The organism is Sphingobium sp. (assembly GCF_036170395.1).
In the GTDB taxonomy this organism is placed as follows: domain Bacteria; phylum Pseudomonadota; class Alphaproteobacteria; order Sphingomonadales; family Sphingomonadaceae; genus Sphingobium.
The window spans coordinates 1-93,986 of record NZ_JAVHPD010000019.1; the positions used below are offsets into that span (position 1 = coordinate 1).

The following is a 93,986-nucleotide window of genomic DNA, read 5'->3' on the forward strand; positions in this document are numbered from 1 at the left end:
GAGCGCGTCGAAAAGCCGACCGACGTCGTGTCGGAAGGCCAGGAAGTGAAGGTCAAGGTTCTCGAAATCGACCCGCGCGGCAAGGTGCGCCTGTCCATGCGCGTCGTCGATCAGGAAACCGGCGAGGAACTGGAGGACACCCGTCCCGCCCGCGAACCGCGTGAACCGCGCGGCGACCGGGGTGATCGTGGCGAAGGCCGTGGCGATCGCGGTCGTGGCCCGCGTCGCGACGGCGGCGATCGTGGCGGACGGGGTGGCGACCGGGGCGGCGATCGTGGCCCCCGCCGCGACCGTGGTCCCCGCGGCGAGGGCGGCAAGGGCGATGATGACGGCTCCAACGCCGGTCTGCCCGACTTCCTGACCCAGGATTGATCCGCTTCAAGTCCTAACCGACGCTAGGAAGAGGGCGCATGGATGATCCGTGCGCCCTTTTTCGTTCCTAACGCACAGATTGACTAATCTCGATCAATGCGGTTGCGAAACCATCTGTTACGATGTGGGTTCCTGGGTCGGGGAAAGCTATGCAGCGGAAGAATGAGCGTTTTGTCGAGCGCCTGCCGCTCGTGCCCGATCGTCCCGTCTATGCCTATATCGTCACTCTGATATTCTGCGCCGCCGCCTTCGCCTTGCGGGAGGCGGCCGCGCCGCTGCTGCCCAACGGCTATCCCTTCGTCACCTTCTTCCCCGCCGTCATCCTCTCATCCTTCCTCTTCGGCGTGCGGCCGGGTATTTTCGCGGCCCTGCTCTGCGGCTTCGTCTCCTGGTATTTCTTCATCCCGCCGTTCGGGCAGGTGGTGCTGAACCCGGCGGTGGCGGTGGCGATGGTCTTCTACACCGCCGTGGTCACGACCGACATCGTGTTGATCCACTTCATGCAGCGCGCCAATTTCAACCTTGCCGTGGAGCGCGAACGCAACCGCGCGCTCGCGGAAAATCGCGAGCTGCTCTTCCATGAGCTTCAGCATCGCGTGTCGAACAATCTTCAGGTCGTCGCCGCCATGCTCGCGCTCCAGCGCCGCCATGTCGATCATGAGGTCGCGCGCCGCGCGCTGGACGACGCCTCGTCGCGGCTGGCTCTGGTCGGCCGCATCAGCCGCGCGCTCTATGACAGCAGCGGGGCAGGGCAGGACATCGCCGCTTTCCTCACCACGCTCACCACCGACATCATGGAGGCGAGCGGGCGGCAGGACGTGTCGGTGAATGTCGCCGCGCCCGAAGGGCTGCGGCTCGACCCCAATATCACCGTGCCGCTGGCGCTGGTCGTGGCCGAATCCGTCAGCAACGCGATCGAACATGGCCTGCCCGACTGCGCCGGGCGCATCCATGTCAGCCTGGAGATAGGCGAAGGCGGCCGGCTCTCGCTCCAGATCGCCGACGATGGCAAGGGGATCGCGCCCGATTTCCAGATCGGCAACGAACAGTCGCTGGGCCTTCGCATCGCCAATGCGCTGGCGGCGCAGCTCGGCGGCAGTTTCGCGCTGGCGCCGGGGCCGCGCAAAGGGGCCGTCGCCCGGCTCGATCTGCCGCCCGGCGCAACCGCCTGATGCATCCTTATTCTGGCGCTTGGCGGCGGCCCGTCGCTCGGCTATGACCCGGCCCATGCTGACGAAAACCATGACGCGCCTGAGCGTCGCCCCCATCTCCGCTCTTGCCGCTCCGGTCCTGCTCGCCGCCCTGCTTTCGGGTTGCGCCACGTCGAAGAACAAGGCCGACACCCAATATGTCGCCCGTGACGTATCGACCCTCTACAATAGCGGCAAGGACCGGCTTGATCGCGGCCAGTATAAGCTCGCCGCCGCTTTGTTCGACGAGGTGGAGCGTCAGCATCCCTATTCGCCCTGGGCGCGCCGGGCGCAGCTCATGTCGGCGTTCAGTTACTATATGAACCAGGATTATGCCGAATCCATCTCGGCGGCGCAGCGCTTCCTCGCGATCCACACCGGCAACAAGGACGCGCCCTACGCTTATTATCTGATCGCGCTCTGCTATTATGAACAGATCGCCGACGTCACCCGCGACCAGAAGATCACCCAGCAGGCGCTCGATGCGCTCGGCGAACTGATCCGCCGCTATCCCGATACGCGCTACGCCGCCGACGCGCGGCTCAAGGTCGATCTCGTCAACGATCACCTCGCCGGCAAGGAGATGGAGGTCGGCCGCTTCTACCAGAGACGCGGCCAATGGCTCGCCGCCACGCTGCGCTTCCGCGCCGTGGTGGACAAATATCAGACGACCACCCACACGCCCGAAGCGCTGGAGCGCTTGGTCGAATCCTATCTCTCGCTCGGCATCCCCGAAGAGGCGCAGAAAGCCGCCGCCGTGCTCGGCCGCAACTATCCCGGCTCCGAATGGTATGAGCGCAGCTACAAGCTCATGGAGCGCCATGGCGGCAAGGCGTGACGTAAGTTATTCCCCTCCCTGTTAGGGAGGGGTCGTTTCAGGTCGGTCAAGCTCCCAGCTTGACCTAAACAGCATGGGGTGCTGTTTACCTGAAACGAGGTGGGTCGCGAGCGAAGCGAGCGTCCAGCCTCACCATTGCATGCGCCACCAAGACGGCGCACCCACCCCCTGCCCCTCCCTGGAAGGGAGGGGGGAGTAGCTTGGTTTGCTGACCAGTCTCGCCATCCGCAATGTCGTGCTGATCGAGGCGCTGGACCTGGAGTTCGGCGCGGGCCTCTCCGTCCTCACCGGCGAAACCGGCGCGGGCAAGTCCATCCTCCTCGACTCGCTCGGCCTCGCGCTCGGTGCGCGCGCGGAGAGCGGGCTGGTGCGGGCAGGGGAGCCACAAGCCAGCGTCACCGCCGCTTTCGATCCACCCACGCCCGACAGCCGCGCCGCCGCGCTGCTCGCCGACAACGGCATCGACATGGAACCGGGCGAGCCTTTGCTCATCCGCCGGACGCTCAAAGCCGATGGCGGTAGCCGCGCCTTCGTCAACGATCAGCCCTGTTCCGCCGCGCTGCTGCGCGACCTGGGTGGCACGCTGGTGGAAATCCACGGCCAGCATGACGATCGCGGCTTGCTCAACCCACGCGGCCATCGCACCCTGCTCGACGCCTACGGCCGCTGCGATACGAGCGCGGTCGCGACCGCTCACGCCGCCTGGCGTGCCGCCGCCGCCGCTCTGGCGGACGCGCGCGCCACCGTCGAAACCGCCGCGCGCGACCGCGATTATCTGACCCACGCCGTCGCGGAACTCACCAAATTCGCGCCCGAACCTGGCGAGGAGGAGACGCTCGCCACCGAGCGCGCGACGATGCAGAAGGGCGCGCGCCTGACCGACGATCTCGCCGCCGTGAGCGATTGCCTGACCGGATCGGACGGCGGCCTCGCCCAATTGCGCCAGGCCGCCCGCCGCCTCGACCGCATCGCCGGGGAAGAGCCTTTGCTCACCGCTGTCCTCGACGCGCTCGACCGCGCGGTGGCGGAAGCAGGCGAGGCGGAAGATCGCCTCGCCGAAGCCGCCGAGGCGCTGTCCTTCGATCCCGCCCGCCTCGACGCGATCGAGACCCGCCTGTTCGACCTGCGCGGCCTCGCCCGCAAGCATCAGGTTGCGCCCGACGACCTTGCCGCCCTGCGCGACGACATGGCCGCAAAACTCGCCGCGATCGAAGGGGGAGAAGAGCATATCGCTACGCTTGAGGCCGATGTCGCGCGCAAGGCCGAAGCCTATCGCGCCGCCGCCCAGGCCCTTTCCGCCGAGCGCCAGCTCGCCGCCGGCCGCCTCGACGCCGCGGTCGCAGGCGAACTCGCGCCGCTGAAGCTCGACGCCGCCCGCTTTCGTACCGTCGTGGCCCAGTTGGACGAAGGGCAATGGAGCGCGCAGGGCATGGACCGGGTGGAGTTCGAAATCTCCACCAACCCCGGCGCGCCTTTCGCCCCGCTGGCCAAGATCGCGTCGGGCGGCGAACTCTCCCGCTTCATCCTCGCGCTCAAGGTCGCGCTGGCGGAACGAGGCGGGGCGGACACGTTGATCTTCGACGAGATCGACCGGGGCGTGGGCGGCGCAGTCGCCGACGCGATCGGCGAGCGCCTTTCCCGCCTCGCGCAGAGCAACCAGATCCTCGTCGTCACCCACAGCCCGCAGGTCGCCGCGCGAGGGGTGGGCCATCTCCTCATCGCCAAATCGAGCGCCAGCAAAAATGGGGGCACCGTCACCCGCACCGGCGTCCACGCCCTAGATGATGCGGAACGCCGCGAGGAAATCGCGCGGATGCTCTCCGGCGCGGAAATCACGGCGGAGGCGAGAGCGCAAGCGGAGCGGCTGCTGGAGCGGGCTTGACTCCCCCATCCGTTCGGTTCGAGCTTGTCGAGAACCGGCGCGCTGGGTTCTCGACAAGCTCGAACCGAACGGAGAAGGTAGAGGCATGACCCACAACCGCAGAGACATGCTCGGCCTCACCGCCGCGACCCTCGCCGCCAGCGCAATCCCCGCCGCCGCGCAGGAGGCCAAGCCCCGCTACGGCCCCATCGGCCAGATGCTCAGCACTCCCGGCAAGCGCGACGACCTCGTCGCGATCCTGACCGCCGCCGCCGGCGCGATGCCTGGCTGCCTCTCCTACATCGTCGCGCTGGATGCGACCAACCCCGACGCGATCTGGATCACCGAAGTCTGGGACAGCAAGGACAGCCACGCCGCCTCGCTCCGACTCCCCGCCGTCCGCGCCGCCATCGCAAGGGCCCGCCCGCTCATCGCCGGCTTCCCGCACAGCTTCGAGACGGTGCCGGTGGCTGGGGTATGATGGCAACGATGTTTGCCATGTGGGGCATGGCTTTGGCGGGCGTCTTTTGTCTCGTTCGCTCAATCCTCGATTTTCGAGAGAAGCGGTATGTGCTTGGCGTTCTCGGCTTGGTGAGCGGTGGCATTATCCTTCTCACGCCTATTCCCACGCACGCCATAAAGATCGACCTTCCAAGGACATCGACCCGATAGGCAATTCTCCAGTGCTCCTGCGAACGCAGGAGCCCAGGGTTGACCGAAGCGACATCTCGCCCTGGGCTCCTGCTTTCGCAGGAGCACGGCAGGCGTTAAGAGCAGGGCATGACCGACCCCGCCACCCTCTCCGAAGCCGAAGCCGCCAACCGCCTGATGCGCCTCGCCAAGGAGGTCGCGCGGCACAACCGGCTGTATCACGATCGGGATGCGCCCGAGATCAGCGACGCGGACTATGATGCGCTGATCCGCGAAAACAACGCCCTCGAAGCACAATTTCCGCACCTGATCCGCGCTGATTCCCCGAACGCGCAGGTCGGCGCGGTCCCCAGCACGGCGCTCAAAAAAATCCCCCACGCCGTTCGCATGATGAGCCTCGACAACGGCTTTTCGGACGAGGACATCGCCGAGTTTCTTGCCCGCGTCCGCCGCTTCCTCGCGCTGCCCGATGACGAGCCGCTGGCGCTCACCGCCGAGCCCAAGATCGACGGCCTGTCCTGCTCGCTCCGCTACGAAAAGGGCGAGCTGGTCCTCGCGGCCACGCGCGGCGACGGGACGACCGGGGAGGACGTCACCGCCAACGTCGGCACCATTGCCGACATCCCGCAGACCCTGCGAGGCCCGAACATACCCGACCTGTTCGAGGTGCGCGGCGAAGTCTATATGGCGAAGGCCGACTTCGTGGCGCTCAACGCTCGCCTCCTCGCCGAGGCCGAAGACCCGGAAAAAGCCCGCCAGTTCGCCAACCCCCGGAACGCCGCCGCCGGATCGCTGCGGCAGAAGGACGCCGCCGTCACCGCCAGCCGCCCGCTGCGCTTCCTAGCCCATGGCTGGGGCGCGCACAGCGCCGTTCCCGCCGACACGCAGCTTGGCGTCATGCAGGCCATCGCAAGCTGGGGCCTGCCCGTCTCCGACCGTCTCACCCGCGTCGACAGCCTCGAAGCCCTCATCGCCCATTACCGCGCGATCGAATCCGCCCGCGCCGACCTCCCCTTCGACATCGACGGCGTCGTCTACAAGGTGGACCGGCTCGACTGGCAGCAGCGCCTGGGCTTCGTCGCCAAGGCGCCCCGCTGGGCCATCGCCCATAAATTCCCCGCCGAGCGCGCGCAGACCACGCTCGAAGCCATCGACATTCAGGTCGGCCGCACCGGCAAGCTCACTCCCGTCGGCCGGCTCACCCCGGTCACCGTGGGCGGCGTCGTCGTCTCCAACGTCACGCTCCACAATGCCGACGAAATCGCGCGCCTTAGCGTCCGCCCCGGCGACCGCATCGTCGTCCAGCGCGCCGGCGACGTGATCCCGCAAGTGGTCGAAAACCTCACCCGCGACGAACCGCGCGACCCCTTCCTCTTCCCCGACCATTGCCCCGTCTGCGGCTCCGAAGCCGTGCGCGAGGAAGGGGAGGTGGACATTCGCTGCACCGGCGGCCTCATCTGCCCCGCCCAGCGCTTTGAGCGCCTGCGCCATTTCGTCAGCCGCGCCGCGCTCGACATCGAAGGGCTCGGCGAAAAGACGATCCAGGAGTTTCTCGACCTGGGCTGGATCGCCGAGCCCGCCGACATTTTCCGCCTGAAGGCACACCGCGCGGACCTGCTCGGCCGGGAGGGGTGGAAGGAGAAATCGGTCGACAATCTCCTCTCCGCGATCGAGGCGAAGCGCCAGCCCGACGCCGCGCGCCTGCTCTTCGGCCTCGGTATCCGCCACACCGGCGCGGTGACGGCGCGCGACCTGCTCAAGCGTTACGCCACGCTCCCGGCCATCCGCACGCTGGCGCAGGAGATCATCGCCTTGCGCGATCAGCCCTTCGACACCCAGGCCAAGCGCGACAAGGCCATCGCCGACCATATCGGCGTCGAAAATGTCGGCGCGGCGGTCGGCCATGCGCTCGCCGACTTCTTCCACGAGCCACACAATGTCGCCGCCTGGGACGACCTCCTGTCCGAAGTCTCCCCGCCGCCCTACATGGTCGAAACCACCGCCAGCGCCGTCACCGGCAAGACCGTCGTCTTCACCGGCAAGCTCGAAACCATGAGCCGCGACGAAGCGAAGGCGCAGGCGGAGCGGCTGGGCGCGAAGGCCGCCGGCTCCGTCAGCGCCAAGACCGACCTCGTCGTCGCGGGGCCGGGCGCGGGCAGCAAACTCAAGCAGGCCGCGGCGCTCGGCATAGAAGTGATCGACGAAGCCGCCTGGGCGGAGATCGTCAAGGCGGCGGGGTAGGGGTGACCCACATAGCCGTTCCCCGGCGCAGGCCGGGGTCCAGTTCCACCCTCTGAACTGGACCCCGGCCTGCGCCGGGGAACAGCTTTGCTAAAAGATCGATTATGCCGCCCCCTGCACCTTGTCCTGCGTCTTCGTCTCAAAATCGCTCGCGTCATGCCGCTCGTGCAGCTGCTCCTCCAACGGCCCGTTCGCCTTGTTGACCATGCGCCCGCGCTTCACTGCCGGCCGCGCGTCGATCTGCTGCGCCCAGCGGGTGAGGTTCTTGTAGCTCGGCGCGTCCAGAAACACCTCGGCCCCCGGATAGCTGCGCCCGAGCGCCACCCCGCCATACCAGGGCCAGATCGCGATATCGGCGATCGTATAGTCGTCGCCCGCCATATATTCATGATCCGCCAGATGCCGGTCGAGCACGTCGAGCTGCCGCTTCGCCTCCATTGCATAGCGGTTGATCGGATACTCATATTTCTCCGGCGCATAGGCGAAGAAATGGCCGAACCCCCCGCCCAGGATCGGGGCGGCCCCCATCTGCCAGAACAGCCAGTTCAGCGTCTCGGTGCGCGCAGGGCCATCCGCAGGCAGGAACTTGCCATACTTCTCGGCGAGATAGACCAGGATCGATCCTGACTCGAACACGCGGCGGGGCGGCGAGACGCTATGGTCGACCAGCGCGGGGATCTTGCTGTTGGGGTTGATGTCGACAAAGCCGCTCGAAAACTGGTCGCCCTCGCCAATCTTGATGAGCCAGGCGTCATATTCGGCCTCCGCCACGCCCGCCGCCAGCAATTCTTCCAGCAATATGCCGACCTTCTGGCCGTTGGGCGTTGCAAGCGAATAGAGCTGAAGCGGATGCCGCCCCACCGGCAATGTCTTATCATGGGTCGGCCCCGCAATCGGCCGGTTGATATTGGCGAACGCGCCGCCACTGTCCTTGACCCATGTCCAGACCTGGGGCGGGGTATAGCCGGTCTCGCTCAACGCACGATCCTTTCAGCAGGGAAACGATGCCGCGCAGGTAGGAAGCGGAGCCGAGCGCCACAAGGCTTGCGGCCGTTCCTTTGCCCGCTTCGTCGCACGGCACTCGCAAGATGCGCCGCGCGGCGCAAAAAAGTGATCGAACCATCTTGACGCCCGCGCCTGCACAGCCATATTCGCGCCGCTAGCACTCTCGATCAATGAGTGCTAACAGAAGGAAGTTCATCGGGAGAAGGATTCGGCGCGGCACCCCTTGTGGCGGCTGCTCCATCCCGTCCCGAACAGCTAGGGAAAGGCACTCAACATGGCATTTCGTCCGTTGCACGACCGTGTTCTCGTCCGCCGCGTGGAAGCGGAAGAGAAGACCGCTGGCGGCATCATCATCCCCGACAGCGCCAAGGAAAAGCCGCAGGAAGGCGAAATCGTCGCCGTCGGCACCGGCAGCAAGGCCGAAGATGGCAAGGTGACCCCGCTCGACGTCAAGGCCGGCGACCGCATCCTGTTCGGCAAATGGTCGGGCACCGAGGTGAAGGTCGATGGCGAAGACCTGCTCATCATGAAGGAATCGGACATTCTGGGCGTTGTCGCCTGAATTTATCCTGCCTCTCCCCGTTCGCCCTGAGCCTGTCGAAGGGCTCGGCCGAACGAAGTGAGGCGCTTCGCTCCGCTCAGTGGCAGGCTTCGACAAGCTCAGCCCGAACGGAGTTTTGGACACTCAACTCGAAACATAAGTAGAGGAATTAGATCATGGCAGCGAAGGACGTAAAGTTTTCGCGTGAGGCGCGTGAGCGCATCCTGCGTGGCGTCGACATCCTGGCCGACGCGGTCAAGGTGACCCTGGGGCCGAAGGGCCGCAACGTCGTCATCGACAAGAGCTTCGGCGCGCCCCGCATCACCAAGGACGGCGTCAGCGTCGCCAAGGAAATCGAACTGAAGGACAAGTTCGAGAATATGGGCGCCCAGATGGTGCGCGAAGTGGCGTCGAAGACCAACGACATCGCCGGTGACGGCACCACCACCGCCACCGTTCTCGCCCAGGCGATCGTGCGCGAAGGCATGAAGTCGGTCGCCGCCGGTATGAACCCGATGGACCTGAAGCGCGGCATCGACCTTGCCGTCGGCAAGGTTGTCGAGGACATCAAGGCCCGCTCGAAGCCCGTCTCGGGCTCGAACGAAGTCGCCCAGGTCGGCATCATCTCCGCCAATGGCGACCGTGAAGTCGGCGAAAAGATCGCCGAAGCGATGGAGAAGGTCGGCAAGGAAGGCGTCATCACCGTCGAGGAGGCCAAGGGTCTCGAATTCGAACTGGACGTCGTCGAAGGCATGCAGTTCGACCGCGGCTATCTGTCGCCCTACTTCATCACCAACCCGGAAAAGATGCAGGTCGAACTCGCCGACCCCTACATCCTGATCCACGAGAAGAAGCTCAGCAACCTCCAGTCGATCCTGCCGATCCTCGAAGCGGTCGTGCAGTCGGGCCGTCCGCTGCTCATCATCGCGGAAGACATCGAAGGCGAAGCGCTGGCGACCCTGGTCGTCAACAAGCTGCGCGGCGGCCTCAAGGTCGCGGCGGTCAAGGCGCCCGGCTTCGGCGATCGCCGCAAGGCCATGCTGGAGGACATCGCCGTCCTGACCAAGGGCGAAGTCATCAGCGAGGATCTCGGCATCAAGCTGGAGAATGTGACCCTCGGCATGCTCGGCACCGCCAAGCGCGTCACCATCGACAAGGACAACACCACCATCGTCGATGGCGCGGGTGAAGCCGACGCGATCAAGGGCCGCACCGAGCAGATCCGTGCGCAGATCGAGACCACCACGTCCGACTATGACCGTGAGAAGCTCCAAGAGCGTCTCGCCAAGCTGGCCGGCGGCGTTGCCGTCATCAAGGTCGGCGGCGCGACCGAAGTGGAAGTCAAGGAGCGCAAGGACCGCGTCGACGACGCGCTGCACGCGACCCGCGCGGCCGTGGAAGAAGGCATCGTCCCCGGTGGCGGCACCGCGCTGCTCTACGCGACCAAGTCGCTCGACGGCGTCACCGGCGCCAATGACGACCAGACGCGCGGCGTGGACATCGTCCGCAAGTCGCTGACCTCGCTCGTCCGTCAGATCGCGGCGAACGCCGGCCATGACGGCGCGGTCGTCTCGGGCAAGCTGCTCGACCAGACCGACACCTCGTTCGGCTTCAACGCCGCGACCGACACCTACGAAAATCTGGTTGCCGCTGGCGTCATCGACCCGACCAAGGTCGTGCGCACCGCGCTCCAGAACGCCGCGTCGGTCGCTGGTCTGCTCATCACCACCGAAGCCACCATCGCCGAGCTGCCGGAAGACAAGTCCGCTGCTCCCGCGATGCCCGGCGGCATGGGCGGCATGGGCGGCATGGACTTCTGACGCGAAGCGTCGCCCCGGCGCAGGCCGGGGTCTCATGCCTCCGAATGCAAGTTCGAGGAAAGGCCGGCGCAGCGATGCGCCGGCCTTTTCTTGCTTTCGGCCGGGAAGGGCTGTCCTACTCGCCCTCGCCACGTCAATATGCCACCATGCCTCTCTCCCCCGATCGCACGGCAGCCATCGCCCGCCTGACTCTCGCGCCGCTCTATCTGCTCGCGGGCATCGTCCATCTGCTGCGCCCCGACATCTTCGCGCCGCTGATGCCGCCCGGCATCCCGCAGCCGCACGCCGTCATCCTGCTGACGGGCATTGCGGAGATCGCCGGCGCGTCCGCCCTGTTCGTTCCCCGGCTGCGCGCGTTCGCGGGCGTGATGCTCGCTCTTTACGCGCTGTGCGTCTATCCGCTCAACATCCAGCACGCTGTCCGCGACCTGTCCACCGGCACGGGCCTCGGCTTGGCCTATCACTATATCCCCGTCTCTTCGCGCAGCCCCTGATCTGCTGGTGGGCGCTGGTGGCTGGCAAGGCGTTGCCGAGGCGCTGACCCGCCCAGTCCGGCGACGGCTCCGGCGTGCGCTGCCGCCCGTCAACCCCGCCGCCCGAGCGCCAGCCGCTCGGCGGCTTAGCGTTAACCAGATGCTAAATCGAACATGCGATCAGCGGAGTGGGAACCGGAGACCCGCAATTTGCGCGTTTTGACGACATTGCTGGACAAGATCAAGGCGATGCGCCCCGCGCATGACGCCGATGTGCGCCGCAGCCTCGTTGAATCGCTCTATGCCTCGCCCGCATCGCTGACGATCGGCGCCGTCACCGGCGTCGCCGTAGGTCTCGTCATCAGCGGCATGTCGCAGCCCGGCCCGATCCAGTGGGTAGTCGCCGCGCTGTGCCTCGTCGCCTCGCTGCGCGTCGTTTCCGCCGTCTTCTTCCATCGCCAGCTCGTGCGCGGCGCGGCGGTCGCCTCGCGCACCTGGGAACTCGCCTATGAGCTTGGCGCCTGGGGCTATTCCGGCCTGCTCGGGCTCATGGCCTTCGTCACCCTGTTGGGGTCGCGCGATCCGGTGACGCATATGCTCAGCGTCTCGATGGCGACCGGCTATGCCGGCGGCATTTCAGGGCGCAACGCCGGCCGCGTGCAGATCGCCATCGGCCAGGTTTGCCTCACCCTTCTCCCGACCGCGACCGGCCTCTGGCTCCAGGGATCGACCGGCTATCGCGTGCTCGCCGTCGCCATGGTGATGATGGTGCTGGGCCTTGCCGAAATCAGCTCGACCATCCACCGTATCGTGGTTCAGGCGCTGGTCGGCCGGCGCGACAAATCGCTGCTCGCCGAAAAATTCGAGCGGCTCGCGCGTTTCGACAGCCTGACGGGCCTCGAAAACCGCATGGCGATGCAGATGAGGCTGCGCGACATTTTCGAAACCAGCGAGAAGCGCACCGACGCCGTCACCATTCTCTGGATGGATGTCGATCGCTTCAAGGAAATCAACGACTCGCTTGGCCATATGGTCGGCGACCAGCTGCTGCGCGTCGTCGCCGAGCGATTGAACGAGGTCGTGCAGGGGCAGGGGCGCATCGCCCGCTTCGGCGGCGACGAATTCGTCATCATCTGCCCCGACATGGACCGCGTCACCGCCGCCGCGCTGGCGCAGGAGATATTGGGCGATTTCGCCCATGGCTTCGACCTTGGCGAAAACCACCTCCAGGTCACAGCCTCGATCGGCTATGCCGTCGCGCCGCAGGATGGGCGCGACATGGACGAGCTGATGCAACATGCCGACCTTGCCCTCTATGAGGCGAAGCGCGACGGCCGCAACCGCGCCGCGACCTTCAACTGGTCGCTGAAGGAACGCTTCAACCGCGTGCACGAGATCGAGACCGGCCTGCGCCGCGCGCTCGACCAGGGCGAACTCAAACTGCTGTTCCAGCCGATCGTCGATCTGGAAACCGGCCATATCGACGCCTGCGAAGCGCTGATGCGCTGGGACCATCCCGTCCTGGGGCCGATCCCGCCGTCCGAATTCATCCCGATCGCCGAAAGCATGGGCATGATCGAGGCGATGACCGGCTGGGTGCTGCGCGAAGCCTGCGCCACCGCCATGGCCTGGCCGGGCGAGGTGCGCATGGCGATCAACATCTCGCCCGCTTCGCTCAAGTCGGCGGACCTGCCCGCCAATGTCATCGAAGCGCTGATGGACAGCGGCCTGCCCGCCCGCCGGCTGGAGCTGGAAGTCACCGAATCCATCTTCCTCGACGATAGCGGTCAGACCAACGCGGTGCTGCGCGAATTGCAGCGGATCGGCCTGCGCCTTGCGCTCGACGATTTCGGCACCGGCTATTCCTCGCTCTCCTATCTGCGCTCCTACCGCTTCGACACGCTCAAGATCGACCAGAGCTTCATGGCCGGCGTCAGCGCCAATGTGGAGGACCGCGCGATCGTCCGCGCGATCGGCAACCTCGCCCGCGACCTTGCGATGGACACCGTGGCCGAGGGGATCGAAACCCCCGACCAGCTGCAATGGGCGCGGGAAGCGGGCTTCACCAATGTGCAGGGCTATCTCTTCAGCCGGCCCGTCGCGCGCGACCGCATCGCCGAACTGATCGCCGCCGGCCCGCTCGCCGGCACGCAGCGGCCCGATCCCGTCCGCCCCATCCGCCGCGCCTCCTGACGAACGCTTAGGCTGCGGTTAATCTTGCCTGTGCCATGGCCGGGCAGAGACGTTAGGGGGACTGACCATGAACAGGATGATGATCGCCGCGCCGCTGCTGCTGCTGGCTCTGCCCGGCTGCGTCGCCAAGACCGCGCTTGACATCGCGACCATGCCCGTGCGCGCGGGCGCGCAGGCGGCGGACTGGGCTACCACTAGCCAGGACGAGGCCGACCGCAATTACGGCCGCAAGATGCGCGAGAAGGAAGCGCGCGAAGGGCGCGAGCGCAAGAAGGCGGAAAAGGAACGCCGCCGCCAGTGCCGCAAGGCTGGCTATGAGGATTGCGATTGAGGGTCAGGCCGCCGCACGCCGCAGCCGGTCGTTGATCGCCGCGCCCACCCCTTCGCTCGGGATCGGCGCGACCGCGATGCGCGGAGCAGCGCTGACGTCTGCAATGTGCAGCGCGGCGAACAGATTGGCCGCCGCTTCGGTCAGGTCCGCCTCGGTGCTGAGGTTGATGTGGCAGGGCATCAGGCCGAAGCCGATCAGATAATCCTCCTTCTCGGCCCGCAACGCATTGAGGCGCACCGGCTTTGACGGCGCATAATGGCTCTCCAGCTGTCCCGGTGCCTCGATCTTGCCGCCCGCCGCTGCCACGACCGGCAGGCCGCTCGCCGCCTCCAGCATCGCGGCGGTCACCGGGCCGGGCCGCAGCAGCCTGAGCTTGTCCTCTTCCGGCGCGGCGATGGTCGATTCAAGCCCCTCGCTCGTCGGCCCCTCGTCCAGGATCAGCCGGATCTTTCCGTCCAGGCTGGCAAGCACATGCTCCGCCCGCGTCGGGCTGATCGACCCGCTGCGATTGGCGGAAGGCGCGGCGAGGGGGCATCCGGCCGCGCGGATCAGCGCCCGCATCGCCGGATGCGCCGGCAGCCGCAGCGCCACGGTCGGCAGGCCCGCCGTCACCAGCGGGGACAGGCCGCTCGTCTCCCGCACCGGCAGCACCAGGGTCAGCGGTCCCGGCCAGTATCGATCCGCCAGCGCCCGCGCGCCTGGCGAAAACAGCGCCAGCCGCTCGGCCATGTCCCGGTCGGCGACATGCACGATCAGCGGGTTGAAGCTCGGCCGCCCCTTGGCGCTATAGATCGCCGCGACCGCATTGCTGTCGGTCGCATCGGCGGCAAGGCCATAGACCGTCTCGGTGGGGACGGCGACCGGCTCGCCCGCCCGGATCAGCAGCGCGGCCTCGCGCAGCGCCTCCGCGCTATAGCGCAGGCTCCTCGTCGAAAAGGCTGGATAGGCGATGGTCACGGCCCCCGCGATATAGTCCCCGGCTCTGCGGAGTAAAAGGCCATTACGACAGGCCAATGACAGCGGTTGCGCCTTGCGGGGAAAGGTCGGTCCCCCTAATCCGGCGCGATGACCGACGCTCTCCTGACCCGCATAGCCGAGGCGCTCGAACGGCTCGCGCCGCCGCCCGCCGCGCCCACCGATCTCGCCGCCGCGCCCGCCTATGTCTGGGACGGCCGCGCCATCGCGCCGGTCGAGGCGTTCGCGCCGGTCGATTACGACCTGCTGACCGGCATCGATGCGCAGAAGCAGGCGCTGCTCGATAACAGCCGCCGCCACGCCGCCGGCCACGCCGCGCATGACGTGCTGCTCTGGGGCGCGCGCGGCACGGGCAAGTCGGCGGTCGTCGCGGCGGTCGTCGCCCGGCTCCAGCGCGACGGGCAGGACATCGCCCTGCTGCAATGCGCGGTCGATGAACTGGCGAGCCTCCCGGCACTCTTCTCGCTCCTGCGCGCTAGCCGCCGCCCCTTCATCCTCTTCCTAGACGATCTCGGCTTTGACGATCATGGGGCAGGGGACGCACGCGCGCTCCGCTCGCTGCTTCAGGGCGGCACGGCGGCGCGCCCGGCCAATGTCCGGCTTTATGTGACCTCCAACCGCCGCCACATCGTCCCGCGCCACCTCGCCGAGCAAGACGACCCGATCAACCCGCGCGATGTGGTGGACGACAAGATGGCGCTGTCCGACCGCTTCGGGCTCAGCCTCGGCTTCCACGCCATCGATCAGGACGCCTATGTCGCGATCGTGCGTGGCTATGCGGCGACGCTAGGGCTGACAGTCGATCCGCTGGAGGCGATTCAGTGGGCGACCCAGCGCGGCAGCCGCTCCGGCCGCGTCGCCTGGCAATATGTGGTCGAACTGGCAGGACGCAACGGGCTGGCGCTCTGACCGCTATTTCGCGGCCGTCACCCGCCACACCACGCCGCCGACATCGTCGCTGACCAGCAGCGCGCCGCTTTTGTCGCCGGTCACATCGACCGGACGGCCCTGCGCGTTCCCATCGCGGTCGAGAAAACCCGTCAGGACATCGATCGGCTTGGCCTTGCCCGCCTCGCCATCGGCAAAGCCCACGAACACCACCTTGTACCCAGCGGCCGGCTTGCGGTTCCAGCTTCCGTGCAGGCCGACGAACGCGCCGTCCGCATAGGGCGCGCCCAGTTTCACCGTGTCGGCGAAGGCCAGCCCGAGCGGGGCGACATGGTTGCCCAGCGCATAGTCGGGCCGCTTGGTATATTCGCGCATTTCGGGCCGCTGCGGCTGCACCCGCCGATCTTCATAACCGCCCCAGTAATTCCACGGCCAGCCATAGAAAGCGCCGAACTCGATCCGGCTCAGATAATCGGGCACAAGATCGCTGCCCAGCATGTCGCGCTCATTGACCACGCCCCATAGCGCGCCGCTCTCCGGCTCGAACGCCAGCCCCACCGGGTTGCGCAGCCCCGACGCGAACACCCGTTTGTAGCCGGTCTTGGGATTGACCTCCCACACCGCCGCGCGGTTCTTTTCCTGGTCCAGCCCCTTTTCGCCGATATTGCTGTTGGACCCGACGCCGACATAGAGCAGCCCGTTGGGGCCGGCGACCAGGCTCTTGGTCCAGTGCATGTTGGGCGCATTGGCCGGCAGGTCCAGGATCTTGCGCCCCTTGGCGTTGATCTTGAGGTCGCCTTCCCTGTAGGGGAAGGCCATCAGCGCGTCGGTATTGGCGACATAGAGCGTGTCGCCCACCAGCGCCATGCCATAGGGCGAATGCAGCCCGGTCAGGAACGCGGCCTTCGTTTCCGCCCGCCCGTCGCCATCGGCATCGCGCAGCAGGGTGATGCGGTTGGCGGAAGGAACGCCCGCGCCCGCCTTGTCCATCAGATAGGACATGACCCGATCGACGATGCCTTCCTTGGGCCGGGGCGGGCTGTTGGTTTCGGCCACCAATATGTCGCCATTGGGCAGCCGCAGCAGCGATCGCGGATGGGCCAGCCCTTCGGCGAAGCGCGCCACGGCAAGCCCCTTGGCCGCCACCGGCTTCGCGCCCGCCGCCCATGGCTTCACCTCGGCGATGTTGATGGTGGGCAGCATTTCGCTCCGCGCGCTGGTGAAGACCGGCTCGCGCCCGGTGTCGGCGCCGATGGGCAGCCGGGCGGTGTCGCCCTGCGCGAAATAGAGGAAAGCGCCGCCGGCCAGGGCCAAGGCGACGAGCGGCAGGACGATGATATGCTTGTTCATGCCGCCTATCTATGCCGCTGCCGGTCCAGCGACAAGGCGGCGATCAGCGTTCGCGCAGATAGAGCAGCAGCGCGATGACGATCCCCAGCACCAGGCCGCTCAGCAGCCCGATGCTGGGCTGCCCCAGCAGCCCGCCGATAATCGTGCCGGCGAGGATCAGCAGCGCGATGATCGCGCCCGCGCCGGTCGGAGTCTTGCTGCCTTTCGTCATCGCGCCGCCTTGCCATCATCGTGGCGCCGATGCCAGCCTCTTTGCGCCGCCGCTCCTCCTGCCCCGCAGAGGGACCGGCCGTCCCGTTCTGGCACATATGACCCGGATCGGGACTTGGCTAACAGCCGATTCACCCTCGTCCCCCGCCGGCTGCGCCATCGCGTCAAACTGGCACGGCGGTTGTATCTCCCCTGCGCATAAGCACGCCGGATAAGAAGCGGGGGTCGCACGATGCAGTTGCCATATCTTGCCAATCGCAAGAGCTATGAGGATGCCGCCGAACTGATGGCGGCGTTCGGCGCGAACGCGGGCTATGAAGCCGCCGCGCGCGCGGACCGGAGCCTCGATCAGGGCAATCATATCCATTTCTGCCATTGGCGGCAGATCGAACGGCTGATCGTGCTGCTGGCCTACGAGCAACCGCTCGGCACGATCCACTGACGGCCTATAAAAGCCGGCGTCGGCCAGCGTCACAATTTCTTGTTCCCCGGCGAAGGCCGGGGTCCAGTCCGGAGCGTGGAACTGGACCCTTGATAGGAGTCACGTGCCTCCCATCAACTGCGCCGGGCAACAGCGCGATGTTTATGTCAGAGCCGCAGCCCGGCCGTCTCCGGCAATCCCGCCAGGATATTGAGGTTCTGCGCCGCCGCGCCCGCCGCGCCCTTGCCCAGATTGTCGAGCGCCGCCGTCAGCCGCACCTGCCCTGTGGCTTCATTGGCGAAGACGAACAGCGCCAGCCGGTCGGTCGCGCCGACATGCTCCAGCGCCAGTCCGCTCATCGCCGCGCTCTCGTCCAGCGCCGCGACGCTGACGATCGGCGACCCTTCATAGGCAGCGGCCAGCGCCGCATGAACATCGCCAACCGAAGGCGCGCCCGGCAGCGCGTTCAGGTGCAACGGCACCTCCACGATCATGCCGCGATAGGCGTTCGCCACGCCCGGCGCGAAGATCGGCGGATGCGCCAGTCCCGAATAGCGCGTCATTTCCGGCAGATGCTTGTGCGTCAGCGACAGGCCATAGGGGCGGTAGGCGCTCGGGGCGCCGGCCGCGCCTTCATAGTCCGCGATCATCGCCTTGCCGCCGCCCGAATAGCCGGTCGCGCCCGACACCGACACCGGCCAGTCGGCGGGCAGCAGTCCGGCCAATACCAGCGGCCGCACCAGCGCCAGAAAGCCGGTCGGCCAGCAGCCCGGATTGGCGACGAAGCGGCTCTCCGCCAGCCGCGCGCGATGCCCCGGCTCCAGTTCGGGAAAGCCGTAGGTCCATCCGTCCGCCACGCGATGCGCGGTCGATGCGTCAATCACGCGGGTATGGTCATTGTCGATCAGCGCCACCGCCTCTCGCGCGGCGTCGTCGGGCAGGCACAATATGACGATGTCGGCGGCGTTCAGCGCCGCGCGCCGCGCGCCAGCATCCCTGCGGTCCTTCTCCTCGACCGTCAGCAACGTCAGTTCGGGTCGTCCCGCCAGCCGCTCGGCGATCTCAATGCCGGTGGTGCCATGGCCCCCGTCGATAAAGATGCGGCTGCTCATGCGTCGATCCTCCGCCGCGCGATAACGAGATGCTCGTGCCGGTCGGCCAGCCGCGCGACGACATCGGCCAGCGGCTCCTCGACCACTGCCATCCAGTGCGCATTGGCGTGGAGCAGTGTCCGCGCATCGGTCATGATGCCGACATGGCCGGGAAAGAAGATGAGGTCGCCCCGCCGCAACTTCGCCTCGCTGTCGATCGGGCTGCCGATCCCTTCGCATTGCAGGTCGGTGTCGCGCGGCGCGGCGATGCCCACCTGCCCCAGCGCCACCTGCACCAGCCCCGAACAGTCGATCCCGCGATGCCCGCGCCCGCCCCAGACATAGGGCTGACCCAGATAGCGCTGCGCCACCGCGACCCAGTCGCCCGGCGGCGCAGCGACCGGCCCGGCGTGGCGGCGATGAATGAATCCCTCGGCGCAGGCGATGAAGTCGCCCTGATCCTCGCCCGCGAACTGCGCCCCGCCCGGCCAATAGTCCGCGATCGCGCTCTTGATGTCGGCCGCGCTGAACAGGGGCGCGACCCGCGCCATGATCCGGTGGGTCGGCGTCTCGGCCACGTCCAGCGCGTCGCGCCGGATATAGCCGACATAGCCGTCATGCCCGCAAAAGCCCCAAGCCCAGTCGGTCGTGACGTCGAGCGCGTGAAACGTCTCGCCGCGCAGCAATTGGCTCACCGCTTCCGCGGTCGGAGCGGCCGCCGCCAGGATCGCCGCACCCGGCGCCACGCAGGTCAGCGGCACGGCGCGCGCATAATGGGCGGAAAACAGCGTCCCGGCGAGCGACAGGTCGGCAAGGTCGCCTCGGGCGGCATGCACCCGCCGGTCCAGCGCTACTGACCGGCCATCCAGCCTGAAACGGGTTCTGGCAGCGGCTCGGTCAAGAGGGGGAGTGGTCATGCCTTTCATCGCGCGCGGTTCCTGCGATGAAATGGTGAAAGGCGTCAAGAAATTCCGCCCCCTTGGGTGTGCGGGTGATGAAAATATTGCGCCGGTCCGCCGCATCCCGCTCGCGCCGCAGATAACCGAGCGCCGACAATTTGTTGAGCGCGCGGGTGATGACGGGCTTCGACACATGCAGCGCTTCGGCCAGGCCCCGCACGGTATGCGGTCCCTGGCCGATATAGACGGTCATCATCAGCGCCATCTGCCGATTGGTGAGGTCGGGCTTGCCAGAGCGGACATAGTCCACCAGCGTTCGCATCCATTGACCGAGCGGCTGGATGCCGGGGCGTTCTATTTCGATGGCTTGATGACTGGCTGCGTGCGCGTTCATGCGGCCTTAACGCATGATTCCCAATCCGGTTGCGTAACGGATGCGGCGCTGATGCAGCATTTGCGGCGCTGTGGTGCGGGGTGCGCGAATGTCAGACAAAAGCGGCTATGGGAACGCCTTGCGCATGGCTTCGTCCTCCCCATCTGACGGACGAAGGAGACACGCCATGCCGCTTACCGCCGCTCAGGATATCGCCGACCTGCTCACGCAAACCCGCACCATCGCGCTGGTCGGCATATCCGACCGGCCCGACCGCGCCAGCTATTCGGTCATGGCCTTCCTTCAGGACCATGGCTATCGCGTCCTCCCGGTCAATCCCCAGATTGCCGGCGAGCATGTCCATGGCGAATTTGTCTGGGGTCGTTTGTCGGACATCGGCGTGCCCATCGACATGGTGGACATCTTCCGCCGCAGCGAGGCCGCCGGCGAAGCGGTGGACGAAGCGATCGCCATCGGCGCGAAATCGGTGTGGATGCAGATCGGCGTCGTCAATGAAAGCGCCGCCGCTCGCGCCGAAGCGGCTGGCCTCAAGGTCGTGATGGACCGCTGCCCCGCGATCGAAATCCCGCGCCTCGGCGTCGCGCCCGTCGCTGCGGATTAACGCTAGGCATCGCGCCTGCCCGTCCCTATCAGGGCAGCCATGGGGCGATCACCGCGACTAGGTGCGACAGGCAGGAAGGGCATCGACCGCCGGACCCTGCTCATCGGCGGCGGCGCGGCGGCGGGGCTGCTGCTCGCTTGGGGCGCTTGGCCGCGCAGCTACAAGCCGAACCTCAACGCCGGTCCCGACGAGACGATCGTCAACGCCTTCCTCAAGATCGACCGCTCCGGCCAGATCATCGTCATCGTGCCGCAGACCGAAACCGGGCAGGGCGTCACGACGCTGCTGCCGCAGATATTGGCGGACGAACTCGGCGCAGACTGGCGTACCGTCGCGGTCCAGAGCGCGCCGGTCAGTCCTCTCTATGCCAACACCCTGCTCGCGCGCGAATGGCTGGCGAGCGACTGGACCCGGCTGATCGGCGGCGCGGGCGACTGGGCGATCGGCCAATATGCGACGCGCGGCGCGCTGATGCTGACGGGCGCGGGCACCTCCGTGCCCATGTTCCACGACGCCTATCGCGACGCGGGCGCGGCCGCGCGGGTGCTGCTGTGCAAGGCCGCCGCCGCCCGCTGGAACATCCCTTGGGAAAGCTGCGACATAGAAGGTGGCATCGTCACCGACGGCGCGGCCCGCCGGATGAAGATCGGCGACCTCGCCGGCGACGCCGTGACGTTCGACCTGCCCGACATCTTGCCCTATCGCCAGGGGCAGGAGAACCGCCTCGCCGGCCAGGATCTCCCCCGCCTCGACACGCCATCCAAGATCGACGGCAGCCATAATTTCGCCGCCGACATCCGCCTGCCCGACATGGTCTATGCCTCGATCCGGCAGGGGCCGATCGGCGATGCGACACTCGCGGGACATGACGATCGTGCGCCCGCCAGCGTCACCGGCTTCCTGAAGCTGGTGAAGCAGGAGCGCTGGGTCGCCGCCGTCGCCAGCAACTGGTGGGCGGCGAACAAGGCGCTCGACCTCGCCGATCCGGTGTTTACCCTGCATGGGCCGCCGGTCGGCAGCGAAAGCATCGACGCCGCGCTCGAAGCCGCTTTCTCCAGCAGCGCCGGCCGCCGCCTCTATTCTCAGGGCGATCTGCTCCCGGTGTTCGAGGGCGCGACCATCCTCGCCAGCGAATATCAGGTCGATCCCGGCCTCCACCTCGCGATCGAACCCCTCTGCGCCACCGCGCGAGTCACCAACGACGGCGCGGAAATCTGGCTCGCGACCCAGGCTCCGGCGTTGGCGCGGAACGCCATTGCCGCCGCGCTCGACCTGGCCGAAAGCGCCGTCGCCCTCTATCCGCTCCACGCCGGCGGCTCCTTCGGCCGCAAGATGGACTGGGAAGCCGGCGTCCAGGCCGCGCTCATCGCGCGCGACATCGGCCGCCCGGTCCAACTTTTATGGTCCCGGCTGGAGGATATCGTGCAGGACCGCCCCGGCGCGCCGGCCCATGCCCGCATGGCGGCGAAGCTCGGTCGCAACGGCGCGATTGAGGGCTGGCTGGCGAAGGTCGCCACCCCCTGCGCCATGACCCAGACCTGGGGCCGCATCGCCGACCGGAAATTGCCGCACGAGGCCGCTGCCAATGCTGCCGACACCCCGTCGCGCCTCGCCGTCGCCGGCATGGCCCCGCCCTATGCGATTCCCCACTGGGCGGTCGATCATTATCCCTGCAATGTCGGTCTGCCGCTCGGCTTCACCCGCGGCAACGCCCATCTCCACGGCGCGTTCTTCACCGAGAGCTTCGTCGATGAACTCGCGCATCTCGCAGGGATCGAGGCCATGTCCTTCCGCATCCAGATGCTCGGCGGCAATCCGCGCCTCGCCCATTGCCTGTCGACCGCAGCGGCGATGGGCGGCTGGCAGGGCGGCGTCGCGGGCAGCGGGCAGGGGATCGCCGCGCATCAGATGGGCGGCGCCTACGCCGCTATCATGGTCGAAGCGTCGATGAACGGCGACCAGCTCAGCGTCGGGCGGATTGTCGCGGCGGTCGATGCCGGCGATCAGGTCAATCCCGACATCGCCCGCCAGCAGATCGAGGGCGGGCTGCTCTACGGTCTTGCCTTCGCCATGGGTGCGTCGGTCCCCTATGAACGCGGCCTGCCGACCCGCGCCATCCTCGGCCGCATGAACTTGCCGCGCCTTGCCGACATTGGCGAGGTCACGGTCGAACTCATCCGCAGCACCGCCGACGCGGCCGGCGTCACCGATCTCGCCGCCCCGCTGGTCGCGCCGGCGGTCGCCAACGCCCTGTACACATGGACAGGTCAGCGGCTGCGCGGCCTGCCTCTAGTGGGAAACGCATGACCACCGCCAGGCCCGCCGATCACCCCGTCATCCCGTCCCCCAAAGTCGGGGTGCTGCTCATCAATCTCGGCACGCCCGACGGCCCCGATCCCAAATCGGTGCGCCGCTATCTCGCCGAATTTCTCTCCGACCGCCGCGTGGTCGAAATCCCGCCGCTCCTCTGGCAGCCGATCCTGCGCGGCGTCATCCTCACCACCCGGCCGAAGAAATCGGCCCACGCCTACCAGCAGGTCTGGACCGAGCAAGGCTCGCCGCTCGCCGTCCACACCCGCGCCACGGCGCAGGCGGTGCAGGCGGCGATGGGGGAGGGGATCGTCGTCGACTGGGCCATGCGCTACGGCAATCCCGGCATCGCCAGCCGGATGGCGGCAATGAAGGCGGCGGGCTGCGACCGCATCCTGCTCGCGCCGCTCTATCCCCAATATAGCGCCGCCACAACCGCCACCGCCAACGACGCCGCCTTTGCCGCGCTCGCCGCGATGCGCTGGCAGCCCGCGATCCGCACCCTGCCGCCCTATCATGACGATCCGGCCTATATCGCGGCGCTCAAAGCCTCGATCGAGCGCAGCCTCGCCGCGCTCGACTTCACGCCAGACGCGCTGCTCGCCAGCTTCCACGGTATGCCGGAGCGGACATTGCACCTCGGCGATCCCTATCATTGCCAGTCGGTCAAGACCGTCCGCCTGCTGCGCGAGGCACTCCCGCTCCCTGTCCATATGAGCTTCCAGTCGCGCTTCGGCCGCGCCAAATGGCTGGAGCCCGAGACCGAGGCGACCCTTGCCGGACTTGTGCGCAATGGTGTCCGAAATATTGCTGTCGTGACGCCCGGCTTTGCCGCCGATTGCCTCGAGACGCTGGAGGAAATCGCTCTGCGCGCGCGCGAGGCTTTTTTGCGCGAAGGCGGCGAAAAATTCGCCTATTTGCCCTGTCTAAACGCCTCGGGCGAAGCTATCACCCTCTACCATAGGCTATTGAGCCGCGAACTTTCGGGCTGGATAGACCAGCCCTGATGGAGGAGGAGAGCCAGAGATGTCGAGAGTGGCGATCGTAACCGGCGGAACACGGGGCATAGGCGAGGCGATCAGCCTGGCGCTCAGGGACATGGGCTACACGGTCGCGGCTAACTATGCCGGCAATGAGGCGAAGGCGAAGGCATTCACCGACGAAACCGGGATCGCCTCCTTCAAATGGGATGTCGGCGATCATCAGGCCTGCCTCGACGGCTGCGCGCAGGTCGCGGAACAGCTCGGCCCCATCGACATCGTCGTCAACAATGCCGGCATCACCCGCGACGGCGTGCTTGCCAAGATGAGCTTCGACGACTGGAACGAAGTCATGCGCATCAACCTCGGCGGTTGCTTCAACATGGCGAAGGCGACCTTCGGCGGGATGCGCGAGCGCGGCTGGGGCCGGATCGTCAATATCGGCTCGATCAACGGGCAGGCGGGCCAGTACGGCCAGGTCAATTATGCCGCCGCCAAGTCCGGCATCCACGGCTTCACCAAGGCGCTGGCGCAGGAAGGCGCGAAAAGCGGCGTGACCGTCAACGCCATCGCGCCCGGCTATATCGACACCGACATGGTCGCCGCTGTCCCCGCGCCGGTGCTCGAAAAGATCGTCGCCAAAATCCCGGTCGGCCGCCTGGGAGAGGCGCATGAAATCGCGCGCGGCGTCGCCTTCTTCTGTAGCGAGGATGGCGGCTTCGTGACCGGCAGCACGCTGTCGATCAACGGCGGCCAGCATATGTATTGATGCAGCGGGACGGCTCCGACCAGCCCTCGGGGCCGTCCTTCGCGCCGCCGGTCAAGCGCAGCGTCACCATCGCGGGCCATCAGACCGCGATCAGCCTCGAACCCATTTTCTGGGACGCGCTGCGCGCCGCGGCGGCGGCCGACAATCTCCCGATCAATGCGCTGATCGCGCGCATCGACGTGGCGCGCCTCGCCGCCGATCCTGCCCCCAATCTCGCCAGCGCGATCCGTTGCTGGCTTTTTGATCGAGCGCGTGATTATCGCTGATAGGAATTATTCGCATTAGCATTGACAGTAAGAACGATTCGCAATAGCGGTCCGCTCAACCAAATAGGGGGACCATCCATGGCCGTTGCCGCAAAATCCGTTTCCTTCCTCGCGCTGAGCTGCGTCGGCGCTCTCACGACCGCGCCGGCCCAGGCGGCCGACGCGCCTGCGCCCGTCGCCGCGCAGGATTCGATCATCGTCACCGGCCAAATCTACGCCGACCAAACCGTCAATCCCAAGAACACGGCCCCGGTGCTCGACACGCCCCAGACCATCACCATCATTTCCGACCAGACGATCAAGAAGCAGAATCTGCTCACCCTGCGCGATGTGCTGACGACCGTCCCCGGCATCACCTTCGGCGCGGGCGAGGGTGGCGGCGGCTATGGCGATAGCATCAACCTGCGCGGCTATTCGGCCAACAACGACATCACCCAGGACGGGGTGCGCGACAGCGCCCAATATAGCCGCACTGATCCGTTCAACATGCAGCAGGTCGAAGTCTATAATGGCGCCAACTCGGTCTATAACGGCTCGGGATCGGTCGGCGGCACGATCAACCTCGTGTCGAAAGCGCCCCAGGCCGAAAACCTGACCATCCTCGAAGCCGGCGTCGGCACCGACGATTATTATCGCGCCACGGTGGACAGCAATATCCGCGCGTCGGACTTCATCGGCGTGCGCCTCAACGCCATGGTCCACCGCAATGACCTGCCCGGTCGCGATGTCGAGCGCTTCAAGCGCTGGGCCGTCGCTCCGTCCGTCAAGCTCGGCATGGAAGGGCCGACCAGCCTCACCCTCTCCTACTTCCACCAGGAAGACCGCAACACCCCCGTCTATGGCGTGCCCTTCTTCAAGAACGCCAACCTTGGCGGCCCGCTGCCCGGCGTCGATGACAGCGACTATTTCGGCATCGCCAATCTCGACCGGCAGGATATCGACATCGATCGCTTCACCGCCATCTTCGCCCACCAGTTCAGCGACGCCGTCTCGCTGCGCACCCTCGGCCGCTGGCAGCGCGTTCGGCAGGACAGCATCACCAGTGCGCCGCAGGGCACCTATTGCCTTGCCGGCGGCGTGCAGCCCGTCACCGCCATCGACCTCACAACCCCGCTCGCCTGCCCCGCCGGCATGGCAGCGGGCACCTACCGCCCCTCCGGCCCGCGCGGCCTCGTCCGCGACCAGCTCAACGATCTTTTTATGCCCAGACCGACCTGCGCATCGTCAGCGGCGATGCGGGCGGCATCCGCAACACGCTTGTCATCGGCGCATCGGCGACGCAGGAGGATTATCGCCTGACCAGCGCCAACCTTCTCCGCACCGCCGCCGGCGCGACCGTCGCGGAACCCGACATCAGCCTCGCCAACCCGAACACCGACTGGGTCGGCCAAGTGAACGAGATCGTCTCGGGCCGCAGCTATGGCGACAGCCGCAACCTTGCCGTCTATGCCTTCGACACGATCGAGTTCGGCCAGTTCGAGCTGAACGGCGGCCTGCGCTACGAGGATGTGCGCAACATCTTCCGCGCCGATACGATCGCGCTGCCCTCGGCCGGCGGCGGCACCACGCCCGGCATCGTCCAGCGCAGCAAGGAAAGCCTCTTCTCCTATCGCGTCGGCGCGGTGTTCAAACTGACGCAGGACGTCAGCCTCTACGCCGCTTTCGCCAACAGCAAGACGCCCTCGTCGGCCACCGTCCGCGCGGGCTGCACCACCGGATCGGGTGCGACCTTCGTCAACTTCTGCGACGTCGCCCCCGAAACCGCGCGCAGCTACGAAATCGGCGCGAAAGCCAATCTCATGGGCGGCAAGCTGCTCGCCACCGCCGCGCTTTTCCGCAACGAGCGGACCAATTACCGCGTACCCACCAACGATCCCGCCACCAACGCGAGCTTCCAGATACTCGACGGCCGCTCGCGGGTGGACGGGGTCGCGCTCGGCCTCACCGGCAACATCACCCCTGAGTGGCTGATCTTCGCCAACTATACCTATCTCGATGGCAAGATCGTGCAGGGCACGTCGGACAGCTGCATCGCCAATCCCCGCGCCACCTGTTCCAACAGCGCCGCGCTGCCCGATCCGTCGAAGGGCGACGACCTCATCCAGACGCCCAAACATTCGGGCAGCCTCTACACCAGCTACCGCCTGCCCTTCGGCCTCGAACTCGGCTATGGCGTCACCTATCAGGGCAGCTTCGCGCTCAACCAGTCCAACCTCGCCAACCGCACCCAATATCGGTCGGACGATTACTGGGTCCATCGCGCTTTTCTGTCGTGGAATTTCGAGAATGGCCTGACCGCGCAGCTCAACGTCCAGAACCTGTTCGATAAGGACTACTACACCGGCATCCGCAACAACATCAGCGCGACCAACGGCGTCGTGTCGGGCGGCTGGGCGGCGCCCGGCGAAGGGCGCGCCGCGCGGCTCAGCCTCTTCTATAGCTTCTGATCCTCGGGGCGAGCGGGGCGGGGGCGGTTGCCCATCCTTCCCCGCTCGCCTATTCGTCCCTCATGCTGATCGCCATCCCCGACCTTCTGGACGCCGACGGCGTTGCCGCTATCCGCGCTCTCATCGACGCGGGCGACTGGATCGACGGGAACGCGACCTCCGGCCCGCAGTCCGCCCTCGCCAAGCGCAACCTGCAATTGCCCGAGGACAGCGCGGCCGCGCGCCAAGCGGGCCAACTGGTGCTCGACGCGCTCGGCCGCTCCGCGCTCTTCATCGCCGCCGCGCTGCCGCTCAAAATCTACCCGCCGCTCTTCAACAGCTATGCCGGCGGGCAGGCGTTCGGCGTCCACATCGACAATGCCGTCCGCATCCAGCCCGGCACCGGCTTCCGCGTCCGCTCCGACCTGTCGATGACTGTCTTCCTCGAAGCGCCCGAAGCCTATGACGGCGGCGAGCTGACGGTGGAAACCCAGTTCGGCGTGCAGCAGGTGAAGCTCCCCGCCGGCCATGCGGTCCTCTACCCGTCCTCCTCGCTCCACCGGGTCGAGCCGGTCACGCGCGGGCGGCGCGTCGCCAGCTTCTTCTGGCTCCAGTCGATGATCCGCGACGACGCCGCCCGCCAGACGCTGTTCGATCTCGACCGCAGCGTGCAGGGCGTCGCGGCGCAACTCGGCCAGGATCATGCCGAAGTCATCCGCCTCACCGGCGTCTATCACAACCTCCTGCGCCGTTGGGCGGAGGCGTGACCGGGCTCATGCAAGGGGCCATGGCCCGAAACCTATAATATCTTGTTCCCCGGCGAAGGCCGGGGTCCAGTTCCGCGCTTTGGACTGGGCCCCGGCCTTCGCCGGGGAGCAAGATGCGTCGTTCTTATCGGTGCTGCCATTGCACCACCCGAAAACGGTCGAGGCCCGGTCCCGCTCGCGCGGGCCGGGCCTCTTTCCCTCTCCAAACCGTCAGGCGCTTGGGGCGCGTCAGCCGTCGTAATCGCCACCGATATTCTGGTTGCGCGGCGGCGCGGCGGCCGTCAGGCGCAGCGCTTCGGCCGACTGGGCGATCGACCCGATCTCGTCCGGCGTATCGTCATCGTCGATCTGCACCTTCTGGAGCGATCCGACGAGCGAGTCGTGCAGTTCGTCCGGCAGCACTGTTTCCTCGGCGATCTCGCGCAGCGCCACGACCGGATTCTTGTCGCGGTCGCGATCGATCGTCAGCTCGGCGCCGCCGGAAATCTCCCGCGCACGCTGGGCGGCGAGGAGAACGAGGTCAAAACGGTTGGTAACCTTGTCGACGCAATCTTCGACGGTAACGCGGGCCAAACAGGGCCTCCTGATATTGCGGATGGAAAATCGTGAATGCGCCGCCTAGCAGCCGGGCGGGGCGGAGTCAATAAAAGGCCATAAAGCCATGGCATGGCGCGCCCTTATGCGGCAGGTAGACCCGATGGCGACCCTTCAGTCCCAGCCCGGCCGCGCCGACGCCGATGATATATGCGTCGATATCGCCGGCCACGCCCTGCGCCTGATCGTTCGGGGGGAGGGGCTGCGCGACGCTCTCCTCGCCCTGATCGAGGGCGCGCGCGTCAGCCTCAAACTCTATTATTATATCGTCGCCGCCGACGACAGCGCCACGCGGGTGCGCGACGCCCTGATCGCGGCGCGGCGGCGGGGCGTGGCCGTTACGCTGATGATCGACGGCTTCGGCTCGGCCGACACGCCCGACAGCTTCTTCGCGCCGCTGGTCGAGGCCGGCGCGCATTTCGGCCGCTTCGGCACCCGCCGCTCGACGCGCTACCTCATCCGCAACCATCAGAAGATGGCCATCGCCGACGACGCGACGCTGTTGATCGGCGGCTTCAATGTCGAGGACGGCTATTTCGGCATTCCCCCCGAAGATTGCTGGCGCGACCTCGGCCTCCTGATAGAGGGGGCGGAGGTGCGCGCGATGAGCAACTGGTTCGGGCATATGTGGCGCTGGGTCTCGTCCGAACGGCAGGGGTTTCGCGCGCTCCGCCGCCTGGTCCGCCGCTGGCGTCCGCCGCGTGGGGGTGACCCGGCAAGCCCCTTCCGCTGGCTGATCGGCGGCCCCACCCGACGCCTCAGCCCCTGGGCGAAGCTGGTCAAACACGACCTGGAGCAGGCGCGCCGGGTCGATATGATCGCCGCATATTTCTCGCCAGGCCGCGGGATGCTCACCCGCATCGCCCGCGCCGCCCGACGTGACGGCGCGCGGATCATCCTGCCGGCGAAATCCGACAATTTCGCCACCGTCGCGGCGGCGCGGCTGCTCTATGGCCCGCTGCTCAAGCGCGGCGTCGAAATCCTCGAATATCAGCCGTGCAAGCTCCACATGAAGCTGCTCGTCATCGACGACGCCGTCTATATCGGCTCGGCCAATTTCGACATGCGCAGCCTGTTCCTCAACCTCGAACTGATGCTGCGGATCGAGGACAAGGGCTTCGCGGCGCAGGTCCGCGCCTTCGTCACCGCCGAAGCGGCGCAGAGCCGCGCCATCAACCTCGAAACCTACCGCGCCGGCCGCTCGCTCCCGACCCTCATCAAGCAATGGATCAGTTATCTGCTGGTCGGCGTGCTCGATTACACGGTGACGCGGCGGTTGAATTTCCGCAATCCCGACGCGGACTGACGCCGCGCCGTCATTTCATGATGAGGTAGAAGGCCGCCGGGCTCGCACCGCCATTTTCGATCACGATGGCATAGCGATCGGTGAAAAGCGGCATCCAGGCGCAATCGGCCTGCGGTCCGCCGACATCCTTCTGGCAGAGCGTGCTGCCGCCCGCATCCTGCACCCTAACCGATAATTTGGCGCGCCCCGCCGGGGCGACCGAAATCTGCGCGCGCTGCCCGGCCAGGAAAAGCTGGCGCAATATCACCTTGTCCCCGGCATTGAGCGCGCCGCGATGATAGGCCGGGCCGAGCGCCCGCCCGCGAAAGCCGAGCGCGGATTTGGTCACGCCCCTCGCCTCCGCCTCTTGCGTCCACAGTGCCGCGAGATCCTGCTGTCCCTCCGCCGGGGTCGCGCCCAGCGCCTTCAGCACCTGCGCCGTGTCGAGCAGAGCCGCCCCGTCGCCCGCCGCTTGCGCGGCCTCCCCCTCCAGCAGGGTGCGCAGCACCGGATCGTCGGGCATCGCTTCCGGCAGGGTAGCGGCGGTCAACAGCAGGGGCAGGACCAACCTAAGCATCGCGTTCCTCCGGCCGGACGACGAAGCGCGCGCCCGGCTCCGCATCCTCGACATGCAGCGACAGATGGTGCCGCTCCGCGATCGCACGCGCGAGCGCGAGGCCAAGGCCATGCCCCTGACCCCGCGCCCCGTCAAGGCGGACATAGCGTTCGAACACCCGCTCCCTGTCGGCGCAGGGTATGCCCGGCCCGTCATCCTGCACCGCCATGCGCGGCCCCGGCGCCAGTTCCAGCACCACCGACCCGCCGCTCGGCACATATTTGAACGCATTGTCGAGCAGGTTGGACAGCAGCCGCGTCATCTGCATCGCGTCGCCGCGCATATGGATGCCGGGCGCGATCCGCGCATGGAAACCGATGCCCAGCTCCTCCGCGCTCGCGCCATAAAGGTCCGCCAGGCTCTCGGCGATGTCGCTGAGGCTGATGTCGGCAAGGCCACGCAGGTCGCCGCGCATCGCCTGCGTTCCGGCAATGTCGAGCAGCGAGTCGAGCAGCCGCACCACCCCGCGTATCTCGGCCCGCGACTGGTCGAGCGTGCGCAGCAGCACCGGATCGTCCGTCGCCTCGATCGCTTTCAAGATGCGCGTATCGAGGTGCATCAGCGGCGTGCGGATTTCGTGCGCGGTCTGATCCGACACATGGCGCTGCGCCTCGATCAGCCGTTCGACCTGGTCCAGCGCTGCATTGGTGTTGGCGGCCAGCTCAGCGAGTTCGTCGCTCGTCCCCGCATCGGGCGCGCGCGCCGCGATCCGTCCTGCGCGCACGGCGGCAAACGTGGCGTTCACCGCCTCGACCCGCTCGCGCAGCCGCCGCGCGGCGAAATGGCCGGCGGCAAGGCTCAGCAGCGCGATCCCCGCGCCAGCGACCGCAAAGGCCGTCGCGAGCCGCGCCAGCAGCGCCTCGCCGCGCGCGTCGCTGCGCCCGACCAGCAGCCGAGCGCCGCCGCCCAGCTGCGTCGCCCGCGCGAACATCCGTTCGCCGCCGGGCAGGGTGGCAAAGCGCGCCTCCGAAACCTCGGGCGAGATGGCCGGCCAATGAGGCAGGTTGCCCGCCACCCGCCGCCCGGCCGCGTCGGTCAGCAGATACCAGCTCCGCGCGCCGTCCTCGCGATTGAGCGCCAGCCGGTCGGCGATCCGCGCCTGCAATTCCGCGCGGCCTCCGCTCACATAGATGTCGGCCAGCCCCGCCAGATCGGTGTCCACCTCCCGCGCCAGCATTGCCCGCCCGTCCTGGCGGACGATCTGCCGCACCACCAGGAACAGCGCCAGCGTGGACAGCAGGCTGACGAGCAGAGCGGACAGGGTCACCCGGCCGAACACCGACCGGAGCAGATCGGGTCTAGGCAAGGGTGGGGCCAGCGGCGGCGATCAGGCGATAGCCGGTGCCCCAGATCGTCTCCAGCACCGGCCGGTCGAACCCGTCCTCCAGCTTGCGCCGCAGCCGGCCGACATTCACGTCGACGACATTCGTCTGCGGATCGAAGCTCAGCTTCCACACATGGCGCAGCAGCATTTCGCGCGTCACTACCTCGCCGGCATGTTCCATCAGATAGCGGAACAGCTCGAACTCCTTGGGCGACAGCGGCAGATGCTTGCCCTGGCGATAGGCGGTCCGCGCCTTCACATGGCATTCGAGGTCGCCGAACAGCAGCACCGGATCATGGCTGCCGCGCCGGCTGGCCCGCCGCCACAGCGCCCGCACCCGCGCGACCAGCTCGTCCGGCTCGAACGGCTTGGCGAGATAATCGTCGACGCCGCTTTCCAGCCCCTCGACCCGATGCTCGCTGCGGCCCAGCGCGGAGAGCATCAGCACCGGCGCGCCGACGCCTGCGACGCGCAGCCGGGTGACGATGTCGATGCCCGACAGATGAGGCAGCATCCTATCGAGGATGATGACGTCATGCCCGCCGCCGCCCGCCCGGTTGAGCCCGCTGGGGCCATCGGCGGCATGATCGACGCGCATCCCCGCATCGCTCAATATGCCCGCGATATTGGCGCGCGCGGCGTCGTCATCCTCGACCAGCAATACCGATATTTGTTCCGCCTGCGCCATGACCGTTCCCCGCTCGCAGAATAAGCGAAGAACCGCCAGTGACAAAGGCTGTTAGCGCGTAATCAATGGCCTCCGGCCTCACCCTTTAACGGCGTTGCGGAACATGATGACGGCGATCGCGATCAGATAGACGCCGAAAATCTTCTTGAGCGGCCCGGCCGGCAGGCTGTGCGCGGCGGCGACGCCGAGCGGCGCGGTGAGCATCGACATGGACGAGATCGCGATGGTCGCGGGGATATTGACATAGCCCAGCGACCCCCAGGGCAGCCCGCCTTCGCCCAGGCCGATGATGGCGAAGCCGATCGTCGTCGGGATGGCGATCAGCGTGCCGATACCCGAAGCCGTCGCGATCGCGCGGTGGATGGTGCGGCCGCACAAGGTCATCACCATGATCGCGATCACCCCGCCGCCAATCCCCAGCAGCGAAGAAAAAGTGCCGAGCCCGCCGGCGATGCCCATGCGCACGATCCCGGAGGGCATCGTATCGCTCACCACCTTGCCGTTGATGCTCGGCAGCAGGAAGTTGAGCGACATGAGGCCGACGCCGCAGGCGAAGATCATCTTGAGCGTATTGCCGTTGACATGCCCCGCCAGCATCACGCCTGCGCCGCATCCCAGCACGATCCACGGCGCCCAGGCCTTCAACACCTCGAATTCCACCGCGCCGCGCTTAGCATGGGCCAGCAGCGAGCGGATCGAGGTGACGATGATCGTCGCGGCCGACGTGCCGATCGCGACATGGGCGATCCCGTCATGCGTTCCGCCCAGCAGCGGCAGCACGACGAGCAACGCAGGCACGACGACGAAGCCGCCGCCGATGCCGAAAATCCCCGCCGCGAAACCCGCGATCAGGCCCGCCGCCAGCATCGAAACCAGCGGCACCAGCCAGCTCATGACGTCGCCGTGCATTTACCGCGTCCCTTCCTGGCCTGCATGGCGCACGCCCATGGTGCGGCGATCGCCCTGGCTTATCAAGGCGGCGGAACGGAAAAAATCGACCATGTCGTAAAACCATGCCTCTCTTCGGCGGAACCTGACTCGAAAGCGCGCGCGCGGCATCGCTGACATGGGGCTGAACGAACCGGCCAGGAAAATCCGTAACCTAGGGCGGGCAGAAGTTTGCACGCCGGGCGAACAGAGCATTTCCGCAGTGGCCGGCTTGCGCTAGGCTACCGGCCATGACGGGCGCGCGCAGCATCATGATCGTGGGGGCCGGCACCGCCGGCTGGCTGACCGCCGCCTATCTCGCCCGCTTCTTCGCGCTGGCGGGGCAGGGGGATATGTCCATCACCCTGCTCGAATCCCCGGACCTCGGCATTATCGGCGTGGGGGAGGGGACATTCCCCACCATCCGGGGCACGCTCGATTTCCTCGGCATAGACGAAACCGCCTTCCTGCGCGCGACCTCCGCGACCTTCAAACAGGGGATACGCTTCGACGACTGGCTGCACGCCCCCGCGCCGGACGGCCGACGTCATCACTATGTCCACCCCTTCGAAGCGCCGCTCCAGACCAACGACGCCGATCTGCTCGCCGCCTGGCTGGCGCAGGACTCAGCGACGCGCCTGCCCTTCGCCCAGGCGATGAGCATCCAGCATGGCGTGGCGCTGCACGGCCGCGCGCCCAAGCGGCCGGAGGAGGGGGCCTATGCCGCTCCGCTCAGCTACGCCTATCATTTCGACGCCACGAAGTTCGCTGCCCTGCTGCGGGACCGGGCGGTCGAACTCGGCGTGCGCCACCTGACCGATCATCTGACCGGGGTCGAGCGCGGCGAAGACGGCAAGATCGCCCGCATCCTGACCCGCGACCGGGGGCCGCTCAGCGCCGATCTCTATATCGACTGCACCGGCTTTCGCGCCGAACTGATCGGCCGCGCGCTCGGCGCGCCGTTCCGATCGGTGCGGCATCAGCTTTTCACCGACCGCGCGCTCGCCTGCAAAATCCCCTATGACCGCCCCGACGCGCCGATCCAAAGCGTCACCATCGCCGCCGCCCATGAAGCGGGCTGGACCTGGGACATCGGGCTGGAGGGCGCGCGCGGCATCGGCTGCGTCTATTCCTCCGCCCATATGGATGAGGACGGGGCGGCGAAAATCCTGCGCGCCCATATCGGCCATGATCGCTTCCAGCCGCGCCTCATCCCCTTCGATCCCGGCTATCGCGAGGCGCAGTGGATCGGCAATTGCGTGGCCGTGGGCCTGTCCGGGGGCTTCCTCGAACCGCTCGAATCCACCGGCATCCTGCTGATCGAGGCAGCGGTGGCGATGATCGCCGAACTCTTCCCGCTCGCCGGCCCGATCGATGCCCCCGCGTCCCGTTTCAATCAACTGATGGTCGGCCGATACGAGCGGATCGTGGATTTCCTGAAGCTCCATTATTGCCTCAGCCGCCGCGACGAACCCTTCTGGCGCGACAATGCCGACCCGGCCTCGATGCCCGAAAGCCTGCGCGCGCATCTGGATCAATGGCGCTACCGCCCGCCCGGCCGCTTCGATTTTACGCTCGACCTCGAGAGCTTCGCCCCCTTCAACTATCATTATATCCTCTACGGCATGGACTATCCGACTATGCCGCCGCCGCGCCCGGCCACGGCGTCGCCCCGCGCCGCCGACCGCCTGTTCGCGCGCGTGCAAAGCTACAGCGATCAGGCCACCCGCGACCTCCCCACCAACCGCGCCTTTCTGGAAGAGATTGGGGCCTGATCGTCAGGCCGCCGCCAGCGTCCCGTCGCGCGGACCCAGCACCCCGCTCGCCCGCGCCTTGCGGCCATAGACCGCCTCGAACAGCGGGGTCGCCATCACCGTGGTCACGATCGCCATCAACACCAGCATCGAAAACAGAGTCGGGCCGATGATCCCCTTTTGCAAGCCGATGTTGATGATGATGAGCTCCATAAGGCCGCGCGAATTCATCAGCGCGCCGATGCCGAGCGCCGTGGCGTTATCCTCGCCGGTCAGCCGCGCGGCGGCATAGCAGGCGCCGAACTTGGCGAGGATCGACACCGCCAGCACCGCGATCGCGATCAGCAGCAGCTCGACCGAATTGACCATGTCCATCCGCGTGTTCAGCCCCGAATAGGTGAAGAACATCGGCAGCAGCAGCACGACCGCGATCGGCTCCACCTTCTGCTTCAGTTCCTCCACGAACAACCCGCGCGGCATGCACACGCCCATCAGGAACCCGCCGAAAATCGCATGAATGCCGATCGCGTCCATCAGGAAGGCGGACAGGCAGAACAGCAGGATCGTGACCGCGAGGATGGTCATGCTCATCTCGCCGCGCGCTTCGACCGCGCGGCCGAGCGGCGCGAGCAGCCTGCGCCCGACGAGCAGCATGAAGGCGGCGTAGAGGATCGCCCCGCCGATCGCGATCACCGCCACCCCCGCGCCCGCGCCGAAAGTCGCCAGCACCACCGCCAGCACGCACCAGGACGCCGCATCGTCGAACGCGCCCGCCGTCAGCGCCAGCGTGCCGAGCGACGAATCTGCGAGGCCATTCTCGTTGATGATCCGCGCCAGCATCGGAAAGGCGGTCAGCGCAATGCACGCCCCCATGAACAAAGTGGCGCTGGCCTGGCTGATGCCAGCCGCGAACAGCCCCGGCACCTCGACCAGCATCGGGGTTATCAGTGCGGCAAGCAGGAAGGGGGCGAGGATGCCGGCGGCCGACACCGTCGCCGCGCTGCGCGCCTTGGACTGGAAATGATCGAGCCGCAATGTGAGCCCGACCATGAACATGTAAAGCCCCACGCCAAGCTGCGCGCCGACATACAGGACGTTGCGCGTCTCCTGGGGGAAGATCGCATTCTGGATGTCGGGGAATGCGAGGCCGAGCAGCGACGGCCCCAGCACGACGCCGGCGATCATCTCGCCCACCACCTGCGGTTGCTTGAGCAGCTTCTGCCCCAGCCAGCCGACGACGCGGCAGGTGGCGATGATGATCGCGAGCTGGAGGAAGAAATGGATGCTGAAGTCGGACGGCGTGTAGCTTTTGGCCGCGGTCACCGCTGGCCCATGCGGATTGAGTATGTCGGTCAGCGCCGCCCAGGCGCCCGTCAGCAGGTCCATCATCCATCCCCCGTCGTTCGGCGTGTCGCCGCGATTTGCGCCAAGGGACGACGGCGCGACGTGGAGCGCAAATGGAAAATCATCGGCGGCGCCATTTTTCTAGTCCGCTCGCCCCATCTGTTGCACCGCCTCCACATTGTAGGTACATCGCTACAAGGTAGCGCAATCATTTTTGGCCAGGGAGTCCTTGCATGAAGGTCATGACCAGCCGCGAATTCAACCAGGATGTCAGCGCCGCCAAGCGAATCGCCCGCGCCGAACCCCTCTTCGTCACCGATCGCGGCCGCCCCACCCATGTGCTGATGAGCATCGACCAGTATCGCCGCCTGAGCGGGGAGGGCGACAATATCGTCGATCTGCTCGCCGCGCCGGAGGGCGATAGTGCGATTCAGCTGTCCCACTCGCTGTTCTCTTAATGTATCTTCTCGACACCCCGATCCTGCTTCAGCTCCGCGCCGCCCGCGTGGCGGAGGGCGACAAGCGCGTGTCCGTCTGGGCTTCCAGAGTGTCGCGCGACCGGCTCTTCATCTCGGCCCTGTCGCTGGCCGACCTTGGCGCGCTCGCCACCCGGATCGGGCGGCAGGACAAGGCGGCGGGCGCGACGATGCGGAACTGGATCGGCCAGCAGCTTGTTCCGGCCTTTGACGGACACATCCTCCCGATCGACGCCGCTATCGCCCTGCGGCGCGGCGACATCGCGGTCGAGGAGGATCGTCCGGCGCTGCTCGCCGCGACGGCGGCCGAACATGGCCTGACCCTCGTCACGCTCGACCCCGCCGGTTACCGCCGCGCCCGCATCCGCCTGCTCGACCCGCGCGAAGGCGACACCGCCCAAGCGCAGGACTGGCGCGCCGCCGCCCTCCAGAGCCGCCCCAAGGGCCTGCGCGGCCTTTTCATCCGGGGTTAGCCCCCGACGCTCACCCCGATCCACAACGTCCGCGGCGTGCCGAGGTCGATCGACCCGCCGGCATTGCGGGTGACGACATCCTCATCGAACAGATTCTCGCCCCGCGCCACCAGCGTGATCCCCTGCCCGATCGGCACCCGCGCCAGCGCGTCCAGAGTCAGCGCGTCGGGCAGCACGTCGCTTTGCAGATCGTCCTCATATTGCGCCCCGACATAACGCAACGTCCCCGACAGGGTCGGCCCCTGCGCCGGGCTATAGGCCAAAGTCGCGCTCGCCGCATGGCGCGGCGTCTGCGCCGGGCGGAAGCCGTCGAAAGCCGCCCCCGGCGCGTCCACCTTGCTGCGGACATAGGCGTAGGAGGCGGACAACCGCATGTCGCCCAGCGTCGCCTCGGCGGTCACCTCCACCCCCTTGGCGACGATCGCGTCCACATTGCGCCGCTGCCGGGTCGTGGCGTTCAAGGTCACATTGGCGATGGCGTCGTCCAGCCGGTTGTAGAAAGCCGTCGCCGACAGCTTAGCCCCGGCCGCCGGGCTGAGGTCGACGCCAGCTTCAACCCCCTTCAACTTCTCGGGGTCCAGCGCCGCATTGGCCTGGGTCGTGATCGGGAAGACCACGAACGGCCGGTACAGTTCATTGAGCGTCGGCAGGCGAAAGCCGCTATAGGCCGCCGCCCGCAGCGCCACCGCATCGCTCGCCTGCACCAGCGCACCGACCCGCCCGGAAAACTGCCAGTCCGACCGATCGGCAAAGTCCGTCCCGCTCGCTATTCCCGTCGCGGTCGCGACCTGCCGGTAGAAGCCGTCCCGGATCGTCCAGCGATCGGCCCGCGCCCCGCCGGTCAGCACCAGCCGGCCCAGCGTCCAGTCATCCTCGACAAAGACACCGCTCGTCCACTGCTCGCCTCCGGCATGGCGCAGCGCCGTGCGCGGGTTCGCCGCCACCCCGGCATTATAGGCGTCCTCATACATGTCGCCGGTGGCGAAGCGCGTATCGACCCCCAGCCGCAGCAGATGCCCCCCGCCCACCGGCGGCCGCAGCTCGATTTTCCCGCCGATCCCGGTCGATGGCGTGTTGCGCTGGTCGAGCGATTTGCGGAACGGCGCGTTGGACGAAATCACGATGTTCGAGAAGTTGCGCGCCTGGACATAGGCGAGCGCATCCACCTGCCACAGCCCGCGCGCGACATAGCGGATGCTCGCATCCTGCCCCTGGCTCATGCTATCCGCGCCCCGGAACCGCAGCGTCCGCTGGTCCTCGAACAGGGTCGCGCGGAACTGAAGCTCGGACGAGGCCGACAGGGGCGCGACCGCGCGCAGATTGGCCGACCAGCCGTCATAGGCCGCCGGCACGCTCGCCGAAACCCGCTGTGACCTTGGCGTGGTCTGGAACCCTTCGCCCCGATCCCACCGGCCGGACAGCGACACATAGCCGCCACCCAGATCCTGCGTCAGTCCGGCAGACAATTCGGTCGCGTCGCGGCTGCCGTAGAAGGCGCTGGCCGAGAGGTCGGGCAACTGGTCCCGCGTCCCGCTCGCCAGCTCGATCGTGCCTGCCACCGCGCCCGCGCCGAACGCGCCGATCCCGCCGCCGCGCGTCACCCGCACCACCGACAGCCGCTCAGGAACGAGGGCGCTGAAGGGGATATAACCGAAGAAGGGATCGGCCACCGGCACACCATCAAGCAGCACCAGGGTCCGGCTCGACGCATTGCCGCCCAGCGCCCGCAGCGTCGCCCCCTGGTTGGAGGGATTGGACGACCGGCTGTCCGACCGGCGGAACTGCTGGAATCCCGCCACGTCGCCCAGCACGTTCTCGATCCGCCCCGACGCGCTGTCCATCAGCCGGTCGCGCCCGATCGTCACTGATCCATAGGCCGGCGTCCCCGGCGGCAGCGGCAACCCCGCGCCGGTGACGATGATCGTCGTGCCGTCGCCCGCCTCGTCGGGGGCTTGCGCCATCAGCGGAGTGGGCAGGGCCAGCATCAACGCTGACAGGCAATATGATTTCATGGCGATCCCCTTTTGGCCGCTCCATCGGCATTTTAGGGGGCTATTGCAAATAGAAAGCGGCCACTCTTCAACTTATGGTCGGTTGTGGAAATTTACCTTTTGTTAGGGGATGTCCGCGACAGTCCACTATCGGCCGCTCGCAGATTTTGCGCCCCGGCAACCCCATATTTGAGGAGTACGCCGCCATGACAGGCGAAGAAATGGCGACCTTTTTCGACCGACGGCGGCACGCCCGCTTTGTCACCGCCTTCGCCGCCGACATGCAGGAGGGGGAGGAGACGCGCAGCGTCATTATCGGCGATATCTCGGCGGGCGGTTGCCTGCTCGAACATCCCGCCGGCTTTTCCAAGGGCGCGCGCGTCCATCTGCGCGCCAAGGGGCTGGACATGCCGGCCCGCATCACCTGGGTGCGCGGCGACCTGTGCGGCATCTGCTTTGCCCATGTCGTCGATCCGCAGCAGGTGATCCGCGACAATGTGGTGTCCGCGCCTTCCCTGCGGGACCTGCTCGCCTCGGTGCCGCGCGCGCTCGATGCGGTCGAGGTGCGCGACTGAGATCGGCTTGGATTTCGCCGCCTCGCTCCTAAATCAGGGGCCGATCCCGCGATCGGTCCTCATGAAGGGAGCATTTGCATGGCCGCCACGCGCACCGAAACCGACAGCATCGGCGCGATAGAGGTTCCCGCCGACGCCTATTGGGGCGCGCAGACCCAGCGCAGCATCGAGAATTTCCCGTTCGGCGCGACCGAGCGGATGCCGATCGGCATCGTCCACGCCCTCGCCATCGTGAAGCAGGCCGCTGCCCGTGTGAACCGCAAGCACGGTCTCGACCCCGCGTTAGCCGACGCGATCGAAACCTCCGCCGCCGAAGTCGCGGCCGGCGCGCATGACGACCAGTTCCCGCTCGTCATCTGGCAGACCGGCAGCGGCACCCAGTCCAACATGAACGTCAACGAGGTGATCGCCGGCCGCGCCAACGAAATCCTCACTGGCACGCGCGGCGGCAAGAACCCGGTTCACCCCAACGACCATGTCAATCGCGGCCAGTCCTCCAACGACAGCTTCCCCACCGCCATGCATGTCGCCGCCGCGCTCGCCGCCACCCGCCAGCTTCTCCCCGCGCTCGAACGGCTGGAGCGCGCCCTGCTCGCCAAGGCGCAGGCGTGGGGCCATATCGTCAAGATCGGCCGCACCCATTTGCAGGACGCGACGCCGCTCACCCTGGGGCAGGAATTTTCCGGCTATTATGCCCAGATCCGCCTCGCCCGCACCCGCACCATGCCGCTGGTCGAACATGGCCTCTCCAAACTGGCACAGGGCGGCACAGCGGTCGGCACCGGCCTCAACGCCCCGCCGGGCTTTGCCGAGGATGTGGCCGCGCAGATCGCCGCCATCACCCATTTCCCGTTCGAGACCGCTCCCAACAAGTTCGAGGCGCTGGCGAGCCATGACACGCTGGTGGACTTCTCCGGCCGCCTCAACAGCATCGCCGTGGCGCTGACCAAGATCGCCAACGACATCCGCCTGCTCGGCAGCGGCCCGCGCTCGGGGCTGGGCGAACTCGACCTTCCGGCCAACGAGCCGGGCAGCTCGATCATGCCGGGCAAGGTCAACCCCACCCAGTGCGAGATGCTGACCATGGTCGCCGCGCAGGTGATCGGCAATCATCAAGCCGTGACCGTCGGCGGGATGCAGGGCCATTTGGAGCTGAACGTCTTCAAGCCGCTGATCGGGGCGGCGGTGCTGCGCTCGATCCATCTGCTGAGCGTCGGCATGGAGAGCTTCGCCGAACGCTGCGTCGAGGGGCTGGTGGCGAACGAGGCGCGGATCGCCGAACTGGTCGACCGCTCGCTGATGCTGGTGACGGCGCTCGCCCCGGAGATCGGCTATGACAATGCTGCCGCCATCGCCAAGCACGCCCACAAGAAGGGGCTGACCCTCAAGGAAGCGGGGCTGGACCTGGGGCTGGTGGATGGGCCGACCTTCGACCGGCTGGTGCGGCCGGAAAATATGGTCTGATCCAGATCAACATGGCGGAACCGGGGCGGCTGCGATACATTAACCCGATATGAAGAAGCCAGCCGCTCCCCTCATCACCGTCCGGCCGCCCAAAAAGGCCGGACTTCTCCGCAAGGTCGCTCGCCTGGGCGCCACCGTCGTCGCGGCGCGGGTCGCGGCCGGCACGGGCAAGAAGGGCGTCGTCGGCCTAATTGCGGGCGCGGGGGCGAAGCGCCTCATCATGCGCTACCCCGCCGGCGCGCTGTTCGTGACCGGCGCCTATATGGCCGGCAAGCTCTATGAGGCAAAGCGCGAGGCGGAGCGGAAGAAGACGCAGAAGCTGCTCACCGACCAGAGCGCGAGCGAGCCGACGGACGCGATCCCGATCGACAGCGCCCGGCGCAAGGGCGCGGCCTAAAGCGCCGCCTGCCAATCGCGGATCGCCTCGACCGGCCAGGTGAGCATCAGCACATTGAGCGTCAGATTGTCGCGGATCACCGCCAGCGCGATGAGTTCCAGCGTCACCGCCAGGGCGATCGTCATCCACGCAGGCGCGCGCGCTGCGAACAGGAAGCCCGCCGCCATCATCCCGATATCGCTCATCGAATTGACGATCGAGTCGCCCGAATAGCCGAGCGCGATCGTCGCGGTGCGGTATCGGTCGATGATGATGGGCGAGTTCTCCAATAACTCCCACGCCGCCTCGACCGCTACCGCCGCCGCAAGCCGCATGCCCATTGGCTGCCGCCGCAGCAACCACCACGCCGCCGCATAGAAGATGAAACCGTGGATGATGTGGCTGAGGCTATACCAGTCGGCCAGATGCTGGCTGTTGCCGCTGTCGAGCGCGCCATGCCAGAGCTGCACATAGCCGCAGGTGCAGATCGGCGGCCGCTGCATTGCGAACAGGACCGCGCAGGCGATCAGGGCGATCAGCCCCGCCAGCATGAAGCCCCGCCGGTTCCTCTGCCGCGCTCTCCTCGTCATCCGTCCTTCCACCCCCTTGCAAAAGCGCGTGCCGCGCGGCACTAGCGGCCATGGCCGACCATCTTCCTGCCGAGACGCCCGATTTCAAGCGCCGGGGCGTGCTCTTCGTCCTTTCCTCGCCGTCCGGCGCGGGAAAGTCCACCATCGCCCGCAAGCTGCTCGGCGCCGAGCCGGATCTCTCCATGTCCGTCTCCGCCACCACCCGCCCGATGCGGCCGGGCGAGGTCGACGGCAAGGATTATCATTTCGTCGATCTGGAAGAATTCCGCCGCATGGTCGCCGACCAGGAGTTCCTCGAATGGGCACATGTCTTCGGCCAGCGCTACGGCACGCCGCGCGCGCCGGTCGAAGCGATGCTGAAATCGGGCAAGGACGTGCTGTTCGACATAGACTGGCAGGGCGCGCAGCAGTTGCACCAGATCGCTGGCGGCGATGTCGTCCGCATCTTCATCCTGCCCCCCTCGATGGAGGAACTGGAACGCCGCCTGCGCGGCCGCGCCACTGACAGCGACGCCGTGATCGACGCCCGCATGTCCCGCGCGGCGGGTGAGATCGCCCACTGGGACGGCTACGACTATGTCCTGTGCAACGTCGACGCCGACGACTGCTTCGCCCGCGTCCAGACCATCCTCCACGCCGAACGCATGAAACGCAGCCGCCAGACAGGATTGATCGGCTTCATCCGGAAGCTCAGCCGCTACCATCAGGAGGATTGAGCGGCCGAACCCTCAGGCCGCCTTCCCCTTGAGCGCCTTCTGCCGCCGTCGTTGCACCGACGACCCGATCCCCATCGCCTCGCGATATTTGGCCACGGTGCGCCGGGCGATGTCCATGCCTTTGGCGCGGAGCAGGTCGACCAGCGTGTCGTCGGACAGGATCGCCTGCGGGTCTTCGCTCGCGATCAGCGCCTTGATGTGGCTCTTGACCGCTTCGGCCGAGACCGCGCCGTCGCCGTCCGCCGCCGCCACCCCGCTGGTGAAGAAATATTTAAGCTCGTAAAGCCCGCGCGGGCAGGACAGATATTTGTTCGACGTGACGCGGCTGACCGTGCTTTCGTGCATCCCGATCGCGTCGGCCACGGCTTTGAGCGTCAGCGGCTTCAGATGCGCCACCCCGTCGCGGAAAAAGCCTTCCTGCTGCTTCAATATCTCGCTCGCCACCTTGATGATCGTCTTCTGCCGCTGGTCCAGCGCCTTGACCAGCCAGTTGGCGCTGGCGAGGCAGTCGGCCAGCCACGCCCTGGCGCTGCGATCCTGCGGCCCGCTCGACAGCTCGACATAATAGCTGCGGTTGATAAGCACGCGGGGCAGGGTGGCGCTGTTGATCTCGATAGCCCAACCCTCGCGCGTCCGCCGCACGAACAGGTCGGGGGTGACCGGCGCGGCGCGGTCCGATGCGAATTTGAGGCCGGGCTTGGGGTCATAGCCGCGCAGTTCGGCGATCATGTCGGCCATGTCCTCCTCGTCCACGCCGCAGATGCGCCGCAGCTGAGGCAGCGCGCCCTTCGCCAGCAGGTCGAGATTGGCGAGCAGCCGCGCCATGCAGGGGTCGTAGCGGTCGGCTTCCTTGGCTTGCAAAGCGAGACATTCGGAGAGCGACCGGGCGCCCACGCCCGTCGGGTCGAAGCCGTGGATGACCCCCAGCACCCGCTCGACATCGAACAAAGGCACGCCCAGTGCATGGGCGGTCTGGAGCAGATTGGCCTCCAGATAGCCCGCTTCGTCGATCTGCCCGATCAGTTGCGTGGCGATGAGCAGGTCCATGCCCGACAGCGCCGCCCGCGCCTGATCCATCAGATGTTCGTGCAGGCTAATGTCGGGCGCGGCGAAGCTGTCGAAATCGGGCGCGTCCTCGGCATAGCCGCCCGCCGATCCCAGCATGTCCATGCCGCTGCCGCCTGCGCCCGTCATCCGGTCGGCCGGGCCATCGTCGATGAAGATATCCGCGCCATGATCGACATCCAGCGGACTGTCCGCCGCGCCCAGACCCTGCGCGATGAGATCGTCGCTGGAGCCAGTCTCGGCGGCGAGCGTCGGCCGCTCCTCCACCCGGTCGATGCCGTCGGCTTGCGGCGCGAACTCCTCGCCGCCGCTGTCGAGCAGTGGGTTCTTCTCCAGCTCGCCCGCGACGAACGCCTCGATCTCCAGATTGCTCAGCGCCAGCAGCTTGATCGCCTGCTGGAGCTGCGGCGTCATCACCAGCGACTGGCTCTGCCGAAGGTCGAGGCGCGGCCCGAGCGCCATCAGCGCGCTTCCCTCCGTTCGGCCAAGGCGCGCCCCATCCGCATCTTACAACTGGAAATTCTCGCCCAGATACAGCCGGCGGACGTCGGCATTGGCGACCAGTTCGATAGGGCTGCCGGCGAACAGCACCTGGCCGCCATAGATGATGCAGGCGCGGTCCACGATCTCCAGCGTCTCGCGCACATTATGGTCGGTGATGAGCACGCCGATGCCGCGCGTCTTCAACTGCTTCACCAGATCGCGGATATCGGCGATCGACAGCGGGTCGATGCCGGCGAAGGGCTCGTCCAGCAGCACGATCGACGGGTTCGCCGCCAGCGCGCGCGCAATCTCGCAGCGCCGCCGCTCGCCGCCCGACAGCGCCATCGCGGCGGAATCGCGCAGCCGGGTGAGGCCGAACTCGGACAGCAATTGCTCCAGCCGCACCGCTCGGGCTGTTTTGTCGGGCTCTGCCAGTTCCAGCACCGCGCCGATATTCTGCGCCACCGTCATGCCGCGAAAGATGGAGGTTTCCTGCGGCAGATAGCCCAGGCCCAGGATCGCCCGACGATACATGGGCAGGTTGGTGATATCCTGCCCGTCCAGCACGATGCGGCCATGGTCGGGGCGCACAAGGCCCATGACCGAATAGAAGCAGGTCGTCTTGCCCGCGCCATTGGGGCCGAGCAGCCCCACCACCTCGCCCTTGCCCACCGTCAGCGACACGTCGGACAGGACGACGCGCTTGTCGTAGCTTTTGGCTATGGAAATGACCGACAATCCGTCGCCCACTTCCTGCGGGATCTGCGGCCGGTGGCCGGTCCGGTCGGGGGTGATGAGGTCGTCCATCCGTCTGTCCTTATGGCCGCCGGGTTAAGCCCGCGTGAAATCGGCGCGCGCGCGGCGTTTGGCAAGCTTTGTGCATGGGAAAGCCGCCGGGGCAAGGGGGAAAATGGCGGGCCGGGCCGGGCTGTCGCCCGACCGGCGCTATTGCCAGTCGGTCAGGGCGGGGCCGAGCGCGGTTTCGAGCGGGTCGAGCCATGGCGCGAAGTGCCGCCATTGGTCGAGGCCGCCGGTATAGATGGGCTGGCGCACCTGTTCGGAACTGGCCGTCCGCACCGCCCGTTTGGTCTCCCAGAAGGCGAGGCAGGCGGGCTCGAAGGCGAGGCCGAGATGGTCGAGCAGCCGCGCCACTTCGCCCGGCGTGTCGGCTACCATATGCTCGTAGATCACGCGGTGGACCTGCCCCGGCATCGCTGCGTCGAACGCGCGCATCGCCGCTACATAATCGCGATAATAGAGGCCGATGTCGGATAGGTCATAGCTGAACGCCTGCCCGCGCGCGAAATGCTGCTTCCAGCCCGAAAAGCAGCAGGCCATCGGGTGCCGGCGCGCGTCGATGATGCGGGCATTGGGCAGGATCAGGTGAATGAGCCCGACATGCTGCCAGTTGTTGGGCATCTTGTCGATGAAATGCGGCCGGTCGGTCTGGCGGTGGATGCGCGTCCGTTCGATATATTCCTCGCCCAGCCGGAGCCGGTCGGCGGGGGACAGGGCAGCTACCATGCTCGCGAAATCGGCGAATTCGCCCTCGTCCACCCGCGCCTGGAGGCGGCTGGCGATAATCATCATTTCGGGCAGTTCCATCGTCCCTTCGACCAGGCTGTGGCTGGAGAGGATCTGCTCGACCAGGGTGGAGCCGGAACGCGGCAATCCGACGATGAAGATCGGGTCGGGGGCGGGGCATCCGCCAGGCCCCTTGGCGGCGATGAAGGGCGCGGTGAAGGTCCGCGCGCCTGCCTCGACCTCGGCTGAAAAAGCGGCCGCGTCATGGTTCAGGAGCGCGCGGCGCAGCCGGTTGCCTTCCGCATAATGGCCGAACGCGCCCTCATGGTCGCCCGCATCCTCCAGCGCCTTGCCGAGCGAGAAATGGAGGTGGAATATATCCTCGTGGCGCGTCCCAGCTTCGGGAGCCAGCGCATCGAGCGCGTCCCGCATCGCCGCTATGTCTTCGGTGTCCAGCGTCACGGTCTTGAGATTGGCGAGGCTCCACCAGGCTTCGCCCATCGTCGGCTGATGCGTCACTGCCTGGCGATAGGCGTGGATCGCGCCGGCCTGCTGGCCCAGCGTCTTGCGGGCATGGCCCAGATTCTGCCACACCTGCGGATGGTCGGGCTTGTGCTTCAGCAGCGCCTCGTAGATCGCGCAGGCGCCGGCCTGATCCCCCAGCCGCACCAGGATGGAGGCGCGCAGCAGCTCATAGCCCGGATGGCGCAGCGGCGATCGCGCCAGCGTCTCGGCCTGCGCCAGCGCTTCGGGCAGGCGGTTGCTCTGGAGCAGCAGCCGGGCGAGGAAATCGCGGGCGAGATCGAACCCCGGCGCCAGCGCCACCGCCCGCTCGACCAGCGCCAGCGCCGCGCTCATGTCGCCGCGCCGCCACTCGACTTCGCCCAGCAGGCGGACCGCCGGCGGATCGTCCGGGTTTTGTGCGAGCCTGCCGTTCAGCACTGCCTCCGCCGCGTCCAGCCGCCCCTCGTTCATCGCCGCCGCCGCTTCCAGCAGCATGGGATCGCGCGACGCGGCGCGCACCCCGGACAGGTCGGCGCGCCATCCGTCCATCTCCCGGTCGGCCCGGCGCAACTCGCGCCCAAGAAGGAACCAGCCGGCAGCGACGCCCGGTTGCCGACGGGTGAGATTTTCGAGCGCCGCGATGGCCTGGCCGGTCGCCCCCGCCTCGCTCGCCGCCTGCGCCAGCTCCCACAGCACGGCCGGCACATGGGCATCGCTGCGGGCGAGCGCAGTAAGCCGGGTCAGCGCCTGGCTCGGTTTGCCCATGCGTCGCAGCGCCTGGCAGGCGATGAGTTCGGCCGGGGCCATGCGCCGCCTTTTGAGGATCGCTTCGGCCTGCGCCAGGGCGGCCTCCGGCGCACTGTCGAGCAGCCGCGCCGCTTGCGCCAGCGCTGCCTCGGTCGTCGCGATGCCCCCCGCTTGCGTCACCCTGCCGGTCCTTTCCGCACTGCACCATGATCGCCTTTGTTGTCCGGTGCAATGGCTGGGGAGGGGGGGTGTATAAATTACGTATATGGACCCTGTTGACTCCCACGGTCCTTGCGACATTATCGAAGCTGGACGCGCGTCCAAAATGACCGCGTCATAGGGGTAGACACAGAATATCGACCATTGCCGCCGGGTTGGGCGGTGTCTCCGGCGCATCTGTGCGGCGGGACGCGCAGCCTCTTGCGCCGGCGCGAGATGCAACCGGGATGTGCCGCTTTTCGGCATGGTGCGCTGCGACATAGGCTGGCGGGATCAACCGCCAGGACGGGGAGAGGAAGAAGGAGGTTCGGCTTAAGCAAAGAGGGGGGTCCGATCATCATGACAATCCAGTCTCGTCGCCGCGCGCAACGCCTGCGCCTGCTGGGCGTCACCACCATGCTGGCGGGGATCGCCGCGCCTAACCTGGCGCTCGCGCAGGAGCCGGAGCAGGCCCCGCCCGAGGAACAGGGGCTGGGCGAGATCATCGTGACCGCGACCCGCAGCGCGCAGAGCATTCAGAAGGTGCCGATCTCGATGCAGGCGCTGGGCGCAGAGACGCTGGCGGAGCGACAGGTCAAGGGGCTGAGCGACTTCGCCACCCTGCTGCCTTCGGTCTCGTTCGAGGGGATCGGGCCGGGCCGCAACACCGCCTTCTTCCGCGGCATCGTTCCCGCCGGCGGCGCTTATGCCTCGGTCGGCTATTATCTCGACGACATTCCGATCACCGGCACCGAAGTGCCGGACATCCATGCGTATGACCTTGAGCGCATCGAAGCGCTCGCGGGGCCGCAGGGCACGCTCTACGGCGCGGGTTCGCTCGCCGGCACCATCCGCCTCATCACCAACAAGCCCAAACTCGGCACGTTCGAGTTTGGTTACGATGTCGAAGCGAACAAATATGGCAAGGGTGATTTCGGCGGCCAGATCGAATCCTACATCAATATTCCGCAAGGCGACACGCTGGCGTTGCGCGTCATGGGCTATTACCGGCGCGAGGGCGGATATATCGACAACACGCCCAATAACGGCAGGCTGAACAACGGCGCGCCGGCGGTCTATACGCTGGGCGACAATAACCCTGACACCTTCTTCAACCTCGACAACAGCGATATCGCCAAGGACGACTACAATAATATCAAGGAGTTTGGCGGCCGCATCCAGGTGCTTTGGGAGCCGGTCGATGGCTGGCAGATCACGCCGCAATTCACCGGTCAGCGTCAGATTTCCAACGGCTATTTCGGCTATGATCCCCGTGTCGGCGACCTGGAAGTCCATGACTATGACAAGACCCGGAACGATGACCGCTGGTTCCAGGCGGCATTATCGATCCACGGCCATATCGGCGATTTCGAGCTTGTGTCGGCGACCGGCTATTTCAAGCGCCGTACTAAGACGCTGAACGATTATACTTATTACACCGTCACCTATGACGGCTTCGGGGCGGGCTACGAGAGCTACCTGCAATTTTTCGACAATTGCACCGGATCGGGCGCGGCGCAGCAATGTTCGCTGATCGACCCGACTCAATATTATCACGCCGACTGGCACCGCAACAAGTTCACACAGGAATTGCGGCTGACGACGCCCAAGGACTGGCCGTTCGACCTGACGATCGGCGGATTTTATCAGCGGCAGAAGAATGAGAGCAACACCTACTATGCGATCCGTGGGCTGGACACGATCACCGGTTATACGCAGACGGGCGGCGGCGATGTTGCCGGCGGCTTGATCGGCGTGCCGGCGATGTTCGCGATCGATTACGACCAGGACGGGATCCCTGATACGGCGGACGACTCCGTCCCATACTTTACGGACACGGTTATCAACCCGAACGGCAACCCGCTCGGCACCATGCTCTACGGCACGCCGGCGGTGAAGCAGGACGGCTTCTATGTTGTCGAGCAGAACCAGCTTTATCATGACAAGGCGATATTTGCTGAAGGCCATTACAACATTACGCCGACCCTAAAGATTACCGGCGGCCTCCGCTATTTCTGGACCGACTATGCAGTGAAGGGCTTTGCCGGCGTGGCTGCCTCGGCCGCGAACACCGTGACGTCCTATTACGTCCCGACTGGCACTATGGGCTGCCCAACGCCACTGCCTAATGAGCGTCTCCAATGCCTCAACACCAACTTCCGCGCCGCCGACCAGACTGGCCGCTACAAGGAAAAGGGCGAAACGCATAAGGTCGCGCTCGACTGGCAGATCACGTCCGACAAGATGGTTTATGCCAACTATTCGACCGGCTTCCGTCCCGGCGGTTTCAACCGCCCGCTACGTATTCGCGGCTTTGGACCAGTGGATGTCGCGCCGTTCCAGTCGGAAACGCTCACCAACTATGAGTTGGGCATGAAGACGACATGGGGCGGCATCTTCCGCCTCAATGCCGCCGTCTATCTGGAGAAATGGGACAATATCCAATATGGCGTCGTCGTGTCGGGCGCGCAGGGCGCGGGCATGACCGGCAATGCGGGCAAGGCAGAGGTCAAGGGCGTAGAATATGACGCCGACTTGAAGCTCGGGAAGTTCACCATTTCGAGTTCTGGCGCCTTTAACGACGGCAAGTTGAAGGGCAATTTCTGCAACTTCGCCCTCGACAAACCCACCTCGTCCATTTCGCAGCTGCCGACCTGCACATTGGGCGAGGATGTGCCGGAATCCAGCCCGCCCACACCGCAGGTTGCCGCAGCGAATGGCACGCGACTGCCGCGCCAGCCCAAGTTCAAGGGTACGACATCGGTCCGCTTCGACACGATGCTCGGTGACCTGAATGGCTACGTGCAGGGAGCGGCGCTGTACCAGACTGGGGCCACGCAGGATCTGAACGTCGATAACAATGCCCTTTTGGGCAACACCAAGGGTTTTGTCAGCTTCGACTTTTCCGGCGGCATAAAGCGCGACCGATGGAGCTTGACGCTGTTCATCCAGAACGCCTTCGACAAGAGGGGGCAATTGACGAAAAACACCTTCTGCTCGATCGACTTCTGCTCGGGATCGTCGCGGACCTTCACGATCCGGCCGCAATTCTTCGGGATGCGCTTCGGCCAGAAATTCTGAGCGCTACGGTTGCCGCCGGACCTTGGGTCCGGCGGCGGCTGCACCAAAAGGCGGGTGGCGGCGGGAGGTCGCCGCGCTAGCCTGCATCCTCATCGCCCGATCGCTGCGGCGCAGAGGAGAGCCGGATGAAGCGCCTGATGCTGATCGCCTGCCTCGCCGCTACGGCCCCCGCCTTGGCCGCGACGCCGGAGGCGCTCGACGGCCCATGGTCCGTCGATCTGTCGACCGATCCGGCCGAGCCCTATGCCAAGACGATGCTGCTACTCCTGGCGCCCGACGGCTCAGTCAGCGGCAGCTTCTATGACAGCGCTATAGAGGCGGGCCGCTGGAAGCAAGACCGGGGCCGGCTCTGCGTCAGCTTCCGCACGACCGATGGGGTCGGCCCCTATCATAGCAGCGCCTGCCTGCGCGGCGACCGGGTCGAAGGCCAGACCTGGGCCGAGCATCGAAACTTCCTGTTCAACTGGAACGCCACCCGCGCGCCCTGACCGGGCGTCAGGCAGCGAATATATCTATAGGAACCGGTATCTTGTTCCCCGGCGCAGGCCGGGGTCCAGTTCCACGCCCTGAACTGGACCCCGGCCTGCGCCGGGGAACCCGGCCAACTGTTGTAAAACGCAGCCCGCGTCAGCCCTTCTGCCCCGGATAGAGCAGCCGCAGCGAGGCGGGCGCGCCGCATTGGCGGATGGCGGCGTCGACCTGGCGGGCGCGTTCGGCCTTGAGCGTCGTGGTCGACAGGGCCTGCTGCCGCTCGCGCGCGACTTCCTCGGCGGTGAAGGGGGCGGCGTCCTTCGGCGCGCTCGCACCGCCCAGCCCGAAGACGACATAGTTCATCATGTCGGCGAGCTGCTGATTATCCTTGATCCGGCTGTGCGCGATATTGGGGAGGCGCAGCAGATAGGCGCGCGCGTCGGGGGTGCAGAGAAACCAGCCGACCCGGCCGCGCAGTTCGGGCAGCTGCGCCGGCGCGGCGCTGCCCTGCACGCCATGGCAGCCGGCGCATTGCTCGACATAGTCGGCGCGCGCCATGTCAGGATCGGTGATGGCGGCGGGCAGCAGCCCCATCGGCGGCAGCGCCGCGCGCAGTCCCATGGTGGCAACCAGCAGCAGCGGCGCGCCGATCGCCAGCGCGCGCATCCATCGCTCCGCCGTTGCCATGCCGGTCCTTAGCTCGCCGCGCCCACCAATACCGCGGTGGAGCAATGATATTCCATGCTGCTCGTGCCGAAGCACCAGATCACGTCATTGTTGAGCTGCGGCAGATAGAGCTGGGTCTCGCGGTCGGTATTGTCGCATCCGCACTGGCCGCAGGCGGGCTTGCCGCAACAGTCGCGATAGGCGATGAGGTAAGCCTTGCCGTCGTCGGGATTGATGCAGGTGCCGACCCAGGACACCGGGGATGGCTCGGCCCCAGCAGGGCAGCTATGGATGCCGCCGCCGCAGCAGGTGCACAAAGCCCCGTCGATGGCGCAGTAGCGCCAATAGTCGCATTTCGTGTCGTCCTTCGTCTGCGCGTTGCGGGCGAAGCCGGTCTTGGCCTCGGGCGAGCGGTCGGGCTTGGCCGCTTCGGCGCGGCTGACCGGCAGCAAAGGGAAGGCGGGCGCGGCGACCAGCGCCGCGCCCAGCCGGGTCAGCATCGACCGGCGCGACGAGCCCCCGGCAAAGCGCCGCAGCAGCTTTTCCCCCATGGCGTCGGCATCGAATCGCTTCATTGTCTTGCCCCCATTTGTCCGTTCATGCCGCCTGCGCCTTCAGGCCGCCAATATAGTCCTGCACCGTGCGGATGCCCATTTCGTGCGCGACGATCAGGCTTTCGAGGTGCTCACGGCTGTTGACCAGCCCCTTCGACAGGATCGCGCCTTCTTCGTTCAGCAGCACCGCGAAAGGCAGCTTGGCGACGCCATAGGCCTGGCCGACTTCGGGACCGTTGACGAAGCTATGGCCTTCCAGCCCATGCTGCGCGATCATCGCGCGCTGCGCCGCCGGATCATCGTCGCCCACGAAGGTCAGCGCGACCCGTTCGGCCTTGGCAAAGCTCAGCGCCATCGGGATCACCGCCTTGCAGAGCGGGCATTGCGCGGACACGAAGAAGAGCAGGCGCAGCTTGACGCCATGGGCATGGCCGCCGATCGTCACCGGCCTGCCGTCGAGCGTACGGGTGGCGATTGCGCCGGTGCTGCTGCCGACCTCCGGCCCGCCGCTGGTGGCGAGCGCGCCCGCCGGGGCGACGCGGATGTGTAGCACGCCGACCTGCCGCGCCAGCGCCAGCAGCGCCACCGCAAGCCCGACGATCACGACCCAGGAGACGATCTGCGAGATGATGAGCGAGGCCAGCATATTATCTCCGATGGACAGGCGAGGCGGCTAAAGCGAACAGCGAGTGGGACAGCTGTGAGAGCAAAAAGAGGGTCACGCCGCCAGCGACCGCGGTGGCGATATCCATCGCGCCAAATGTCGTTTCTGTAACGAAACAAAGCGCCAAAAGCGCGGCGAGACCGAGGTTTCGAGCCACCAGGCCCCAGCCGATCGGGTGGCGCAGCGCGCCATGGCCGCAGCCGCAATCGATATGGCCGCGTCCGCGCCGGATGTTGACCGCCATCGCGCCAGCGAACAGCAGCAGCAGCGCGATGCCGGCCAGGCTCGCCAGCGGGTGCAGGCCCGCGATCAGCCCCGCGCCGGTCACGCCCTCGGCAATGGGCAGCGCGGTTGCCGCCGGCCCGACCAGCCGGGCGGGCAGAAGCCGGTAATTGGCGATGATGCCGGGCAGTAGCGCCCGGTGCCGCCACTGGTCGACCGCGGCCACCAGCAACAGCAGCCCGACCGCAATAGCGCCCGTCAGTGCCAGCAAAGCCAGCGTCTGGAGCCCGATCGCCGCCATCGTCAATAAGGCTCCGGCACGGTGATGATGCCGCCGCCTGCTTTCTCGATCTTGTGCTTTTCCTCGCCGGTCGCGACGTCCAGCACCAGCACTTCGCCCTTTTCGCCGTTCATGTAGAGCAGCGGCTTGTCGGTCTGCGACACCTCGATATTGCCCATCGGCTCCTTGAGCGCGAACCGCTTCACGACCTTCTTGGCGGCGACATCGACCTGCCACACCTCGTCGCCCGGCGCCTTGTGCGACCAATATTCGCCCTTGTGCATCAGCACGAACAGATGGCCGGTCGGGCGGTGCAGCGCCATCGGCTGACGGCCGCCCGGATACCAGTTCAGTTCCAGCGGCTTGGTTTCGCCGACGCGAATGCCGGCCGCAGCCTGGATCGAGAAGGGCGCGGCGATGACCGGCGTCGCGCTCATCTGCGCGGTGTAGATCTGGCCGGTATAGGTCAGGAAGGTCGTCGTCTTGGTCTTGCGGTCATAGGCGAAATTGTCGAAGATCGGATCGTTGGTCGCATCGAAGAAGGGCGCGCTGTGGGTGATGTCGCCCTTGGTCCCCTTGATCGCAACAGTCGCCAGCGACCCGTCGGAACAGAGGGCGGAGAAGCCGACGCCCGGATTGGGCATCAGGCTGGCGCAGCCCGGCAGTTCGATCGCGGCGACGAACTTGCGCTTCGCCAGGTCCACGATATTCACCCCCGAAGTGGGACTGAAATCATAGACATAGCCGGTCTTGCCATCGTCGCTGATGATGAAATTATTCTTGCGTGACCCGATGAGGATGCGACCGGGCATCGGAATTTCGGTCAGCAGGTTCAACGTCTTGCTGTCATAGACCGACACCATGTCCTGCCGGGTGCCGCGATCCGCCTTCGACCAGATCGTTTCGCTGACGTAATAATAGCGTCCGGCAGGATCGATCGCCATGTCGGCCAGGCGGCGGGTTTCCACCATGCCCTTCATCTTGCCGGTTTCGCTGTCGAAAATGCTGGTGCCGGGCGTGTCCCAGCCGCCATCGACGAAGACCCAGCCGAGCTTCGGCGGATCGATGGTGAGGGTGTTGGATTCCTCCGGTTCCAGCGCGGCGGGGGCCGCTTGCGCCATGACGGCGCTGCCCGCCATCAGGGCGGCGAGGCCGGCGGCGACAATCATCGTGCGGGTCGACATGCTGGCTCATCCCCCTTCATGCCTGCTGCGTCGGAGTGAAGGTTGGACATACGTCAAGATTCCGTCAAGGGGGCGAAATGACGTATCGCGCAAAATTGTTGCGGCGCAACAGGGTGCTCAGGCCGCTTCCATCGCCAGCGATTCGATGTCGATCCGCACCGGCGCGAGGCTCTGCGGCGTCGCGGTGCGCGCCAACGTGAGCAAAGACTGCACGGCGAGGGCGGTATAGGCCGGCATCCGGTCGGCCCAGGGCTTGCCATGGCCGAGAAACGGCGTCGCCCCTTCCATCGACGCGCTGATGTACAGCGCGACCGTTCTTACATCCTCGGGCGGCAGCGCGGGGTTCATCTCGGCCACATAGCCGCCGATCACGCCATGCACCCGCTCGTAGAAGGCGCGCACCCGGTCGGCGACCACCGCGTCATGATTGGCGAGCGCCCAGAGTTCGGTGAAGAGATGCGTCGTCTGCCGCGTTCGGATATCGTCGAGGCAGAAGATGATGAAGCGTCGCAACTGTTCTTCGGCGGCCAGCCCCGGCTTACGCACCATCGCATCGAGCAGCCGGCCATAATGGTGGATCAGATCGTCGAGCAGCACCTGGATCAGCATTTCCTTGCGCGGGAAATGGTAGCTGACATTGCCGACCTTCATCCCGCACCGCGCGGCGATGCGGCGGATGGTGAAGCCTTCCGCGCCCTCGTCGATCAAGATGTCGAGCGCCGCTTTCAAGATGGCGTCGACGGTTTCGGAGCCGCGGGCATAGATGCCGGGGCGGGCAGGGGCGGCTGGCTGGGTCATCGGACGTCGGCCTTGATTATCATGCTCTTGCCTGCCTGACCAGCGCCATAGGTCGGTGCCGCCGGCGCGCTGCCCCCAGCGAGGCAGCAGCGCGCCGGCGGCGGAAGCGGGCGGCACTTCCACCCTCCGCCCGCTTCTTGGCTATTGCAGGTCCAGCACCACCACCGACTTGGGCGGCAGCGCGACGGTCAGCGTTCCGCCGCTCACCTGCGCGCCGGTGAAGGGCACGGGCCTGACCGTCTCGGGCGCGTCGAATGTGTTGTGCGCGTTGATCGCCTGCGCCGTCAGCACCCGCCCGGTGACGGTCGCGACATTGATGCCGTCGAGCTTCACCGTCACCGTGTTGGGCTGGTTCGGATCGAGGTTCGAGAGGCCGACATGGACCTTCCCGTCCTTGCCCCGCACCGCCGATCCGCTGACCGCCGGCATCACGAACTTGTCCTTGTTGTACCAGGGCGTCGCGATGTCGATCGGCAGCACGGTCGCGTCCTGCCAGGGCTTGTACATTTCGAACACATGATAGGTGGGCGTCAGCACCATCTTGCGCCCCTCGGTCAGGATCATCGCCTGGAGCACATTCACCATCTGCGCGATGGCGGTCATGCGGACGCGGTCGGCGTGCTTGGCGAAGATGTCGAGATTGACCGACGCGACCAGCGCGTCGCGCAGCGTATTCTGCTGGCGCAGGAAACCGGGGTTGGTGCCGGGATCGGGCGCATACCAGGTGCCCCATTCGTCGACCGCCAGGAAGACGCGCTTCTGCGGGTCGTACTTGTCCATGATCCTGGCGTGGCCGGCGATCAGTTCGTCCATCTTCCAGGTGGCCGCGAGCGTATCGGCCCATTCGGTCTCGCCGAATTTGACCGGATCGGCCTTGGGCGGCCAGCCGCCCTGCGGCAGCGTATAATAATGAAGCGAGAGCGCATCCAATTGCTTGGCGGCTTCCCGCATGGTGACTTCGGTCCAGTTATAGTCGCCGCCGTTCGCGCCCGCCGCGATGCGGACCAGCGTCTTGCCGGCCGGCACCTTGAGGAAGGTCGAATAGCGCTTGGTCACGTCGGAGGCATATTGCGCGCTCATGTTGCCGCCGCAGCCCCACAGTTCGTTGCCGATGCCGAAGGAGGCGAGCGCCCAGGGTTCCTTATGCCCGTTCCTCGCCCGCTCGTCGGCCAGGCTGCCGGCCGGCGCGGTGATATATTCGATCCACTCGGCCATCTCCTGCGGCGTGCCGTTGCCGACATTGCCGGAGATATAGGCTTCGGCGCCCACCTGACGCAGCAGTTCGAAATATTCGTGGGTGCCCACGGCATTGGGTTCGGTCACGCCGCCCCAGTTGGTGTTGACCTTGACCGGGCGCTTGTTGCGCGGGCCGATCCCTTCGCGCCAATGATATTCGTCGGCGAAGCAGCCGCCCGGCCAGCGGATGACGGGGACGGCGAGGTTGCGCAGCGCCGCGATTACATCGTTGCGGAAGCCGTTGGTCTGCGGGATCGACTTGTCGTTGCCGACCCACAGGCCGCCATAGATGCCGGTGCCCAGATGCTCGGCGAACTGGGTGAAGATGCGCTTGTCATACACCGGGCCTGGTCGGTCGCCATGGATGGTGGCGGTGGTCGGCTTGCCGTCGGTGTCGGCGCTGGCGAGCGGGGCGGTCAGCGCGCTCGCGCACAGCAGCAGCGCGGCGGCGGCGCGGCGCAGGGTCTTGGTCATTTGCATCCTCTCCTGATGATTATGGGCAGTCAAAGCGCGCGGACGGCGACATTTGCCGGCGCGGCGCGGCGCAGCGGGTTGCGCGCGGGCAGGGTGAAGGGCGCGGCCTCTATCTCGAAAATGTCGCCGTCGCGCGTCTGGAACCCGTCGCTGAAGGACAGGGTCGCCGTGCCGAAGAAATGGACATGGATGTCGCCCGGCCGGCGGAACAGATCATATTTGAAATGATGATGCTCCAGATTGGCGAGGCTGTGCGACATATTGGCCTCGCCCGACAGGAAGGGCTTTTCCCACACCGTCGCGCCGTCGCGGACAATGCGGCTCGCCCCTTCGACATGGGCGGGCGGCTCGCCCACCAGCAGTTCCGGCCCGAGCGCCGCCTGCCGCAGCTTGCTGTGGGCGAGCCAGAGATAATTGTGCCGTTCGGTCACATGATCGGAAAATTCATTGGCGAGGGTGAGGCCGATGCGCCAGGGCGTTCCATCCTCGCCGATGATGTAGATGCCGGCCAGTTCCGGCTCCTCGCCGCCATCCTGAGCGAAGTCGGGCATGGCGAACGGCTCGCCTGGTCCCACCAGCTGCGACCCGTCGCCCTTGTAGAACCATTCGGGCTGCTGGCCGACCTGTCCGGCGGCGGGCTTGCCGCCCTCCAGCCCTTCGAGGAACATCCGCATGGAATCGGTCTGCTTCTCGGCGGCGGCGGCCTCGCGGTGCATCTTGTCGCGCCCCTCGGCGGAGCCGAGATGGGTGAGGCCCGTCCCGGTCAGAAACATGTGTGCGCCATCCTCATGGTCGATCGGGGCGATCAGCCGGCCGGCGGCATATTCCGCCGCTATGTCGATCGGCGAGCCGACGCCCGCCGCCTCGACCAGATCGGCGAGGCCCTTGCCCTGCGCGATCGCCGCGAGCGCCAGGGCGCGGACGCTGGCGAAGCCCGGCACGATATGGGCGCTCTCGCCCTGCGCCGCGATGACGCTGCGCTCCCCCTCGGCCGACCGATGCTGCAACAGGCGCAATGCCATTATGTCCTCCCTCCGTGCGCCGCGCCGGACCAACCCGGAGCCGCGCGTTGCCTCCGATAATTACTCCGACATATTACAGGAAGATGGTAATGGCAATCCGTTGGGTGTAGCGATGGCGGAGAGATGTCATGGGGATGACAGGGGAGAGGGCAGGGAGTGGGGATGACGCGATCGGCGCCAGTGTCGGACAATGAGGACATAGCCGCTATCGACGGCGCGCGCGGCGTGCGCGGGCCGGGCCGGCGGCTGCACGGGGCGATCGCGCACAAGCTCGGCATGGCGATCCTGTCGGGCCAGTATCAGCCGGGCGACACGCTTTCGGGCGAGGTCGCCTTCGCCGAGGAACTGGACGTGTCGCGCAGCGCCTATCGCGAGGCGATCCAGGTGCTGACCGCCAAGGGGCTGGTCGAAAGCCGGCCCAAGGCGGGCACCCGCGTGCTGCCGCGCACCCGCTGGAACCTGCTCGATCCCGACGTGCTCGCCTGGGCCTTTGCCGGGGAGCCGGACATCCAGTTCGTGCGCGACCTGTTCGAGCTGCGCGCCATCGTCGAGCCGGCGGCGGCGCGGCTGGCGGCGCAGCGGCGGAACAAGGACGACATCAAGGTCATGAAGGATGCGCTCGCCGCGATGCGCCGCCACACGCTGGCGACCGACGCCGGGCGCGCGGCCGACCGCGACTTTCACAATGCGATCCTGAAAGCCACGGGCAATGACGCGCTGATCGTGCTGACCGCCAGCATCGGCGCGGCGGTGAACTGGACCACCCAATATAAGCAGCGCGCCCGCGCCCTGCCGCGCAACCCCATCCCCGACCATGTCCGCGTGTTCGACGCCATTGCGGCGGGTGATCCCCAGGCGGCGTCCGATGCCATGAGCGCGCTGGTGCAACTGGCGCTGGAGGATACCGCGAGCGCGATGGCGGGGTAGCTCATCCTCCCCTTAAAGGGGAGGTGGCAGGCCGAAGGCCTGACGGAGGGGTGTCGCGGCATCGTGAGGGTGACACCCCTCCACCACTTCGTGGTCCCCCTCCCCTTGCAGGGGAGGATTTTCCTTACCCACCCGCCTGCTGGTCGGGCAGCGCGTTCGTCACCTTGCAGCCCCACAGCGCGTAGAACAGCACATAAAGCTCGCACGCGGCGGTCAGCAGGAAGCTCGTCTGGAGCCCGTACATATCGGCCAGCCAGCCCTGCACCACGACCAGGGCGCCGCCGGCGATCGCCATGATGAGGAGGCCCGATCCTTCCTCGGTCAGCGGCCCCAGCCCCTTGATCCCGAGCGTGAAGATGGTCGGGAACATGATCGAGTGGAACAGGCCCACCAGGATCAGCGACCACATGGCGACCGGCCCGGTGGTGAACACCGTCACCAGCATCACGAGGAACGCGCCGATCGAGAAGGCGGCGAGCACATGGCCCGCATCGACCTTCTGCATGATCGCCGAACCGACAAAGCGCCCGACCATCATCCCGCCCCACAGGAAGGTGAGGTAATTGCCGGCCTGCTCATGGGTCAGATTGGCGATGTCGGGCTGGCTGACGAAATTGACGAACAGGTTGGCGACGCCGATTTCCGCGATCAGGTAGATGAAGATGGCGGGGATGCCGAACACCAGGTTGCGATGGTTCCAGAGCGAATATTTGCGCCGCTCTTCCTTGCTGTGCCGCTGCGTCGCTGCGCCCATTGCGGGCAGGGGGAAGCGCGCGATCACGACTGCCAGCACCACCAGCACGACGGCCACCAGCACATAAGGCAGGATGACCGATTGGGCGTCCGCCAGCCGCTCGGCCTGGGTCAGCACGACCTCGCCCTGCGCCGTGCCGCCCTTCGAGCGGCCAAGGATCAGAAAGGCGCCGAACATCGGCGCGAGCATCGTTCCTGCCGAGTTCATCGCCTGGACGAGGTTCAGGCGCGAGGAGGCGGTTTCGGGCTTGCCGACCACGGCGACATAGGGGTTGGCCGCCACCTGGAGCAGGGTGATGCCGCTGGCGATCACGAACAGCATCACCAGCGTCACGCCATAGGAGGGGATCGACGCCGCCAGCGTCATGCCGAGCGCGCCCGCCGCCATGACCAGCAGGCCGATCACCATCGACTTCTGATAGCCGACCCGCTCGATCAGCTTCGCCGATGGGATCGACGCGACGAAATAGGCGATGAACCAGACCGATTCGATCAGCGTCGTCTGCGTGTAGCTCAGCTCGAACACGCTGCGCAGGTGCGGCAGCAGCGTATTGTTGATGACGGTGATGAAGCCCCACATGAAGAAGAGGCTGGCGAGCAGCGCCAGCGCGGGGCCGTAGCGCGTGCCGGGGCTGTGCGGGGCGGCCGCCGCCGCGCCTGACGAAATCGGTCCTGCCATCCACCCTTCTCCCGCATGTCGATCACTGCACGCACAGCTTTCAAAGGCTTGCGTCCGCTTAATATGTCCGAGTATATCCCCCTCAACCGCCCGTCAATGGGCGCAATGTTTCGGGAGGAAGTCCATGCCAAGGCTCGTCAATCTTTCATTGAAGCTGTCGGGGGCGATGGCGCTCGCGCTGTCGGGCGGCGCGGCGCTGGCGGCCGAGGCGAGCCGCGCGCCTGCCGGATCGCTGGCGGACGGCGGCACGATCGAAGCTGTGACGCTCAGCAACGGCAACGGCGTGTCGGCCAAGATCCTGACCTATGGCGCGACGCTCCAGTCGCTCTCCGGCCCCGATCGCAACGGCCAGCAAGCCGACGTGCTGCTCGGCTATGACGATGCGAAATCCTATGTCGACTTTCCCAACTATTTCGGCGTCACCGTCGGCCGCTATGCCAATCGCATCGCTGCGGGCAAGTTCAGCCTGGACGGCAAGGCCTATCAGCTTCCGGTCAACGACAATGGCGTCAATTCGCTGCACGGCGGGGGCAAGGGCTTCGACAAGCAGAATTGGAAGATCGTCTCGCTGAAGAGCGGGCCGGCCGCGACCTTGGTGCTGGGCCTCACCAGCCCGGATGGCGACGCCGGCTATCCCGGCAAGCTCGACGTCACCGTCACCTACACGCTCGACGAAGCGGGCAATCTCGGCATCGCCTTCGACGCGAAGACCGACAAGCCGACCATTATCAACATGACCAACCATGCCATCTTCAACCTGGCCGGCGAAGGATCGCCCGACGGCGCACTGGGCCACAAGCTGACCATCCCGGCAAAGGCCTACACCCCGGTCGACGCCAACCTGATTCCCACCGGCGAGTTGAAGCCAGTCGAGGGCGGCGTGTTCGACTTCCGCGCCGGGCGTCGCGTTGCCGATGGTATCCGCGACGGGCGCGACCAGCAGATCGTCTATGGCCGCGGCTACGACCATAATTTCGCGCTCGACAAGGGGCTGACCAAGACGCCCGAACTGGCCGCCCGGCTGGAAGACCCGGTGTCCGGCCGCGTGCTGGAGGTACTGACCACCGAGCCGGGCGTGCAATTCTACACCGGCAATTTCCTCAACGGCGCGCTGATCGGCAAGAACCGCCATATTTACCGCATGGGTGACGGCATTGCGCTGGAGCCGCAGAAATTCCCCGACGCGCCCAACAAGCCCGGCTTCGTGTCGGCGCGGGTCGATCCCGGCAAGCCTTATCATCATGCGATGATCTACCGCCTGTCGGTCGCGCGCTGAACCGCCGCCAGCCCCGGCGAAAGGCCGGGGCGGCACCCTCCACAAAGAGGCTTGCGCTGGCCTGCCGCATCGCCTAGAGCAGCTTGGACAGCGTTGTCATGTCCTCTCCAAGTCGGACAATGTTGGAACCCCGGTCGGCCTGAAAGCGAACTGCACGCGCCGACGGCCGGCCGGGGCATTCTAGAAAATCGAGCGCTTCATCCGATCCGTTCGCTTCGAGCAGGTTCGAGCGACGTCGAGAACCGTCTGTCGAGAAGGATTGCGCGAGCGTTCTCGATACGCCTTCTCGACTGCGCTCGAAGGGGCTACTCGAACCGAACGGAGGTGGTTCGGGTTCGACACTCTGTGCTGGTAAAGAGCCTCTATGGCTTGCGCCGCCACCGCCGAAATAGCGTGAAGCCGGCAAACCCGCCCCCCACCAGCATCGCGATGACGCCGCCGGCCGACGCCAGCGCCCATGCGCCCGCCGCCAGCAGCCCGGTCAGGAAATCGACGATGATGAGGGTGAGGTGGATCATGGATCGCCGGGGAGGGGCTACTGCCCCAATTCCCTGGCTTCCTGATATTTGAGTTCCAGAAACCGGTTCTGCACGGCGAGCTTGTCAAGGTCGCCGCTGGCGAGCGTCTCGCTCATCCGCGCAATCTCGGCGTCGATGACGCTGAGCCCCTCGACCAGCTGCTTTTCGGGGATGCGCCCGTTGCGCTCCTCGCGCCGTAGCGGTTCGGGGATCGATTGATAGCCGGTGACCAGTTCGGGCAGGTGGTCGGCGAGCAGCTTGCGGATTTCCTGCGCGGCTGGATCGCCTTCGCCGATACGCTCCAGTTGGGGGGCGAGCGTCTCCAGCCGCACCCCGATGCTGTCCACCAGCGTGACGGCGGGGGCGGGGAGAGCCTTGCGCTGAGTCTCCAGCCAGATTTCGGTCTTGAGCGGCAGGGCCGTCAACTCCGTCTGCGCCAGCGCTTCGGTCCGCACGCGATCTTCGGTCGGCAGCAGCGCGATCAGCACCAGCGCGGCGATGACGACGCCCAGCGCGATCATCACCCCGGTGACGCCCAGCGGCATCACGAAGCCCGCGACCGCGCTGCCGAGCAGGATGGCGAGCACTGCCCAGAAGGCATATTTGAGTTTGCGGACGAGGCCTGCGTTGCGCCGCTGCCGTGCGCGCGTCGACAGGCTCTGCCCCCGCTCGCTATGCCGGCGCAGCACCGCTTCGGCGTCGGCCAGAACACGGTCGGAACGACTCATGATTTAGTGCCCCATGTCCGTTCGGGCTGAGCTTGTCGAAGCACGCGCGCGCCCTTCGACAGGCTCAGGGCGAACGGAGGTTGGCTAGTCATCATCACCCCTCGATCGCGCTCAGCAGGGGATTGTCGACCCGCGCTTCCTGCGCGGCGCGGGCCTGGCCCTCGGCGCGAGCGATATAGCCCTTGGACTTCTCGACCTCGTTCGACAGCGTATTCACCGTCGTCTTCATATTCTCCAGCGCTTTCAGCTTGAACGCGTCGATATTGTCCATGGTGTCGTAGATATTCTGGAAGGCGCGCTGGAGCGTTTCGATGGGGATGGTGGACGAGGCCGCTTGCTCGTGAATCTGCGCGGTCTGGCTCTTGAGCAACTCGCCGGTCCGGTCGATCATGTTCGCCGTCGTGGTGTTGAGCGCGGTGATCTGCTCCAGCACCAGCCGCTGCCCCACCAGCGCCTGCGCGACCGTGACGGCCGTGCGGAGCGCCGCGACGGTCGTGGTGCTGGCGCGGTCCACGCCCTTCACCAGTTCGACATTATTCTTCTTGACCAGATCGAGCGCGAGATAGCCCTGCACCGTGACCGCCATCTGCGTCAGCAGATCCTGCGTGCGCTGGCGGATATAGAAGAGCGCGGTCTCGCGGATCGCTTTCGCCTTGGCGGGATCGGACGAGTCCAGCTCCAGCGCCTTGGCCTCCAATCGGGCGTCCATGGTCTTGCTGATATGGATCATCTGCTCCAGACGACCCATGGTCTGCCACATATTCTGCCGCTCGACATCGATGGCGGCATTGTCCTTTATGAGCGTGTCCTTGCCGCTCGCAAGGCTGCCGAGGATCGCATTGATGTGGCTCTGCGCGCTTTTATAGCCGTCGAAATAGTCGCGCATCTTGTTGCCGAACGGGATGATGCCGAACAGCTTCTTGGGCGCGAGCAGGCTGCCCTGCTTGCCGGGATCGAGATCCTCCACCGTGCGGCGCAGTTCGGCAAGGTCCGCGCCGACCTTGGTGTCGCTGTCCATCGCGCGCACGGGCCGGTCGAGGAAACGGTTGCTGTGCCCCGCCGCCTCGGCGATTTCCTTGCGGCCCATATTGCTGAGCTGATCGACCCGCTTCCCGAATTCGGGCGAATTGGCGTCCTGCGCGACGAGATCGTCGATGAAGGCGTCGACTTTTTCGTCCAGCTTGCTGCGCGTGCCCTCCTCGATGGGAACCAGGCCGGCAGCCTTTTCGGGCGCGACCACGGGCACCGGATCGGGCGGCGTCAGGTTCAGCGTATCTGCGGTCGCGGTCGTTGTGGGCGCGGTGGTAGCCATCTCGTCTCCTTGCCTGCATCAGCGCTCAAGGTGTCATATGGAGATAACGCACCTCGGCGGCAAGCCCGGCGCGATATTGCCCCGCGCGGCACCCATGGGCAAGGTCAGAAGGCGAGCAGCGCGATCAGCATCGGATCGCGGGGACCGTCCGCACGATGGCGGGTCGATATAATGTCGGCCGCTATTGCGTAGATCACGCCTGCGGGGTCGAACCCCAGCAGGCGTCTATTGGGCGTCAGCGCCTTGACCAGAGCGCGACGAGCCGCGCCTTGAGCGCCTCCAGTCGGCGCGACTGGGCTTGCCGCTTCAGCAACCGCTCCTCCAGCAGCGCGAGGCGCAGTTCCTCGCGATAGATCCGTTCGTCCGCCGTCAGATTGTCGGGCGGGGCAGGCGTAATCAGGTCTCGAAAGCTCGACGGTTCAAAACCCATCGTCATGCTCCTTCTGCTCAAAGCAGCGTCACTGGAGTCTTTGTGCCCGGCCCCATCGGCCCTGGACAGTTGGCGCGATCTCCGACGACTCTGTCGGTAAACACGGTGGTAAGGTTAAGCTGCGTCATCGTCATGAAGTAAAGGTGACATGCTGAAGACTCACTGCGGACTTATTTGCGAAGGTCCAAGCGCTCCGTGGGGCTCCCGCAGGGCAGTCCCATATGGAATTTGCCCTTGGTGTGAAAAAGGATTTGGCCAAGTCTCCGTTCGCCCTGAGCCTGTCGAAGGGCCTTTTTTTTCTTTGTTCCGAGTGCCTGCGCCAAGAAAAGGACGGTCCTTCGACAGGCTCAGGACGAACGGCATTTTCATATGCGATAGCCTAGGGGGTTCCCGCCCCCGCCCTTGCCGCATCGCATCATTTCCTGTAGGGGCGCGCCCGAAACCCCTGTGCGGCGTTGGGCCTGCGGGGCAACCGATCCCAAAGGCACCTCATGTCCCTGCGTAATATCGCCATCATCGCGCACGTCGACCATGGCAAGACTACTCTCGTCGATCAGCTTTTCCGCCAGTCGGGCACCTTCCGCGACAATCAGCGCGTCGAGGAGCGCGCGATGGATTCCAACGACCTGGAAAAGGAGCGCGGCATCACCATCCTGGCGAAGCCCACTTCGGTGGAGTGGAAGGGCACGCGCATCAACATCGTCGACACGCCCGGCCACGCCGACTTCGGCGGCGAGGTGGAGCGCATCCTCTCGATGGTCGACGGCGTCATCCTGCTGGTGGACTCGTCCGAAGGCGCGATGCCGCAGACCAAGTTCGTCACCGGCAAGGCGCTGGCGCTGGGGCTGAAGCCCATCGTCGTCGTCAACAAGGTCGATCGCCCCGACGAGCGCATCCAGGAAGTGCTGGACGAGGTGTTCGACCTGTTCGTCACGCTGGAAGCCACCGACGAGCAGCTCGACTTCCCCGTCCTCTACGCCTCGGGCCGCAACGGCTATGCCAGCGAAGACCCGCAGCGGCGCGAAGGGACGCTGGAGCCGCTGTTCCAGAAGATCGTCGATCATGTGCCGCCCCCGGCGCTGGAGCAGGACGCGCCCTTCAGCTTCCTCGTGACCCTGCTCGACCGCGACAATTTCCTCGGCCGCATCCTCACCGGCCGGGTCCAGTCGGGCACGGTCAAGGTCAATCAGGCGATCCACGCGCTCGACATGGACGGCAAGGTGATCGAAACCGGCCGCGCGTCGAAGATCATGGCGTTCCAAGGTTTGGACCGCGTGCCGGTGGACGAGGCCAAGGCGGGCGACATCATTTCGCTGGCGGGCCTGACCGTCGCGACCGTCGCCAACACCATCTGCGACACCTCGGTCAGCGAGCCGATCCAGGCGCAGCCGATCGATCCGCCGACCCTCTCGATGCGCTTCGCCGTCAATGATTCGCCGATGGCGGGCCGCGAGGGCAGCAAGGTGACGAGCCGCATGATCCGCGATCGCCTCGCCCGCGAAGCCGAATCTAACGTCGCGATCAAGGTCACCGAGTCGGAGGACAAGGACAGTTTCGAGGTCGCCGGGCGCGGCGAGCTTCAGCTCGGCGTCCTGATCGAGACGATGCGCCGAGAGGGTTTCGAGCTGGGCATTTCGCGCCCGCGCGTCCTCTTCGGCCAGGACGAGAATGGCGACCGCACCGAGCCCTATGAAACCGTCGTCATCGACGTGGACGATGAATTTTCCGGCACCGTCGTCGACAAGATGAACATCCGCAAGGCCGAGATGACCGACATGCGTCCCTCGGGCGGCGGCAAGACCCGCATCACCTTCTCCGCCCCGTCGCGCGGCCTGATCGGTTATCATGGCGAATTCCTGTCCGACACGCGCGGCACCGGCATCATGAACCGCCTGTTCGAGAAATATGGCCCCTATAAGGGCAAGATCGAAGGGCGGAAGAATGGCGTCCTCATCTCCAACGGCGCGGGCGAGGCGAATGCTTACGCTCTTGGCCCGCTGGAAGAGCGCGGCATATTGTTCGTGGGCGTGGGCGAGGCGCTGTACGAAGGCATGATTATCGGCGAGAACGCGAAGCCCGAGGATCTCGAAGTCAATCCGATGAAGTCGAAGGCGCTCACCAACTTCCGCGCCAGCGGCAAGGATGACAGCATCCGCCTGACCCCGCCCAAGCGCATGACGCTGGAGCAGGCGATCGCCTATATCGACGATGACGAAATGGTCGAGGTGACGCCCAAGAATATCCGCCTGCGCAAGCGCTTCCTCGATCCCAATGAGCGGAAGCGCCAGTCGCGCGCCAAGGCGGCCTGATGTTTCAGAGCCGCCTCAGAATGGCGGCTTAATAGACAGGGCGGGGGGCGACTCCCGCCCTTCGCTTTTCCGCCGACAATGTCCATTGCGGAACCGAAACGCTACGACATTCATTGCCGCTTCATTGCGTCGCCTGCCCATGTCGTGCGATTTTGCGACCAGCGGCTTAGGCGAATCGCAATAGGTCGTTGACAGACTGCCCCTGCGACGGGGCATTCTGCCGGAGCCGTGTCGCGTGACGCGCAGGAGGACAGATGGAGTGGCCGATACCCTGCCAGCCTTGAGCGAGGGGGAAAAGCAGTGCCTGCGCCTGGTCGCGCAGGGCTTCAATTCCAAGGAGATCGCGCGCCAGCTCCAGGTGTCGGAGCATACGGTCGATCAGCGCGTCCGCACCAGTTTGCGCAAGTTCGGCGTCCCGTCCCGCAAGGAAGCGGCGCGGCTGTTCGTTTCGGGCTATCAACAACCGCCCCAGTTCGACACATATCAGCCTTTGATACATCAATCGGAACGGCTTGCGTCCGGTCCCCCCGCTGCGGCAACTCTGGCTCAGCCGGACAGGCCGGATGGCGATAGGAAGCAGGGCACGCTTCTGCGCCGCCTCCTCGCCTTCGGCCCGCCGCTAGGGGGATCGACGAATGAACTGAGTGCTGATGGCCGCATATTGGCGATGATCCGCGCCTCGATCCTGACCGGGGTCGGCCTCGTCACTCTGCTGCTTCTGATATCCGGCGCCTTCAAGGCGCTGGGCTGATCCTCCCCACATCGCCACGCTGATAACGCACCGTCCGCAGCGGACGCCGTGCGAAGGAGAAGACTTGTGCTGAACCTTGACCCCACCAAGACCCAGGCCGTCGCCGACCAGACCCGCCAGGCGTTCGCCACCATCGACAATGCGCTGGTCGATGCCGCGCAGCTGACCACCGCCTTCGTCACCGCCGCGCAGGGCTCTGGCCTCACCGCCATGGAAAGCCAGCGTATCCTGAAGCAAATTCACGACAGCGCCGCCAAGCTGATCGAGGGCCGCAGCGACATGATCCGCGCGACCGCCCTTCTGACCCGCTGCCTCGAGCATAGCCAGATGGACGTCACCGCCGTCGGCTGCCCGCTCGGAATGGACGCGCCGGCCCATGAAGAGCCGCGCCACCTGACCCTGGTCGCTTGACCTGGGTGGAAGCCGCCCGCATTCGGCGCGCCTATGACCCCTCTCATTCGGAGTTTCGGATGCTGGCGGCTTCCTTCTGGTCTTTGACCCTCCTGACCTGCGGCTTCGCCGTGGCGTTCGGGGGGCGCGACGGGCGCTTGTTCGCGCTGCTCTTCTTCGCCAGCGTGCTGCTGACCATGCCCGCCCTGCTGGTGGGTTCCTGGCAGGGCACACAGCTCTGGCTCACCATCGTCGATACCGCGCTGCTCGTGGCGCTGATCTGGCTGATGCTGCAATCGTCGAGCTACTGGCCGATCTGGGCCGCCGCCAGCCAGTTGCTGACCGTCCTGACCCACGCGGCGACTCTGCTGCTCCAGACTTTTTCCGAACGCATTTACGAAGGGCTGAGCACCGTCTGGGTGATCCCGCTGCTGCTCTTCACCCTCATCGGCATCGAACTCGACCGGAAGGCTCGCCATGACCGCGCATATACCGCCTGAACGGGGGCTCCCCAGCCAGGAAGCGGTCGACCTGGTCGTCGCGCTGCAACGCTGCCTCACCAATTTCCACGCCCGGCCCGAAGAGCCCGCCATTCTCGACAATGAGGATGCCGGGCAAGCCGCGTCTCTCGCCCGCTATGTCGAGGCGCGCCGGGTGCGCGCGATGCTGTTCGGGCAGAATCTCTTTTCCGATCCTGCCTGGGACATATTGCTGCTGCTCTTCCAGGCGGAGCTGGAGGGCAGCTCGCTCAGCCTCGAACAATTGAGCGAGACGCTGCGCCTGTCGATGAACGTCACGCTGGGGCATGTCGGCCTCATGGAGCGGCGCGGGCTGCTCGCCGAACACCGCACCTCGCCCAACAGCCGCCGCCGCCGTTCGATGCGCCTGACCCCGCTTGCGATCGACGCGATGAGCAGCTGGATGTCGCTCGCGTTCGGGTCGGGCGAAGCGGACAAGGCCGGCAAGGCCGCCTGAAGCGGCGCAAACGCTCTGGCCTCTGGCGCGTGCGGCCCATATAGTCGCGCGCACACGTCCTTCACGCGAAAGCGCTTCATGCATCTTCTCATCGGCCTGGCCGGCATCCTCCTCATCCTCGCCATCGCTTTCGCTCTGTCCTCCAACCGCCGCGCCATCCGCCCGCGCGTCGTGGGCGCGGCCTTCCTGCTCCAGGCCGGCATCGCGCTCCTCGTCCTCTATGTTCCGGCCGGCCGCGCGATCATCGCCACCATGTCGCATGGCGTCGCCAACCTGCTCGGCTATGCCCAGGCCGGCACCGACTTCATCTTCGGCCCGCTCGCCAAGCCCGAAATCGGCGGGGCGAGCTTCGCCATCTCGGCGCTGCCGGTCATCATCTTCTTCGCCAGCCTGGTGTCGATCCTCTATTATCTCGGCATCATGCAGTTCATCGTCCGCTGGGTCGGCGGCGCGATCGAGACGGTGACGGGCGTCTCCAAGGTCGAGAGCCTGTGCGCCGCCGCCAATATTTTCGTCGGGCAGAGCGAAAGTCCGCTTGTCATCCGCCCCTATCTCGCTGGCCTCAACGGACCGCAGCTCTTTGCCGTCATGACCAGCGGCATGGCGGGCGTCGCTGGCACTATCCTCGCCGCCTACGCCTCGATGGGGATCAAGATCGATTATCTGCTGGCGGCGAGTTTCATGTCCGCGCCCGGCGGGCTGCTGATGGCGAAGATCATGATGCCCGACGAGCCGGTGCGCGAGCCCGAACTGCCGCTGGAGGACGACATCCACCTGCCCGAAACCCGCCGCAGCGGCGCAGGCCCCGCCGTCCTCAACGCCGAAACCGTGCCCGGCGAACCCATGCCGGTCGCCACCCATGACGAGGAAAAGCCCGCCAACATCATCATGGCCGCCGCGCAAGGGGCGCAGACCGGGGTCAAGCTCGCCGTCGCGGTCGGCGCGATGGTGCTGGCCTTCGTCGCGCTGGTCGCGCTGGCGAACGGCATATTGGGGGGCATCGGCGCGCTCGCCGGCTATCCCGATCTCAGCTTCCAGATGCTGCTCGGCTATGTGTTTTCGCCGGTCATGTATCTGCTCAACATCCCCTGGACCGAAGCGCAGGTCGCCGGCGGGCTGTTCGGCACGAAGGTCGTGCTCAACGAATTCGTCGCCTACATCAATCTCGGCCAGGTGCAGGGCACGCTGTCGCCCGCGACCGTCGCGATCATCACCTTCGCGCTGTGCGGCTTCGCCAATTTCAGCTCGATCGCGATCCAGATGGCGGTGACCGGCAACCTTGCCCCCAACCAGCGCCCGATGATCGCGAAGCTGGGCCTGAAGGCGCTCGTCGCCGGCAGCCTCGCCAACCTCATGAGCGCCGCTCTCGCCGGCCTGATGCTCAGCCTCTAAAACAGGACTCTACCGCAACGATTGCAAATCGGTTATGGTTAACCGATGGGGGACAGAGCTTTCTACTTCGCCGCAATCGCGGCGCTGGGCTGGTCGGGCATGAGCGCCGCGCAGGCGCCCAAGCCCGGCGCGTTGGAAACCTACAAGGACTGGACGATCGGCTGCGACAATCGCGCCCGCTGCGAAGCCGTCTCGCTCTTGCCCGAGGATGGCGCGATCCCCGACAATCCGGTGATGGTCGGCGTCGTGCGTCAGGCCGGGCCGGAGGGCGCGACCGAGGTCTGGGTCAGCCGCGACGCGAAGGGCGGGGGCGAGGTGGCCTTCCATATCGACGGCCAGCGGATCGCCGTCGCCCCGACCCGCGACGGCGAGGCGACGCTGCGCGGACCGCAGGCCGCCGCGCTCGCCATCGCCATGGCGCGCGGCCGGGTGCTGGAGGTGCGCAGCGGCGGCCGGGTGCTCGGCAAGCCCTCGCTCGCCGGCGCGGGCGCGGCGCTGCGCTACATGGACGCGCGGCAGGGGAGGGCAGGCACCAGCACCGCGCTCGTCGCTACGGGCGCGCTTGGCCCGCTCGCGGTCAAGCCAGCGCCCGCCGCGCCCGTCATCCGCCGCGCCGCCATTCCCGCCGGCCCCCCGCCCGCGCCATTATGGCGCGAGGAACTGACCGCCCTGGGCAAATTCACCGGCTGCGCGGAGCAGATGAAGGATGTCGAGCCGCCCGAACTGCATCGCCTGACCCGCACCGAAACGCTGATCCTGACCCCCTGCGGCCTTGGCGCCTACAACGCCACCGCCGTTCCCGTGATCGCCAGTGGGGTCGCCGGTCGCCGCACCTTTCGCTATGCGGCCTTCGACCTGCAACCCGGCTGGGGCGAGGACGCCAAGCGCCCGGACCTCATCAACGCCAGCTGGACGGCGGACAAATCCCGGCTTGAGAGTTTCGGCAAGGGGCGCGGCATCGGCGATTGCGGCGAAAGCAGCGCCTATGTCTGGGACGGCGCGCGCTTCCGCCTGGTCGAAGCGACCAGCATGAGCGAATGTCGCGGCGCGTGGCGCTGGATCCGCACCTGGTCGGCGCAGGTCGTGGACTGACGAAAGATATTCCCTTTCGTGCAACGCATTATCCGCGCTTTGCAATGGAACTGGAACGGTTCGTGTCCATATGGAAGGGCATGGCCTCCCCCGTCCGACAATTCGCCCCGCCGCAGCCACCCGCCTGGCTGCCCGATCCGCTCTGCGGCGTCATCTTCGACATGGACGGCACGCTGCTCGATACGGAGGCGGCGCATCGCGATGTTTTCATCGACACCGGCGAAGCGATCGGCTGGCCGCTGCCCGACCTGCTGCTCCGCGAGATGGTGGGCGTGCATCGCGACGCCAACCAGGCGATGCTGCGCGACCGGCTCGGCCCCGATTTCCCGCTCGAACATTTCTATGCGCTGAGCGACGCTGCGTTCGAGGCGGCGGTCGACGCCGGCATCCCGCTACGGCCCGGCGCGGCGGCGCTACTCGCCTATCTGGCCGACCAGGGGGTGCCGATGGCCGTCGCCACGTCGACCAACGCGCCCTATGCGCAGCGCCGGCTCGCGCGGAGCGGCCTGCTCGACTATTTCGAGGTGGTGGTGACCCGCACCGACGTGCGCCATCCCAAGCCGCACCCTGAACCCTATCTGCTTGCCGCCCGCCGGATGGGCGTCGATCCGGCTCACTGCATCGCGGTGGAGGACAGTCCCGCCGGAGTCCGCGCCGCGATCGCGGCCGGCATCGCGACGGTCATGGTCCCCGACCTGCTGCCGCCGACCGACGACCTCCTCCTTGCCGGCGCGCGCGTCCTGCCCAGCCTGAGTGACCTGCAAGATATGCTGGAGGGCTTGTCTCAGAGCATCTCCCTTTAATTATAAACCGTTCGTCCTGAGCCTGTCGAAGGGCGCTTCTTTCTTTTGGAAGAAGAAGGGCTTCGACAGGCTCAGCCCGAACGGAACTGGGCAGCGCCCCGTTCAAGCATGTCGCTCCAAACTATCCCGCCTTCGCCAGCACCAGCGAAAACAGCCCGTCGGCATCGGTCCATTCCTGCGACGGCGCCCATCCCCCCGCGCGCAGCAGCAGCCGGGCGTCGCGCGCGCCATATTTATGGCTGCTCTCGGTATGGATGGTCTCGCCCGCTTCCATCTGGAAACATTGGCCGGCGACATGGAAATGGAGCGGCCGCACGGCCTCCAGATGCATTTCGATCCGCGCCTTCTCGTCGTTCCAGCGCGCGCGATGGGCAAAGCCGTCGATCGGCAGGTCGCCTTCCAGCTCGCGATTGATCCGCTCGACGAGGTTCAGGTTGAACGCCGCCGTGACTCCGGCCGCATCGTCATAGGCCGCGATCAGCCGGTCGCGATCCTTGATCCGGTCCATCCCGATCAGCAGCATCGCGCCGTCCCCCAACAGCGCCCGCATCGCGCGGAGGAGGTCGACCGCCGCGTCCGGCTCCATATTGCCGATCGTCGATCCGGGGAAAAAACCCAGCCGAGGCAGGCCCTCTATCGCTGCGGGGAGCGTTAGCGGCCCGTTGAAATCGCCCACCACCGGCAGCACCGGCAGCCCCGGAAAGGCGCTCGCCAACTGCGCGCTGCTCGTATGGAGAAAGTCTCCGCTGATATCGATCGGCACATAGGCGGCGGGCGCAATCGCGCGCAGCAGGTGCGGCGTCTTGCGCGACGAGCCCGCGCCGAACTCCACCACAGCCCGCCCTTCGCCCACCGCCGCCGCGAAATCCGGCCCGTGCCGCTCCAGCAGCGCCGTTTCGGTGCGCGTCGGATAATATTCGGGCAGGTCGGTGATCTGCTCGAACAGTTCCGATCCCTTGCGATCATAGAACCAGATCGGCGGCGTCGCCTTTGGGGTGCGCGAGAGCCCTTCCACTATGTCGCGGCGGAAGGCCGGGTCGATGCGGGTCAGCGCAGGGGCGTCTTCCGTCAGCAGCATCGGTCACAGATCCTTCGCCAGCCGCAGCCCGGTGAACTGCCAGCGTTGATGGGGGTAGAAGAAATTGCGGTAGCTGGCCCGCACATGGCCGCGCGGGGTGGCGCAGCTGCCGCCCTTCAGCACGAACTGGCCGGACATGAACTTGCCATTATATTCGCCAACCGCGCCCGCCGCTGCGCGAAAGCCCGGATGGGGGCGATAGGCGCTGCCGGTCCATTCCCACACATCGCCGAACATCTGCGCCAGCGTCGATCCGGCTTCGGCGGGACGGGGGCGCGGACAGCCGGCACCATCCAGCTGGTTGCCGCTCACCGCCGCGATATTCTGTGCGCCGCATTCCCATTCCGCTTCGGCCGGCAGCCGCGCGCCGGCCCAAGCCGCGTAGGCGTCCGCCTCATACAGGCTGATATGCGTCACCGGCGCTGCCGGATTGATCGGCTGGCGTCCATCGAGCCCGAACCGGGTCCAGCCCTGCTCGCTTTGCTTCCAATATAGCGGCGCGTCGATCCCTTCCGCCTGCACCCACGCCCAGCCGTCGGACAGCCAGTGCGCGGCCGTGCGGTATCCGCCATCCTCGATGAAGGCGATCCATTCGCCATTGGTTATGGGGCGATGCGCCAGCGCGTGCGGCCGCAGCACCGCCTTGTGGCGCGGCCCCTCGCAATCGAAGGTGAAGCCGGTTCGGCCATCATCGCCGATCTCCACCAGCCCCTCGCGCCCCTCGATCCAGTGCAGCGGCCCCGGCAGATCGACCGGGGTTGCTGGCGGCGCATTGAACAGCGCCGGCTCCAGCGGATTGAGCGAGAAGAGATGCAGCAGGTCGGTCAGCAGCAATTCCTGATGCTGCTGCTCATGATGCAGCCCCAGCGTCACCAGCGCCCGCGCGGGTTGTGGCAACATCCCCATCGCGGCCAGCATCGCTGCATCGACATGCGCGCGATAGGCGCGCACCTCGGCCAGCGCCGGCCGCGTCAGCATCCCGCGCAGGGGGCGGGCATGGCGCGGCCCCTCAGCCTCATAATAGCTGTTGAACAGGAAGGCGAAGCGTGGATCGAACGGCTGATAGGCGGGTATATGGTCGCGCAGCACGAAGGTCTCGAAAAACCAGCTGACATGCGCGAGGTGCCATTTGGCGGGCGATGCGTCCGGCATCGACTGCACGGTCGCATCGGCGTCAGACAAGGGCGCGGCCAGCGCTTCGGTCAATCCGCGCACGGCGCGGTAACGATCCGGCAGGTCGTCCTGCCAGGCATCCGTCCAACTTTTCGCCACGCCCGCCCTTTCCCGATAGGGTTGCGCCCCTCTCGTGTAACAAAAAGCGCATGAGGCGGCGCGCGGTTCCGTTATGCCCCTTCGGTCATGCGGCGGTCAAGGAAGGGCCGGCGCGGCAGATGCGGTCGCGCCCCGCCTGCTTGGCTTCGTACAGCGCCTCGTCCGCCTGGGCGAAGGCATCGTCCAGCGGCCCGCCGATCCAGCGGCTGATGCCAGCGGAAAAGCTGATCGGGCGGCCGTGGATTTCGCCGATCGGGTCGCTGCGCAGCCGCGCAGCGATCCGCGCCAGCGACCAGCTCGCCTCATCCTCGATGCAATCCTGGAAGAAGACCGCGAACTCCTCGCCGCCCCAGCGCGCGACGATGTCGGCGCGGCGGACCAACGCCGCCAGCCGCGTCGCGAAGGCGGCGAGCACCCGGTCGCCTTCTTCATGACCTTTCAAGTCATTGACTCGCTTGAAATAATCTATGTCGATGATCGCGACGCACCCCTTGCGCCGATCGGCCGGCAGCGCGTCCAGCGCGGCCAGGAAGCCGCGCCGGTTGGCGATGCCGGTCAGCGGGTCTTCGTGCGCCGCCTGGTGCAGCATGTCGATCCGCGCCTGGGTCGTGTCGGCCGCGCGCTGCACCCCGGCATAGAGGGTGCGGATGACGTCGCCCACCTGCGGCAGGGCAGGGGGCGCGCTTTCCTCGTCATGCAGGGCGTCGGCCAGCGCGTGGATCGGGCTCAGCAACGCGCCGATGCCCACCAGAGCAATGCCGGTGCCGATCACTGTCATCACCGTCAGCAGCAGGAACTCCGCCAGCATGATCCGCCCGGTGGCGAAACCCCAGCCAAGATAGCCGATTAGCGGCAGATGGGTGGCGACGAAGCAGAGCGCGAACAGCCGCAGCCGCAGCGAGCGCGGAAAGATGAAGGATGTGGCGAGGTAGAATTGCACGGCGTTCCCCCGGACGATGCGACGCCGCGCAAATTTCGCCGAGCGACTCAACAGCCCCTTACCGAACAGGGTTAACGCGCCGCTACCGGGCGAACCGTGCAGAGGGTGAGTCGAACCGATTCATCCGCCCCCGCGCTCCCCATCTTGTTCCCCGGCGAAAGCCGGGGCCCAGGGTTCGAGGCGCAGCGTCTGGGGCTCTGGACCCCGGCCTGGGCCGGGGAACAGCGAAAAATTGCCTTTATCGCGACGCGCCCGGCACCCATTTCACGTCGTCCGCGCCATCGCCGTTCAATCGCCGTGCAAGCACGAACAGCAGGTCCGACAATCGGTTGAGATAGGCGAGCGCTTGGCGGTTGAGCGCTACCTCCGCCGCTGCCGCCGTCGCGCTGCGCTCGGCCCGCCGGGTGATCGCGCGGGCGAGGTGGACGGAGGCCGCCGCCGCCGACCCGCCGGGCAGGATGAAGCTGTCGAGCGGGCTCAGCGTCTCGTTCATCGCGTCGATCTGCGCTTCCAGCCGCGCCACCTGGCTCGGCACGATCCTCAGCGCCCAGGGTTCGTCCGGGCCGTCCGGGATCGGCGTCGCCAGGTCAGCGCCCAGATCGAACAGGTCGTTCTGGATCGTCGTCAGCCAGCCCGCTTCCTCGCGCGCGCCCATTGCCACGATCGCAGCGCCGATGGCGCTGTTCGCCTCGTCCACATCGCCCACCGCCTGCATCCGCGGCGCATGTTTGGCGATCCGCGACCCGTCGACGAGGCCAGTGGTGCCGTCGTCCCCAGTGCGAGTGTAGATTTTGTTCAGCTTGACCATGCGCCCCTCAAACAAAGCCCCAATTCTATCGTCATCCCCGCGAAGGCGGGGATCCATCTCGTGCGCTAGCGTCTAGGTCTACGGTCAGGAGATGGGTTCCCGCTTCCGCGGGAATGACGACGAAGGGCGCGTCGCTTGATCCCTCACCCATTTCCCTTCGCCAGCAGCAGGATCGCGACGATGATGATCGCCGCCGCCTGAAACAGCACGCGGTTCATCATCATCTTGTTCTGTTTGAGCCGCGACCGGCTGGGGCCGCTGCCTTCGGGCGCGTTCAGATCCTCCTTGGTGGTCTGGAGGAAGGCGATGATGCCCCGGATCAGCGCCACCAAGGTCGCGATCATGGCAAGGATGAGAGCGATGACGAGGATCGTGTTCATGCCCGCCAAGCTAGGCGCTCGCGAGCCGGATTCCAACCGGAAAGCGCCTGTCTCTTAGGGCATCGGCCAGCGCGCGCGGATCGGCCCCCTGCGCCCGCAGGTCAGCCAGCGCGATCGACCCGTCCCGCTTGGCGAGCCGCCGCCCGTCCGCTCCCACCAGTAGCGGATGGTGGATATAGGCAGGGGAGGGGAGGTCGAGCACAGCCTGGAGAAGCCGGTGAATGTCGGTCGCCCCGCGCAGATCCTCGCCGCGCAGCACATGGGTCACTCCCATGGCCGCATCGTCCAGCGTGCAGGACAGATGATAGCTCGCCGGCGCATCCTTGCGCGCCAGCACCACGTCGCCATGGGCGAGGGGGTCTGCAACAACCTCCGTTCGGTTCGAGCTTGTCGAGAACCCTAAGCGCGCGTTCTCGCCCTTCGCCAGGCTCAGGATCTCGAACCGAGCGGGGAAAGGCAAAGCGGTCCACCCCACCACCCCCGCCTTCGCGACCGCCGCCGCGATGTCGATCCGCCAGGCATGCGCTTTCCCCGCCGCGATCCGCAGCGCCCGATCCGCCTCGCTCAACCCTCGGCACGTCCCCGGATAGACCGGCCCTTCCGGCCCATGCGGCGCGGAGAGGCTCGCCTGGATGTCCGCGCGCGTGCAGAAGCAGGGATAGAGCAGGCCCATGTCGCGCAGCCGCGCGAGCGCCGCTTCATAGGCGTCCAGGCGCGCCGACTGGAAGACGATCTCGCCATCCCACTCGCCCCCCAGCCAGCGCAGATCCTCGATGATCCCGGCCACATGCTCGGGCCGGCTGCGGGTGCCGTCGATATCCTCGATCCGCAGCCGGAACGCGCCGCCCGCCGCGCGCGCCAAATCCATCGCCATCAGCGCCGACCAGCCATGGCCGACATGCAGCCGGCCGGTCGGGCTGGGCGCGAAGCGGGTCACCATATGCTGTGGCGCGACGGGCGGAGTCATACAGGCTCTTGACGGGTCATATTCGTTAATGCTGTCATGCCCGTGTCATGTTGCTGGGTGAGTAGCGGCAGCGGCAAGGGGGTAGAAGGCGTTTCTATGTACCATCCCGACCTCATACGACATCCGGAAAACTGTCCGGCGCTTGTTCTGAACGCAGATTATACGCCGCTCAGCTACTATCCCTTGAGCCTCTGGCCCTGGCAAACCGCCATCAAGGCGGTTTTTTTGGATCGGGTGGACATCATCGCCAGCTATGAGCGGGAGGTGCACAGCCCCAGCCTCCAGATGAAAATCCCCTCGGTCATCGCGCTGAAGCAATATGTGCGGCCGTCCGAACATCCCGCCTTCACCCGCTTCAACCTGTTCCTGCGCGACAAGTTCGCCTGCCAATATTGCGGATCGACCAATGACCTGACCTTCGACCATGTCGTGCCGCGCCGCGCTGGCGGGCGCACGACCTGGGAGAATGTCGCGACCGCCTGCTCGCCCTGCAACCTCAAGAAGGGCGGACGGACGCCCAAGGAGGCGCATATGCAGCTCCATGTCCAGCCGATCCGACCGACGAGCTGGCAGTTGCAGGAACATGGCCGCGCCTTCCCGCCCGGTTATCTGCACGAAAGCTGGCATGACTGGCTCTATTGGGATGTCGAGCTGCTGGCGTGAGGGCGTGGCTCCTCCCGCTGGCGCTGCTCATGCCTGGAATGGCGCACGCGCAGGAGGATCATAGCGGCCTCACCCGCGCCCGCTATGTCCAGCGCTGCCTGCTGTGCCACAACCGCGCCGCGCCCGAAGGCATATCGCCCGCGATCCTCGCCGGCCTCTTCCCCGAACCCGGCCTCACCCCCGCCGCCGCCATGCCCGGCGTCACCTGCTGGCGCCGCTGTACGACCTGCTTCCCGCCGGATCGGAAGGCGGGGAAGTAAGCGTGACATTCATCCTCCCCTTGCAGGGGAGGTGGCAGGGCAAAGCCCTGACGGAGGGGTGTCGCCCTCACGATAGCGGGACACCCCTCCACCACCGCTTCGCGGCGGTCCCCCTCCCCTTGCAGGGGAGGATCATCCAGGCTCATCCCACCGGCAGCCAGTCCAGGTCCATATCCTTGTGCCGGTTGGTGTAATGGCCGATCTCCTCCAGCCGCGCCAGATCGAGCAGGGTGATGCGCCCGTTGGAGCGGCTGATGAGCGCCTCCTGCTCCATCTGCCGGATCATGCGGTTGACGTGGACGGAGGTAAGCCCGATCGAATCTCCGATCTCCTCCTGCGTCAGCTTGAGGTCGAAGCTGTCGGTGATGCTGTCATCGGTGATCCGCAGCCGGTCGAACATGTCGAGCAGGAAGGAGGCCACCCGCGCCTTGGCCGATGTGCGCCCCAGCGCCGCCAGCCGGTCGGTCATCGATACGCGCTCGGCATTGGACAGCAGGAACAGGAGCGCGGCGACCCGCGGATATTCCTCCAGCAGCCGACGCAGCGCATGTTTGTCGAACGGGCAAACCACCGCGTCGGACAGCGCCACCAGCGATTCGGGCGCCTTGCTGTAGATGGTGCTGGCCGATCCGATGAAGTCGCCGGGGAAGTAGACGCGCAATATCTGGCGGCTGCCGTCGGGCAGGATGACGAAGCTCATCACCCGGCCCTCGCGCAGCACGAACAATTCGGTCACGGTATCGTTGACGCGCTGGATCATCGCCCCGCGCCTTACCTTGCGGGGATTTTCCTCCAACCTTTCCAACGCCCTACATTCCGCGTCGGACAAGGCAACCTGCTTGGCCAGTCTTGCCGCGAAACAGCTTTTTGCCACCAACTACACCTTTTTTCCTGTTGTCGTTACGATGGCAAAACGCCCCAAGCGTCTTTTGGCTGCATTTTCGGGCGGTGCACTAAACTCGATCAAGGTTCCCGCAGGGGATGAAATATTGTCCCGCACCGGCCCCGATCCGGTGCCATCGGTCCCTTTCAGCCGCCTTGCGCCGCGCGTCACAAACGCTATGAACCCATGGCGATGGACCGTATTCATATCCGCGGCGGCAACGCGCTTTCCGGCCGCCTTCCGATCTCTGGCGCGAAAAACGCTGCGCTTACCTTGCTGCCCTGCGCGCTGCTGACCGACGAGCCGGTGACGCTGCGCAACCTGCCGCGCCTCGCCGACGTGGACAGTTTCGGCCATCTGCTGAACCAGCTCGGCGTGTCGACCATGATCGAGGGCGCGCGGCCGGAGGATTTCGGCCGGGTGATGACGATGCGCGCGGGCCGCGTCACCTCGACCGAAGCACCCTATGACATCGTGCGCAAGATGCGCGCCTCGATCCTGGTCCTGGGGCCGCTGCTCGCGCGCGCGGGCGAAGCGCGGGTATCGCTGCCGGGCGGCTGCGCCATCGGCAACCGCCCGATCGACCTACATCTGAAAGCGCTCGAAGCCTTCGGCGCGATCATCGAAATCCATGCCGGCTATGTCCGCGCCAGCCTGCCCGAGGGCGGCCTGCGCGGCGGCATCTTCACCTTCCCGGTAGTATCAGTCGGCGCGACCGAAAATGCGCTGATGGCCGCCGTGCTGGCGAAGGGCACCTGCATCCTCGAAAATGCGGCGCGGGAGCCGGAGATCGTCGATCTCTGCAAGCTGCTGGTCGCGATGGGGGCCGATATCGAGGGGATTGGCGGCGACAAGCTGGTGATCCACGGCCGCCCGCGCCTGCACGGCGCGACCTACAGTGTCATGCCGGACCGAATCGAGGCGGGCAGCTATGCCTGCGCCGCCGCCATCACCGGCGGCTCGCTCGACCTGGTCGGGGCCTGCGCCGACGACATGCACGCCGTGCTCGCCGCGCTGCGCGATGCCGGCGTTGAGATCGACGTGCATCGCGACGGGATCCGCGTCTCCTCCGATGGAAAGCTGCGCCCGCTAACCCTCTCGACCGCGCCCTTCCCCGCCTTCCCGACCGACATGCAGGCGCAGTTCATGGCGATGCTGACGCTGGCGGACGGCGCGTCGGTGCTGACCGAGACCATTTTCGAGAATCGCTACATGCACGTCCCCGAACTCGCCCGCATGGGGGCGGACATTGCCGTCAACGGCCGCACCGCCGTCGTGCGCGGCGTCTCCGGCCTGGTCGGCGCGCCGGTGATGGCGACCGATCTGCGCGCCTCGATGAGCCTCATCCTCGCCGGCCTGGCGGCGGAAGGCGAGACCCAGGTCAACCGCGTCTATCATCTCGACCGCGGCTATGAGCGGCTGGAGGAAAAGCTCTCGGCGGTCGGCGCGGATATCGAGCGCGCCAGCGATGGCTGACGGACGCGGCCTCGCGACCGACCGGGCGGCGCTGCTCGCGCTCTATGACTTCGACGCCGGCGGCTTCCGCATGCTGGACGACATCACCGCCTTCGCGTCGGCGCTATGCAACGCCCCCATCGCGCTTGTCAGCATTGTCGAGGATGTGCGCCAGCGTTTCCTTGCCCGCACCGGCCTTGACGCCGAAGAAACCCCGCGCGACGTCTCCTTCTGCGCCCATGCGATGCTGGGCGGCGACATCTTCGTCGTGCCCGATGCGACGAAGCATCCGGGCTTCGCCGATAATCAACTCGTCACCGGCCCGCCCCATATCCGCTTCTATGCCGGCGCGCCGCTGGTCGCGAGCGACGGCGAGCCATTGGGGGCGCTTTGCGTGATCGACAGCGTGCCGCGCGCCGATCTCACCCCGCTCCAGCGTCAGGGACTGACCGTGCTGGCGCGGCAGGTGATGGCGGAACTGGAGGCCCGCCGCCGGGACCGCGACATCATGCTGCGGCAGCAGCTGGACGCCGCCGCCGTCGCAGACAGTGAGCGCATGTTCCGCACGTTGGCCGACACGATGCCGCAGATGGTCTGGTCCACCCTGCCGGACGGGTTTCACGATTATTACAACGCGCGCTGGTATGAATATACCGGCGTACCGGTCGGATCGACCGATGGGGAGGGATGGAACGGCATGTTCCATCCCGACGACCAGCAGCGCGCCTGGGGCCGCTGGCGGCATAGCCTCAAGACCGGCGAACCCTATGAGATCGAATATCGGCTGCGCCATCATAGCGGCGATTATCGCTGGACGCTGGGCCGCGCGCTGCCGATCCGCGATGCGCATGGCGCGATCAGCCGCTGGATCGGCACCTGCACCGACATCCACGAACAGAAGCTGATGATGGAAGAGCGCGAGATGATCGCGCATGAACTCTCGCACCGGATCAAGAATATCTTTTCGGTAATCGCTGGCCTTATCGGCCTGTCGGCACGCCAGCATCCCCAGATTCGCGACGTGGCGGACGATCTGCGCGACCGCATCCTCGCGCTCGGCCGCGCGCATGATTTCGTCCGCCCGCACAGCGCTGAATCCGCGCCGCAGGTGGGGCAGGGGCATGGCCGCCTCTGGGGCATACTCGACCAGATTTTCGCGCCCTATCGCAATGATGAAGGATCGCGCATCCTGCTGACGGGCGACGATCCGATGATCGACGATCGTTCGGCCACGCCGCTGGCGCTGCTGTTCCATGAACTTGCCACCAATGCCGCCAAATATGGCGCGCTTTCGGTCCCCTCCGGCCGGGTGCATCTGCATATTGCGCAGGCCGCGCAGGCGGTTCGGATCGACTGGCGCGAGGAAGGCGGTCCGCCAGTCGCGCCGTCGGGGCAGGAAGGGTTCGGCAGCCGGCTGATTTCGCTCAGCGTCGAACGGCAATTGGGCGGCAGGATTATGCGCGACTGGCAGCCCGACGGGCTGCGCCTCAGCCTCTCGATTCCATCCCGATCCATGAGCCGGGTGGGGGAAAGGGCGTAAAGCCGGCGATTTCCGCCGCCGTCAGGTCCGGCTGTTCGGCGGCGGCGAGCTGGAGCGCCGCCGAAATGCTGTGCGCGCGGAAAGGCTTGGTGATGACCCCCAGCGCCGCGACCGACGCTTCGCCAATCTGTGCGGGGTTGGCGGTGACGTAAATCACGCGGATGCCGTGACGGTTCGCCAGTTCCATGCCGATCTGCGGCCCGGTCGGCCCATCGCGCAGGTTCAGGTCGACAAGCGCGATGTCGCAATCCTCGGCGCCGGCAAGCGCGGCCTCGCGGTCGGCGGCAATGGCCCCGACATCGAACCCGGCGTCCTCGACGATCTGCTCGATTTCCAGTGCGACGAAAATCTCGTCTTCGACGATCAGAACCTTCTTGGTCATTCCTTGGCCCGCGAACTTGAAGCGAATAAATCCGTGATTCCCGTTCCGGTTCCGGCGCGCACCAAAAAATGTTATAGGCTGCACCAAAATACAGCTTATTTCTGGTTGGTCCACAGCGTCTCGAACGCTGTCCCCTGCATCAGCAGCACCGAGGCCGGATAGCCAGCGTCCGCCGCCTTGCCCGCCGTGCCGGTCGCCGCCTCCACTGCGGCCTCGCGCGTGGCGAAGGGGCCATAATATTTATTGTCGAGGTTGATCTTCCACACCCCCTCATGTTCCAGGACGATGTAGCGCGCGTGCGGATATTGGGGGGCCGTGGACATGGGTCGGAAACCTCGGGGAGCGGGGACAGCAGGATTGCGCCTGAGCGCTTACCGGATGCTCCGCCCGCCATCAACGCGCACGATGAGGCCATCGGCCAGCCATTGTCCCAGCAGCCGGCCCGCCTCCGTGGCGCTATCCTCGACGCCCAGTTCATCGGCGAACAGCGCGCATAAGGCGCCAAAGCGCTCCCCTGCGCGCGCGGCGTCCAACAGGCGCGCTTCCCGGCGGTCGGCGGTGCGGAAGCAGGAGACATGGTCCAGCCGCCACACCAGCAGCGTTGCCGGCTCGTCCAGCAGCGCGGCCGCCGGCGGCGTCCCGCTCTCCGACAGCGCCGACCAGATCGCCGCGGCGTTGGTGCGTATGTCGCGGGCAAGAAGGCTCGGCGAAAAGCGCAGCACGGCCTCGTCCCAATCCACCGCGCCAAGCCCGTCCAGCCCGACCGGATCGGCATCGGCCGCGACGAAGGCCTGCGCCAGCGCCTGATCCAGCCAGGCGAGTTCGCCTATGTCGGGGTCGTCGGGATAGAGCGCGGCCAGCGTCGCGACGAAGCCGGCCGGATAGGCGTCCAGCGTCCAGTGCGTAGGCGGCGTCGCATCGATATGGGCCGCCGCCGCCGCCAGGAAAGCGTCTTCGCCGATCCACGCATGGACCCGCTCATAGGCTTCGGTCAAGCAGGCGACGAGCTGCGCGCGATAATTGTTCTGATAGATGGCAAGGCCCCGTCCTGCCCCCTTGCCGATCCGGCCGGCCGCATCGGCATCGCTCCGCGCGAGCCAGGCGCAGAAATCCTGCTGGATGAGCGCGAGGCTCATGCCGCCATCCGGTCGGGGCTGCCGATCGCGCGCGCCTGATCCAGTTCGGCCAGCAGATGCCCAAGCGGCGGGATCGCGTCGTCCCGCTCGATCATCGTGGCGACCGGCCCCAGCCGGGTCATGGCATGGGCGTAGAGCGCCCAGACCGGAGGCGGGACGGGCTGGTCGTGCGTGTCGATCAGCATGTCGCGGCCCTGGCTGTGCCCGGCCAGATGCACCTGCCGCACCCGATCGGCCGGGACGGCGTCGATATAGGCGACCGGATCGAAGCCGTGATTGGTCGCGCTGACAAAGATGTTGTTGATGTCGAGCAGCAGGCCGCACCCGCTGCGCGCGCACATCGCGTCCAGAAATTCCCATTCGGTCATCGTCGAGCGGCCGAACGTCACATAGCTGGACGGATTTTCGACCAGCATCGCCCGGCCCAGCACATCCTGCGCCACGGCGATATTGGCGCACACCAGGTCGAGCGTTTCGCGCGTATAGGGCAGCGGCAGCAGGTCGTGCGAACTGAACCCGCGGAAGCGCGACCAACTCAGATGATCGGACACGAACAGCGGGTCGATCTCATCCGCCAGCGCTTTGAGCCGGTGCAGATAGGCGCGGTCCAGCCCGTCCGCCGACCCGATCGACATGGACACGCCATGCAGCGCCACCGGATGCCGTTCCCGCACCTGGCGCAGGATCGCGCGGGGCCGGCCGCCGTCGATCATGAAATTTTCGGAAATCACCTCGACGAAATCGACCGGGACATCGGTTTCCAGGAAATCGCGATAATGGTCCTTGCGCAGGCCAAGGCCAAAAAGGGGGTCGGGCATCGGCGATCTCCGGGGCAAAAGGCAGCCCGGCGGCGGGGTGACCGCCGGGCGAGTCCCTCACTGGGCTTCGGTCAGGCTGCCGCCGGCCGCCTTGCAGGCCTTTTCGGTCATCGCCTTGAAGCCGTCGCCCTTGCAGCTGTTGAGACCCTTGCAGTCGTGGCTCGCGGTCTTGCAGTCGGACGTGCCCTTGCAGCTGTTGACGCCGTAGCAATGGACCAGCTTCGCCTCATCCTTGGCGAGGGCCGGCGCGGGGGCCGAGGCGGCGGCGATCGCCAGCAGGGCGGCGGTGGTGGCGATGCTGACGCCGGACTTTACGGTAATCATGAATGAAACCTCCCAAAGACTGTGCCGTGATGGCATGGGAGAATTCGCAGCGGCGTGCCTTTCGGTTACACGCCCATGCGAAATTACCAGCGCATCAGCCGGGGACCGATCAGCGCGCCCAGCGCGCTCGCCAGCGCGATGCCCAGCGTGTACCAGGTCAGTACGAAGATCGCCGACACTTCAGGGCAATGGATGCAATAGACCGCCGCCCCGAACGCCCCGGACGCCAGCCCCGCCGCCGCGCCCGCCGCGTGCAGATTGGTCGGCGCGAAATGGCGAAAGGCCCATAGCAGCCCGACGAACATCGGCATCGACAGCAGCAGCACGTTGCGCGGGCAATCGCGCCAGCTGCCCCCCAGCCACATCGCCAGCCAGTCGCCCGGCGCCGTCCGCGACATTTCGACAAGGCCGATCGTCGCCAGCAGCGCGACGGGAATGCCGAGCAGCCAGATATGCCGCAGCCGCCCGGCATCGGGCCGGGCCAGCCGCGCCGTGACCAGTATCGCGCCCAGGCCGAGCGAGAGGGTGTAGAGCCACTTCACCCAGAAATGATAGCTTACCAGCGCGACCGACCAGTCCTGCCGCATCCCGAAGGCGAGCAGCACGGTGGCGATGCTGCCGATCGCGCCCAGCCCCAGCCCCAGCGCGATCCAGCGCGCGATGCTGTGGCGCGGCACCGGCTTCACATCGGCGGCCAGGCGGTCGATCAGCTGTTCCATGTCCATCAGTTCGGCCCCTTGATGCGCGCGGCCAGAGCCTTCAGCCCCCGGTGGACCGATATCTTCACGTCCGATTCCCCGATCCCCATGCGCCGGGCATGGTCGGCGATGCTGTTGCCGTCGACATGGGTGCCGCGGATCGCATCGGCCTGTTTGGGCGGCAGGTCGGCCAGCAGGCGATCGACATCCATGCGCGCCGACACGGCATCCTCAAACCCTTCGCTCACCAATATGTCGGCCACATCCTCCACCGTGCAATGGATGCGGCTGCGGCGGAAATGGTCGATCATCTTGTATCGCGCCACGGCGAACAGCCAGCCGGTAAACGGCCTGTCCCGGTCGTAGGTCGCGCGGCGCACATGCACCGCCATCAGCGTTTCCTGCACGAGATCCTCTATATCGTCGGGCCGGCCGCTCATGCGGCGGCGGTAAAAAGACTGCAACAGCGGCACGAGCGCGCGCAACAGCATGGCATGGGCGTTCGCATCGCCCTCCAGCCCGCCGATCATCCATAATCGCAACTGCTGCTCGCTTGCTCGCATAGGCGCTCCCCGACCCGCATTCGGGCCAGCCCCGCAAAAAGTTACAGCGCCGCAGCCACGGGTGACAGAAATTTTCCTGTCGCCGCTGGCGTAACCGAACGCCGCGCCGCTGCGAATTGGCGATCATGATCCGCCACGAACTCGGCCGGATCATGGCGCAAACCCTGCGCCGGCCCCATGTTTCAGGAAGGATCTGCCATGTTGAAGACCAACGCCGCCATCGCTGCCACGCTCGCCCTCACCATCGCCGCCGGCGCGGCCCATGCCGCCGACAAGAAGCCGATGGAAAAATGCTACGGCGTCTCGCTCGCCGGCAAGAATGACTGCAAGGCGGGCGCCGGCACCAGCTGCGCCGGCACCAGCAAGGTCGATTATCAGGGCGACGCCTGGACGCTCGTCGCCCAGGGCAGCTGCACCAAGATCAAGACGCCCAAGGGCACCGGGTCGCTCACGCCCAAGGCGTGATCCAGACGCCCGCGCGCGTCGTTCCCCGCGCGCGGGCACAGCCCTTTCGGAGACCCGCCATGCCGAACCCGACCGCGCTCTATCGCAGCGCCACCGATCTCGCCGCCCGTCTGCTGCCCGAGCCGCTGCTGCTGCTCGTCGCGCGGCTCGGCGCTGCATCCATCTTCTTCCTGTCCGGCCGGACCAAGGTGGAAGGGCTGCTGACGATCACCGACAGCACCTACGAACTGTTCCGCACCGAATATGCGCTCCCCCTGATCCCGCCGGATATCGCCGCCCATGCCGCCACCTATTCGGAGCATCTGTTTTCGATCCTGCTCGCGGTCGGCCTTGCAACGCGGGGCAGCGCGCTGGCGCTGCTCGGCATGACCGCCGTGATCCAGATTTTCGTCTATCCCGACGCATGGCCGACCCATGTGAGCTGGGCCGGCCTGCTTCTGCCGCTGGTCGCCAAGGGCGCGGGAAGCTGGTCGCTCGATGCCTTGATCGGGCGGCGGCTGAAGGGATAATCGCGCGCCGCTTCAACTCGCCAGCATGTCCGCGCCCTGGTTATAATGGTGCCAGTGCTATAAGAGTATTGCGTTAAGGTTTTAACGATAGCACTCGCTGAGAAGAAAGGACTTTTCGGTGGATGCGCTCCTCTACATCCGGTGGTCAAGCCAAGAGCAGAACAAAGGTGACAGCCATAGGCGGCAACTGCGGCTGGGCGAGGACGCCGCGAAACATCGTGATTGGATTATCCGCGAAACGCTAATCGAGGATGGTCGATCCGCCTATCATGGCCGCAACCGTGATGCTGGCGGCAAGCTGGCGGAAATCGAAGAGCGTTCGCGCCTTGGTCAATTGGCCGGATGGGTTTTGTTGGTCGAACAGCTTGATCGGCTGAGCCGACAGCAGCCCATTCAGACACTCAACCTTATTACCAGCCTCACCGGCGCAGGCGTCACGATCTTCGAGACATCGACCGGCCGCAAATGGGACAACGACAGCGTTCGGTCGAACTGGACCGATTTGCTGGAAGCCTTCATTCGAGCCGGTCTAGCGTTCGATGAAAGTGACAAAAAGAGCAAGCGCATCAAGAGCGCATGGGCCGCCACGCGCGAGCGCGGGGCAACCAAAGATGGCTTGGCGGACCCGCGCATTATGCCCGGCTGGATGGAAGTGGCCGATGGCCATTACCGGATAATCGAAGAACGGGCTGAATGGATCAGGTCGATATTTCGTTGGTGCATCGAAGGAGTGTCGCTGATGGGCATAGCGCGGCGACTGAATGCTGATCCGAAATCGCGCTGGACCGCTGGAAGTTGGGCTGCACCAAATATCAGCCAGCTTATCCGCGCTCGGAACGTGCTGGGCGAATATCTGCCGCAGACTAAGGATCAGAACGGCAAGCGCGTTCCTGCGGGAGATTGGACCAAATGCTATCCAGCGATCATTGACGAACCGACATGGCAAGCTGCACAGGCCGCCTTGCAGCGCCGCGCAAGTGCCAGCCCTAGCGCGCGAAACCGGCGCATCAACATTTTGGCTGGCATGGTCGTATGCGGTGCCTGCTTTGGTCCGCTCTTTCTTGGCACAAACACAAAAAGCGCCCGGCGATTGATGTGTCGAAACAGGCATCAAAACTCCGGTTGCGATGCGCGGACGACCTATCATTATCCGAATTTGGAGCGGGGCGTGTTGGACAACGTTCTTCACATTGCCGTGCCGGAGCAGGCGGGGCCGGATACTGCGGCGGGCACGATAACCAATCTCGAATTATCCTTGCGGGAGAGAAAAGGGCGGCTCGAAAAGCTGGTTGATAGCTATTCGCGCACCGGCAGCGCGGCCATCGAGCGCGGCATATTGTCACTAGAGCGGGAAATCAGCGTCGGAGAAGGCGACCTTGCTCGTTTACAGAAGCAGGAGCGGGAGGCGGCAAATAGGCCAGCACCAACAGAATTGCTCAGGCGGGCCTCGGCGTTGCGGAGTAAGATGGTCGATGACGACAGCCGATCGCATATGAACCAATTGCTGCGCTCCTTGGTCACTTCGATAGTGATGAATCCCGCCAACATGGAAGCGACGATAATTCTTCTTGGTGGCCTAGCAGCGATCAGGCTCGACAAACATGGTGATAAGATCGCGGAGGCGGATGCGAAAGCTATGTTGGCTGACCCAGAGGGAAGGGCGCAGACCATCGCGGCAACGATTGGCGCGGACGTGCCTCACCGAATGATGCTGGATCAATGGGATGCGCGGACGGACGTCTAGCACTTGCGTCAAATCGTCCCTGCAAGGTTTCACAGAACGCCTTTGCTACTTCGCGCAAGCCAAGCAAGCATAGGGCGCTTTCGGGTGTTTCTGGCTGCTTACAGGGGCAAGAGAGTTTAGCAGCTAAACTTTTCAGCCTGACGTTGACGCGCTGGCCCGATGGCTTTTGATCCAATGGCCTCAACGATGGAGGCACGAACATGCGACATGAATATCGAGATCGGACAGGAAGCCTGCTGGGCTATCGAGAACAGCGTGGCGACCGGATCGACTGTCGGGATCGAACGGGCAGTCTGGTGGGCAGTTATTATCCCGTCCGCGACGAGACGCGTGATCGCTCTGGCAGTTTGGTCGGGCGCGGGGACTTGCTTGCATCGCTCATATCACGCTAATCTATTAACGGAAATTTAGGGGCTGTCTAACTTCGATAGAAGCGCGTTCAGGGGTTAAGCGGCTTTACGAATTTGGGATGAAGTGGGGGGCGAATGATTACCAAACAACACATTATTATTGTTGGAATATTTGTTCTTGCGTCTTGCAATCAAGCCGAAAATAAAACTCAGCCATCCGAAACCATCGGTCTTTTGCGTTCTGGTTCTGAAAAGGTATGCGTAACCGACGATGTCAAGCATACGCTCAAGGATATATTGTTGCCAAAACCGCAAATGATAGAATATGATACAGAAATTGAAGAAAAAACATCTGCACTCAGTTTGTATTCTCTAAAATTTAATTACACTACCATGGATGCTTTCGATAAATCCTCATCGAAAGCATCGTGCAATACGACACTTGTCATTTCCGGTCCAAATGGAAGCGAAAGTGAAGAATTTACTCAGGAATATGCGATTTCGCCTTCGTCGGATGATCCATCATCTTTCGTAATTTCTGCTCCAGCGCAAGCGGCACGAGCGTATATCGTCGAGCATGTCACTTCCTACCTCGCGCAAAATGCGGAGCAAGCAATTCGGGTAAAGGAGCAATCCGAACAGGAGGCCGTGACGCGAGCAACTGTCAATAAGCGCTGGATTGCCGGAAGATGGGCGCCTGAGAATGAGAACGCATATGGGTGCGGAGAGATTCTCGAGATAGAATTTGGATCGGATGGAAGTTTTTCTGCCGACAGGACCGTTGGGACATGGAAAATTGAAAACCAAACCATAATTGTTAACAGCGTAGATGCGGCTGAAAATGAAGATAATTCGACGCAGTATAAGATCAGCTCAGCATCCGAAAATTCATTCTCATACACTGAGGATGATGGAAGCACTGTTACAATGAACAGGTGTAGTTAGACATTTCTTTATTTCATGCAGGTGATTGCAATGATATTTCTACTTGCCATTCTCGCCGCCAGTACCGGATCAGGCGATGAAAAATTATCGCGAGAATATGAAAGGTGCATTTCTTCAGGGGAGGCCGCGGAAGGAATTCAATTCGCCATGCAAGAATGCATTGATCGAGAATTTGGAATTCAGGATGCCCTCTTAAATCAAGCCTATAGGAGAAAGATGGCCTCTCTACCTGATGATAAGAAGCTGCTTCTGCGAGGTATGCAGCGACAGTGGATTCGGGATCGAGATCAGAGATGTGAAGCGGACGGAGACGGCTCGCTGGATCGGTTTATATCAGATCAATGCTTGGCTATAGAAACAAAAAATAGAACGCTATGGTTGGATAATTATAAATGAATTGCATAGTTCATTTACATCTTTTTATCTGATGGATACTTGGAGTTCAAATCTAGCTTCATTTTGCGCTCAATCAGGTAATCTCGGAAAATAACGCTTCCTCCACCAAATACCCATGGCTCGGATGCGACTACAGAATTTGAAGAGTTTTCCCACGTCATTATCTCGTGGGAAAAAGTTTGACCATTAGTGCTTTCAGCTTCTTCGACTCGAGCTAGGTCGGGATCGCCGTATTTTGCAACGAGGCCATCAACGGCCTCGTCATATTCGCGTTTTCCGGCCTCAATATATATCTTGAATAACTGCCCATCATAAAAGCGGAAATTGACGTTGTCGGTATATCCACGACCGATCCTGATCGTCGCGCGGCTTGTGTCAGAGCCTGCGTTCAAGCGATATTGGCACACGACAATTCCAATTTCATCCTCCTCGATGCTACTAATCGCGCCTTGCCTCCGCCCCTCCTGCGTATTTGAGCAAGCTAGCGATGCCGGCTTGGTATCTGCAACCTCGATTGGCAGATTGTATAAATCTTGAAGGGACATCCCAAGTTGCGCGCCTTTGAACCCATAAATTACAGGTGCCTTTGGAGCGGTAGCGCGAGGAGCAGCATTGCTGAAAGATGCAGGGAGCAGGATTGAAATGCTGGCGATCCTAAAGATCCACCTCATAAAAGTCTTACTCACGGCATCCCCCACGACACAGATTCCCAAAGACTTGATACTGAATGAAGATTGCTCTGCCAAGCAGTGGAATGCAGCTGCACCTTTCACGATTTAGGTTAGCGTGTGTGGATTTGCTGGGCGCATGGGTGTGAAGGCTTCTATACGATGCCGTTCTTGATCGGCACCGATAACGCTGACACGCAGGCGGATTGAAACTACCTGTCCTCATCTGTCAGACTGGGAAGGCCATTGAGGCGGGCAATAGTCACCCGCCCCGCGATGTCGAAGGTTACGCACCAGCCTTCTTGGCCTTGGGCTTGAAGTTGGCCTTGCGCTCCGCGATGGCGCTGGTCAGTTGCGGGTCGAGTTCGCCAGCGTTGATGGCTTCAATGATCGAGCCGATGATGCCGGGCACCTCGGCAAAATTCTCGACCGCGACCGCGTTCATGCCTTTGGCGAACTCCAGCGGTTTGCTGCCATAGCGAAGCTGGAAAAACATCTTGCCGCTGGCATCGGTGAACCAGCCCTTGCGAACGGTGCGCGGTGCATCGACGCGGGCGCGCTGCCCACCTTCGAGGATTTTGGTGACCTTCTTGGTCGCATGAAACGGCGTCCCTGCGATTTCTGCCTCGGCCAACGCCTTCTGCTCTTCGAGATAGCGCAGCAGTTTCGCCCGGAAACCGTGTTCCCGCGCGCTGGCATTGGCCGGGCTGGCGGCGGTAAGCTTGAGGGATTTGAGGATCGACATTGTATCTCCTTGCCTTGTTTTCGATAAGGCAAGCGATAAAGTCGTCTGTTCAAAGAGCGACTGGAGATTGGGGTTAACAGTCAGAAAAATAATCAAAAATAATTCTGATTTCGCCAACACTGATTTTTAGAAATTGTTACCCAAAATTCTATATACCGTAGCTGGACTGCATTGAATTTCACGCGCAATCGCGCGGGGTTTCATGCCTTCATTATAAAGATTCTGGACAATGGCCGGATCAAACCGCTGTTTTCCGCCCTGATAAACGCCGCGGGCCTTGGCTTTATCGATCCCCTCGCGTTGTCGCTCCTGCCTGATGTCGAGTTCAAATTCCGCGACGGCGGCTAATATGCCCAGCATGAGCTTGCCATGGCTGGTGGTCGTATCGAGACCGCCCTGTTGCAAACAGCGGAAGCCGATGCCCTTCGCTGTCAGGGCCGCTACGATATTGTGCAAGTCTTGCGCGGATCGGGCGAAGCGGTCGAGCCGAGTGACAAGGAAGGTATCGCCTTCCCGGCAAAAATCGAGGGCAGCTTTCAGATGTGGCCGGTTCGATGCCGATTTACCACTGATCTGCTCCTGAAAGATTTTCTCGACGCCATGGGCAGCAAGTTGCTCCATCTGCACGTCGAGCGATTGGTGGGTTGTGGATACGCGGGCATAGCCGACAAGCATGGCTCCTCCTTCGGGTGGTTCAAGACCCTGCTGCGATTGTGTCTTTTGGAGGGAAGAGCAAGTCTCCCAAGACGCTTTTCCGCAGTCGGAACAATGTCTTGGGAGGCTGTAGCCAGATAATAAACCGTGAAGTTCGAAGTAGAAGGACGATCCAACGCTCACGCGCTGGATGTCCTGCTACGGCGCAATCTTAGCCGCAGTCCGCGCGACCGCGCTTCAGCGGCAGATTGCTTGTAGCACGGCTCGCCTCGAATTTTATCAAGCCCAGCGGCGAGCGACGAACTGCCTCGAGCGAGAAGAACGCAATTATCCCCCCGCTACATAGATAAAAGTGAAGAGCGCCAGCCATATCAGGCCAGCGGTCGCATCCATGTAGCGGGGGGATCATATTGTTTGGCTTGCCTGCGGCGTCGCGTCACGCATTGGATCTTGAGCAGAGCATATGTCTGCGCCGGGGTTCTCTTGTCGGCTTTTCATCAAGCAATCCCAGGACCTTCGTCCTAGAGCGGTCGGCCCGTATGACCATCCAAATGGCCAAGGGGCTCGTAGCTGTTACCCAGCGGCGGGGTAGAGCAGCTTCCTCGGGGGCGCTTCATTATACTGGTGCATGAGCATTTCAGGGACGCCTCTTACCGTCCTCGCTGACTGTCCCGCAGGGTGCATCAGCCGCCAATCCAGTCGCCGCCTACCAGCTCATCCGCCCGTCTTTATGGGATGGCCCGCCCCTTTTCCCCGGCATCGGATATGATGCTGGTGCT

Annotated in this window: 98 protein-coding genes; 50 read left to right on the forward strand and 48 right to left on the reverse strand. The window is 65.6% G+C overall.

The window, feature by feature from the left end:
* The 6 genes from V2B31_RS06225 to ligA all read left to right on the forward strand — a co-directional run.
* Positions 1-372, forward strand: a 372-nt coding sequence (locus tag V2B31_RS06225) for a S1 RNA-binding domain-containing protein (RefSeq protein ID WP_328276497.1), incomplete at its 5' end; no start/stop codon positions are given.
* Positions 373-521: 149 nt separating this feature from the next.
* Positions 522-1,544, forward strand: coding sequence for a sensor histidine kinase (locus tag V2B31_RS06230; RefSeq protein ID WP_328276501.1), 1,023 nt, complete (start codon positions 522-524; stop codon positions 1,542-1,544).
* 55 nt (positions 1,545-1,599) lie between these two features.
* Positions 1,600-2,400, forward strand: a complete 801-nt coding sequence (locus V2B31_RS06235; protein WP_328276504.1) for an outer membrane protein assembly factor BamD — start codon at positions 1,600-1,602, stop codon at positions 2,398-2,400.
* A gap of 205 nt (positions 2,401-2,605) precedes the next feature.
* Complete coding sequence (recN, locus tag V2B31_RS06240) at positions 2,606-4,282, forward strand: DNA repair protein RecN (RefSeq protein WP_328276506.1); 1,677 nt, start codon at positions 2,606-2,608, stop codon at positions 4,280-4,282.
* 85 nt (positions 4,283-4,367) lie between these two features.
* Positions 4,368-4,742 carry a putative quinol monooxygenase gene (locus tag V2B31_RS06245; RefSeq protein WP_328276508.1) on the forward strand — a complete coding sequence of 125 codons (375 nt, stop codon included), beginning with the start codon at positions 4,368-4,370 and terminating at the stop codon, positions 4,740-4,742.
* 299 nt (positions 4,743-5,041) lie between these two features.
* Positions 5,042-7,153, forward strand: coding sequence for an NAD-dependent DNA ligase LigA (gene ligA, locus V2B31_RS06250; protein ID WP_328276509.1), 2,112 nt, complete (start codon positions 5,042-5,044; stop codon positions 7,151-7,153).
* 102 nt (positions 7,154-7,255) lie between these two features.
* Here ligA and yghU read toward each other — a convergent pair whose 3' ends face one another.
* Entirely contained in the window at positions 7,256-8,131 is an 876-nt protein-coding gene (yghU, locus tag V2B31_RS06255; protein WP_328276510.1) for a glutathione-dependent disulfide-bond oxidoreductase, read from the reverse strand.
* Positions 8,132-8,432: 301 nt separating this feature from the next.
* Here yghU and groES point away from each other — a divergent pair, with 301 nt between their 5' ends.
* The 5 genes from groES (at position 8,433) to V2B31_RS06280 (ending at position 13,516) form a co-directional block, all read left to right on the forward strand.
* Positions 8,433-8,720, forward strand: a complete 288-nt coding sequence (groES, locus tag V2B31_RS06260; protein ID WP_021243753.1) for a co-chaperone GroES — start codon at positions 8,433-8,435, stop codon at positions 8,718-8,720.
* 155 nt (positions 8,721-8,875) lie between these two features.
* Positions 8,876-10,519, forward strand: coding sequence for a chaperonin GroEL (gene groL, locus V2B31_RS06265; protein ID WP_328276514.1), 1,644 nt, complete (start codon positions 8,876-8,878; stop codon positions 10,517-10,519).
* A gap of 74 nt (positions 10,520-10,593) precedes the next feature.
* Positions 10,594-11,013, forward strand: coding sequence for a DoxX family protein (locus tag V2B31_RS06270; protein ID WP_328276516.1), 420 nt, complete (start codon positions 10,594-10,596; stop codon positions 11,011-11,013).
* Positions 11,014-11,241: 228 nt separating this feature from the next.
* Positions 11,242-13,185, forward strand: coding sequence for a putative bifunctional diguanylate cyclase/phosphodiesterase (locus tag V2B31_RS06275; RefSeq protein ID WP_328276674.1), 1,944 nt, complete (start codon positions 11,242-11,244; stop codon positions 13,183-13,185).
* A gap of 67 nt (positions 13,186-13,252) precedes the next feature.
* Positions 13,253-13,516 (forward strand): hypothetical protein, encoded by a 264-nt coding sequence (locus V2B31_RS06280; RefSeq protein ID WP_328276518.1) that lies wholly within the window; start codon positions 13,253-13,255, stop codon positions 13,514-13,516.
* Positions 13,517-13,519: 3 nt separating this feature from the next.
* On the opposite strand, the gene V2B31_RS06285 is transcribed toward V2B31_RS06280, so the two are convergent.
* A complete protein-coding gene (locus V2B31_RS06285; RefSeq protein ID WP_328276520.1) occupies positions 13,520-14,473 on the reverse strand; it encodes an L-threonylcarbamoyladenylate synthase in 954 nt (317 codons plus the stop codon).
* Between the two features lie 108 nt (positions 14,474-14,581).
* On the opposite strand from V2B31_RS06285, the gene V2B31_RS06290 reads away from it, so the two are divergent.
* Positions 14,582-15,400, forward strand: a complete 819-nt coding sequence (locus V2B31_RS06290) for an ATP-binding protein (RefSeq protein ID WP_328276522.1) — start codon at positions 14,582-14,584, stop codon at positions 15,398-15,400.
* 3 nt (positions 15,401-15,403) lie between these two features.
* Here V2B31_RS06290 and V2B31_RS06295 read toward each other — a convergent pair whose 3' ends face one another.
* Positions 15,404-16,729, reverse strand: a complete 1,326-nt coding sequence (locus V2B31_RS06295) for a PQQ-dependent sugar dehydrogenase (RefSeq protein WP_328276524.1) — start codon at positions 16,727-16,729, stop codon at positions 15,404-15,406.
* Positions 16,730-16,772: 43 nt separating this feature from the next.
* Complete coding sequence (locus V2B31_RS06300; RefSeq protein ID WP_328276526.1) at positions 16,773-16,940, reverse strand: hypothetical protein; 168 nt, start codon at positions 16,938-16,940, stop codon at positions 16,773-16,775.
* Between the two features lie 231 nt (positions 16,941-17,171).
* On the opposite strand from V2B31_RS06300, the gene V2B31_RS06305 reads away from it, so the two are divergent.
* Positions 17,172-17,381 carry a hypothetical protein gene (locus tag V2B31_RS06305; protein ID WP_328276528.1) on the forward strand — a complete coding sequence of 70 codons (210 nt, stop codon included), beginning with the start codon at positions 17,172-17,174 and terminating at the stop codon, positions 17,379-17,381.
* A gap of 146 nt (positions 17,382-17,527) precedes the next feature.
* Here the strand turns inward: V2B31_RS06305 and argC are convergent, their stop codons facing one another.
* The 3 genes from argC to V2B31_RS06320 are packed head-to-tail and all read right to left on the reverse strand — an operon-like array spanning position 17,528 to position 19,744.
* Positions 17,528-18,472 (reverse strand): N-acetyl-gamma-glutamyl-phosphate reductase, encoded by a 945-nt coding sequence (gene argC / locus V2B31_RS06310; RefSeq protein ID WP_328276530.1) that lies wholly within the window; start codon positions 18,470-18,472, stop codon positions 17,528-17,530.
* Positions 18,469-19,377 carry a C40 family peptidase gene (locus V2B31_RS06315; protein ID WP_422247747.1) on the reverse strand — a complete coding sequence of 303 codons (909 nt, stop codon included), beginning with the start codon at positions 19,375-19,377 and terminating at the stop codon, positions 18,469-18,471. The genes argC and V2B31_RS06315 overlap by 4 nt, the downstream gene beginning before the upstream one ends.
* Positions 19,349-19,744 (reverse strand): MarR family winged helix-turn-helix transcriptional regulator, encoded by a 396-nt coding sequence (locus V2B31_RS06320; protein ID WP_328276532.1) that lies wholly within the window; start codon positions 19,742-19,744, stop codon positions 19,349-19,351. Before V2B31_RS06320 ends, V2B31_RS06315 begins: the two co-directional genes overlap by 29 nt.
* A 166-nt stretch (positions 19,745-19,910) precedes the next feature.
* On the opposite strand from V2B31_RS06320, the gene V2B31_RS06325 reads away from it, so the two are divergent.
* The 8 genes from V2B31_RS06325 (at position 19,911) to V2B31_RS06355 (ending at position 27,863) form a co-directional block, all read left to right on the forward strand.
* Complete coding sequence (locus tag V2B31_RS06325) at positions 19,911-20,345, forward strand: CoA-binding protein (protein WP_328276534.1); 435 nt, start codon at positions 19,911-19,913, stop codon at positions 20,343-20,345.
* Between the two features lie 39 nt (positions 20,346-20,384).
* A complete protein-coding gene (locus V2B31_RS06330; protein WP_328276536.1) occupies positions 20,385-22,652 on the forward strand; it encodes a molybdopterin cofactor-binding domain-containing protein in 2,268 nt (755 codons plus the stop codon).
* A complete protein-coding gene (gene hemH, locus V2B31_RS06335; protein WP_328276538.1) occupies positions 22,649-23,662 on the forward strand; it encodes a ferrochelatase in 1,014 nt (337 codons plus the stop codon). Before V2B31_RS06330 ends, hemH begins: the two co-directional genes overlap by 4 nt.
* A 19-nt stretch (positions 23,663-23,681) precedes the next feature.
* Complete coding sequence (gene phbB / locus V2B31_RS06340) at positions 23,682-24,404, forward strand: acetoacetyl-CoA reductase (protein ID WP_328276540.1); 723 nt, start codon at positions 23,682-23,684, stop codon at positions 24,402-24,404.
* Positions 24,404-24,670 carry a ribbon-helix-helix domain-containing protein gene (locus V2B31_RS06345; protein WP_328276541.1) on the forward strand — a complete coding sequence of 89 codons (267 nt, stop codon included), beginning with the start codon at positions 24,404-24,406 and terminating at the stop codon, positions 24,668-24,670. The genes phbB and V2B31_RS06345 overlap by 1 nt, the downstream gene beginning before the upstream one ends.
* Before the next feature lie 78 nt (positions 24,671-24,748).
* Entirely contained in the window at positions 24,749-25,969 is a 1,221-nt protein-coding gene (locus tag V2B31_RS20020) for a TonB-dependent receptor (protein ID WP_443021840.1), read from the forward strand.
* Complete coding sequence (locus V2B31_RS20025) at positions 25,933-27,117, forward strand: TonB-dependent receptor (RefSeq protein ID WP_443021857.1); 1,185 nt, start codon at positions 25,933-25,935, stop codon at positions 27,115-27,117. Before V2B31_RS20020 ends, V2B31_RS20025 begins: the two co-directional genes overlap by 37 nt.
* A gap of 62 nt (positions 27,118-27,179) precedes the next feature.
* Complete coding sequence (locus V2B31_RS06355; RefSeq protein WP_328276543.1) at positions 27,180-27,863, forward strand: Fe2+-dependent dioxygenase; 684 nt, start codon at positions 27,180-27,182, stop codon at positions 27,861-27,863.
* 228 nt (positions 27,864-28,091) lie between these two features.
* On the opposite strand, the gene rpoZ is transcribed toward V2B31_RS06355, so the two are convergent.
* On the reverse strand, positions 28,092-28,436 hold the full coding sequence (rpoZ, locus tag V2B31_RS06360; RefSeq protein ID WP_328276546.1) for a DNA-directed RNA polymerase subunit omega: 345 nt from the start codon (positions 28,434-28,436) through the stop codon (positions 28,092-28,094).
* Positions 28,437-28,524: 88 nt separating this feature from the next.
* On the opposite strand from rpoZ, the gene V2B31_RS06365 reads away from it, so the two are divergent.
* Positions 28,525-29,763: a phospholipase D-like domain-containing protein gene (locus V2B31_RS06365; protein ID WP_422247744.1), complete on the forward strand. Its 1,239-nt coding sequence runs from the start codon at positions 28,525-28,527 to the stop codon at positions 29,761-29,763.
* Between the two features lie 10 nt (positions 29,764-29,773).
* On the opposite strand, the gene V2B31_RS06370 is transcribed toward V2B31_RS06365, so the two are convergent.
* The 4 genes from V2B31_RS06370 to V2B31_RS06385 form a co-directional block, all read right to left on the reverse strand.
* Positions 29,774-30,319: a hypothetical protein gene (locus V2B31_RS06370; RefSeq protein WP_328276548.1), complete on the reverse strand. Its 546-nt coding sequence runs from the start codon at positions 30,317-30,319 to the stop codon at positions 29,774-29,776.
* Positions 30,312-31,664 carry a sensor histidine kinase gene (locus V2B31_RS06375; protein ID WP_328276550.1) on the reverse strand — a complete coding sequence of 451 codons (1,353 nt, stop codon included), beginning with the start codon at positions 31,662-31,664 and terminating at the stop codon, positions 30,312-30,314. The genes V2B31_RS06370 and V2B31_RS06375 overlap by 8 nt, the downstream gene beginning before the upstream one ends.
* Entirely contained in the window at positions 31,657-32,370 is a 714-nt protein-coding gene (locus V2B31_RS06380) for a response regulator transcription factor (RefSeq protein WP_328276552.1), read from the reverse strand. Before V2B31_RS06380 ends, V2B31_RS06375 begins: the two co-directional genes overlap by 8 nt.
* 78 nt (positions 32,371-32,448) lie before the next feature.
* Complete coding sequence (locus tag V2B31_RS06385) at positions 32,449-33,279, reverse strand: sulfite exporter TauE/SafE family protein (protein ID WP_328276554.1); 831 nt, start codon at positions 33,277-33,279, stop codon at positions 32,449-32,451.
* Positions 33,280-33,548: 269 nt separating this feature from the next.
* On the opposite strand from V2B31_RS06385, the gene V2B31_RS06390 reads away from it, so the two are divergent.
* Complete coding sequence (locus V2B31_RS06390; protein ID WP_328276556.1) at positions 33,549-35,072, forward strand: tryptophan halogenase family protein; 1,524 nt, start codon at positions 33,549-33,551, stop codon at positions 35,070-35,072.
* A gap of 3 nt (positions 35,073-35,075) precedes the next feature.
* Here V2B31_RS06390 and V2B31_RS06395 read toward each other — a convergent pair whose 3' ends face one another.
* Positions 35,076-36,440 (reverse strand): cation:proton antiporter, encoded by a 1,365-nt coding sequence (locus tag V2B31_RS06395; RefSeq protein ID WP_328276558.1) that lies wholly within the window; start codon positions 36,438-36,440, stop codon positions 35,076-35,078.
* Between the two features lie 188 nt (positions 36,441-36,628).
* On the opposite strand from V2B31_RS06395, the gene V2B31_RS06400 reads away from it, so the two are divergent.
* Positions 36,629-36,853: a type II toxin-antitoxin system Phd/YefM family antitoxin gene (locus tag V2B31_RS06400; RefSeq protein WP_328276559.1), complete on the forward strand. Its 225-nt coding sequence runs from the start codon at positions 36,629-36,631 to the stop codon at positions 36,851-36,853.
* Complete coding sequence (locus V2B31_RS06405; protein ID WP_328276561.1) at positions 36,853-37,344, forward strand: PIN domain-containing protein; 492 nt, start codon at positions 36,853-36,855, stop codon at positions 37,342-37,344. The genes V2B31_RS06400 and V2B31_RS06405 overlap by 1 nt, the downstream gene beginning before the upstream one ends.
* Here V2B31_RS06405 and V2B31_RS06410 read toward each other — a convergent pair.
* The gene (locus V2B31_RS06410) at positions 37,341-39,356 is read right to left on the reverse strand and encodes a TonB-dependent receptor (protein WP_328276563.1); all 2,016 of its coding nucleotides are present in this window, start codon (positions 39,354-39,356) and stop codon (positions 37,341-37,343) included. The genes V2B31_RS06405 and V2B31_RS06410 overlap by 4 nt on opposite strands.
* Positions 39,357-39,541: 185 nt before the next feature.
* On the opposite strand from V2B31_RS06410, the gene V2B31_RS06415 reads away from it, so the two are divergent.
* The 3 genes from V2B31_RS06415 (at position 39,542) to V2B31_RS06425 (ending at position 41,771) form a co-directional block, all read left to right on the forward strand.
* Complete coding sequence (locus V2B31_RS06415) at positions 39,542-39,910, forward strand: PilZ domain-containing protein (protein WP_328276565.1); 369 nt, start codon at positions 39,542-39,544, stop codon at positions 39,908-39,910.
* Between the two features lie 78 nt (positions 39,911-39,988).
* The gene (gene fumC, locus V2B31_RS06420; RefSeq protein ID WP_328276567.1) at positions 39,989-41,374 is read left to right on the forward strand and encodes a class II fumarate hydratase; all 1,386 of its coding nucleotides are present in this window, start codon (positions 39,989-39,991) and stop codon (positions 41,372-41,374) included.
* Positions 41,375-41,423: 49 nt separating this feature from the next.
* Complete coding sequence (locus V2B31_RS06425; protein ID WP_328276569.1) at positions 41,424-41,771, forward strand: hypothetical protein; 348 nt, start codon at positions 41,424-41,426, stop codon at positions 41,769-41,771.
* On the opposite strand, the gene V2B31_RS06430 is transcribed toward V2B31_RS06425, so the two are convergent.
* Positions 41,768-42,340, reverse strand: a complete 573-nt coding sequence (locus V2B31_RS06430; protein WP_328276571.1) for a DUF2585 domain-containing protein — start codon at positions 42,338-42,340, stop codon at positions 41,768-41,770. The two genes, V2B31_RS06425 and V2B31_RS06430, sit on opposite strands and share 4 nt — an antisense overlap.
* 50 nt (positions 42,341-42,390) lie before the next feature.
* Between V2B31_RS06430 and gmk the strand changes: the two genes are divergently transcribed.
* Positions 42,391-43,056 (forward strand): guanylate kinase, encoded by a 666-nt coding sequence (gene gmk, locus V2B31_RS06435; protein ID WP_328276573.1) that lies wholly within the window; start codon positions 42,391-42,393, stop codon positions 43,054-43,056.
* Positions 43,057-43,068: 12 nt separating this feature from the next.
* Here gmk and rpoN read toward each other — a convergent pair whose 3' ends face one another.
* The 3 genes from rpoN to V2B31_RS06450 all read right to left on the reverse strand — a co-directional run bounded on the left by rpoN (position 43,069) and on the right by V2B31_RS06450 (position 47,559).
* Positions 43,069-44,583 carry an RNA polymerase factor sigma-54 gene (rpoN, locus tag V2B31_RS06440; RefSeq protein ID WP_328276575.1) on the reverse strand — a complete coding sequence of 505 codons (1,515 nt, stop codon included), beginning with the start codon at positions 44,581-44,583 and terminating at the stop codon, positions 43,069-43,071.
* Positions 44,584-44,628: 45 nt separating this feature from the next.
* Positions 44,629-45,411 carry an LPS export ABC transporter ATP-binding protein gene (lptB, locus tag V2B31_RS06445; RefSeq protein ID WP_328276577.1) on the reverse strand — a complete coding sequence of 261 codons (783 nt, stop codon included), beginning with the start codon at positions 45,409-45,411 and terminating at the stop codon, positions 44,629-44,631.
* Positions 45,412-45,549: 138 nt separating this feature from the next.
* A complete protein-coding gene (locus V2B31_RS06450; RefSeq protein ID WP_422247184.1) occupies positions 45,550-47,559 on the reverse strand; it encodes a sulfotransferase in 2,010 nt (669 codons plus the stop codon).
* A gap of 378 nt (positions 47,560-47,937) precedes the next feature.
* On the opposite strand from V2B31_RS06450, the gene V2B31_RS06455 reads away from it, so the two are divergent.
* On the forward strand, positions 47,938-50,658 hold the full coding sequence (locus tag V2B31_RS06455) for a TonB-dependent receptor (RefSeq protein WP_328276579.1): 2,721 nt from the start codon (positions 47,938-47,940) through the stop codon (positions 50,656-50,658).
* 125 nt (positions 50,659-50,783) lie between these two features.
* Entirely contained in the window at positions 50,784-51,146 is a 363-nt protein-coding gene (locus V2B31_RS06460; RefSeq protein WP_328276581.1) for a hypothetical protein, read from the forward strand.
* 139 nt (positions 51,147-51,285) lie between these two features.
* Here V2B31_RS06460 and V2B31_RS06465 read toward each other — a convergent pair whose 3' ends face one another.
* The 8 genes from V2B31_RS06465 to araD1 all read right to left on the reverse strand — a co-directional run bounded on the left by V2B31_RS06465 (position 51,286) and on the right by araD1 (position 58,229).
* Positions 51,286-51,816, reverse strand: coding sequence for a cytochrome C (locus tag V2B31_RS06465; protein WP_328276582.1), 531 nt, complete (start codon positions 51,814-51,816; stop codon positions 51,286-51,288).
* An 8-nt stretch (positions 51,817-51,824) separates the two neighbouring features.
* Positions 51,825-52,370: a methylamine dehydrogenase light chain gene (locus V2B31_RS06470; RefSeq protein WP_328276584.1), complete on the reverse strand. Its 546-nt coding sequence runs from the start codon at positions 52,368-52,370 to the stop codon at positions 51,825-51,827.
* Between the two features lie 22 nt (positions 52,371-52,392).
* The gene (locus tag V2B31_RS06475; RefSeq protein ID WP_328276586.1) at positions 52,393-52,995 is read right to left on the reverse strand and encodes a redoxin family protein; all 603 of its coding nucleotides are present in this window, start codon (positions 52,993-52,995) and stop codon (positions 52,393-52,395) included.
* Between the two features lies 1 nt (position 52,996).
* Positions 52,997-53,536 (reverse strand): MauE/DoxX family redox-associated membrane protein, encoded by a 540-nt coding sequence (locus V2B31_RS06480; protein ID WP_328276588.1) that lies wholly within the window; start codon positions 53,534-53,536, stop codon positions 52,997-52,999.
* A gap of 2 nt (positions 53,537-53,538) precedes the next feature.
* The gene (locus V2B31_RS06485) at positions 53,539-54,699 is read right to left on the reverse strand and encodes an amine dehydrogenase large subunit (protein ID WP_328276590.1); all 1,161 of its coding nucleotides are present in this window, start codon (positions 54,697-54,699) and stop codon (positions 53,539-53,541) included.
* A gap of 117 nt (positions 54,700-54,816) precedes the next feature.
* Entirely contained in the window at positions 54,817-55,497 is a 681-nt protein-coding gene (locus V2B31_RS06490) for a TetR/AcrR family transcriptional regulator (protein WP_328276592.1), read from the reverse strand.
* A 141-nt stretch (positions 55,498-55,638) separates the two neighbouring features.
* A complete protein-coding gene (locus V2B31_RS06495; protein ID WP_328276594.1) occupies positions 55,639-57,207 on the reverse strand; it encodes an alpha-N-arabinofuranosidase in 1,569 nt (522 codons plus the stop codon).
* Positions 57,208-57,236: 29 nt separating this feature from the next.
* On the reverse strand, positions 57,237-58,229 hold the full coding sequence (araD1, locus tag V2B31_RS06500) for an AraD1 family protein (RefSeq protein WP_328276596.1): 993 nt from the start codon (positions 58,227-58,229) through the stop codon (positions 57,237-57,239).
* Positions 58,230-58,391: 162 nt separating this feature from the next.
* Here araD1 and V2B31_RS06505 point away from each other — a divergent pair, with 162 nt between their 5' ends.
* Entirely contained in the window at positions 58,392-59,156 is a 765-nt protein-coding gene (locus V2B31_RS06505; RefSeq protein ID WP_328276598.1) for a FadR/GntR family transcriptional regulator, read from the forward strand.
* A 124-nt stretch (positions 59,157-59,280) separates the two neighbouring features.
* Here V2B31_RS06505 and V2B31_RS06510 read toward each other — a convergent pair whose 3' ends face one another.
* Positions 59,281-60,588 carry a sugar MFS transporter gene (locus V2B31_RS06510; protein WP_328276600.1) on the reverse strand — a complete coding sequence of 436 codons (1,308 nt, stop codon included), beginning with the start codon at positions 60,586-60,588 and terminating at the stop codon, positions 59,281-59,283.
* A gap of 124 nt (positions 60,589-60,712) precedes the next feature.
* Here V2B31_RS06510 and V2B31_RS06515 point away from each other — a divergent pair, with 124 nt between their 5' ends.
* Positions 60,713-61,864: an aldose epimerase family protein gene (locus V2B31_RS06515; RefSeq protein WP_328276602.1), complete on the forward strand. Its 1,152-nt coding sequence runs from the start codon at positions 60,713-60,715 to the stop codon at positions 61,862-61,864.
* Between the two features lie 362 nt (positions 61,865-62,226).
* Here the strand turns inward: V2B31_RS06515 and V2B31_RS06520 are convergent, their stop codons facing one another.
* The 4 genes from V2B31_RS06520 to V2B31_RS06535 form a co-directional block, all read right to left on the reverse strand.
* Positions 62,227-62,382, reverse strand: coding sequence for a hypothetical protein (locus V2B31_RS06520; protein WP_328276604.1), 156 nt, complete (start codon positions 62,380-62,382; stop codon positions 62,227-62,229).
* 17 nt (positions 62,383-62,399) lie between these two features.
* Positions 62,400-63,110: a hypothetical protein gene (locus V2B31_RS06525; RefSeq protein WP_328276606.1), complete on the reverse strand. Its 711-nt coding sequence runs from the start codon at positions 63,108-63,110 to the stop codon at positions 62,400-62,402.
* Between the two features lie 94 nt (positions 63,111-63,204).
* Complete coding sequence (locus V2B31_RS06530; RefSeq protein WP_328276608.1) at positions 63,205-64,422, reverse strand: toxic anion resistance protein; 1,218 nt, start codon at positions 64,420-64,422, stop codon at positions 63,205-63,207.
* A gap of 235 nt (positions 64,423-64,657) precedes the next feature.
* Positions 64,658-64,852: a hypothetical protein gene (locus tag V2B31_RS06535; protein WP_328276610.1), complete on the reverse strand. Its 195-nt coding sequence runs from the start codon at positions 64,850-64,852 to the stop codon at positions 64,658-64,660.
* Between the two features lie 491 nt (positions 64,853-65,343).
* On the opposite strand from V2B31_RS06535, the gene typA reads away from it, so the two are divergent.
* The 8 genes from typA to V2B31_RS06575 all read left to right on the forward strand — a co-directional run bounded on the left by typA (position 65,344) and on the right by V2B31_RS06575 (position 72,564).
* Complete coding sequence (gene typA, locus V2B31_RS06540) at positions 65,344-67,161, forward strand: translational GTPase TypA (protein WP_328276612.1); 1,818 nt, start codon at positions 65,344-65,346, stop codon at positions 67,159-67,161.
* Between the two features lie 259 nt (positions 67,162-67,420).
* Positions 67,421-67,912 carry a helix-turn-helix transcriptional regulator gene (locus V2B31_RS06545; protein ID WP_328276614.1) on the forward strand — a complete coding sequence of 164 codons (492 nt, stop codon included), beginning with the start codon at positions 67,421-67,423 and terminating at the stop codon, positions 67,910-67,912.
* Between the two features lie 66 nt (positions 67,913-67,978).
* On the forward strand, positions 67,979-68,323 hold the full coding sequence (locus tag V2B31_RS06550; protein ID WP_328276616.1) for a hypothetical protein: 345 nt from the start codon (positions 67,979-67,981) through the stop codon (positions 68,321-68,323).
* Between the two features lie 59 nt (positions 68,324-68,382).
* A complete protein-coding gene (locus tag V2B31_RS06555; RefSeq protein WP_328276618.1) occupies positions 68,383-68,802 on the forward strand; it encodes a hypothetical protein in 420 nt (139 codons plus the stop codon).
* Complete coding sequence (locus V2B31_RS06560) at positions 68,780-69,277, forward strand: ArsR family transcriptional regulator (protein ID WP_328276620.1); 498 nt, start codon at positions 68,780-68,782, stop codon at positions 69,275-69,277. The genes V2B31_RS06555 and V2B31_RS06560 overlap by 23 nt, the downstream gene beginning before the upstream one ends.
* A gap of 78 nt (positions 69,278-69,355) precedes the next feature.
* Positions 69,356-70,669, forward strand: a complete 1,314-nt coding sequence (locus V2B31_RS06565; RefSeq protein WP_328276621.1) for a NupC/NupG family nucleoside CNT transporter — start codon at positions 69,356-69,358, stop codon at positions 70,667-70,669.
* Between the two features lie 45 nt (positions 70,670-70,714).
* Positions 70,715-71,761, forward strand: a complete 1,047-nt coding sequence (locus tag V2B31_RS06570; protein ID WP_328276623.1) for a DUF1176 domain-containing protein — start codon at positions 70,715-70,717, stop codon at positions 71,759-71,761.
* Positions 71,762-71,823: 62 nt separating this feature from the next.
* Positions 71,824-72,564, forward strand: a complete 741-nt coding sequence (locus V2B31_RS06575) for an HAD family hydrolase (protein ID WP_328276625.1) — start codon at positions 71,824-71,826, stop codon at positions 72,562-72,564.
* Between the two features lie 121 nt (positions 72,565-72,685).
* On the opposite strand, the gene egtD is transcribed toward V2B31_RS06575, so the two are convergent.
* The 6 genes from egtD to gluQRS all read right to left on the reverse strand — a co-directional run bounded on the left by egtD (position 72,686) and on the right by gluQRS (position 78,009).
* Entirely contained in the window at positions 72,686-73,642 is a 957-nt protein-coding gene (gene egtD, locus V2B31_RS06580) for an L-histidine N(alpha)-methyltransferase (protein WP_328276627.1), read from the reverse strand.
* A gap of 3 nt (positions 73,643-73,645) precedes the next feature.
* A complete protein-coding gene (gene egtB / locus V2B31_RS06585; RefSeq protein WP_328276629.1) occupies positions 73,646-74,914 on the reverse strand; it encodes an ergothioneine biosynthesis protein EgtB in 1,269 nt (422 codons plus the stop codon).
* 85 nt (positions 74,915-74,999) lie between these two features.
* On the reverse strand, positions 75,000-75,854 hold the full coding sequence (locus V2B31_RS06590; protein ID WP_328276631.1) for a GGDEF domain-containing protein: 855 nt from the start codon (positions 75,852-75,854) through the stop codon (positions 75,000-75,002).
* A gap of 238 nt (positions 75,855-76,092) precedes the next feature.
* Positions 76,093-76,662, reverse strand: coding sequence for a cob(I)yrinic acid a,c-diamide adenosyltransferase (locus V2B31_RS06595; protein WP_328276633.1), 570 nt, complete (start codon positions 76,660-76,662; stop codon positions 76,093-76,095).
* Between the two features lie 143 nt (positions 76,663-76,805).
* Entirely contained in the window at positions 76,806-77,042 is a 237-nt protein-coding gene (locus V2B31_RS06600) for a twin transmembrane helix small protein (protein WP_328276635.1), read from the reverse strand.
* A 10-nt stretch (positions 77,043-77,052) separates the two neighbouring features.
* Entirely contained in the window at positions 77,053-78,009 is a 957-nt protein-coding gene (gluQRS, locus tag V2B31_RS06605; protein WP_328276636.1) for a tRNA glutamyl-Q(34) synthetase GluQRS, read from the reverse strand.
* 96 nt (positions 78,010-78,105) lie between these two features.
* On the opposite strand from gluQRS, the gene V2B31_RS06610 reads away from it, so the two are divergent.
* The gene (locus V2B31_RS06610) at positions 78,106-78,672 is read left to right on the forward strand and encodes an HNH endonuclease (RefSeq protein ID WP_328276638.1); all 567 of its coding nucleotides are present in this window, start codon (positions 78,106-78,108) and stop codon (positions 78,670-78,672) included.
* Positions 78,669-78,932, forward strand: a complete 264-nt coding sequence (locus tag V2B31_RS06615) for a hypothetical protein (RefSeq protein ID WP_328276640.1) — start codon at positions 78,669-78,671, stop codon at positions 78,930-78,932. Before V2B31_RS06610 ends, V2B31_RS06615 begins: the two co-directional genes overlap by 4 nt.
* A gap of 142 nt (positions 78,933-79,074) precedes the next feature.
* Here V2B31_RS06615 and V2B31_RS06620 read toward each other — a convergent pair whose 3' ends face one another.
* Positions 79,075-79,809 (reverse strand): Crp/Fnr family transcriptional regulator, encoded by a 735-nt coding sequence (locus V2B31_RS06620; RefSeq protein WP_328276642.1) that lies wholly within the window; start codon positions 79,807-79,809, stop codon positions 79,075-79,077.
* 198 nt (positions 79,810-80,007) lie between these two features.
* Between V2B31_RS06620 and murA the strand changes: the two genes are divergently transcribed.
* Together murA and V2B31_RS06630 are read left to right on the forward strand one after the other, a co-directional pair.
* A complete protein-coding gene (gene murA, locus V2B31_RS06625; protein ID WP_328276644.1) occupies positions 80,008-81,291 on the forward strand; it encodes a UDP-N-acetylglucosamine 1-carboxyvinyltransferase in 1,284 nt (427 codons plus the stop codon).
* Positions 81,284-82,810 (forward strand): PAS domain-containing protein, encoded by a 1,527-nt coding sequence (locus V2B31_RS06630; protein ID WP_328276646.1) that lies wholly within the window; start codon positions 81,284-81,286, stop codon positions 82,808-82,810. Before murA ends, V2B31_RS06630 begins: the two co-directional genes overlap by 8 nt.
* On the opposite strand, the gene V2B31_RS06635 is transcribed toward V2B31_RS06630, so the two are convergent.
* From V2B31_RS06635 to V2B31_RS06665, 7 genes are all read right to left on the reverse strand, one after another.
* Positions 82,758-83,192, reverse strand: a complete 435-nt coding sequence (locus V2B31_RS06635) for a response regulator (RefSeq protein WP_328276648.1) — start codon at positions 83,190-83,192, stop codon at positions 82,758-82,760. The genes V2B31_RS06630 and V2B31_RS06635 overlap by 53 nt on opposite strands.
* A gap of 95 nt (positions 83,193-83,287) precedes the next feature.
* Positions 83,288-83,515, reverse strand: a complete 228-nt coding sequence (locus V2B31_RS06640) for a DUF2188 domain-containing protein (RefSeq protein WP_328276650.1) — start codon at positions 83,513-83,515, stop codon at positions 83,288-83,290.
* A 48-nt stretch (positions 83,516-83,563) separates the two neighbouring features.
* Positions 83,564-84,328 (reverse strand): HvfC/BufC N-terminal domain-containing protein, encoded by a 765-nt coding sequence (locus tag V2B31_RS06645; protein WP_328276652.1) that lies wholly within the window; start codon positions 84,326-84,328, stop codon positions 83,564-83,566.
* Positions 84,325-85,146, reverse strand: coding sequence for an MNIO family bufferin maturase (gene bufB / locus V2B31_RS06650; protein ID WP_328276653.1), 822 nt, complete (start codon positions 85,144-85,146; stop codon positions 84,325-84,327). The genes V2B31_RS06645 and bufB overlap by 4 nt, the downstream gene beginning before the upstream one ends.
* 57 nt (positions 85,147-85,203) lie before the next feature.
* A complete protein-coding gene (bufA2, locus tag V2B31_RS06655; RefSeq protein WP_328276655.1) occupies positions 85,204-85,470 on the reverse strand; it encodes a BufA2 family periplasmic bufferin-type metallophore in 267 nt (88 codons plus the stop codon).
* 83 nt (positions 85,471-85,553) lie between these two features.
* Positions 85,554-86,195, reverse strand: a complete 642-nt coding sequence (locus V2B31_RS06660; protein ID WP_328276657.1) for a DUF1109 domain-containing protein — start codon at positions 86,193-86,195, stop codon at positions 85,554-85,556.
* Positions 86,195-86,731, reverse strand: a complete 537-nt coding sequence (locus tag V2B31_RS06665; RefSeq protein ID WP_328276659.1) for a sigma-70 family RNA polymerase sigma factor — start codon at positions 86,729-86,731, stop codon at positions 86,195-86,197. The genes V2B31_RS06660 and V2B31_RS06665 overlap by 1 nt, the downstream gene beginning before the upstream one ends.
* A 198-nt stretch (positions 86,732-86,929) precedes the next feature.
* Here V2B31_RS06665 and V2B31_RS06670 point away from each other — a divergent pair, with 198 nt between their 5' ends.
* The 5 genes from V2B31_RS06670 to V2B31_RS06690 all read left to right on the forward strand — a co-directional run bounded on the left by V2B31_RS06670 (position 86,930) and on the right by V2B31_RS06690 (position 91,140).
* Complete coding sequence (locus V2B31_RS06670) at positions 86,930-87,196, forward strand: BufA1 family periplasmic bufferin-type metallophore (RefSeq protein WP_328276661.1); 267 nt, start codon at positions 86,930-86,932, stop codon at positions 87,194-87,196.
* Between the two features lie 59 nt (positions 87,197-87,255).
* Complete coding sequence (locus V2B31_RS06675) at positions 87,256-87,705, forward strand: DoxX family protein (protein ID WP_328276663.1); 450 nt, start codon at positions 87,256-87,258, stop codon at positions 87,703-87,705.
* 118 nt (positions 87,706-87,823) lie between these two features.
* On the forward strand, positions 87,824-89,449 hold the full coding sequence (locus tag V2B31_RS06680; protein ID WP_328276665.1) for a recombinase family protein: 1,626 nt from the start codon (positions 87,824-87,826) through the stop codon (positions 89,447-89,449).
* A 485-nt stretch (positions 89,450-89,934) separates the two neighbouring features.
* Positions 89,935-90,744 (forward strand): hypothetical protein, encoded by an 810-nt coding sequence (locus V2B31_RS06685; protein WP_328276667.1) that lies wholly within the window; start codon positions 89,935-89,937, stop codon positions 90,742-90,744.
* 15 nt (positions 90,745-90,759) lie between these two features.
* Entirely contained in the window at positions 90,760-91,140 is a 381-nt protein-coding gene (locus V2B31_RS06690; protein ID WP_328276668.1) for a lysozyme inhibitor LprI family protein, read from the forward strand.
* A gap of 14 nt (positions 91,141-91,154) precedes the next feature.
* Here V2B31_RS06690 and V2B31_RS06695 read toward each other — a convergent pair whose 3' ends face one another.
* The 3 genes from V2B31_RS06695 to V2B31_RS06705 form a co-directional block, all read right to left on the reverse strand.
* The gene (locus V2B31_RS06695; protein WP_328276669.1) at positions 91,155-91,826 is read right to left on the reverse strand and encodes a hypothetical protein; all 672 of its coding nucleotides are present in this window, start codon (positions 91,824-91,826) and stop codon (positions 91,155-91,157) included.
* 268 nt (positions 91,827-92,094) lie between these two features.
* A complete protein-coding gene (locus V2B31_RS06700) occupies positions 92,095-92,553 on the reverse strand; it encodes a hypothetical protein (protein WP_328276671.1) in 459 nt (152 codons plus the stop codon).
* A 126-nt stretch (positions 92,554-92,679) separates the two neighbouring features.
* Complete coding sequence (locus V2B31_RS06705; protein ID WP_328276673.1) at positions 92,680-93,228, reverse strand: recombinase family protein; 549 nt, start codon at positions 93,226-93,228, stop codon at positions 92,680-92,682.
* Positions 93,229-93,986: the final 758 nt, after the last annotated feature.

Coding starts and splice junctions, on each gene's coding strand:
- V2B31_RS06600 (WP_328276635.1), bottom strand. CDS start 77,042: ATGAACACGATCCTCGTCATCGCTCTCATCCTTGCCATGATCGCGACC.
- V2B31_RS06270 (WP_328276516.1), top strand. CDS start 10,594: ATGCGCCGGCCTTTTCTTGCTTTCGGCCGGGAAGGGCTGTCCTACTCG.
- V2B31_RS06485 (WP_328276590.1), bottom strand. CDS start 54,699: ATGTCGACCCGCACGATGATTGTCGCCGCCGGCCTCGCCGCCCTGATG.
- V2B31_RS06505 (WP_328276598.1), top strand. CDS start 58,392: ATGACGCGATCGGCGCCAGTGTCGGACAATGAGGACATAGCCGCTATC.
- V2B31_RS06690 (WP_328276668.1), top strand. CDS start 90,760: ATGCAGGTGATTGCAATGATATTTCTACTTGCCATTCTCGCCGCCAGT.
- groL (WP_328276514.1), top strand. CDS start 8,876: ATGGCAGCGAAGGACGTAAAGTTTTCGCGTGAGGCGCGTGAGCGCATC.
- phbB (WP_328276540.1), top strand. CDS start 23,682: ATGTCGAGAGTGGCGATCGTAACCGGCGGAACACGGGGCATAGGCGAG.
- V2B31_RS06510 (WP_328276600.1), bottom strand. CDS start 60,588: ATGGCAGGACCGATTTCGTCAGGCGCGGCGGCGGCCGCCCCGCACAGC.
- V2B31_RS06470 (WP_328276584.1), bottom strand. CDS start 52,370: ATGAAGCGATTCGATGCCGACGCCATGGGGGAAAAGCTGCTGCGGCGC.
- V2B31_RS06635 (WP_328276648.1), bottom strand. CDS start 83,192: ATGACCAAGAAGGTTCTGATCGTCGAAGACGAGATTTTCGTCGCACTG.
- fumC (WP_328276567.1), top strand. CDS start 39,989: ATGGCCGCCACGCGCACCGAAACCGACAGCATCGGCGCGATAGAGGTT.
- V2B31_RS06530 (WP_328276608.1), bottom strand. CDS start 64,422: ATGGCTACCACCGCGCCCACAACGACCGCGACCGCAGATACGCTGAAC.
- V2B31_RS06290 (WP_328276522.1), top strand. CDS start 14,582: ATGACCGACGCTCTCCTGACCCGCATAGCCGAGGCGCTCGAACGGCTC.
- V2B31_RS06300 (WP_328276526.1), bottom strand. CDS start 16,940: ATGACGAAAGGCAGCAAGACTCCGACCGGCGCGGGCGCGATCATCGCG.
- V2B31_RS06665 (WP_328276659.1), bottom strand. CDS start 86,731: ATGCGAGCAAGCGAGCAGCAGTTGCGATTATGGATGATCGGCGGGCTG.
- V2B31_RS06480 (WP_328276588.1), bottom strand. CDS start 53,536: ATGGCGGCGATCGGGCTCCAGACGCTGGCTTTGCTGGCACTGACGGGC.
- V2B31_RS06405 (WP_328276561.1), top strand. CDS start 36,853: ATGTATCTTCTCGACACCCCGATCCTGCTTCAGCTCCGCGCCGCCCGC.
- V2B31_RS06645 (WP_328276652.1), bottom strand. CDS start 84,328: ATGAGCCTCGCGCTCATCCAGCAGGATTTCTGCGCCTGGCTCGCGCGG.
- V2B31_RS06410 (WP_328276563.1), bottom strand. CDS start 39,356: ATGAAATCATATTGCCTGTCAGCGTTGATGCTGGCCCTGCCCACTCCG.
- V2B31_RS06465 (WP_328276582.1), bottom strand. CDS start 51,816: ATGGCAACGGCGGAGCGATGGATGCGCGCGCTGGCGATCGGCGCGCCG.
- V2B31_RS06525 (WP_328276606.1), bottom strand. CDS start 63,110: ATGAGTCGTTCCGACCGTGTTCTGGCCGACGCCGAAGCGGTGCTGCGC.
- bufB (WP_328276653.1), bottom strand. CDS start 85,146: ATGCCCGACCCCCTTTTTGGCCTTGGCCTGCGCAAGGACCATTATCGC.
- V2B31_RS06365 (WP_422247744.1), top strand. CDS start 28,525: ATGGCATGGCGCGCCCTTATGCGGCAGGTAGACCCGATGGCGACCCTT.
- V2B31_RS06630 (WP_328276646.1), top strand. CDS start 81,284: ATGGCTGACGGACGCGGCCTCGCGACCGACCGGGCGGCGCTGCTCGCG.
- V2B31_RS06320 (WP_328276532.1), bottom strand. CDS start 19,744: ATGAACGCGCACGCAGCCAGTCATCAAGCCATCGAAATAGAACGCCCC.
- bufA2 (WP_328276655.1), bottom strand. CDS start 85,470: ATGATTACCGTAAAGTCCGGCGTCAGCATCGCCACCACCGCCGCCCTG.
- egtD (WP_328276627.1), bottom strand. CDS start 73,642: ATGCTGCTGACGGAAGACGCCCCTGCGCTGACCCGCATCGACCCGGCC.
- V2B31_RS06330 (WP_328276536.1), top strand. CDS start 20,385: ATGGGGCGATCACCGCGACTAGGTGCGACAGGCAGGAAGGGCATCGAC.
- V2B31_RS06245 (WP_328276508.1), top strand. CDS start 4,368: ATGACCCACAACCGCAGAGACATGCTCGGCCTCACCGCCGCGACCCTC.
- V2B31_RS06490 (WP_328276592.1), bottom strand. CDS start 55,497: ATGACCCAGCCAGCCGCCCCTGCCCGCCCCGGCATCTATGCCCGCGGC.
- V2B31_RS06705 (WP_328276673.1), bottom strand. CDS start 93,228: ATGCTTGTCGGCTATGCCCGCGTATCCACAACCCACCAATCGCTCGAC.
- hemH (WP_328276538.1), top strand. CDS start 22,649: ATGACCACCGCCAGGCCCGCCGATCACCCCGTCATCCCGTCCCCCAAA.
- V2B31_RS06295 (WP_328276524.1), bottom strand. CDS start 16,729: ATGAACAAGCATATCATCGTCCTGCCGCTCGTCGCCTTGGCCCTGGCC.
- V2B31_RS06660 (WP_328276657.1), bottom strand. CDS start 86,195: ATGGACATGGAACAGCTGATCGACCGCCTGGCCGCCGATGTGAAGCCG.
- V2B31_RS06235 (WP_328276504.1), top strand. CDS start 1,600: ATGCTGACGAAAACCATGACGCGCCTGAGCGTCGCCCCCATCTCCGCT.
- V2B31_RS06370 (WP_328276548.1), bottom strand. CDS start 30,319: ATGCTTAGGTTGGTCCTGCCCCTGCTGTTGACCGCCGCTACCCTGCCG.
- V2B31_RS06700 (WP_328276671.1), bottom strand. CDS start 92,553: ATGTCGATCCTCAAATCCCTCAAGCTTACCGCCGCCAGCCCGGCCAAT.
- V2B31_RS06390 (WP_328276556.1), top strand. CDS start 33,549: ATGACGGGCGCGCGCAGCATCATGATCGTGGGGGCCGGCACCGCCGGC.
- rpoN (WP_328276575.1), bottom strand. CDS start 44,583: ATGGCGCTCGGGCCGCGCCTCGACCTTCGGCAGAGCCAGTCGCTGGTG.
- V2B31_RS06560 (WP_328276620.1), top strand. CDS start 68,780: ATGACCGCGCATATACCGCCTGAACGGGGGCTCCCCAGCCAGGAAGCG.
- V2B31_RS06475 (WP_328276586.1), bottom strand. CDS start 52,995: ATGCTGGCCTCGCTCATCATCTCGCAGATCGTCTCCTGGGTCGTGATC.
- V2B31_RS06425 (WP_328276569.1), top strand. CDS start 41,424: ATGAAGAAGCCAGCCGCTCCCCTCATCACCGTCCGGCCGCCCAAAAAG.
- V2B31_RS06595 (WP_328276633.1), bottom strand. CDS start 76,662: ATGGTCAAGCTGAACAAAATCTACACTCGCACTGGGGACGACGGCACC.
- V2B31_RS06275 (WP_328276674.1), top strand. CDS start 11,242: ATGCGCCCCGCGCATGACGCCGATGTGCGCCGCAGCCTCGTTGAATCG.
- V2B31_RS06385 (WP_328276554.1), bottom strand. CDS start 33,279: ATGCACGGCGACGTCATGAGCTGGCTGGTGCCGCTGGTTTCGATGCTG.
- V2B31_RS06400 (WP_328276559.1), top strand. CDS start 36,629: ATGAAGGTCATGACCAGCCGCGAATTCAACCAGGATGTCAGCGCCGCC.
- lptB (WP_328276577.1), bottom strand. CDS start 45,411: ATGGACGACCTCATCACCCCCGACCGGACCGGCCACCGGCCGCAGATC.
- V2B31_RS06495 (WP_328276594.1), bottom strand. CDS start 57,207: ATGACCAAGACCCTGCGCCGCGCCGCCGCCGCGCTGCTGCTGTGCGCG.
- V2B31_RS06280 (WP_328276518.1), top strand. CDS start 13,253: ATGAACAGGATGATGATCGCCGCGCCGCTGCTGCTGCTGGCTCTGCCC.
- typA (WP_328276612.1), top strand. CDS start 65,344: ATGTCCCTGCGTAATATCGCCATCATCGCGCACGTCGACCATGGCAAG.
- V2B31_RS06305 (WP_328276528.1), top strand. CDS start 17,172: ATGCAGTTGCCATATCTTGCCAATCGCAAGAGCTATGAGGATGCCGCC.
- V2B31_RS06395 (WP_328276558.1), bottom strand. CDS start 36,440: ATGATGGACCTGCTGACGGGCGCCTGGGCGGCGCTGACCGACATACTC.
- V2B31_RS06415 (WP_328276565.1), top strand. CDS start 39,542: ATGACAGGCGAAGAAATGGCGACCTTTTTCGACCGACGGCGGCACGCC.
- ligA (WP_328276509.1), top strand. CDS start 5,042: ATGACCGACCCCGCCACCCTCTCCGAAGCCGAAGCCGCCAACCGCCTG.
- V2B31_RS06455 (WP_328276579.1), top strand. CDS start 47,938: ATGACAATCCAGTCTCGTCGCCGCGCGCAACGCCTGCGCCTGCTGGGC.
- V2B31_RS06325 (WP_328276534.1), top strand. CDS start 19,911: ATGCCGCTTACCGCCGCTCAGGATATCGCCGACCTGCTCACGCAAACC.
- groES (WP_021243753.1), top strand. CDS start 8,433: ATGGCATTTCGTCCGTTGCACGACCGTGTTCTCGTCCGCCGCGTGGAA.
- V2B31_RS06670 (WP_328276661.1), top strand. CDS start 86,930: ATGTTGAAGACCAACGCCGCCATCGCTGCCACGCTCGCCCTCACCATC.
- V2B31_RS06230 (WP_328276501.1), top strand. CDS start 522: ATGCAGCGGAAGAATGAGCGTTTTGTCGAGCGCCTGCCGCTCGTGCCC.
- V2B31_RS06355 (WP_328276543.1), top strand. CDS start 27,180: ATGCTGATCGCCATCCCCGACCTTCTGGACGCCGACGGCGTTGCCGCT.
- V2B31_RS06520 (WP_328276604.1), bottom strand. CDS start 62,382: ATGATCCACCTCACCCTCATCATCGTCGATTTCCTGACCGGGCTGCTG.
- V2B31_RS06610 (WP_328276638.1), top strand. CDS start 78,106: ATGTACCATCCCGACCTCATACGACATCCGGAAAACTGTCCGGCGCTT.
- araD1 (WP_328276596.1), bottom strand. CDS start 58,229: ATGGCATTGCGCCTGTTGCAGCATCGGTCGGCCGAGGGGGAGCGCAGC.
- V2B31_RS06565 (WP_328276621.1), top strand. CDS start 69,356: ATGCATCTTCTCATCGGCCTGGCCGGCATCCTCCTCATCCTCGCCATC.
- gluQRS (WP_328276636.1), bottom strand. CDS start 78,009: ATGACTCCGCCCGTCGCGCCACAGCATATGGTGACCCGCTTCGCGCCC.
- V2B31_RS06675 (WP_328276663.1), top strand. CDS start 87,256: ATGCCGAACCCGACCGCGCTCTATCGCAGCGCCACCGATCTCGCCGCC.
- V2B31_RS06555 (WP_328276618.1), top strand. CDS start 68,383: ATGCTGGCGGCTTCCTTCTGGTCTTTGACCCTCCTGACCTGCGGCTTC.
- V2B31_RS06640 (WP_328276650.1), bottom strand. CDS start 83,515: ATGTCCACGGCCCCCCAATATCCGCACGCGCGCTACATCGTCCTGGAA.
- murA (WP_328276644.1), top strand. CDS start 80,008: ATGGACCGTATTCATATCCGCGGCGGCAACGCGCTTTCCGGCCGCCTT.
- V2B31_RS06315 (WP_422247747.1), bottom strand. CDS start 19,377: ATGAAAGGCATGACCACTCCCCCTCTTGACCGAGCCGCTGCCAGAACC.
- gmk (WP_328276573.1), top strand. CDS start 42,391: ATGGCCGACCATCTTCCTGCCGAGACGCCCGATTTCAAGCGCCGGGGC.
- V2B31_RS06570 (WP_328276623.1), top strand. CDS start 70,715: ATGGGGGACAGAGCTTTCTACTTCGCCGCAATCGCGGCGCTGGGCTGG.
- V2B31_RS06685 (WP_328276667.1), top strand. CDS start 89,935: ATGATTACCAAACAACACATTATTATTGTTGGAATATTTGTTCTTGCG.
- V2B31_RS06345 (WP_328276541.1), top strand. CDS start 24,404: ATGCAGCGGGACGGCTCCGACCAGCCCTCGGGGCCGTCCTTCGCGCCG.
- V2B31_RS06515 (WP_328276602.1), top strand. CDS start 60,713: ATGCCAAGGCTCGTCAATCTTTCATTGAAGCTGTCGGGGGCGATGGCG.
- V2B31_RS20020 (WP_443021840.1), top strand. CDS start 24,749: ATGGCCGTTGCCGCAAAATCCGTTTCCTTCCTCGCGCTGAGCTGCGTC.
- V2B31_RS06380 (WP_328276552.1), bottom strand. CDS start 32,370: ATGGCGCAGGCGGAACAAATATCGGTATTGCTGGTCGAGGATGACGAC.
- argC (WP_328276530.1), bottom strand. CDS start 18,472: ATGAGCAGCCGCATCTTTATCGACGGGGGCCATGGCACCACCGGCATT.
- V2B31_RS06535 (WP_328276610.1), bottom strand. CDS start 64,852: ATGGGTTTTGAACCGTCGAGCTTTCGAGACCTGATTACGCCTGCCCCG.
- V2B31_RS06460 (WP_328276581.1), top strand. CDS start 50,784: ATGAAGCGCCTGATGCTGATCGCCTGCCTCGCCGCTACGGCCCCCGCC.
- V2B31_RS06430 (WP_328276571.1), bottom strand. CDS start 42,340: ATGACGAGGAGAGCGCGGCAGAGGAACCGGCGGGGCTTCATGCTGGCG.